The organism is Lysobacter sp. 5GHs7-4 (assembly GCF_021284765.1).
GTDB lineage: Bacteria > Pseudomonadota > Gammaproteobacteria > Xanthomonadales > Xanthomonadaceae > Lysobacter.
This window is the reverse complement of record NZ_CP089924.1, coordinates 3,639,746-3,754,768: the sequence shown is the minus strand read 5'-3', so window position 1 is coordinate 3,754,768 and position 115,023 is coordinate 3,639,746. Positions and strand designations below refer to the sequence as shown.

General features: G+C 69.4%; 98 protein-coding genes and 1 pseudogene (2 of these 99 only partly in view). 39 read left to right on the top strand and 60 right to left on the bottom strand.

Going from position 1 to position 115,023, the window contains the following annotated elements:
• Positions 1-91, top strand: partial view of a hypothetical protein gene (locus LVB77_RS16940; protein ID WP_232907251.1) — the 3' portion only. It extends 989 nt beyond the left edge of the window; only the last 91 of its 1,080 coding nucleotides appear in the window; its start codon lies beyond the left edge, outside the window; the stop codon is at positions 89-91.
• Positions 92-205: 114 nt separating this feature from the next.
• On the opposite strand, the gene LVB77_RS16935 is transcribed toward LVB77_RS16940, so the two are convergent.
• From LVB77_RS16935 to purM, 7 genes are all read right to left on the bottom strand, one after another.
• Entirely contained in the window at positions 206-904 is a 699-nt protein-coding gene (locus tag LVB77_RS16935; RefSeq protein ID WP_232907250.1) for a DUF3108 domain-containing protein, read from the bottom strand.
• Entirely contained in the window at positions 901-1,617 is a 717-nt protein-coding gene (locus LVB77_RS16930; protein ID WP_232907249.1) for a DUF3108 domain-containing protein, read from the bottom strand. The genes LVB77_RS16935 and LVB77_RS16930 overlap by 4 nt, the downstream gene beginning before the upstream one ends.
• A gap of 96 nt (positions 1,618-1,713) precedes the next feature.
• Entirely contained in the window at positions 1,714-2,376 is a 663-nt protein-coding gene (gene purN, locus LVB77_RS16925; RefSeq protein WP_232907248.1) for a phosphoribosylglycinamide formyltransferase, read from the bottom strand.
• 70 nt (positions 2,377-2,446) lie between these two features.
• Positions 2,447-2,854, bottom strand: a complete 408-nt coding sequence (locus LVB77_RS16920) for a DUF4259 domain-containing protein (RefSeq protein WP_232907247.1) — start codon at positions 2,852-2,854, stop codon at positions 2,447-2,449.
• 178 nt (positions 2,855-3,032) lie between these two features.
• Positions 3,033-3,509: a hypothetical protein gene (locus tag LVB77_RS16915; RefSeq protein ID WP_232907246.1), complete on the bottom strand. Its 477-nt coding sequence runs from the start codon at positions 3,507-3,509 to the stop codon at positions 3,033-3,035.
• A complete protein-coding gene (locus LVB77_RS16910; RefSeq protein WP_232907245.1) occupies positions 3,506-4,114 on the bottom strand; it encodes a DUF2238 domain-containing protein in 609 nt (202 codons plus the stop codon). The genes LVB77_RS16915 and LVB77_RS16910 overlap by 4 nt, the downstream gene beginning before the upstream one ends.
• Before the next feature lie 28 nt (positions 4,115-4,142).
• A complete protein-coding gene (gene purM, locus LVB77_RS16905; protein WP_232907244.1) occupies positions 4,143-5,204 on the bottom strand; it encodes a phosphoribosylformylglycinamidine cyclo-ligase in 1,062 nt (353 codons plus the stop codon).
• Positions 5,205-5,328: 124 nt separating this feature from the next.
• Between purM and LVB77_RS16900 the strand changes: the two genes are divergently transcribed.
• The 3 genes from LVB77_RS16900 to hda all read left to right on the top strand — a co-directional run bounded on the left by LVB77_RS16900 (position 5,329) and on the right by hda (position 8,353).
• Positions 5,329-6,402, top strand: coding sequence for a DUF2066 domain-containing protein (locus tag LVB77_RS16900; RefSeq protein ID WP_343226208.1), 1,074 nt, complete (start codon positions 5,329-5,331; stop codon positions 6,400-6,402).
• 93 nt (positions 6,403-6,495) lie between these two features.
• Positions 6,496-7,647, top strand: a complete 1,152-nt coding sequence (locus LVB77_RS16895) for an AI-2E family transporter (RefSeq protein WP_232907243.1) — start codon at positions 6,496-6,498, stop codon at positions 7,645-7,647.
• A gap of 10 nt (positions 7,648-7,657) precedes the next feature.
• Entirely contained in the window at positions 7,658-8,353 is a 696-nt protein-coding gene (gene hda / locus LVB77_RS16890) for a DnaA regulatory inactivator Hda (protein WP_232907242.1), read from the top strand.
• A 493-nt stretch (positions 8,354-8,846) separates the two neighbouring features.
• Here the strand turns inward: hda and LVB77_RS16885 are convergent, their stop codons facing one another.
• From LVB77_RS16885 to cysG, 7 genes are all read right to left on the bottom strand, one after another.
• The gene (locus LVB77_RS16885; protein WP_232907241.1) at positions 8,847-9,503 is read right to left on the bottom strand and encodes a hypothetical protein; all 657 of its coding nucleotides are present in this window, start codon (positions 9,501-9,503) and stop codon (positions 8,847-8,849) included.
• A 31-nt stretch (positions 9,504-9,534) separates the two neighbouring features.
• On the bottom strand, positions 9,535-10,107 hold the full coding sequence (locus tag LVB77_RS16880; protein WP_232907240.1) for an RNA 2'-phosphotransferase: 573 nt from the start codon (positions 10,105-10,107) through the stop codon (positions 9,535-9,537).
• A gap of 42 nt (positions 10,108-10,149) precedes the next feature.
• On the bottom strand, positions 10,150-10,875 hold the full coding sequence (bluB, locus tag LVB77_RS16875) for a 5,6-dimethylbenzimidazole synthase (RefSeq protein WP_232907239.1): 726 nt from the start codon (positions 10,873-10,875) through the stop codon (positions 10,150-10,152).
• The gene (murU, locus tag LVB77_RS16870; protein WP_232907238.1) at positions 10,872-11,579 is read right to left on the bottom strand and encodes an N-acetylmuramate alpha-1-phosphate uridylyltransferase MurU; all 708 of its coding nucleotides are present in this window, start codon (positions 11,577-11,579) and stop codon (positions 10,872-10,874) included. Before murU ends, bluB begins: the two co-directional genes overlap by 4 nt.
• Positions 11,576-12,592 (bottom strand): phosphotransferase, encoded by a 1,017-nt coding sequence (locus LVB77_RS16865; protein ID WP_232907237.1) that lies wholly within the window; start codon positions 12,590-12,592, stop codon positions 11,576-11,578. Before LVB77_RS16865 ends, murU begins: the two co-directional genes overlap by 4 nt.
• Positions 12,593-12,948: 356 nt before the next feature.
• The gene (gene cysK, locus LVB77_RS16860) at positions 12,949-13,929 is read right to left on the bottom strand and encodes a cysteine synthase A (protein WP_232907236.1); all 981 of its coding nucleotides are present in this window, start codon (positions 13,927-13,929) and stop codon (positions 12,949-12,951) included.
• Positions 13,930-13,963: 34 nt separating this feature from the next.
• Positions 13,964-15,391, bottom strand: a complete 1,428-nt coding sequence (gene cysG, locus LVB77_RS16855) for a siroheme synthase CysG (protein ID WP_232907235.1) — start codon at positions 15,389-15,391, stop codon at positions 13,964-13,966.
• A gap of 286 nt (positions 15,392-15,677) precedes the next feature.
• Here cysG and LVB77_RS16850 point away from each other — a divergent pair, with 286 nt between their 5' ends.
• Complete coding sequence (locus LVB77_RS16850) at positions 15,678-16,664, top strand: LysR family transcriptional regulator (protein WP_232907234.1); 987 nt, start codon at positions 15,678-15,680, stop codon at positions 16,662-16,664.
• Positions 16,665-16,890: 226 nt separating this feature from the next.
• On the opposite strand, the gene LVB77_RS16845 is transcribed toward LVB77_RS16850, so the two are convergent.
• Genes LVB77_RS16845 through LVB77_RS16835 form a run of 3 tightly spaced genes read right to left on the bottom strand, consistent with a single transcriptional unit; the run spans position 16,891 to position 21,195 of the window.
• Positions 16,891-17,637, bottom strand: a complete 747-nt coding sequence (locus LVB77_RS16845; RefSeq protein ID WP_232907233.1) for a phosphoadenylyl-sulfate reductase — start codon at positions 17,635-17,637, stop codon at positions 16,891-16,893.
• Positions 17,634-19,382: an assimilatory sulfite reductase (NADPH) hemoprotein subunit gene (gene cysI, locus LVB77_RS16840; protein WP_232907232.1), complete on the bottom strand. Its 1,749-nt coding sequence runs from the start codon at positions 19,380-19,382 to the stop codon at positions 17,634-17,636. The genes LVB77_RS16845 and cysI overlap by 4 nt, the downstream gene beginning before the upstream one ends.
• A gap of 1 nt (position 19,383) precedes the next feature.
• Positions 19,384-21,195 carry an assimilatory sulfite reductase (NADPH) flavoprotein subunit gene (locus LVB77_RS16835; RefSeq protein ID WP_232907231.1) on the bottom strand — a complete coding sequence of 604 codons (1,812 nt, stop codon included), beginning with the start codon at positions 21,193-21,195 and terminating at the stop codon, positions 19,384-19,386.
• 263 nt (positions 21,196-21,458) lie between these two features.
• Between LVB77_RS16835 and cysD the strand changes: the two genes are divergently transcribed.
• Entirely contained in the window at positions 21,459-22,358 is a 900-nt protein-coding gene (gene cysD / locus LVB77_RS16830) for a sulfate adenylyltransferase subunit CysD (RefSeq protein WP_232907230.1), read from the top strand.
• Positions 22,358-24,229: a sulfate adenylyltransferase subunit CysN gene (gene cysN / locus LVB77_RS16825; protein WP_232907229.1), complete on the top strand. Its 1,872-nt coding sequence runs from the start codon at positions 22,358-22,360 to the stop codon at positions 24,227-24,229. Before cysD ends, cysN begins: the two co-directional genes overlap by 1 nt.
• Before the next feature lie 251 nt (positions 24,230-24,480).
• Here the strand turns inward: cysN and LVB77_RS16820 are convergent, their stop codons facing one another.
• Together LVB77_RS16820 and LVB77_RS16815 are read right to left on the bottom strand one after the other, a co-directional pair.
• Positions 24,481-24,723 (bottom strand): GlsB/YeaQ/YmgE family stress response membrane protein, encoded by a 243-nt coding sequence (locus LVB77_RS16820; protein WP_091631886.1) that lies wholly within the window; start codon positions 24,721-24,723, stop codon positions 24,481-24,483.
• Positions 24,724-25,059: 336 nt separating this feature from the next.
• On the bottom strand, positions 25,060-26,550 hold the full coding sequence (locus tag LVB77_RS16815) for a M20 family metallopeptidase (protein WP_232907228.1): 1,491 nt from the start codon (positions 26,548-26,550) through the stop codon (positions 25,060-25,062).
• A gap of 210 nt (positions 26,551-26,760) precedes the next feature.
• Between LVB77_RS16815 and LVB77_RS16810 the strand changes: the two genes are divergently transcribed.
• From LVB77_RS16810 to LVB77_RS16800, 3 genes are all read left to right on the top strand, one after another.
• Positions 26,761-27,105 (top strand): ComEA family DNA-binding protein, encoded by a 345-nt coding sequence (locus LVB77_RS16810; protein WP_232907227.1) that lies wholly within the window; start codon positions 26,761-26,763, stop codon positions 27,103-27,105.
• Positions 27,106-27,486: 381 nt separating this feature from the next.
• Complete coding sequence (locus LVB77_RS16805) at positions 27,487-28,116, top strand: HutD family protein (RefSeq protein ID WP_232907226.1); 630 nt, start codon at positions 27,487-27,489, stop codon at positions 28,114-28,116.
• 157 nt (positions 28,117-28,273) lie between these two features.
• Positions 28,274-28,594 carry a hypothetical protein gene (locus LVB77_RS16800; protein ID WP_232907225.1) on the top strand — a complete coding sequence of 107 codons (321 nt, stop codon included), beginning with the start codon at positions 28,274-28,276 and terminating at the stop codon, positions 28,592-28,594.
• Positions 28,595-28,884: 290 nt separating this feature from the next.
• Here LVB77_RS16800 and LVB77_RS16795 read toward each other — a convergent pair whose 3' ends face one another.
• The 7 genes from LVB77_RS16795 to LVB77_RS16765 all read right to left on the bottom strand — a co-directional run bounded on the left by LVB77_RS16795 (position 28,885) and on the right by LVB77_RS16765 (position 36,763).
• Positions 28,885-30,543 (bottom strand): sulfite reductase flavoprotein subunit alpha, encoded by a 1,659-nt coding sequence (locus LVB77_RS16795; RefSeq protein WP_232907224.1) that lies wholly within the window; start codon positions 30,541-30,543, stop codon positions 28,885-28,887.
• A gap of 17 nt (positions 30,544-30,560) precedes the next feature.
• A complete protein-coding gene (locus tag LVB77_RS16790) occupies positions 30,561-31,565 on the bottom strand; it encodes an FAD:protein FMN transferase (RefSeq protein WP_232907223.1) in 1,005 nt (334 codons plus the stop codon).
• 31 nt (positions 31,566-31,596) lie between these two features.
• Positions 31,597-32,403 (bottom strand): DUF4198 domain-containing protein, encoded by an 807-nt coding sequence (locus LVB77_RS16785; RefSeq protein ID WP_232907222.1) that lies wholly within the window; start codon positions 32,401-32,403, stop codon positions 31,597-31,599.
• Between the two features lie 88 nt (positions 32,404-32,491).
• The gene (locus LVB77_RS16780) at positions 32,492-33,013 is read right to left on the bottom strand and encodes a DUF2271 domain-containing protein (protein ID WP_232907221.1); all 522 of its coding nucleotides are present in this window, start codon (positions 33,011-33,013) and stop codon (positions 32,492-32,494) included.
• Positions 33,014-33,029: 16 nt separating this feature from the next.
• The gene (locus LVB77_RS16775; protein WP_232910330.1) at positions 33,030-33,605 is read right to left on the bottom strand and encodes a PepSY-associated TM helix domain-containing protein; all 576 of its coding nucleotides are present in this window, start codon (positions 33,603-33,605) and stop codon (positions 33,030-33,032) included.
• Between the two features lie 86 nt (positions 33,606-33,691).
• Positions 33,692-34,378 (bottom strand): Fe2+-dependent dioxygenase, encoded by a 687-nt coding sequence (locus LVB77_RS16770; protein WP_232907220.1) that lies wholly within the window; start codon positions 34,376-34,378, stop codon positions 33,692-33,694.
• Between the two features lie 63 nt (positions 34,379-34,441).
• Entirely contained in the window at positions 34,442-36,763 is a 2,322-nt protein-coding gene (locus tag LVB77_RS16765; protein ID WP_232907219.1) for a TonB-dependent siderophore receptor, read from the bottom strand.
• Between the two features lie 343 nt (positions 36,764-37,106).
• Between LVB77_RS16765 and LVB77_RS16760 the strand changes: the two genes are divergently transcribed.
• Positions 37,107-38,153 carry an alpha/beta hydrolase gene (locus tag LVB77_RS16760; RefSeq protein WP_232907218.1) on the top strand — a complete coding sequence of 349 codons (1,047 nt, stop codon included), beginning with the start codon at positions 37,107-37,109 and terminating at the stop codon, positions 38,151-38,153.
• A gap of 30 nt (positions 38,154-38,183) precedes the next feature.
• Here the strand turns inward: LVB77_RS16760 and LVB77_RS16755 are convergent, their stop codons facing one another.
• The 7 genes from LVB77_RS16755 to LVB77_RS16725 all read right to left on the bottom strand — a co-directional run bounded on the left by LVB77_RS16755 (position 38,184) and on the right by LVB77_RS16725 (position 44,538).
• Positions 38,184-38,507, bottom strand: coding sequence for a non-heme iron oxygenase ferredoxin subunit (locus tag LVB77_RS16755; RefSeq protein WP_232907217.1), 324 nt, complete (start codon positions 38,505-38,507; stop codon positions 38,184-38,186).
• 57 nt (positions 38,508-38,564) lie between these two features.
• On the bottom strand, positions 38,565-39,110 hold the full coding sequence (locus tag LVB77_RS16750; protein ID WP_232907216.1) for a GNAT family N-acetyltransferase: 546 nt from the start codon (positions 39,108-39,110) through the stop codon (positions 38,565-38,567).
• Positions 39,107-40,339: a cysteine desulfurase gene (locus tag LVB77_RS16745; protein ID WP_232907215.1), complete on the bottom strand. Its 1,233-nt coding sequence runs from the start codon at positions 40,337-40,339 to the stop codon at positions 39,107-39,109. The genes LVB77_RS16750 and LVB77_RS16745 overlap by 4 nt, the downstream gene beginning before the upstream one ends.
• The gene (gene sufD, locus LVB77_RS16740; protein ID WP_232910329.1) at positions 40,336-41,541 is read right to left on the bottom strand and encodes a Fe-S cluster assembly protein SufD; all 1,206 of its coding nucleotides are present in this window, start codon (positions 41,539-41,541) and stop codon (positions 40,336-40,338) included. The genes LVB77_RS16745 and sufD overlap by 4 nt, the downstream gene beginning before the upstream one ends.
• An 88-nt stretch (positions 41,542-41,629) precedes the next feature.
• Positions 41,630-42,394, bottom strand: a complete 765-nt coding sequence (gene sufC / locus LVB77_RS16735; protein ID WP_232907214.1) for a Fe-S cluster assembly ATPase SufC — start codon at positions 42,392-42,394, stop codon at positions 41,630-41,632.
• Between the two features lie 145 nt (positions 42,395-42,539).
• Complete coding sequence (gene sufB / locus LVB77_RS16730; protein WP_232907213.1) at positions 42,540-44,039, bottom strand: Fe-S cluster assembly protein SufB; 1,500 nt, start codon at positions 44,037-44,039, stop codon at positions 42,540-42,542.
• A gap of 16 nt (positions 44,040-44,055) precedes the next feature.
• The gene (locus LVB77_RS16725; protein ID WP_232907212.1) at positions 44,056-44,538 is read right to left on the bottom strand and encodes an SUF system Fe-S cluster assembly regulator; all 483 of its coding nucleotides are present in this window, start codon (positions 44,536-44,538) and stop codon (positions 44,056-44,058) included.
• 405 nt (positions 44,539-44,943) lie between these two features.
• On the opposite strand from LVB77_RS16725, the pseudogene LVB77_RS16720 reads away from it, so the two are divergent.
• The 4 genes and pseudogenes from LVB77_RS16720 to LVB77_RS16705 all read left to right on the top strand — a co-directional run.
• A pseudogene (locus LVB77_RS16720) lies at positions 44,944-45,408 on the top strand (SET domain-containing protein-lysine N-methyltransferase); the annotation flags it as partial.
• 420 nt (positions 45,409-45,828) lie between these two features.
• Entirely contained in the window at positions 45,829-46,614 is a 786-nt protein-coding gene (locus LVB77_RS16715) for a 3-hydroxybutyrate dehydrogenase (RefSeq protein ID WP_232907211.1), read from the top strand.
• Between the two features lie 63 nt (positions 46,615-46,677).
• Complete coding sequence (locus LVB77_RS16710; protein ID WP_232907210.1) at positions 46,678-47,847, top strand: patatin-like phospholipase family protein; 1,170 nt, start codon at positions 46,678-46,680, stop codon at positions 47,845-47,847.
• Between the two features lie 261 nt (positions 47,848-48,108).
• Positions 48,109-50,364 (top strand): DUF5916 domain-containing protein, encoded by a 2,256-nt coding sequence (locus LVB77_RS16705; protein WP_232907209.1) that lies wholly within the window; start codon positions 48,109-48,111, stop codon positions 50,362-50,364.
• Between the two features lie 9 nt (positions 50,365-50,373).
• Here the strand turns inward: LVB77_RS16705 and LVB77_RS16700 are convergent, their stop codons facing one another.
• From LVB77_RS16700 to fusA, 11 genes are all read right to left on the bottom strand, one after another.
• Positions 50,374-51,333 (bottom strand): DMT family transporter, encoded by a 960-nt coding sequence (locus LVB77_RS16700; protein ID WP_232907208.1) that lies wholly within the window; start codon positions 51,331-51,333, stop codon positions 50,374-50,376.
• 52 nt (positions 51,334-51,385) lie between these two features.
• On the bottom strand, positions 51,386-52,210 hold the full coding sequence (locus LVB77_RS16695; RefSeq protein WP_232907207.1) for an AraC family transcriptional regulator: 825 nt from the start codon (positions 52,208-52,210) through the stop codon (positions 51,386-51,388).
• A gap of 43 nt (positions 52,211-52,253) precedes the next feature.
• The gene (locus tag LVB77_RS16690) at positions 52,254-52,718 is read right to left on the bottom strand and encodes a putative toxin-antitoxin system toxin component, PIN family (protein WP_232907206.1); all 465 of its coding nucleotides are present in this window, start codon (positions 52,716-52,718) and stop codon (positions 52,254-52,256) included.
• A 15-nt stretch (positions 52,719-52,733) separates the two neighbouring features.
• Positions 52,734-53,474, bottom strand: coding sequence for a hypothetical protein (locus LVB77_RS16685; protein ID WP_232907205.1), 741 nt, complete (start codon positions 53,472-53,474; stop codon positions 52,734-52,736).
• A complete protein-coding gene (locus LVB77_RS16680; protein ID WP_232907204.1) occupies positions 53,471-54,181 on the bottom strand; it encodes a hypothetical protein in 711 nt (236 codons plus the stop codon). Before LVB77_RS16680 ends, LVB77_RS16685 begins: the two co-directional genes overlap by 4 nt.
• Before the next feature lies 1 nt (position 54,182).
• Entirely contained in the window at positions 54,183-54,758 is a 576-nt protein-coding gene (locus LVB77_RS16675) for a DUF1439 domain-containing protein (protein ID WP_232907203.1), read from the bottom strand.
• A gap of 131 nt (positions 54,759-54,889) precedes the next feature.
• Complete coding sequence (locus LVB77_RS16670) at positions 54,890-55,606, bottom strand: tellurite resistance TerB family protein (RefSeq protein ID WP_232907202.1); 717 nt, start codon at positions 55,604-55,606, stop codon at positions 54,890-54,892.
• Between the two features lie 110 nt (positions 55,607-55,716).
• Positions 55,717-56,343, bottom strand: coding sequence for a LysE family translocator (locus LVB77_RS16665; protein ID WP_232907201.1), 627 nt, complete (start codon positions 56,341-56,343; stop codon positions 55,717-55,719).
• Positions 56,344-56,545: 202 nt separating this feature from the next.
• The gene (locus LVB77_RS16660; RefSeq protein WP_232907200.1) at positions 56,546-56,935 is read right to left on the bottom strand and encodes a thioredoxin family protein; all 390 of its coding nucleotides are present in this window, start codon (positions 56,933-56,935) and stop codon (positions 56,546-56,548) included.
• A 39-nt stretch (positions 56,936-56,974) separates the two neighbouring features.
• Positions 56,975-58,228, bottom strand: coding sequence for a mechanosensitive ion channel domain-containing protein (locus LVB77_RS16655; protein ID WP_232907199.1), 1,254 nt, complete (start codon positions 58,226-58,228; stop codon positions 56,975-56,977).
• Positions 58,229-58,333: 105 nt separating this feature from the next.
• Positions 58,334-60,394 carry an elongation factor G gene (gene fusA / locus LVB77_RS16650; protein ID WP_232907198.1) on the bottom strand — a complete coding sequence of 687 codons (2,061 nt, stop codon included), beginning with the start codon at positions 60,392-60,394 and terminating at the stop codon, positions 58,334-58,336.
• A 408-nt stretch (positions 60,395-60,802) separates the two neighbouring features.
• Here fusA and LVB77_RS16645 point away from each other — a divergent pair, with 408 nt between their 5' ends.
• The 3 genes from LVB77_RS16645 to LVB77_RS16635 all read left to right on the top strand — a co-directional run bounded on the left by LVB77_RS16645 (position 60,803) and on the right by LVB77_RS16635 (position 62,762).
• Positions 60,803-61,231, top strand: coding sequence for an OsmC family protein (locus tag LVB77_RS16645; RefSeq protein ID WP_232907197.1), 429 nt, complete (start codon positions 60,803-60,805; stop codon positions 61,229-61,231).
• Between the two features lie 32 nt (positions 61,232-61,263).
• Entirely contained in the window at positions 61,264-61,965 is a 702-nt protein-coding gene (locus tag LVB77_RS16640) for an alpha/beta fold hydrolase (RefSeq protein ID WP_232907196.1), read from the top strand.
• A 104-nt stretch (positions 61,966-62,069) separates the two neighbouring features.
• A complete protein-coding gene (locus tag LVB77_RS16635; protein WP_232907195.1) occupies positions 62,070-62,762 on the top strand; it encodes a hypothetical protein in 693 nt (230 codons plus the stop codon).
• A gap of 634 nt (positions 62,763-63,396) precedes the next feature.
• Here LVB77_RS16635 and LVB77_RS16630 read toward each other — a convergent pair.
• The 4 genes from LVB77_RS16630 to LVB77_RS16615 form a co-directional block, all read right to left on the bottom strand.
• Positions 63,397-64,137 (bottom strand): SRPBCC domain-containing protein, encoded by a 741-nt coding sequence (locus LVB77_RS16630; protein WP_232907194.1) that lies wholly within the window; start codon positions 64,135-64,137, stop codon positions 63,397-63,399.
• 43 nt (positions 64,138-64,180) lie between these two features.
• Positions 64,181-64,591: a hypothetical protein gene (locus LVB77_RS16625; protein ID WP_232907193.1), complete on the bottom strand. Its 411-nt coding sequence runs from the start codon at positions 64,589-64,591 to the stop codon at positions 64,181-64,183.
• A gap of 313 nt (positions 64,592-64,904) precedes the next feature.
• On the bottom strand, positions 64,905-65,780 hold the full coding sequence (locus LVB77_RS16620) for a PhzF family phenazine biosynthesis protein (RefSeq protein ID WP_232907192.1): 876 nt from the start codon (positions 65,778-65,780) through the stop codon (positions 64,905-64,907).
• A gap of 52 nt (positions 65,781-65,832) precedes the next feature.
• The gene (locus LVB77_RS16615; protein WP_232907191.1) at positions 65,833-66,720 is read right to left on the bottom strand and encodes a PhzF family phenazine biosynthesis protein; all 888 of its coding nucleotides are present in this window, start codon (positions 66,718-66,720) and stop codon (positions 65,833-65,835) included.
• Between the two features lie 272 nt (positions 66,721-66,992).
• Between LVB77_RS16615 and LVB77_RS16610 the strand changes: the two genes are divergently transcribed.
• The 4 genes from LVB77_RS16610 (at position 66,993) to LVB77_RS16595 (ending at position 73,194) form a co-directional block, all read left to right on the top strand.
• Positions 66,993-69,602, top strand: coding sequence for a bifunctional aspartate kinase/diaminopimelate decarboxylase (locus LVB77_RS16610; protein ID WP_232907190.1), 2,610 nt, complete (start codon positions 66,993-66,995; stop codon positions 69,600-69,602).
• Complete coding sequence (murL, locus tag LVB77_RS16605) at positions 69,602-70,963, top strand: UDP-N-acetyl-alpha-D-muramoyl-L-alanyl-L-glutamate epimerase (protein WP_232907189.1); 1,362 nt, start codon at positions 69,602-69,604, stop codon at positions 70,961-70,963. The genes LVB77_RS16610 and murL overlap by 1 nt, the downstream gene beginning before the upstream one ends.
• Entirely contained in the window at positions 70,944-72,332 is a 1,389-nt protein-coding gene (murD, locus tag LVB77_RS16600; protein ID WP_232907188.1) for a UDP-N-acetylmuramoyl-L-alanine--D-glutamate ligase, read from the top strand. Before murL ends, murD begins: the two co-directional genes overlap by 20 nt.
• Before the next feature lie 76 nt (positions 72,333-72,408).
• Positions 72,409-73,194, top strand: a complete 786-nt coding sequence (locus LVB77_RS16595) for a dienelactone hydrolase family protein (protein WP_232907187.1) — start codon at positions 72,409-72,411, stop codon at positions 73,192-73,194.
• Between the two features lie 231 nt (positions 73,195-73,425).
• Here the strand turns inward: LVB77_RS16595 and LVB77_RS16590 are convergent, their stop codons facing one another.
• Positions 73,426-74,424 carry a polyprenyl synthetase family protein gene (locus tag LVB77_RS16590; protein ID WP_232907186.1) on the bottom strand — a complete coding sequence of 333 codons (999 nt, stop codon included), beginning with the start codon at positions 74,422-74,424 and terminating at the stop codon, positions 73,426-73,428.
• A gap of 519 nt (positions 74,425-74,943) precedes the next feature.
• Here LVB77_RS16590 and LVB77_RS16585 point away from each other — a divergent pair.
• The 3 genes from LVB77_RS16585 (at position 74,944) to LVB77_RS16575 (ending at position 94,228) form a co-directional block, all read left to right on the top strand.
• Positions 74,944-76,275 (top strand): DUF11 domain-containing protein, encoded by a 1,332-nt coding sequence (locus LVB77_RS16585; RefSeq protein ID WP_232907185.1) that lies wholly within the window; start codon positions 74,944-74,946, stop codon positions 76,273-76,275.
• Between the two features lie 102 nt (positions 76,276-76,377).
• Entirely contained in the window at positions 76,378-90,537 is a 14,160-nt protein-coding gene (locus LVB77_RS16580; RefSeq protein WP_232907184.1) for a CARDB domain-containing protein, read from the top strand.
• A 10-nt stretch (positions 90,538-90,547) separates the two neighbouring features.
• Entirely contained in the window at positions 90,548-94,228 is a 3,681-nt protein-coding gene (locus tag LVB77_RS16575; protein WP_232907183.1) for a hypothetical protein, read from the top strand.
• Between the two features lie 398 nt (positions 94,229-94,626).
• On the opposite strand, the gene LVB77_RS16570 is transcribed toward LVB77_RS16575, so the two are convergent.
• From LVB77_RS16570 to LVB77_RS16550, 5 genes are read right to left on the bottom strand one after another with little or no spacing between them, the layout of a single operon-like run.
• Entirely contained in the window at positions 94,627-95,292 is a 666-nt protein-coding gene (locus LVB77_RS16570) for an aquaporin (protein ID WP_232907182.1), read from the bottom strand.
• Complete coding sequence (locus LVB77_RS16565) at positions 95,289-95,684, bottom strand: arsenate reductase ArsC (RefSeq protein ID WP_232907181.1); 396 nt, start codon at positions 95,682-95,684, stop codon at positions 95,289-95,291. The genes LVB77_RS16570 and LVB77_RS16565 overlap by 4 nt, the downstream gene beginning before the upstream one ends.
• 59 nt (positions 95,685-95,743) lie before the next feature.
• Positions 95,744-96,175 carry an arsenic resistance N-acetyltransferase ArsN2 gene (arsN2, locus tag LVB77_RS16560; RefSeq protein WP_232907180.1) on the bottom strand — a complete coding sequence of 144 codons (432 nt, stop codon included), beginning with the start codon at positions 96,173-96,175 and terminating at the stop codon, positions 95,744-95,746.
• Between the two features lie 10 nt (positions 96,176-96,185).
• Positions 96,186-96,671: an ArsI/CadI family heavy metal resistance metalloenzyme gene (locus tag LVB77_RS16555; RefSeq protein WP_232907179.1), complete on the bottom strand. Its 486-nt coding sequence runs from the start codon at positions 96,669-96,671 to the stop codon at positions 96,186-96,188.
• Complete coding sequence (locus LVB77_RS16550; RefSeq protein WP_232907178.1) at positions 96,668-97,003, bottom strand: metalloregulator ArsR/SmtB family transcription factor; 336 nt, start codon at positions 97,001-97,003, stop codon at positions 96,668-96,670. The genes LVB77_RS16555 and LVB77_RS16550 overlap by 4 nt, the downstream gene beginning before the upstream one ends.
• Before the next feature lie 185 nt (positions 97,004-97,188).
• On the opposite strand from LVB77_RS16550, the gene LVB77_RS16545 reads away from it, so the two are divergent.
• Complete coding sequence (locus tag LVB77_RS16545) at positions 97,189-97,503, top strand: DUF2277 domain-containing protein (protein ID WP_232907177.1); 315 nt, start codon at positions 97,189-97,191, stop codon at positions 97,501-97,503.
• Positions 97,504-97,522: 19 nt separating this feature from the next.
• A complete protein-coding gene (locus tag LVB77_RS16540; protein WP_232907176.1) occupies positions 97,523-98,212 on the top strand; it encodes a hypothetical protein in 690 nt (229 codons plus the stop codon).
• Between the two features lie 77 nt (positions 98,213-98,289).
• Here LVB77_RS16540 and LVB77_RS16535 read toward each other — a convergent pair whose 3' ends face one another.
• Positions 98,290-99,093: an alpha/beta hydrolase gene (locus LVB77_RS16535; protein WP_232907175.1), complete on the bottom strand. Its 804-nt coding sequence runs from the start codon at positions 99,091-99,093 to the stop codon at positions 98,290-98,292.
• 294 nt (positions 99,094-99,387) lie between these two features.
• Here LVB77_RS16535 and LVB77_RS16530 point away from each other — a divergent pair, with 294 nt between their 5' ends.
• The 6 genes from LVB77_RS16530 (at position 99,388) to LVB77_RS16505 (ending at position 103,633) form a co-directional block, all read left to right on the top strand.
• The gene (locus tag LVB77_RS16530) at positions 99,388-99,861 is read left to right on the top strand and encodes a hypothetical protein (RefSeq protein ID WP_232907174.1); all 474 of its coding nucleotides are present in this window, start codon (positions 99,388-99,390) and stop codon (positions 99,859-99,861) included.
• A gap of 10 nt (positions 99,862-99,871) precedes the next feature.
• Entirely contained in the window at positions 99,872-100,240 is a 369-nt protein-coding gene (locus tag LVB77_RS16525) for a VOC family protein (protein ID WP_232907173.1), read from the top strand.
• 98 nt (positions 100,241-100,338) lie between these two features.
• On the top strand, positions 100,339-100,824 hold the full coding sequence (locus tag LVB77_RS16520) for a hypothetical protein (RefSeq protein ID WP_232907172.1): 486 nt from the start codon (positions 100,339-100,341) through the stop codon (positions 100,822-100,824).
• Positions 100,825-101,029: 205 nt separating this feature from the next.
• Positions 101,030-101,722, top strand: a complete 693-nt coding sequence (locus LVB77_RS16515) for an alpha/beta hydrolase (protein ID WP_232907171.1) — start codon at positions 101,030-101,032, stop codon at positions 101,720-101,722.
• Between the two features lie 125 nt (positions 101,723-101,847).
• Positions 101,848-102,249 carry a hypothetical protein gene (locus LVB77_RS16510; protein ID WP_232907170.1) on the top strand — a complete coding sequence of 134 codons (402 nt, stop codon included), beginning with the start codon at positions 101,848-101,850 and terminating at the stop codon, positions 102,247-102,249.
• 382 nt (positions 102,250-102,631) lie between these two features.
• Positions 102,632-103,633, top strand: coding sequence for a serine hydrolase domain-containing protein (locus LVB77_RS16505; RefSeq protein WP_232907169.1), 1,002 nt, complete (start codon positions 102,632-102,634; stop codon positions 103,631-103,633).
• Positions 103,634-103,696: 63 nt separating this feature from the next.
• Here LVB77_RS16505 and LVB77_RS16500 read toward each other — a convergent pair whose 3' ends face one another.
• On the bottom strand, positions 103,697-104,998 hold the full coding sequence (locus LVB77_RS16500; protein ID WP_232907168.1) for a PQQ-dependent sugar dehydrogenase: 1,302 nt from the start codon (positions 104,996-104,998) through the stop codon (positions 103,697-103,699).
• A gap of 191 nt (positions 104,999-105,189) precedes the next feature.
• Here LVB77_RS16500 and LVB77_RS16495 point away from each other — a divergent pair, with 191 nt between their 5' ends.
• The 6 genes from LVB77_RS16495 (at position 105,190) to LVB77_RS16470 (ending at position 107,780) form a co-directional block, all read left to right on the top strand.
• Complete coding sequence (locus LVB77_RS16495; RefSeq protein WP_232907167.1) at positions 105,190-105,501, top strand: DUF6506 family protein; 312 nt, start codon at positions 105,190-105,192, stop codon at positions 105,499-105,501.
• The gene (locus LVB77_RS16490) at positions 105,435-105,905 is read left to right on the top strand and encodes a group II truncated hemoglobin (RefSeq protein ID WP_232907166.1); all 471 of its coding nucleotides are present in this window, start codon (positions 105,435-105,437) and stop codon (positions 105,903-105,905) included. Before LVB77_RS16495 ends, LVB77_RS16490 begins: the two co-directional genes overlap by 67 nt.
• 70 nt (positions 105,906-105,975) lie before the next feature.
• Positions 105,976-106,377, top strand: coding sequence for a DUF1801 domain-containing protein (locus LVB77_RS16485; RefSeq protein WP_232907165.1), 402 nt, complete (start codon positions 105,976-105,978; stop codon positions 106,375-106,377).
• Positions 106,374-106,724: a hypothetical protein gene (locus LVB77_RS16480; protein WP_232907164.1), complete on the top strand. Its 351-nt coding sequence runs from the start codon at positions 106,374-106,376 to the stop codon at positions 106,722-106,724. Before LVB77_RS16485 ends, LVB77_RS16480 begins: the two co-directional genes overlap by 4 nt.
• A 135-nt stretch (positions 106,725-106,859) precedes the next feature.
• Entirely contained in the window at positions 106,860-107,219 is a 360-nt protein-coding gene (locus LVB77_RS16475) for a hypothetical protein (protein WP_232907163.1), read from the top strand.
• Between the two features lie 105 nt (positions 107,220-107,324).
• Positions 107,325-107,780 carry a hypothetical protein gene (locus LVB77_RS16470; protein WP_232907162.1) on the top strand — a complete coding sequence of 152 codons (456 nt, stop codon included), beginning with the start codon at positions 107,325-107,327 and terminating at the stop codon, positions 107,778-107,780.
• Between the two features lie 85 nt (positions 107,781-107,865).
• On the opposite strand, the gene LVB77_RS16465 is transcribed toward LVB77_RS16470, so the two are convergent.
• The 4 genes in view from LVB77_RS16465 to LVB77_RS16450 are tightly spaced (at most 53 nt apart) and all read right to left on the bottom strand, a layout consistent with a single transcriptional unit that may run on beyond the window.
• Positions 107,866-110,382 carry a vWA domain-containing protein gene (locus LVB77_RS16465; protein ID WP_232907161.1) on the bottom strand — a complete coding sequence of 839 codons (2,517 nt, stop codon included), beginning with the start codon at positions 110,380-110,382 and terminating at the stop codon, positions 107,866-107,868.
• A 17-nt stretch (positions 110,383-110,399) separates the two neighbouring features.
• Positions 110,400-112,130 (bottom strand): DUF6519 domain-containing protein, encoded by a 1,731-nt coding sequence (locus LVB77_RS16460; protein ID WP_232907160.1) that lies wholly within the window; start codon positions 112,128-112,130, stop codon positions 110,400-110,402.
• A 25-nt stretch (positions 112,131-112,155) separates the two neighbouring features.
• Complete coding sequence (locus LVB77_RS16455; protein ID WP_232907159.1) at positions 112,156-112,695, bottom strand: hypothetical protein; 540 nt, start codon at positions 112,693-112,695, stop codon at positions 112,156-112,158.
• Positions 112,696-112,748: 53 nt separating this feature from the next.
• Positions 112,749-115,023: the 3' portion of a hypothetical protein gene (locus tag LVB77_RS16450; RefSeq protein WP_232907158.1), read on the bottom strand. It continues 1,799 nt past the right edge of the window; 2,275 of the gene's 4,074 nt are visible here — the last part of the coding sequence; its start codon lies beyond the right edge, outside the window — the gene reads right to left on this strand; it ends in the stop codon at positions 112,749-112,751.

Sequence of the window (115,023 nt, the reverse complement as noted above, 5' to 3'; positions counted from 1 at the left end):
TGGGGTCGACTACATGCAAGGGCGCTACGCCCAGGCCGGATGTCGGCAAGGCGTGTGGTCGTGCAAGGCGAAGCTTCCGATGCTGGCCTGACGGTCGGCGCGGCGGTGCCGCGACGATACGCGGCATGCGCGCGGCGTTCGGCGCATGAAAAAAGCCCCGCGATCGCGGGGCTTTTCGTTGCCGCGTCAGCGGACGCGCCCGATATCAGCGCACGCCGCGCACGCGCAGGTCGATCGCGTCCTGGCCCTTGTCGCGCTGCAGGATGCGCGCCGGCACCGGCATGCCGTCGACGACCCAGGCGATGGTCTGCTTGTCGCCGTTGCTGCTGATCAGCTTGGTCGCGCTCTGGCTTTTGCCGCCGACGTCGATGGTTTCCTTGCCGGCCACGGTGTAGGTCAGCTGTTTGACGCGGCCGTCCTCGACCATGCGGTAATTGAGGGTCTTGCCGGCGCCCGCGTCGCGCACCAGCGCGAGGTTGATCAGCAGGGCGTCGAGGTCGCCGGCGACCAGCGGGATCGGGCCGGCGCGGTTGGCCTTGACGTCGCCGGTCCAGGTGGCCACGCCGCGGTTCCAGTCGTAGGTCGCGTTCTTGACCTGCTTACGCGTCAGCACCTTGCTCGAATCGCTGCCCGATAGCGGGCGCCATTGGCCGCCCTTGTCCTCGAACACGGTCGACTGGCTGAGGTTGGCCAAGGGGCTGCTGACTTCCAGGCTGTACTTCCAGCGGCCGGGACCGGCCGCGGCCAGGGTCATGCGGCCGTTGCCCTGCATGCCCATGTAGCTGGCGGTGTAGTCGGCGCTGAAGGGTTTGATCGCCAGTGCGGGCAGGCTTGCCGTCAGCAGGGCGCCCGCCAGCAGCCAGGACGACAGACGCAAGGACGGGACCTTGGGGGTGGGGGTCATCGTTGCACTCCTCGATATTCGACCAGACGCAGGTCGTAGGTATCTTGACCGTTTTCGCGTTGGAGTATGCGAACGGGGGTCGGAACGCCTTCCACGACCCAAATCACGGTCTCTTCGTTGCCGCTTTGCACGCGATTCACGCGCATGGCGTTGTAGCCCATGTCGGCGACCGACACGCTTTCCAGTTCCTGCGCGACCACGTACTGGTGCGGGCGCGCGCGGCCGCCGTCGACGAAGCGGTAGTTCAGGGTCTTGCCGGGCTGGGCGTCGCGGACCACGGCCAGGTTGATCAGCAGGCCGCTCATGTCGCCGTCCTGCAGCGCGATGGGCTTCTGCCGGCTTTCCTTGACGTCGCCGGTCCAGCGCGCGCTGCCCTTGTTCCAGTCGTACAGGCCGATCACCTGGCGCTTGGAGAACACCACCTTGCGCACCAGCGCCTGGCTCAGCGGACGGTAGGCGTCGCCGATCAGATCGAACACGGTGCTCTGCTGCGCGGCGGCGCCGGCCAGGCCCATCATGCCGCGCTCGGCGCGGATATCCAGATCGACGCGCCAGTGCCCGCCCGAGGGCAGCACCTGCATGGTCGCGTCGCCCAGCGCCTTGCCGCTGTTGTAGACCTGATAGTCGGCCACGAACGGCTCCAGGGCGCAGGCGCGTCCGGGAAGCAGCGCGCCGAACAGGGCGGCTGCGAGCAGGGGCAACAGGGGCTTCATGGCGGGAGCGGGGTCCTGGGGTCGCGAAGCGTCGCGGGACGGACGGAGAGGGGCGCGGCGGGCGCCACGTGCGAGGGGCCGGTGAGACGCCGAGGATCAGCGATTCAATGAATTTCCGGCGGAATCTAAACGCAGTGGGGTAAATAACGGATGACCGTCCAGGGTGACCGTTGCGCCCTGTTCAGCAATCCGGCCCGCGACGGCCAGCTGCAGTGTGGCCAGCAGCAGCGGGTGTTCCACCGAAAGTACGCGCGCGGCGAGGCGCTCGGCGTCGTCGTCCGCGGCCACCGGCACCACCGCCTGCGCGATCACCGCGCCGGCGTCGAGTTCGGGAATCACGAAATGCACGCTGGCGCCGTGTTCGGCATCGCCGTCCTCGATCGCGCGGGCATGCGTGTGCAGGCCGCGGTGCTTGGGCAGCAGCGAGGGGTGGATGTTGAGCAGGCGGCCGCGGAAGCGCTGCACGAAGCCGTCGCTGAGGATGCGCATGTAACCCACGCACAGCACCCAGTCCGGCGCGCTCGCGGCCACGGCGTCGGTCAGGGCGGCGTCGTAGTCGGCGCGGCTGGGGTAGCGCGCGGGGACGGCGCTCCAGCGCAGCGCTTCGGGCACGCGTTGCAGCGCGGCGGCGGCGGGCCGGTCCGAATACACCCCGACTACTTGCGCCGCCAGCCGTCCATCCGCGATCGCGTCCAGCACGGCCTGCAGGTTGCTGCCGCGCCCGGAGGCGAGTACGGCGATCCGGGGAGGCTGTGGCATGCGGGCGGCGATCCGGGGAGCGGGCCCGCATTTTAGGCGATACGCCGCGGGCGCGCGGCCCGCCGCAACGCTAGGCGCTCACGTGCGAGCGCAGGCGCGCGACATCCGCGCACCAGTCGGCGTAATCCTCGGTTTCTTCCCACAGTTCGCGCAGCTCCGAGTCCGGCGCCAGGATGCGTTCGATCGCGCGCAGCGCGTCGGGCACCAGGCTGGCGTCGCCTTGCAGTTGCAGGCGCGCCAGCCATTCGCGGAACTCCTCTTCTTCCTGCGCCGCGACGGTGGGGCGGCCCAGGGTGGCGGCCAGCACCTCGATCGCGGCCAGGGCTTCGACGGCGAGGTCGGAGTCCAGGTAGTCGTCCTCGGCCAGCACCTGCGCGATCGCGGCGCGCATCGGCGCCAGGTCGTCGCCTTCCAGCAGGTCCAGCAGCCAATCGCTGGCGTGGTCGTTGTCGAACGAGCCGATGCCCCAAGCGCCCATGCGTCCTCCATGACGGTTGGCCGGTGCCGAGTGGATGGGATAGCGCCGGCGCGGCCATCGCCGGCGCCGGCAGTGTCGCAAGAATCCGGCCGCGATGCGGCGAGGCGGGGCGCCGTTGGACTGGCCGATGCGCCCTTCGGTCCGGTCCGGGCCGCCGTGGCCCGCCCGGACAGGGCGTTCAGCCGGTCCCGGGCTCCAGCGCGAGCAGCGCGTCGTGCGCGGCCGCTGCGTCGGCGCCGCCCTCGGCGGCGATGGCTTCCAGCACCGGCCGCAGCGCGCGCGCCTGGCGCGCCAGCTCGGTGGCCGCGGTTTCCTGTCCGGCGTCGGGTTCGAACGAGAACGCCAGGTCGACGAAGGCCTCCAACGCGGTGCTGCGCGGCCAGCCGGCGCCGTGCCGCATCAGCTCGGCCAGGAACGGCAGCACCGCCAGCGCGATCGCGTGATAGGTGCCGGCGTGGTTGTTGCCGACCGCATACAGCAGCGCGTGATAGGCCGCGACGCTGCCGGCGCGGTCGTGCGCGCGCAGCGCCTGCCGCAGCGCGTCGCGCACCTGCGCGGCGTCGCTCCAGGGCGGACGCGGGTAGGCGTTCCAGTCGACCGCGGCGACGCGCTGTTCGAAGTCCTGCAGGGCCGGCGGCAGCAGGTCGGCGCTCACTTGGCCGCGCGTCGCCCCGGCCAGGCCGCGAACGCGCCCAGCGTGGCCAGGAACATGTCGGTGTGCGCGTCCCAGACGTCGCCTTGCTGGCCGTTGTAGGACTCGGCCGCTTCCGGCGACATGCCCAGCGCGATCGCCCACTCGATCCATTCGTAGATCAGGCTGCTGCACATGATCGCGGCGATCGCCAGCACGAAGGCCTGGCGCGCGCTCAGCGCCGGCCAGCGCTGGCGGAAATACTCGCGCACCGCCGGCGCGAAGCACACGCCGTAGAGGAAGTGGATCAGGCGGTCGAAGTGATTGCGCTGGAAACCCAGCGCGCGGTCCAACGACCAGCCGCCGGTCGCCCATTGGATCCAGCGGTCGTAGGGCACGTAGGAATACAGCCAGCGCGCGGCGATGCAGTGCGCGATCATGAACACGCAGATCGCGGCGAAGTGCCCGTCGCGCATCGGCCAGCGCCGGTTGTGCCACCACAGCCAGGCCAGGCCGACCACGGTCAGCACGCTGTGCATGCCCTGTTCGAACGGGCTGGTCGGCGCGATCCAGCTCAGCGCGAACACGATCAGCACCGCGCCCAGCGCCAGCCGCTGGACGGTGCTCATGCGTCCCGGTGCCTGCGTCATGCGCGGCTTAGCCGATGTGCACGCGTTCGCCGTCGGTATGCGCGACCACGCGGCCGATGCGCCAGTTCGGCAGCGCCATGCGCTGCAGCTCCGCCTCGACCGCGGCGGCATCCTGCGGCGCCACGATCAGCACGAAGCCGATGCCGCAGTTGAAGGTGCGCCACATCTCTTCCTGCGGCACCGCGCCTTCGCGCTGCAGCCACTGGAACACCGGCGGCAGTTCCCAGGACGAGGCGTCGATGTCCAGGCCGAGGCCGTCGGGCACCACGCGGATGATGTTTTCGGTCAGGCCGCCACCGGTGACGTGGGCCATGCCGTGGATCGTGTGCTCGCCGCCGTTGGCGCGCAGCAGCTCCAGCACCGGCTTCACGTACAGACGGGTCGGCGCCATCAGCGCGTCGATCAGCGTGACGCCGCCCAGGTCGGTGTCGGCCGGGCGGCCGGCGCGGTCGTAGATGCGGCGGATCAGCGAGTAGCCGTTGGAATGCGGACCGCTGGAGGCCAGGCCGATCAGCAGATCGCCCTCGCTCACGCGGCTGCCGTCGAGCAGCTGCGATTTTTCGACCGCGCCGACGGTGAAGCCGGCCAGGTCGTATTCGCCCGGCGGGTACATGTCGGGCATCTCGGCGGTTTCGCCGCCGATCAGGGCGCAGCCGGACTGCTCGCAGCCGATGGCGATGCCGCTGACGACGGCCGCGGCGGTGTCGACGTCGAGCTTGCCGGTGGCGAAGTAGTCGAGGAAGAACAGCGGCTCGGCGCCCTGCACCAGCACGTCGTTCACGCACATGCCGACCAGGTCGATGCCGATGCTGTCGTGGCGGCCCAGCTGCTGGGCCAGCTTGAGCTTGGTGCCCACGCCATCGGTGCCCGAGACCAGGACCGGCTCGCGGTACTTGCCCGACAGGTCGAACAGCGCGCCGAAACCGCCCAGCCCGCCCATCACTTCGGGACGGAAGCTGCGCTTGACCATCGGCTTGATGCGTTCGACCAGGGCGTTGCCCGCGTCGATGTCGACGCCGGCATCGCGGTAGGTCAGGGGAGTGGGAGCGTCGGGGGTGGAAGCGGTCACGGCGGCTCCGGCGGGCGCGTAAAGAGGATAAGCCTGGCATTTTAACAGTCGCCGAGCGCGCGAATGGACGTTCCGGCCCCACTACGGCACCATTTCCTCCATTACGCACCTACTAGGGACAGCGATGGTTCGGGCAATCCGCGTTTTTCTGGTCGCGACCCTGCTGCTGGCGAGCTCTGCCGCCTGGGCGCAGCGTGTCGAGGGCGATCGCGCCAAGGCCGAGGGCGTTTACGCGGCCGAAGTGCCGGTCAACGGCCAGGGCGAGGCCGAGCGCAACGCCGGATTCGCGCGCGCGCTGGCGCAGGTGCTGGGCAAGCTGTCCGGCGACCGCGGCGCGGCCGCGCGCCCGGGCGTGGGCCAGGAGCTGCGCCGCGCCAAGGACTACGTGGCCGGCTACGACTACCGTCAGGACGAGGGCGTGGGCCCGACCGGGGCACCCAGCTACCGCACCACCCTGGTGGTCAATTTCGACCAGGGCCAGGTCGACAGCCTGGCCTCGGTGCTGGGCCTGCCGGTGTGGCCGACGCCGCGCCCCAAGCCGGTGCTGTGGCTGGCGATCGACGACGGCAGCGGTCCGCGCCTGGTCGGCCTGGCCCAGGCCAACGCCGCCCGCTCGACCCTGAACCGCGCCGTCGAGCGCGGCTACCGGCTGGGCCTGCCCACCGGCAACGCGGCTGAACAGGCCGCGGTCGGCGCGATCTGGCGCGGCGACAGCGCCGCGGTGGCGCGCGCCTCGGCCCGTTACAGCCCGCCGATGCAGCTGATCGGCAAGCTCTACCGCTCCAAGGCCGGCTGGAAGGCCGACTGGATCTTCGTCGACAGCGGCAAGGTGCTGTCGACCTGGACCAGCGAAGAGGCCGACGCGCGCCGCGCCATGGCCGGCGGCGCCGACGGCGCGGCCGACGCGCTGATGCGCCGCTACGCCAAGCGCGGCTCCGCCGCGGGTCCGCCGGGCATCTACCGTGTCACCTTCACCGGCCTGACCAGCAGCGACGACTACATCCGCCTGGCCGGCTATCTGCAGCGCCTGGCCGTGGTGCGCAAGCTCACGCCGATACGCGCCACCCCGGGCGGCGTCGAGCTGGAGCTGGACCTGATCTCCGGTCTGCAGGGCCTCAAGCGCATGAGCGAGGGCGACGACGTGATCGAGGCGCAGGAAGGCCTGGAAGGCCAGCCGCCGGTCTACCGCCTGCGCTGATCGAACCCAGGCCCACACGAACCGCGCGACCACGAAACGCGCCGCGCCGCCCGCCGGCGCGCCGCACGCTCGCAACCGACAGGACTCCTCCGGATGGAAACCACCCCCTTGCACGACATCGCCCAGTTCCTGCGCCGCCTGCAGTGGGCCGCGCTCGGCGTGGGCGCGTGCTGGCTGCTGTGGCTGCTGGCGCCGGTGCTGACCCCGTTCGTGGTGGCGGCGATGCTGGGCTGGCTGGGCGACCCGCTGGTCGACCGCCTGGAGCGCGCCGGCCGTTCGCGCAACGTCGCCGTGACCCTGGTGTTCACGGCGATGGCGCTGCTGGTGCTGCTGGTGCTGGTGATCCTGGTGCCGCTGATCGAGCGACAGATCTCGACCCTGATCGCGTCGCTGCCCAGCTACCGCGACTGGTTCATGAACACCGCGCTGCCGTGGGTGGAGGCGCGCACCGGTTTCGAAATCACGGTGTGGCTGGATCTGGAGCACATCTCGCAGCTGGTGCGCAGCAACTGGGAGCGCGCCGGCGGCGTCGCCACCACGGCGCTGGGCTATCTGTCGCGTTCGGGCTTCGCCCTGATCGGCGTGGTCGCCAACCTCGCCCTGCTGCCGGTGATCACCTTCTTCTTCCTGCGCGACTGGGACCTGATGGTCGCCCGCGTGGCCTCGCTGATTCCGCGCAATCACCTGGACACCGTCGGCCGCCTCGCGCGCGAGTCCAGCGACGTGCTCGGCGCGTTCCTGCGCGGCCAGTTCCTGGTGATGCTGATCCTGGGCGTGATGTACGGCCTGGGCCTGTGGGCGGTGGGTCTGGATCTGGGCATCCTGATCGGCCTGATCGCCGGCCTGCTGACCTTCGTTCCGTATCTGGGCCCGGCCAGCGGCATCGTGCTGGGCAGCATCGCCGCGCTGGTGCAGTTCGGGGACTGGAAGTACGTGGCCGGCGTGCTGACCGTGTTCGGCATCGGCCAGCTGATCGAAGGCTATTGGCTCACGCCCAAGCTGGTCGGCGACCGCATCGGCCTGCATCCGGTGGCGGTGATCTTCGCCGTGCTCGCCGGCGGCCAGCTGTTCGGCTTCCTCGGCATGCTGCTGGCGCTGCCGGTGGCGGCGGTGACCAACGTGCTGTTGCGCTACGCGCAGGAGCGTTACACGCGCAGCCGCCTGTACGCGGGCACGCCGTCGGCGATCCTGCTGGAGCCGACGCCGCACAACATGCCGGCGCCGACGGAGCGCGAGGCCGAGTGAGCTTGCGTCGATGACCGCCAAGCAGCTGCCGCTGGCGTTGCGCTACCCGCCGGATCAGCGACTGGACACCTTCGTCGCGGCACCGGAGGGCAGCCTTGAGCAGCTGCGCGCGTTGGCGCGCGGACCGAGTTCCGACTGGCTGTACCTGGCCGGCCCGGCGGGCGTGGGCAAAACCCATCTGCTGCTGGGCGCCTGCGCCGAGGCCGAAGCCGCCGGCCGCCGCGCCGCCTATCTGCCGCTGATGGCGGCCGCCGGCCGCGCGCGCGACGCGCTGGAGGCGCTGGAAGGCAACGACCTGCTGGCCCTGGACGGGCTGGACGCCATCGCCGGCACGCGCGAGGACGAGATCGCCTTGTTCGACGCCCACAACCGCGCCCGCGCCGCCGGTGCGGCGGTGATTTACGCCGGCCGCGAAGCGCCCGACGGCCTGGCGCTGACGCTGCCGGACCTGCGCTCGCGCCTGTCGCAATGCGCGCGCATCGCACTGTCGCCGCTGGACGACGACGGCCGCGCCGAAGTGTTGCGCCAGCGCGCGCAGCGCCGCGGGCTGGTGTTGGAAGAAGCCGCGCTGGATTGGCTGCTCAAGCGTGTCGACCGCGATCTGGCCGGCCTGACCGCCTTGCTCGACCGCCTCGACCGCGCCTCGCTGGCAGCGCAACGCCGCATCACCGTGCCGTTTTTGAAGCAGACGCTGGAGCAGCGCTGAGGCCAGGTGCGTCACCCCGCAATGCGGCGCGGCCAGCGTCGCGGCCAGCGTATCGAGGTCACCACCATCGACCTCGCGAGAACGCTCGCAATCCCCCTGTAGGAGCGGCGTAAGCCGCGACCGCGACACTGGCTTGCGTGGCATGCGCGACCCGCCGCGCTAACGAATCGCGGCTCACGCCGCTCCCACAGGAATCAAAGACGCCTGCGCACGCGCCACTCACGTCGCTCCGCGATATGGCGTTCGCGCGCGACTCCGCCGATCACCGTTGAACCCGTGTTCGGATATCCAAGCACGTGCAGACGCTGAATGCCTTCTGTGGGAGCGGCGTGAGCCGCGATTGCGGGACTCGCTTGCGTCGTGAGCTGGGTGTTGAGCAGCCATCGTCGTGGCCTGCGTCGTTGGCGTAGTGGCGCGGTCGCGGCTTACGCCGCTCCTACCCAAAGCGCTCGACCGCCGTGCCCAACCCAAAGCATTCAACCGAGCCAGCGGCTCAACGCCCGCAGCGCGCATACCCCGGCACGTTCAAACCCAGCACGATATCGCGCTGCACGCGCCAGCCGCTGCGCGCGTCGCCCTGTGGGCGGGCGATGCCGCTGCCGCCGTAAGCCAGGCGCTGCTGCGCGCGCCGCGCCGGAGTCAGGCGCGGATCGTCGTCGAACAACACATCGCCCAGGTAGTAGGTGCAGCGCCCGCGCTCGATCACGTGCAGGTGGATGTGTTCGGGCTCGTCGCTGCTGGGGTAGCCGCCGGGGCGGATCGTGCGGAAGCTGTAGCGGCCCTGCGCATCGGTCACCGCCCAGCCGCGCAGGCGGCCGTGTCGCGCGGCGGCCCCGGACAGGCGCGCGTCGTGCGGGTACACACCGCCGCGGTCGGTCTGGTAGGCGTACACGATCACGCCTGGCACCGGCGCGCCCGGCCCGCTGCGTGCGTTGAGGCGCACGGTGCCGCTCAGCAACAAGGCTTGGCCGGGCTCGTTGGCGGGCGCCAGCCGCGACGCCGAGGCCGGCTTGGCGGGCAGCCCGTCGAACACCGCCTCGCAGCCTTCGCAGGGCTGGCTGAGGACGATCTCGCGCACGGCGGCGGAGAACGCGGGCGCGGCGAAGGCGGAAGTCAGCAACAGCACAGACAGCATGAGGCGTGAGCGCACGGCGATCTCCTGAGCGTGTCGGGCGGTGAGCTTAGGGGGCAGCGGCCTCGTCGGGCCAGTCGATGAATTCCGCCGCCACCGCGTCGGTCAGCCACACGCCGTTGTCGGCGCGAAAGAAGGCCGCGCCGCGTGCGTGCATCTCGCCCGCGCGCACGTGCAGCACGACCGGGCGGCCGTGGCGGCTGCCGACCTTGTGCGCGGTGTCGCGGTCGCTGGACAGGTGCACCTGCTGGCGGCTTTGCTTGCGCAAGCCTTGTGCGCGGATCGCGTCGGCGTAGCGGGTGGCGGTGCCGTGGTACAGCGAGTCCGGCGGTGCGATCGGCATCAGGGCCAGATCGATCTCGATCGAGTGGCCCTGGTTGGCGCGGATACGGCGGCCGTCGTCGCTGAGTTTGAAGCGCTGCTTGTCGTTGTCGCGGACCAGCTGCTGCAACAGCGCGTGGTCGTAGCGCTTGCCGTGCGCTGCGGCTTTGGCGATGAGTTCGTCGACGTCGGCCCAGCCCTGTTCGTCCAGTTGCAGGCCGATGGCCTCGGGGTCGTGACGCAGGATCAGGCTGAGGAATTTGCTGAGCGGTTTGAGGGTGTCGGTCATGTCGACGCGCATGCTAGCAGGTCGCTTTCGCATGCCAGCCGTCGCGGCGGCCGCTCAGGGTGTCGGCGGATCGCCGGCTTCGACCGCCGCCTGCAAGGCTTGCAGGAACGGGCTGTGCGTCAGTTCGCCGCCCCAGCCGTTGCCGTGCAGCAAGCCGCCCATCGGCAGGCGCGAACGCCAGCCCTGCGCCTGCAGTTCCGGCTGCGGCAGGAATTCCTCCACATAGCCCAGACACAGGTAAGCCACCGGCACCACGCGTTCGGGCAGGTTCAGCACGCAGCTCAGGTCCGCGGGTTCCAGGATGCTGACCCAGCCCACGCCTATGCCTTCGGCGCGCGCGGCCAGCCACAGGTTCTGCACGGCCAGGCAGGCGCTGAACAAGTCGGCGTCGAGCATGGTGTTGCGGCCCAGCACGTGTTCGCCGCCGCGTTCGCGGTCGCAGGTCACGCACAGGTTGAGCGGGCTGTCGACGATGCCTTCCAGCTTGAGCCGGCGGTACAACGCGGCGCGTTCGTCGCGGTAGTTGTGTGCGGCCTGGGCGTTGGCGTGTTCGTGCAGGGCTTTGACCCGCTGCTTGACCTGGGCGTCGTCTATGACCACGAAATCCCAGGGCTGCATGAAACCCACCGACGGCGCGTGATGCGCGGCGCGCAGCAGTCGCTCCAGCACCTCGGCGGGGATCGGGTCGGGCCGGAACTGCGAGCGCACGTCGCGTCGCTCGAAGATCGCGCGGTAGACGCCGTGGCGCTGCTCCTCGCTGAAGCCGTGGTCGCCGCTCAAGTCGGGTTCCCGCTCAGTTCCGTATCCAACTGCTGCAGCCGCTGCGGCGTGCCCACGTCGGTCCAGCGTCCGCGATGGTGCTCGCCGCTGATGCGGCCGGCGGCCATGTGCGCGCGCAGGATCGGCGCCAAGCGGAAGCGCGGCAGCGGATCGTCGGCGCCCGGGTCGCTGCTGTGTTCGCGCCAGCCGTCCAGCAACTGCGGCCGGTAGATGCCCAGGCCGGCATAGGTCAGGCGCTGTTCGCCGTCGCTGCGCACCAGGCCGTCGGTGTCTAGCGCGAAATCGCCCTGGGTGGCTTGCGGCGGTCGGTCCACCATCACCAGGTGCGCCAGTCCGGCCGGCTCGCGCGGCAGGCGCGCGAAATCGAAGTCGGTCCAGATGTCGCCGTTGACCAGCAGGAACGGCGCATCGCCGAGCAGCGGTAGGGCGTGCAGCATGCCGCCGCCGGTTTCCAGCGGTGTGCCGCCTTCGTAGGAATAGACGATGCGCAGGCCCCAGCGCGCGCCGTCGCCCAATGCCTGCGGGAAGCGATCGGCCAACCAGGAGGTGTTGACCACGACCTCGCGCACGCCGCAGACCGCCAGTTTTTTCAGATGCCACTCGATCAGCGGCTTGCCCGCGACCGCGAGCAAGGGCTTGGGGGTGGTGTCGGTGAGCGGGCGCATGCGCTCGCCCAGGCCGGCGGCGAAGATCAGCGCCTTCATGCCGACAGCCTCGCCAGGGCCGGACGGATGCGCGTGTCGAGCAGCTCCGCCAGCGGTTGCAGTTCCGGATAGCGCGGCAGCACTTCGTCCAGGTAGGCGATAAAGCGCGGCGCGTCGGGCAGGTATTTGGTCTTGCCGTCGCGGTAGTGCAGGCGCGCGAAGATGCCGAGGATCTTGAGATGGCGCTGCACGCCCAGCCAGTCGGCGTCGCGGCGGAAGCGCGCCAGCGGCGGCACCGGCACGCCGGCGGCGAGCGCGCGTTCGTGGTAGCGCGCCAGCCAGCCGTCGACGCGCGCCAGCGGCCAGCTGAGGAACGCGTCCTTGAACAGGCTGATCGCGTCGTAGGCCACCGGGCCGCGCACGCAGTCCTGGAAATCCAGCACGGCGGGACCGGGCGCGACCGGCATCAGATTCCGCGGCATAAAGTCGCGGTGGGTCAGCACCTGCGCCTGCGCCAGCGCGTTGTCCATCAGCCGGCGCTGCACCAGTTCCAGGCGATCGCTGTCGTCGCAATCCAGCTGCAGGCCCAGGTGACGGCCCAGGAACCATTCCTCGAACAGGCCGGCGTCGCGCTGCAACAGCGCCTCGCCGAACTCGCCCATGCCTGCGGGCGGGGCGATCGCCTGCAGCCTCAGCAATTGCCCGATGGCGGCGTCGAAATGGGCATCGGCGCTGTCGGCGTCGATGACCTGCGCCAGGGTCGGGCCGCCCAGGTCTTCCAGCAGCAGGAACCCGTGCTCGACGTCCTCGACCAGCACGCGTGGCACGCGCACGCCGCCTTGCTCCAGCAGCGTGCGCAGGCGCAGCCAGGGGCGCACGTCCTCCAGCGCGGGCGGCGAATCCATGACGATGGCGCTGGCCGGCATGCCGGCCGCGTCCGGCGCGGCGCGCCAGTAACTGCGGAAGCCGGCATCGACCGAGGCGCGCTCGAGTTGCAGGCGCTGGTCGCCGGTGGCGTGGCGGGCCCAGGCGAGGCGCGCGTCGGCGCGCTCGTCGGCGTGTGGCTGGGTCATGCGGTCTCCGCGCGGCCAAAGGGGCCGCGAGCGCACAGGGTACGCGGCCGGCCGGGCGGGGTGAATGGCTGGGTGGGGCAGGGACACGCGCCGCTGGCCGGCGGTGCTTAAGCTGGACGCCGGCAGAGAGGCGCTGAAGCAAAATGGGTTCCGGCTTTCGCCGGAATGACGCAGTGGAGGAGATCGGTTTTCCGATTCGTGGTTCCAGCACAAGCCAAAGCTCGCGCCGAAACCCCCATCGCCCGTCATTCCGGCGAAAGCCGGAACCCCTTCGTCCGTCATTCCGGCGAAAGCCGGAACCCATTTTGATCTTGCTCCAGTACGAGCCGACTCGCGTCGGCCCCGCACCGGCCCCGTCAGGCGGCGACCGTGTCGTCCTGCTCCAGTGTCGCCAGCCACTCCTCGTCGGAACCTTCCGCGACGCCTTCGAACAGGAAGGTCGACAGGTAGCGCTCGCCGGTGTCGGGCAGCATCGCCAGCAGCACGCTGCCGGGCGGCGCCTGCTCGGCGACCTGTAGCGCGGCGGCGACGGTGGCGCCGGCGGAGATGCCGACGAACACGCCTTCCTCGGCGGCGAGGCGGCGCGCGGTGTCGCGTGCGAGCACGTCGTCGACCGGGCGCACCTCGTCGGCGACGCCGCGGTCCAGTACGGCCGGCACGAAGTCCGGGGTCCAGCCCTGGATTTTGTGCGGCTGCCAGTCCTTGCCGCTGAGCAGCGAGGCGCCGGCGGGCTCGGACGCGACGATCTTCAGATCGGGGCGCGCCAGCTTGAGCACCTGGCCGGCGCCGCTGAGCGTGCCGCCGGTGCCCCAGCCGGTCACGAAGTAATCCAGCCGCTTGCCGGCGAAATCGCGCAGGATCTCCGGCCCGGTGGTGCTGCGGTGATAGGCCGGATTGGCCGGATTCTCGAACTGGCGCGCCAGGAACCAGCCATGTTTGGCCGCCAGTTCGGCGGCCTTGCGCACCATCCCGCTGCCGCGCTCGGCGGCCGGCGTCAGGATCACCTTGGCGCCGTAGGCGCGCATCAGCTTGCGGCGTTCGACCGAGAAGGTTTCGGTCATCACCGCCACGAACGGATAACCGCGCGCGGCGGCGACCATCGCCAGCGCGATGCCGGTGTTGCCGGACGTCGCCTCGACGATGGTCTGACCCGGCTTGAGCGCGCCGCTGCGCTCGGCGTCCAGCACGATCGCCAGCGCCAGACGGTCCTTGACCGAGCCGCCGGGGTTGAAGGATTCGACCTTGGCGTACAGCGATACGTGCGCCGGTGCGATCCGGTGCAGTTTGACGATGGGGGTGTTGCCGATGGTGTCGAGGATGCTGTCGTAGAGGGCCATGGCCGATCCGCAGAAGAGGGTGGGAGTGTGTGTGTCAGGCCGCTTCGGCCAGCGCCGGCGCGTAGCGCAGCGGCGCCGCGCCGTACCAATGCAGGCGTTCGGCCAGGCCCGCGACCTCGCCGACGATCAGCAGCGCCGGCGAACGCACGCCGTGCGCGAGCGCGGCATCGGGCAGTTCGGCCAGGGTGCCGACCACGGTGCGTTGGTTGGCGCGCGAGCCGTTTTCGATCAGCGCGAACGGCGTGCTTGGCGCGCGCCCGTGCGCGATGAGGCGGTCGCGCAAGCGGTCCAGTCCGGCCACACCCATGTACACCGCCAGGGTCTGGCGCTCCTGCGCCAGCGCGGCCCAGTCCAGCGCGTCTTCCGAATCCTTGCAGTGCGCGGTCACCAGCCGCACCGCCTGCGCATGCTCGCGATGGGTGAGCGGCACGCCGGCATAGGCGGCGCAGGCCAGCGCGGCGGTGATGCCGGGCACCACCTCGTAGTCGATGCCGTGCGCGCGCAGCACTTCGATTTCCTCGCCGCCGCGCCCGAACACGAACGGATCGCCGCCCTTGAGCCGGACCACGCGCTTGCCGGCGCGCGCGTGCGCGAGCATCAGCTCGTGGATGCGGTCCTGGGTGGTGTGGTGATCGCCGGCTTGCTTGCCGACCTCGATGCGCTCGGCGTCGCGTCGCGCCAGTTGCAGTACTTCGGCACTGACCAGGCGGTCGTGCAGGATCACGTCGGCTTCGTTGAGCGCGCGCAGGCCGCGCAGGGTCAGCAGGCCCGGATCGCCAGGGCCGGCGCCGACCAGCACCACCGCGCCGCGCCGCGCACGCGGTTCGCGCGCGTCCAGGGCGTCGTCGAATGCGCGCTGCGCCGCGCGATGGCGGCGCTGGCGCAACAGGCCCTGCAGCGGGCCGTCGAGCAGGCCGTCGAAGAAACGCCGGCGCGCGCCCAGGTCCGGATAGCGCGCGCGGATGCGTAGGCGTTCGCGGCCCAGCAGTTCGGCCAGGTCGGCCATGGACGGATCGAGCTGAGTTTCCAGGCGCTCGCGCAGATGCCGCGCCAGCATCGGCGCGCCGCCGCCGCTGGAGATCGCGATCTGCAAGGGCCCGCGTTCGATCCGCGCCGGCACGTGGAAGCTGGAGGCTTCGGCGTCGTCGACCACGTTGACCCAGAGCCGGCGCGCCTCGCCGGCCGCGGCGACCGCGCGGTTGACCGCGACGTCGTCGGTGGCGGCGATCGCCAGCCAGACCTCGTCCAGCCACTGCTCGACGAACTCGCCGGGCAGGTGGCGGATGCGGCCCTGTTCGGCCAGCTGCACCAGCGAAGCCTGCAGCGCGGGCGCGCCGACGCGCACCTGCGCCCCGGCGTCCAGCAAGGCCTCGACCTTGCGCTGCGCGACCGCGCCGCCGCCCACCACGAGAACGGCACGGCCGCGCAGAGCGGCGAACAGGGGAAAAAGACCGGTACTCATACGAAAGGCGGGGCGCGTTGGGCCTGAAGACGATGGGGCGAACCTACAAATCCCCGCGCGGCGGGGGAAATGACGCCCCCGCCTGTGCCCATGCCCTAACGGCATGAGCGCGGCTGCGCCGGCGGGCGGACACTACTGGACAGCGGCCCGGGGCCGGCTTAATCTATAAATCCTTCTATCCGAATAAAGAGATGAATGTGAACGCGATGCCGTGTCGGATGCCCGGGTGTTGCCGCGCCGCCGCCTGCCGCCGTTCCTCCGTCTCCCCGCTTCGGATCCCGCCGTTATGACCCTGACCCAACTGCGCTACCTGGTCGCCATCGCCGACTCGGGCCTCAACATCACCTTGGCCGCCGAGCGCGTGCACGCGACCCAGCCCGGCTTGTCCAAGCAGCTCAAGCAGTTGGAGGACGAGCTGGGCTTCCAGTTGTTCGTGCGCAAGGGCCGCAGCCTGGAAGCGATCGCGCCGGCCGGCGAGCGCGTGCTCGCGCATGCGCGCCGCATCCTCGACGAGGCCGGCAACATCCGCGCCTACGCCGCCAACGAGCGCGGCCAGCACGCCGGCCGCCTGGTCCTGGCCACCACGCACACCCAGGCGCGTTATGTGCTGCCGCCGGTGATCGCGAACGTGAAGCGCGGCTTCCCGCAGGTCAGCGTGCACTTGCAGGCCGCCGCCGACGGCGAGGTGCTGGAGCATCTGTCGCACGGCAATGCCGACCTGGCGGTGATCAGCACCGCCGGCGCCGCGCCCGAGGGCGGGTTGGCGGTGCCGCTGTTCCGCTGGCGGCGCGTGGTGCTGGTGCCCAGCACGCATGCGCTGGCCGCGCTCAAGCGCGCGCCCACGCTCAGCGAACTGGCCGCGCACCCGTTGATCAGCTACGAATCCTCGACGCGTCCGGAATCCTCGCTGCGGCGCGCCTTCGCCGCCGGCGGCGCCGAACCGCAACTGGCGATGACCGCGCGCGACGCCGACCTGATCAAGACCTACGTGCGCGCCGGCCTCGGCGTGGGCGTGCTGGCCGAGATGGCCGTGACCGGGCGCGACGAAGACCTCAAGGCGCTGACCGCGCCCGATGCGCTGCCCGAATGCGTGACCTGGGCGGTGATCCCGCGCGCGCGCGTGCTGCGCGACTACGCGCTGGAACTGCTGCACGGCCTGGCGCCGCAGATCGACCGCCGCGATTTGCGGCGCGTGCTCGAGGGCAATCTCGAGGCGCAGTGGCCGCGCGCGCCCAGCTGGGACGAGTTGGTGCGGGGTAAGAGCGTGGCTTGAGGAGAGGGCGTTCGACCGCGCAGCGCGGTTTCGTTGGCGTCTGAGTCTCTGAAAAGCAAATCCCCCCTAGCCCCCTTTTCAAAGGGGGGAACTGCAGGCGCAAGATCTGGGCTCTATCGCCACTGGCGAGCGCGCGCAAATCAGCGACAACGGCAGGTCCGCACGAAACTACCGTTCCCCCTTTGTAGAAGGGGGCTAGGGGGGATTTGCTTCTAGCGCGCAATCCTCAAGCCGCCTGCTCCGTCGTCCCCTCATCGTCGAAGTGCAGCCCGCACTCGCGCTTGAGCCCGAAGAACCGCGTGTCCTCCTCGCGCATGCCGGCCTCCAGCTTGCTGGTGGTGTGCACGTCGCCGATCGACACGTAGCCGTCGTGCCACAGCGGGTGGTAGGGCAGGTCGTGCTGCTGCAGGTACTGCCAGACGTCGCGGTCGCTCCAGTCGGCCAGCGGGTGCAGTTTCCAGCGGCCGTCGCGCAGGCTGAGGAAGTCGAGGTTGGCGCGGCTGCTGGACTGGCTGCGGCGCAGGCCGGCGATCCAGGTGCGCACGCCCAACTCGTTCAAGGCGCGCTGCATCGGCTCGACCTTGCGCAGGCGGTTGTAGCGCTCGATGCCGTCCACGCCCTGTTCCCAGATCTTGCCCATGCGCGCTTCCATCCAGGCAATGCCGATCTGCGGCCGATAGACCTTGAGGTTCAGGTCCAGGCGGCTGCTCATGTCGTCGACGAAGCGGTAGGTCTCCGGGAACAGATAACCGGTGTCGATCAGGATCACCGGAATCTTCGGCGCCTGCCGCGTGACCATGTGCAGGCTGACCGCGGCCTGCGCGCCGAAGCTGGACGACAGCGCGTGCTCGCCGGCGGTGTTCTCCAGCGCCCAGGCGATACGGTCCTGCGCGCTCAGGCGTTCCAGCCAACGGTTGAGATCGGCCAGCGCGCGCGGCGATTCGGCGGCGGTGATGGGATCGGGCGGGCTCATGCGCGGACCTCGGAGGCGACGACCGAGATCGGAATGCTCGGCCGGATGGCGTGGGGCGGAATGACGACGGCGGCGCTGCGCAGCAGGTAGTCGCCGAAGCCTTCGTCGGCCTGGCGCTGCGCGGCGTAATCGGCGAACAGCGGGTCCAGCGCGGCCAGGATTTCGGGCTCGGCGATGTTCTCGCGGTACAGCGTGTTGAGGCGCTGGCCGCGGTGATCGGCGCCCAGCATCAGGTTGTAGCGGCCGGGCGCCTTGCCGACCAGGGCGATCTCGCCCAGGTACGGACGCGAGCAGCCGTTGGGGCAGCCGCTGATGCGCAGGTGGATCGGCGCATCGGCGATGGCGTGGCGCTCCAGCAAGGTCTCGACCTTGCCGATCAGTTCCGGCAGATAGCGTTCGGCCTCGGCCATCGCCAGGCCGCAGGTCGGCAGCGCGACGCAGGCCAGGGCGTTGCGGCGCAACGGACTGGCCGCGCGATAGCCGTCCAGACCGTACTGCGCGATCAGCGCGTCGACGCGTTCGCGCAGCGCGGGCGCGATGCCGGCGATGGTCAGATTCTGGTTGGGCGTCATGCGGAACTGCGTGCCGTCGCCGGCTTCGTCCAGCACGCGCGCCAGTTCGCGCAGGCCGCTGAGATGGCGCACCTGGGCGCCGTCGGCGGATTCGCCGTCGACGATGCGGCCGGCAGGAATGCGCAGGGTCAGGTGCGCGCGTCCGTCCTCGCCTTCGACCCAGCCGAAACGATCGCCATTATGGGCGAAGGCGAACGGCCGCGCGGGGAGGAGAGAGAACCCGGCGCGGCGTTCGACTTCGTTCTTGAACCACTCCAGACCGTGGTCGTCGATGGTGTACTTCAGCCGCGCGCGCTTGCGCACGGCGCGGTTGCCGTGATCGCGCTGGGCGGTGACCACCGCCTCGCCGACCGCGATCACCTGATCGGGCGTGACGAAGCCGATCACGTTGCCCAGACGCGGATAGGTTTCCGGATCGCCGTGGGTCGCGCCCATGCCGCCGCCGACGCTGACGTTGTAGCCCTGCAGCTCGCCGGCCTCGTCCAGCACCGCGATATAGCCCAGGTCCTGGGCGAACACGTCGACGTCGTTGTAAGGCGGCACCGCGAAGCCGATCTTGAACTTGCGCGGCAGGTAGACGTTGCCGTAGATCGGTTCGTCCTCTTCGCCGCTGCCGGCCACGCGCTCCTCGTCCAGCCAGATTTCGTAGTAGGCGCGGGTGTTGGGCAGCAGGTGCTCGGACAGCGCCGCGGCCTGCGCGTAGACCGCGGCATGCGCCTGCGAGCGCTGCGGGTTGGCGGCCACCGCGACATTGCGGTTGACGTCGCCGCAGGCGGCCAGGGTGTCGATCAGCGCGGCGTTGATCGCCGCCATCGTCGGCTTGAGCTCGGTCTTGATCACGCCATGGAATTGGAACGCCTGGCGCGTGGTGATGCGCAGGCCGCGTTCGGCGTAAGTGGTGGCGATGGCGTCCAGCTTCAGCCATTGCGCGGGGCTGACCACGCCGCCCGGCGTGCGGGTGCGGATCATGAAGCTGTAGGCCGGCTCCAGCTTGGCCAGGCGGCGCTCCTCGCGGAGGTCGCGGTCGTCCTGCTGGTAGCTGCCGTGGTACTTGATCAGGGTCTGATCGTCCTCGCGCAGGCTGCCGGTGACCGGGTCGGCCAGGCTGTCCAGCAGGCTGCCGCGCAGGCGCGCGCTGGAACGCTTGATGTCTTCGACGGAGTGCGCGGACATATCAGTACACGTCCCGGGCGTAGCGGCCCTGCTGCTGCAAGGCGTTCAGATAATCCTCGGCGTCTTCGGCGCTCTTGCCGCCGTGCTCGGCGATCGCCGCCAGCAACGCGGCGTGCACGTCGCGCGCCATGCGCGTGGCGTCGCCGCAGACGTAAAGATGCGCGCCGCCTTCCAGCCAGTCGTAGAGATCGCGGCCGGCCTGGCGCAGGCGGTCTTGCACGTAGATCTTGTGGGCCTGATCGCGCGAGAACGCCAGGTCCAGACGATGCAGCTGGCCGGACTTCAGGGCCGCCTGCCATTCGGTCTGGTAGAGGAAATCGCTGCGGAAATGCGGATTGCCGAACAACAGCCAGTTGCGCCCGCTGGCGCCGTCGGCGGCGCGTTCCTGGACGAAGCCGCGGAACGGCGCCACGCCGGTGCCGGGACCGATCATGATCACGTCGCGGGCGCCGTCGCGCGGCAGGCGGAAACGTTCGTTGTGTTCGACGAACACCGGCAGGCGCGCGCCTTCCTCGCTGCGCGCGAGCAGGTGCGAGGCCGCGCCCCAGCGCGTGCCGCCATCGCTGGCGTATTCGACATGCGCCACGGTCAGGTGCACCTCGTCGCCGACCAGCTTCTGGCTGGACGCGATCGAGTACAGGCGCGGCGTCAGCGGACGCAGCGCGGCCACCAGTTCCTCGCCCGACCAGGAGCCGTCGTAGCGCTGCAGCAGGTCGATCACCTGGGTGTCGGCGAGCAGGCGGGTGAACGCGGCGGCGTTGTCCGGGGCCAGCAGGCGGTTGAGGTCCTCGCTGCGCGCGTGCGCAGCGTGGCTGGCGACGAAGGGCCGCGCCAGCTTGGTCAGTTCGCGCTTCTCGCCCAGCCACTGGCGCAGCGGCAGGCGCTGGCCGCCGTGTTCGATGTCGCTGTCGCCGTCCAGCTCCAGCGTGCGCAGTACCGCCTCGACCAGGGCCGGCGGATTGCGCGGCCACAGGCCCAGCGCGTCGCCGGGCGCGTAGCTCAGACCGGAGCCTTCCAGCGACAGCTCGATATGGCGCACGTCTTTGTCGCTGCCGCCCACGGTCAGGCGCTGGTTGACCAGCAGCTCGGCCGCGAACGGGGCCTCGCGGGTGTAGGCGGGCGCGGCCGGCAGCGGGCGCAGCGGGGTGACGGTGGCCAGCGGCGCGCTGGGCTTCAGCGCGTCCTTGGCCGCGGCCAGGGCCTGCTGCAGCCAGGGCGTGGCCACGGTTTCGAAGTCCAGGTCGGCATCGCCGCGCGCCAGCAGGCGGGTGGCGCCGAGTTCGGCCAGGCGCTCGTCCAGCTTGAGGCCGATCGCGCAGAACTGCGGATAGCTGGAGTCGCCCAGGCCCAGCACGGCGTAGTGCAGCTGCTTCAGCTCCGGCGCGCGCTTGCCGGCGATGAACTCGACCAAGCCGCGCGCGTCGTCGGGCGGATCGCCGTCGCCCTGAGTGCTGACGACCAGGTAGAGGTGGCGCTCGTTCTTGAGTTCGCGGGTCGGGTAGGCGTCGGCGCGCAGCAGGCGCACCGATAGGCCGGCCTGTTCGGCCTGGGCCGCGAGCTGCTCGGCCAGGCGCTTGGCGTTGCCGGTCTGGCTGCCGTAGACCACCGTCAGGCGCTCGCTGCTGCGCGCTTCCGGCGCCAGCGGGGCCGGCGCGGGGGCGCCACCGACGGTGCGCGCGGCCAGGCCGGCGGTGTAGCCCGACAACCACCACAGGCCGTCGCGGTCCAAGCCTTCGGTCAGGCGCAGCAGCGCGGACAGCCGGTCCTCGGCGAGCGGGGTGCCTGGGATGGCGAGTTGCGCGGACGCGGGCATGGCAGACGGCTCGGGGCAGGGAACGGCAAGGTTCGGAGCCTGCAGGCTAGGACCCGCGCGAGGCGCGCGGAAAGGATGCTGCGTTATGCGTTCATGCCCTGCGCTCATTTCCGCCGGCGCGGGCGGCGGCGGCCTAATGGCGGCCCGTTCGCTGTCGCCTCGCGCCTGGCATGCCCCTCGATTCCCTTCTGTGGTCAGATAGTCGCGGTCGCGCCGTGCCCCGGCGCGGCGCCGACGCACGCCCCGCAGCCACGAGCCCGACCTTGGACCTGAGCCATCTAGACCGCCTGGAAGCCGAAAGCATCCATATCCTTCGAGAGGTCGCGGCCGAGTTCCGCAACCCGGTGATGCTGTACTCGGTAGGCAAGGACAGCTCGGTGCTGCTGCATGTGCTGCTCAAGGCCTTTTATCCTGCGCGCCCGCCGATCCCGCTGCTGCACGTCGATACCGGCTGGAAGTTCCGCGAGATGATCGCCTTCCGCGACCGCCGCGCCGCCGAGACCGGCGTCGAGCTGCGCGTGCACACCAACCCCGACGGCGTCGCCCGCGGCATCGGCCCGATCAGCCACGGCGCCAGCGTCCACACCGACGTGATGAAGACCCAGGGCCTGAAGCAGGCCCTGGACGCAGCGCGCTTCGATGCCGCCATCGGCGGCGCGCGCCGCGACGAGGAGAAGTCGCGTGCAAAGGAACGCATCTTCTCGTTCCGCAACGAGCAGCACCGCTGGGATCCCAAGAACCAGCGCCCGGAGCTGTGGAGCCTCTACAACACCCGCATCCGCAGCGGCGAGAGCGTGCGCGTGTTCCCGATCTCGAACTGGACCGAGCTGGACGTCTGGCTCTACATCTACCGCGAGAAGATCCCGGTGCCTTCGCTGTATTTCGCCGCCGAGCGGCCGGTGGTGGAACGCGACGGCGCCCTGATCCTGGTAGACGATGAGCGCCTGCCGCTGCGTCCGGGCGAAACCCCGCAGCTGCGCCGCGTGCGCTTCCGCACCCTGGGCTGCTATCCGCTGACCGGCGCGATCGAATCCGAGGCCGACAGCCTGGAGAAGATCATCGCCGAGATGCTGGTCGCCACCACCTCCGAACGCCAGGGCCGGGTGATCGACCACGACCCTTCCGCGTCGATGGAGAAGAAGAAGCAGGAGGGCTATTTCTGATGGCCGTCGCCGAAGACATCGCCGCCTACCTGCACCTGCACGAGTCCAAGGGCCTGCTGCGCTTCATCACCTGCGGCAGCGTCGACGACGGCAAGAGCACCCTGATCGGGCGCCTGCTGCACGACACGCGTCTGCTGTTCGACGACCAACTGGCCGCGCTCAGCGCCGACAGCCGCCGTCATGGCACCCAGAACGGCGAGATCGATTACGCCTTGCTGGTCGACGGCCTGGCCGCCGAGCGCGAACAGGGCATCACCATCGACGTCGCCTACCGCTACTTCGGCACCGAGCGGCGCAAGTTCATCGTCGCCGACTGCCCGGGCCACGAGCAATACACCCGCAACATGGCCACCGGCGCTTCCACCGCCGACCTGGCGGTGGTGCTGGTGGACGCGCGCAAGGGGCTGCTGACCCAGACCCGTCGCCACACCTACATCGCCGCGTTGCTGGGCATCCGTCATGTGCTGCTGGCGGTCAACAAGATGGACCTGGTCGGTTACGACCAGGGCGTGTTCGAGGCCATCGCCGACGAATACCGCGCGCTCGCCGCGCAGCACGGCATCGCCCAGGTCGCCGCGATCCCGCTGTCGGCGCTGCGCGGCGACAACCTGCTGCAGCGCTCGCAGGCGATGCCCTGGTACGAGGGCGCGAGCGTGCTCGAACACCTGGAAACGGTGGACGTGTCGCGCGTCGAAACCGAGGTCGGTTTCCGCCTGCCGGTGCAGTGGGTCAACCGCCCTAACCAGAATTTCCGCGGCTTCGCCGGCACCGTCGCCGCGGGTGTAGTCCGGCCCGGCGACGAGATCGCGGCGCTGCCCTCGGGCCGGCGCTCCAGGATCGCGCGCATCGTCACCGCCGACGGCGACCTGGACGTGGCCGGCGTGGGCCAGGCCGTCACCCTCACGCTGGACGACGAACTCGACATCAGCCGCGGCGACGTGATCGCCGCGGCCGCCGCGCCGGCGCAGGTCGCCGACCAGTTCGCCGCGCATCTGCTGTGGATGGGCGAGAGCCCGTTGCTGCCCGGCCGCCCGTACTGGCTCAAGATCGGCACGCGCACGGTCAGCGCCACGGTCACCGAGATCAAGCACAAGATCGACGTGAATACGCAGGCGCAACTGGCCGCCAAGCATCTGGAGCTCAACGAGGTCGCGTACTGCAACCTCAACCTCGATCAGCCGGTCGCGTTCGAGGCCTACCGCGACAACCGCGCGTTGGGCGGCTTCATCCTGATCGACCGCGAGGACAACGCCACCGTCGCCGCCGGCACGCTGGATTTCGCCCTGCGCCGCGCCGGCAACATCCATTGGCAGCACGTCGACGTCGACAAGGCCGCGCGCGCGCGCAGCAAGGCGCAGACGCCGCGCTGCGTGTGGTTCACCGGCCTGTCCGGTTCGGGCAAGTCGACCATCGCCAATCTGGTCGAAAAGCGCCTGCACGCGCTGGGCCACCACACTTACATCCTGGACGGCGACAACGTCCGCCACGGCCTCAACAAGGATCTGGGCTTCACCGATGAGGACCGGGTCGAGAACATCCGCCGCGTCGCCGAAGTCGCGCGCCTGATGACCGACGCCGGCCTGATCGTGCTGGTCAGTTTCATCTCGCCGTTCCGCGCCGAGCGGCGCATGGCGCGCGAACTGTTTGGCCCCGACGAGTTCGTCGAGGTCTACGTGGACACACCGCTGGCGGTGGCCGAACAGCGCGACGTCAAGGGCTTGTACGCCAAGGCCCGTGCCGGCCAGATCCCCAACTTCACCGGCATCGACTCGCCCTACGAAGCGCCGGACGCGCCGGAGCTGGTGTTGAACACGGTGGACGACGACGCCGAAGCGCTGGCGCAGCGGGTGATCGATCGCTTGTTGGGGTGAGGGGCCACGCGCGTGCGCCACTGGCTCTCGCCCTTGCGGTTCGCGGTGCGATTTGAAGCGCCGTGCGGTTCCGATTCGTCATCCCCGCGAAAGCGGGGATCCAGTGACTTCGGCGCATCGCAGCGCTCTTGCGTCGCAGCGCCGCTCGCCCGAATAGCGCCAGGCTCGCCCGCCTCGGCTGAGAACAGCGTGCGCCAAACGCAAACGCCCCAGCCAAAGCCGGGGCGTCCTCTCGCACGACCAACGCCAGCTCAGCGTTTCGCCGTCTTGCTGCGGATGATCTCGTAGAGGAACAGCAACACGATGGCGCAGATGATCGAGACGATGAAGCCGATCATTCCGCCGCCCGCGTACAGCAGGCTGCCGACATACGCGCCTGCGATGCCGAGCAGGATGGTGAGAATCCAGCCCATCGGGTCGGCGCCCGGTTTGAAGAACCGTGCCAGCACACCTATGACCGCACCGATGATGATCGTATAAACGATACCGCCCATAGCGTTCCCCTCCTCAGGGTCGTGGTGACGCCCGGAAATCCTAGCAGTCGGGGAGGTGAGCGCCGTGTCGCGGCGCAGCAGGGCGGCGGGGTGTCGCGAAAGGAGGCCGCCGCTGGGCGCTTCGCGGCTGAATCGTACGACGGCCGCTATCGGCCGGTGGTACTCGCGACCGTCATTCCGGCGAAAGCCGGAACCCATTTTGCTGTCGCCAACGTTTGGCCTCTAGGCAAGTTCAGCATACGTTCCGGCTTTCGCCGCAATGACGGGATAACCAAGGGCAATCCCGTCATTGCGTAAAGCGCCGGATCCTCGCGATCCGGCCCCACGCTTGCGCGATCAGCAGCAGCCGTGATCGCCGTGCTGTTCGCCGCCGGCGACCGCGGCCACGCCGCTGGTTTCGCCGCGCTGGCTGGCGGCGTGATGCTCGGCGACCACGCGCGCGACGCAGGCGGTCACGCGCTTGCCCATCGGGATGTGCAGGAACTCGTTGGGGCCGTGCGCGTTGGAATGCGGACCCAGCACGCCGGTGATCATGAACTGCGCGCCGGGGAACTTCTCGCCCAGCATGCCCATGAACGGAATCGTGCCGCCTTCGCCCATGTACATCGCCGGCTGGCCGAAGAACTCGCGGCTGGACGCGTCGATGGCGCGAGTCAGCCATGCCGACTGCGCGGGAGCGTTCCAACCGGTCGAGGCCTTCTCCAATTCCAGCGACACCTGCGCGCCGTTGGGCGGATCGCGTTCCAGCACTTCCTTGAGCAACTCGCCGGCGCGCTTGCCGTCCAGGGTCGGCGGCAGGCGCAGGCTGAGCTTGACCGAGGTGTGCGGGCGCAGCACGTTGCCGGCCGACGACAGCGGCGGCATGCCGTCCACGCCGGTCACCGACAGCGCCGGGCGCCAGGTGCGGTTGAGCACCAACTCCGACAGTTCGCTGGCCATCGGCTTCATGCCGGGCAGGAACGGGAACTTGTCGTAGACCGCGTTGCCCAGCACCTTGGCGGCCTGGCGCGCCTGCTCCAGGCGTTCTTCCGGCACTTCCACGTACAGGCCCTCGACCAGGATCTTGCCGCTGGTCTCGTCTTCCAGGCGCGACAGCAACTGGCGCAGCAGACGGAAGCTCGACGGCACGATGCCGGAGGCGTCGCCGGAGTGCACGCCTTCGCTGAGCACCTTGACGGTGAAGTTGCCGCCGGCCAGGCCGCGCAGCGAGGTCGTGCACCACAGCTGCTCGTAGTTGCCGCAGCCCGAATCCAGGCACACCACCAGCGAGGGCTTGCCGATGCGGTCGGCGAGGTGGTCGACGTAGGCGGGCAGGTCGTAGCTGCCGGATTCCTCGCAGGCCTCGATCAGGATCACGCAGCGCGCGTGCGGCAGCTGCTGTTCCTGCAGGGCCATGATCGCGGCCAGCGAACCGAAGATCGCGTAACCGTCGTCGGCGCCGCCGCGGCCGTACAGGCGGTCGCCCTTGATGACCGGGGTCCAGGGGCCGAGGTCGGCGTCCCAGCCGGTCATCTCCGGCTGCTTGTCCAGGTGGCCGTACAGCAGCACGCAATCCTCATCGCTGCCGCCGTGCGCGGCCGGGACGTCGATGAAGATCAGCGGGGTGCGGCCGGGCAGGCGCACCACCTCGACCTGCATGCCGGGGATGGTCTGGGCACGGGCCCAGGACTCCATCAGCTTGACGGCGTCGTCCATGTAGCCGTGCTGCACCCAATCGGCGTCGAACATCGGCGATTTGTTCGGAATACGGATGTATTCGACCAATTGCGGGACGATTTCGTCGTCCCATTTTTCGCCGACGTAGCGGTCGACCTTGCTGGCGTCCATGGATGGGCCTCGAGCTGGGGGTGAGACCACCCAGTTTACGCCTCCGGGCCGTGTAGGACTTTTCCTACCTTGGGATGCGGCATCCGCTGGCTTTTTCGGCGCGCGCCCATCGGTACGCTGTCCCCATCGAGTCGCGGAGCCTGTTTCCCCCGGTAGCGCCCCCACGCCGCCGATGCCGGAACCGGATTCCACCTCATGGAGCTGAACAAGATGAACGTCCTCGCCCTCGTCGCCCGCGTGCTGTGGTTGTCGCTGCTGCTTGCCGGCAGCGCCGTGGCCGCCGAGAAGGTCAATATCAACAGCGCCGACGTGGCCACCCTGGACCGGGTGCTGCTCAACGTGGGCGCGTCCAAGGCCGAGGCCATCGTCGCCTACCGCAAGGCCAACGGCGCCTTTCGCAGCCCCGAGCAGCTGGCCCTGGTCAAGGGCATCGGCCTGAAGACCGTGGAAAAGAACCGCGACCGCATCGTGATCGGCGAGGCGGCACCGGCGCGCAAGCCGGTCGCGCCCGCCTATGGCGGCGGCAGCAGCCAACGCGCGGCCAACCGCCGCTGACGAACCGCCGGTCCCGCACGGATGCGGTGTCCGGCAACGCACGGGCAGGATGCCCGACGAATGCAGGGGGAGAGCCCTGGACAAGGAAGTGAGCCGCCCGTCCGTGGAAGGATCCACGGGCGGCGGCGCATGGGGGTGACGGTCCGGCCGCGATCCGCGATCCGCGGACCGGGTCACGACCGGCGCGGGTCTGTGTTCGCGCCCATGCCCATGCCTGCTGGCACGCCGGTACGCGCGACAGCTCGTACCCGCCGCCCGCGCTCTTGCCGGCGATCGGGTTCGTGCCGGCCTCTGTGCCATCACGGGGCAACCGCGCCATCAGCCGCGCTAACGCCGCGATGGTTAGACTTTCCGCCATCCAGGCCGACGACAGCGATGGCGATGACAGACGAAACGGGGACCGCCCACGGCGGGCGCTGCTGGGCGATTCCGGCCAACGAGTACCGACGCGAGCGCTGGCGCAACCAGCTCGGCTGGACGCGCGAGATCCTGCGCCTGGACGCGCAGGCGCGGCCGGTGGACGGCGACGATTGGGATTGGCGCCTGTCGATCGCCGAGATTGAACGCGACGCCGCGTTCTCGGCCTTTCCGGGCGTGGACCGCGAACTGGTGCTGCTCAGCGGCAACGGCCTGCGCCTGCGTTTCGACGACGGCGAACTGCACGAATTGCTGCCGCCGCACGACAAGCTGCGCTTCGCCGGCGAACGCGTGGTCCGGGGCGAACTGATCGACGGCGTCACCCACGACTTCAATCTGATGTGGCGCCGCGACCGCGTGCAGGCGCAACTGTGGCACCGCCCGCTGGTGGGGCCGATGGTGATCTTCGCCGAGCCGGGCCAGACCTGGGCGGTGCACCTGATCGCCGGCCAGGCCCGCTTCGCCGACGACACCGGCCTGCCGCCGTTGGCGGCCGGCGACACTGCGGTGCTCGCCGCCGGCGCAGCACGCTTGCGCGCGGTGCTCGACGGCGGCGGCGAAGTGCTGTTGGTGCGGGTGGCGCGGGCTGAGTAGAGCGCTGCGCGCCGGCACGGCCGGCCATGGCTACACGCGTGAGAGCGTCGAGGTGGAATTGTTCCCGGACAAACGAAGCTCCTTGTTCCTGCGCACTCGAAGCTTCGTGTTCCCAGACAATCCGGCACTCGCGTACCCAGGTAGCCGGAGGATCCGTATGCCGGGGAAAAGCGCAAATCCGCAGGCCGTGGCAACCGCAAAATCCGTCATTCCGGCGAAAGCCGGAACCCATTTTGATTTCGCTTCGGCTTGGCGCTTCAAAGAGTCAACGTCAACATGGGTTCCGGCTTTCGCCGGAATGACGGGTGCGAGTAGCGGAATTGGATGGAGCGGCAGGCAGGGTGCGCTTAGTCGCCGACGCATGGCGCTGAAGTCACTGGATCCCCGCTTTCGCGGGGATGACAGCACAGAGCGCCACGAATCCAAGATCCTCGTTTCCCGTCTGGGTGTTGAGCTGTTCGCCGACGCATGGCGCTGAAGTCACAGGATCTCCGCTTTCGCGGGGATGACGGCATAAGGCACTACGAATCCAAGATCCTCGTTTCCCGTCTGGGTGTTGAGCTGTTCGCCGACGCATGGCACTGAAGTCATTGGATCCCCGCTTTCGCGGGGATGACGGCATAGAGCGCCACGAGCGCAAGATCTTCGTTTCCGCGGGGGCGGAAAGCCGGGGCGCCACCGGGCACGAAGTGAGTCGGGGCGTGAGCAGCGGGAATGGCGAGCAACGTGGCGGCGCCACCGGCTCGGATATAGCGTTGAAGGGGCGCGTTAGTACACGTCGCGCCGGTAGCGCCCATCCAGCGCCATCGCTTCCAGCGCCTCCAGGCCCACCGTCTCGCGCAGCACGGCATCCACCGCCGGCGCCATGCCTTCCAGGCTGCCGCAGACATAGACCGCGGCGCCCGCGTCCAACCATTCGCGCAAGCGCGCGCTCTGTTCGCGCAGGCGCTGCTGCACGTACACGCGTTCGATGCCGTCGCGCGAGAACGCCAGGTCGATGCGCTCGATCAGACCGTCGCTCAGCCAGGTCTGCAGCTCGTTGCGGTAGTGGAAGTCGTGGGCCGCGCTGCGTTCGCCGAACAGCAGCCAGTTGCGCGTCTGTCCGTTGGCGATGCGCGTCTTCAGCAGCGCGCGCAGGCCGGCGATGCCGGTGCCGTTGCCGATCAGGATCATCGGCCGCGCGTCGGGCGGCGCGTGGAAGGAGGGGTTGCGGCGGATGCGCAGATCGATGCGCGCCTGTTCGGCGGCATGCGCGGTCAGCCAGCCGCTGCCGCTGCCCAGGCGTCCGTCGGGCTGTCGCATCTGCCGCACCAGCAAGTGCAGGCTGCCGTCGTCTGGCAGGGAGGCGATCGAGTACTCGCGGTGCGGCAACGGCTGCAGGGCCTCGGCGATCGCTTGCGGCGACTGCGTGCGCGCGGCGTGCGCGTCGGGCAGGCGCGAAGCGCGCAGGCGGGCGGTCAAGTTGTCGATCTCATCGCCGATGCGCACGGGTGCCGCGCCGTCCTGCTGCGCCTCCGCCAGCCATGCGGCCACATCGGCTTCGCCGTTGCGCGGCCCGATCTCGGCGATGTCGCCGGCCTGCCATTGCAGTTCGGCCGGGTCTTCCGGCGTCAGCGCGATATGGAACGCGGGGCCGCCGACGCTGTCCGGGTTGAGCAGCGCGCGTTCGCTCAGGCGCCAAGGGCGGTACGACGGCGCGCTCCAATCGGGCAGATCGGTGTGGCCGGCGAGCAAACCCAGGTGATGCTGCCAGTGGCGCAGCGCGCCGGGCTCGCCGTTGTCGACCTCGACCAGATCGAACAGGGGCTGCGCGCCGGCGTGGCGCAGCCAGTGATCCAGGCGGTGTCCGAAGCTGCAGTACTGCTCGTACTCGCGATCGCCCAGCGCGAGCACGCCATAGCGCAGGCCGGACAGATCCGCCGGCGCGCCCATCGCCACGCGCACGAAGCGCGCGGCCGAATCCGGCGCGTCGCCTTCGCCGGTGGTGCTGACCACGAACAGCGCTTGGCGATAGCGCGCCAACGCGCTCCCATCCAGGCCGCCGAGCAAGGCGATATCGGCGCCGATGCCGCTGTCGGCCAGCGCCTGCCAGCTGCGACGCGCCAGGAACTCGGCGTGGCCGGTCTGACTGGCGTAGGCGACCAGCCATTCGTGGGCGGTGTCCGCGGCCGCGCGCGGCAACGCCTGCGCACGCGCGCGGCGTGCGCGCGCCCAAGCGACGGCGCCGACGAAGGCGGCGTATGCGCCCGCGCCCGCGGCCGCCCACAGCAGCCGCTGCCGGTCCGGTGCCAGCCAGCGCACCGGCTCGGCCTGCCAGCGCAGCAACAGGTAGGCGAGCACGGCCAGCGCCAGCAATACCAGCGCGTTGCCGATCGTGCTCAAGTCGATGCGTCGGTGCGCAGCAGCGGAAGTGGTACGGGCGGACATACGCGACGAACGCAACCTCAGGCCGCGCGCTGGCGCGCGATGAAGGCCGGCGTCATCCGGGTCAGGAAGCCGTCGCCGTCGTGCATGACGAACATCGCCGCCAACTGACGGCGGTTGGCGTAGGCCATGCCCGCCTGCGGGCCCAGCACCGCCAGCACCGTGGCCAGGGCATCGGCCTGCATGCATTGCGGGTGCAGCACGCTGACCGAGGCCAGCGCATGCGCGACCGGCCGGCCGCTGCGCGGGTCGACGGTGTGCGAATAGCGGCGGCCCTGGTGATCGAAATAGCGCCGGTAGTCGCCAGAGGTCGCGATCGCGAATCCGTCCAACGCGAGCGCCGCGCCGCCGTCGTCCTCTTCGGCATCGTGCTGGGGGCGTTCAATCGCGATTCGCCAGGCGCCGCCATCGGGCTTGCGCCCGTGGCCGTACAGCTCGCCGCCGACCTCGACCAGGAAGGCGTCGATCTGTTGCTCGCGCAGCCACGCCGCCACGCGGTCCACGCCGTAGCCCTTGGCGATCGAGGAGAAATCCAGATAGGTGCCGCCAGCCTGCGTCGCGCTGCGCGCGAGCGGATCGAAACCGACCCGCTGCCAGCCCACGCGTGCCTGCGCCTGGGCGATGTCGGCCTCCGACGGCGTCGCGTCGCGCGCGCCGTCGGGGCCGAAGCCCCACAGGTTGACCAAGGGGCCGACGGTGGGGTCGTAGGCGCCGTCGGTGTCGGCGGCCAGTTTCAGCGCCGCGTCCAGCACCGCATAGAAACCGTCCGGCAGCGCCTGCACCGTGCCGGCCTCGGCGCGGTTGTAACGGCTGAGGTCGGAATCCGGCTCCCAGGTGCTCATCTGCGCGACGACCTCGTCCAGGCGCGCCTGGATGCCGCGCTCCAGCGCCGTCAGGGCGGCGGCCTCGGCGACCAGCTTCACCGACCACTGCGTGCCCATGCTGCGGCCGGTCAGCGTGTGCAGCGCACGCGTGCTGGCGGCGGTTGGGGCGGAGTCGCCCCAACTCGTGCCGCTCCACGTCATGCGGACCTCAGGCGTTCGCACGTCGGTTCGCTTATTGCGCCAGCACTTCGAACACGGCGACGTAGCTCAGACGGCGCTGCTTGGCTTCCGGCAGCGTGGTCTTGGCGTCTTCGCTGGCGGTTTCCAGCCAGTACATGCCGGCCTGCGGCCAGGTGATCTCGAACTTGCCGTCGGCGCCGCTGGTCAGCTGCATGTCGTTCTGCTGATCGCGGTAACGGGTCGCGCCCGGCACCACTTCGATCTTCAGACCCGCGGCCGGCTTGCCGTCGACCAGCAACTGGAAGGTCGCCTTCTCGCCCGCGAACAGGTCGTTGGGGTGGGTGACCGGCACCAGCTCGATGCCCTTGCCGCTGCTCTTGAACACGGTGGTGGTCGGCGAGCCGACGGTGGCGAAGGTCTCGACGCGGCCCATGCTTTCCGATGCGTTGACTTCGGTCGCACCGGCCGGGATGCCGGCCTTGAACTCCTCGGCCTTGCCGCGCCAGCGCTTGGCTTCGCCGCCCAGCTTGTAGCTGGCGAACATGCCCTCGTTGACCATGGCGATCTTGTAGGTGCCTTCCTGCGCCAGTTCGACGTCGAACACGCTGCGCAGCTTGCCGGTGGCCGCGTTCTGCGGCTGCACCGCGCTGCCGTCCGGCGCGGTGATGCGCAAGCGCTCCAGCGGCAGCGGCACGTGGTTGAAGTAGAACAGGTCGTTGGACACGGCCGCGTCGACGGTCAGCCAGGCGCCCTTGTCGGAGAACACGGTCTGCGAGGGCTGCAGCCAGGCCTTGTGCGCCTGTGCGGAGGTGGCGAAGCCGAGCGCGGCGAGCGCGAGGGCGGCGAGTTTGATCTTCATGGGCGCAGCTCCGAAGTGATGAGAGAGTTCGTCGTAAGCGAGACGGACGCGAAGCCGCGGCGCGATGCGCGCGCGGCCTGATCGCGGATCAGGGCTTCACCGCCAGGCGCACCGCGCCCAGTTCGGTCTTGCCTTGCGCCGACAGGTTCTGTGCGCCGCCCTTGGCCGGCCACTGGAACGGAATGCTCAGCATTTCGCGGCCGCCGACTTCGCGCGCGGCCTCGACCACCAGCGTGTACTGGCCCGGGGCCAGACCGGCCAGCGGCTTGCTGCCGCCCTTGAAGTTCAGCGCGTGCTGGCCGACCGCGCGGGTCGCGCCGCTGACGCCGTCGACCGGCATCTTCAGCGTGCGGCCGCTGCGTCGCCACCACTGGCGGATGTCCTTCAGCCACTTGGTGCCTTCGCCGTTCTTCATGTCGACGTCGTACCAGACCGCCAGGTTGGCGGCGACCGTGTTGTCGGGGCGCTCGATCCAGGCCGCGACGTAGGGGCGGTGGTATTCGGCGACCTTCAGGCGCGGGATCTCGATGCTCAGGTCGAGGTCGGCGGCGATCGCCGACACCGGCATCGCCAGGGCGACGATCAGTGCGGTGCGGGGCAACAACTTCATCGCTATCTCCAGGGGGTCAATGCATGAAAAGGACGATCAGCAGCGCCGGTATCGCCAGCCCCGCCGCGACCAGCGGCCAGGTCTTGCCGCGCTGGCGCGCGTGCAGTTGCAGCAGCCACAGGCCGGTCAGCGCGAACAGCAGGCAGGCGACCGCGAACAGGTCGATGAACCAGCGCCACACCGCGCCGGTGTTGCGGCCCTTGTGCAGGTCGTTGAGCCAGGCGATCCAGCCGCGGGTGGTGACTTCGTATTCGATCGCGCCGCTCTCGCGGTCGATGCTGAGCCAGGCGTCGCCGCCCGGGCGCGGCAGCGACACGTAGACCTCGCCGTCGGACCATTCCACGCTGCGGCCCTCGGCGTTCACGCCCAGCTGCGCGCGCAGCCAGTCGCGCGCGCCGGCCGGCAGCGGCGCATCGGCCGCGCGCTCGCCCTGCAGGCCGCGCAAGGCGCTGGCCGGCAAGGTGTCCTTGACCGTGACCACCTGCGGCTCGGATTCGATCTGCGCGGCGTGGTTGAGGGTGATGCCGGTGGCGGCGAACAGCACCAGCGCGACCAGGCTCAGCGCGGCGCTGATCCAATGCCAGCGGTGCAGGGTCTTGAGCCAGTACGCGCGCCGGTTCGGATCGCCGGCCTTGGCGGCGGCCGCATCGCGCGCGCGCGCGGTGGCGTCGCTGGCGCTCAAGGCTCGCTCCAGCGCCGCAGCAGGTTGTGGTACACGCCGGTCAGCTGCACCAGCGCCGGATGCTCGGGCACGTCGGCGGTGAGGCGGCGGATCGAGACGTCGAGTTCGAACATCAGCCGGCGTTGCGCGTCCTCGCGCAGCAGGCTCTGGATCCAGAAGAACGAGGCCAGACGCGCGCCGCGCGTGACCGGCGTGACCTTGTGCAGGCTGGTCCCGGGGTAAAGCACCAGGTCGCCGGCCGGCAGCTTGATGCTGTGGCTGCCGTAGGTGTCCTCGATCACCAGTTCGCCGCCGTCGTATTCCTCCGGCTCGCACAGGAACAGCGTCGCCGACAGGTCGGTGCGCACCGTGTCCATGCCGCCGCGGCTGCGGTCGTAGCGGATCGCGTTGTCGACGTGGAAGCCGAACGCCTGGCCGCCTTCGTAGCGGTTGAACAGCGGCGGGAACACGCGCTGCGGCAGTGCGGCGGAGAAGAAGGTCGGGCTCTTGGCCAGGGCGTCGAGGATGATCGCGCCCAGCTCGCGCGCGACCGGATCGTTTTCGGGCAGCTGCGCGTTGTCCTTGGCCTTGGCCGACTGATGCCCGGCGGTGATGCGGCCGTCGGCCCAGCCGGCCTGCGCCAGCCGCTGCCGGCAATGCGCGACCTGTTCGGGGCCGAGGACTTTGGGGACGTGCAGCAGCATGGATGGCCTCAATGCGGCCGCCCGGGAGGTCCCGGGCGGCGCGCGCGGACGTGGAAGTCCGGATTAGAACGTGAAGTTGGCGCTCAATACCACCTGGCGCGCCTCGCCCGGCGTCGCCCAGCCGTTGTTGCGGATGCGGGTGTAGTACTCCTCGTCGGCCAGGTTGCTGACGTTGAGCTGCAGGGCGGCGTTGCGGTTGATCTTGTAGTTGACCATCGCGCGGTGGGTCCAATAGCTGTCGGCGGTGACCAGCGGGCCGTTGGGGTTGGTCGCGCTGTGCTGGGTCAGCCAGATCTTGCCCTGGTAGGTCGCGCCGTAGCCGATCTGCCACTTGGGCGACAGGTCGTAGGTGGTCCACAGGCTGAAGGAGTGCTCCGGCACGTTCAGCAGGCGGTCGCCCTTGGTGTAGTCCAGGCCCAGGCCGGCCTGACGGTCGGACACGCCCTGCACGACTTCGCTGTCGAGGTAGGCGTAGTTGGCGTAGACGGCCCAATGGTCGGTGAGCAGGCCGGACAGGCCCAGCATCGCGCCGTCGACGCGCGCACGGCCGTCGAGCTGCTGCGCGCCGGTCGGGTTGTTCGGGTTGCCCGGATCGGAGACCTTGTAGTTCTCGCGATCGTTACGGAACAGCGAGCCGGTCAGGGCCAGGCGGCCGTCGAACAGGTCCCACTTGGCGCCGATCTCGTAGTTGACCGCGGTTTCCGGATCGACCGTGCAGTTGGCGGTGCCGGTGGTGCTGGTGAGCGTGCACGAGCCGTTGACCGAGGCCTTGGACGGCGTCTTGGAGTTGCCGTAGGCGGCGTAGATGCTGACGTTCTCGACCGGCTTGTAGACCAAGCCCGCGCGATACGAGAACAGATCGTCGGTGTTCTTGGCCGGCACGCCGTAGCCGGTGACGGTGCCGATCGGCTGCGCCGGCAGCGGCGCGCCCACGGTGGTCGGCGCCAGCACCACGGTGGCGGTGTTGGTCTTGCCTTCGTTGTGCTCGTAGCGCGCGCCCAGGCTCAGCAACCACTGCTCGCTGAACTTGATGGTGTCGAACACGTAGATCGCCTGGTTGTCGAGCTCGCCTTCGGTGCGGCCGGTCAGGGTGCGGTTGATCGGGCCGCGGTAGACGTTGTCCGGGTTGAACATGTCCATCGTCGGCAGGCCGGTGATGTACGGGTTGGTGCCGTTGGCGTTGCGGAAATCGCTGGTGGTGTCCAGGTCGAAGCTTTCGTGCATCACCGAGAAGCCCGCGACCAGGGTGTGCTGCACCGGGCCGGTGTTGAACTCGGTGGTCAGGTCGGTCTGGGTGTACAGCGTGGTGTTGCGGGTGTCGCGGCCGAAACCGCGCGGGCCGCTGGGCAAGTAGCGGCCCGGGCCCACGCCGGCCGGGCAGGCGACGCCGAGCGGAGTGAGGCCGTTGGGCATGCACCAGGTGCCCTGCACCGCGTCCACCAGCGAGAACTGGTCGACCTGCTGCCAGCGCGTCAGGTTGCGCACCTTCATGGTGTCGCTGAAACGGTGCTCCAGGATCGAGGTCAGCGAGTCGTACTCGATTTCCTGCTTGTCGATGTTCTTGTAGCCGTAATAGGTCGACGGATCGACGCCCGGCAGCGGGCCGCCGTTGAAGAACGGCACGCCGTACTCGGGGATGTTGTCGTCTTCCTGGTGGACGTAGTTCAGCGTCCAGGTGGTGTCGCTGCCCAGGCCGAAGGTCAGCGAGGGCGCGATGCCCCAGCGCTCGTTGCGCTCGACGTCGCGGCCGGGTACGTCGTTCTGGTGCGCCATCACGTTGATGCGGAACGCGCTGCTCTCGCCGAGCAGGAAGTTGCTGTCGGCGGTGACGCGGGCGTAGTCGTCGGTGCCCGCGGCGATGCTGGCGCGGTGGAATTCGGTGGCGCCGGCCGACTTGCTGACCAGGTTGATGGTGCCGGCCACCGAGCCCGCGCCCGAGTAGACCGAGTTGGCGCCGTTGATGACTTCCACCGATTCCAGGTTGAACGGATCGGTGCGGCTGTACAGACCGCTGTCGCGCACGCCGTCGACGGTGATGTCGTTGCTGGCGTCGAAGCCGCGCAGGTTGATCTTGTCGCCGAAACCGCCGCCGCCTTCGCCGGCGCCGAAGGTGATGCCCGGCAGGGTCGCCAGGATGTCCTGCAGCGACAGCAGGTTCTGGCCGTCGATGGTGCTGCGGTCGATCACGGTGATCGTCTGCGGGGTATCGCGCAGCGGCGCGGTGTACTTGCCCGAGCTGGCCTTCTGCACCTTCACGCCGTGGACTTCGACGCCGTCCAGATCCTTGGCCTGGGGGTCGGGCGCGGGGGCGGCGACCGCAGGAACGCTGAGGGCGAGAGCAAGGGCGCCGGCAAGCGGCGACACGACGAACTTCGTGGTCGACATGGGAATTCCGAGAAAGCGTAGGGGAGGTGCGGCCGCTGGGGCCGCGTCAATCGGGAATATTAATGAGAGCGATTCGCATTTGCAACGAAAAATGAACGCGGAGTCGAGAAAAACCGGCTCGGCGGTGGTCGAAACGCGCCAGAGGGGGCTGGGGAAGCCGGCAGGGGCAGGGGAAACCGAGGGCGATGAGGCAGTGTCATGCTTCGGACAACTTCGAAATGGGCAGCGCTTGGCCCTGGCAGGCTGTTCCGATCTGTCGGCGTGGCGGGCCAGATGAAGGCAGGCCACGCCCCGGCGACCTGCGACGCAGCGCTCAAGCGCCGCCCCTCACACAGGAGTACCCATGCGTCGATCCGTTCCTGCTTCGTCCCTCGCTCTGATCGCCTGCCTGTGTGCGGCGGACGCCGGCGCCCAATCGGCGTCGGGCACCGCGACGGCTGCCGTCGATGCGGCCGCGTTGGCGCAGGTCGATCCGGAGTTGCGCGCCGTGCTGGCGCAGATTCCGGCATTGACCTTGGATGGGAGCAACGTGCAGGCGGTGCGCCGGGCGCCGCCGCCGCCGACCCTGCCGCCGCCGGCCGTTCAGCCGCTAGAGCGCTACATCGAAGGCGGTGCCGGCAATCCGCGTCTGCGCGTGCTGATCTTCGATCCCGCCCCCGAACGGGGCGGCAAGCCGGCGGTGCTGCATCTGCACGGTGGAGGCTATGTCGTAGGCGTGCCGGAAGTGGTGATGCCCGAATTGCAGAGACTGGCGAGCGCGCTGGAAGTGGTGGTGGTGTCGGTCGACTACCGGCTCGCGCCCGAACACCCGACCCCGGCTGGGTTGGACGACGCCTACGCGGCGCTGGGCTGGCTGCATCGCTCGGCCGATGCGCTGGGCGTCGACTCCGCCCGCATCGCCCTGCTTGGCGAGAGCGCAGGCGCCGGCCTCGCGGCCGCGGTGGCCTTGCGCGCGCGCGACCGCGGCGAGCACTCGATCCGCTTACAGGTGTTGCGCTACCCGATGCTGGACGACCGCACCACGCTGCGCTCAGCGCCCGCGCACGTCGGGCGCTACATCTGGAACGAGGGCTCGAACGCCTACGGTTGGACATCGGTGTTGGGGCGCACGCCGACCATGGACACGGCGCCCGCCGAAGCGGTGCCGGCGCGCGTCTCCGATCTGCGCGGTCTGCCGCCGACGTGGATGGGCGTGGGCGCCCTGGACCTGTTCGCGCAGGAGGACCTGGCGTTTGCCGCGCGTTTGATCGAGGCCGGCGTGCCCGTCGAGCTGCAGGTAGTGCCAGGTGCCTATCACGGCTTCGACATCATGAGCGGGCAGGCGCGAGTCTCGCGCGAGTTCAGCGCCAGCTGGCAGGCCGCGCTGCGACGCGCCTTGAGCAAGGATTGAACAGGGTCGCGGCCCGATCGCCGGGCCGCATCAGCCGCGGTCGTCGCGGGTCCAGACGCCGACGTCGTCGACCTTGACCGGGAACTTCGGCACCGGGCTGTAAGCCGGCGCGCACAGCGGGCGGCCGTCGCGGATGTCGAACTTGGCGCCGTGCAGCACGCACTCGACCGTGGCGGCTTCGCCGTCGTAGTTGCCGGCCGAAAGCTCGAAGTCCTCGTGCGAGCACTTGTCCTCCAGCGCGTAATAGTCGCCGTCGTAGTTGCAGACCAGAATCGGCGTGTCGCCGTCCCAGGCCACGGTGGACTCGCCAGGCAGCAACTGCGAGGTGGCGCAAACGAAAATCCAGTTGCCCATGGTGCGTGCTCTCTTACGGCTGGCTGGTGGCCGGTCAACGGCGGGCTGGCGCGGTGCTCAGAACAGCTTTTCCAGAACCTCGAAGCGCAGATCGTCGCGCTTGGGATCGCCGAAACGCGCATCGCCGTACGGGAACGGCTTGATCACGCCGGTGCGGCGGTAGCCGCGGCGCTCGTAATAGGCGATCAGCTCGCTGCGCACGTCGATCACGGTCATGCGCATCGCCGGCAGCCGCCAGTCCTCGCGCGCGATGCGCTCGGCTTCGTTGATGACGATCTTGCCGATGCCGCCGCCCTGCAGGCTCGGGCGCACCGAGAACAGGCCGAAGTAGCCGGCGCCGTCCTCGATCGCGACGTGCGCGCAGGCCAGCAGCTCCGGGTCGCCGCCATCGGCGGCGCGTTCGGCCACCAGCAGCACGCTGTGCGGGCGCTCGATGCATTCGATGATGTCGTCGGCGCCGGTGCGGCGGCCGCCGAGCAGGTCGGCCTCGGTGGTCCAGCCTACGCGGCTGCTGTCGCCGCGGTAGGCCGATTCGACCAGGGCCACCAGCGCGTCGATGTCGGCGTGGGTGGCGGGACGGAAACTCAGGGGCGTGTCGTTCATGCGAGCAGGGTGCGGACTTTGTTCAAGGCGGCGACGAAAGCGTCGATCTCGTCGTAGGTGTTGTAGTAGGCCAGCGAGGCGCGGCAGGTCGCAGGCACGCCGAAATGGTGCATCAGCGGGTGCGCGCAATGATGGCCGGAGCGGATCGCCACGCCTTCCAGGTCGAGCAGGGTGGCCAGGTCGTGCGCGTGGGCGCCCTCGACCAGGAAGCTGATCACCGCCGCTTTTTCCTGCGCCTGGCCGAAGATGCGCAGGCCGGGCACCGCCGACAGCGCGGCGGTCGCGTACTCGAGCAGCGCCTGCTCGCGTGCCTCCACGTGCTGCATGCCCAGGGCCGACAAGTAGTCCACCGCCGCGCCCAGGCCGACGAAACCGGCGATGTTGGGCGTGCCGGCCTCGAACTTGTGCGGCGCGTCGTTGAACACCGTGCCCTCGAAGCGCACTTCCTTGATCATCTCGCCGCCGCCGAGGAACGGCGGCATCTGCGCCAGATGCTCGCGCCGCGCCCACAGCGCGCCGGTGCCGGTGGGGCCGTTCATCTTGTGGCCGGTGATGGCATAGAAGTCGCAGCCGATCGCGGCGATGTCGAGCGCGCGGTGCGGCGCGGCCTGCGAACCGTCGACGACGCTGATGATGCCGCGCTTGCGCGCCTCGCGGCAGATCTCGCGCACCGGATTGACCGTGCCCAGCACGTTGGACACGTGGGTCAGCGCCAGCAGCTTCACGTCCGGGGTCAGCAGCGAGTACAACTGCGGCAGGTCGAGCTGGCCCAGGGCGTCGATCTCGGCGACCTTGATGACCGCGCCGGTGCGTTGGGCGACCAACTGCCAGGGCACGATGTTGGCGTGGTGCTCCATGCGCGTGAGCATGATCGCGTCGCCGGGCTGCAGCCGCGGCAGCGCCCAGGAATACGCGACCAGGTTCAGCGCGAAGGTGGTGCCGCTGCACAGCACCAGCTCGTCGGCGCGCACGTTGAGGAACTTCGCCAGCTTGTTGCGCGCGCCTTCGTAGGCCTCGGTGGCCTCGGTGCCCAGCGCGTGCACCGCGCGGCTGACGTTGGCGTTGTGGCGGCGGTAGAAGTCGTCGACCGCGGCGATCACCGCTTCGGGCTTCTGGCCGGTGTTGGCCGAGTCGAAATAGATCAGCGGCTTGCCGTGCACCTCGCGCGCCAACAGCGGGAAGTCGGCGCGGACGGCGGCCCAGTCGATAGGGGCGGCGGCAGCGTTCATGCGGCGGTGCCTGCTTCCAGCGCGGACAGGGCGGTGTCCAGGCGCGCTTCCAGCAACGCGCGCAGTCCGGCGTCGTCGAACACGCTCAGCGTCTCGCGACAGAACGCGGCGGTCAGCAGCGCGCGCGCCTGCTCGGCGGGCACGCCGCGCGAGCGCAGGTAGAACAGGGCGTTGGCGTCGAGCTGGCCGACGGTCGCGCCGTGCGCGGCCTGGACCTCGTCGGCGTGGATCTCCAGCACCGGTTGGGTGTCGATCTCGGCGCCTTCGGACAGCAGCAGGTTTTTGTTCGACAGCATCGCCGCGGTGCCGTCGGCGCCTTCGCGGATCAGGATGCCGCCGTGGAAAGCGGCACGCGAACGGCCGGCGCCCATGCCGCGCCAGACCAGGTCGCAGGCGCTGTCGCGGCCGACATGGTCGATGCCCAGGCGGGTGTCGAGATGGCGCTTGCCGGTCGCCAGCAGCACGCCGTTGGCGTGCACGCGCGCGGCTTCGCCGTGCAGGGCGACATTGAGTTCGTGGCGCGACAGGGCCGCGCCCAGTTCCAGGTCGAGGCGGCGGTAGACCGCTTCGCGCGACAGCACGGCGTCGGTGCGCGCCATCGACACCGCGCCCGCGGCCTCGTCCTGCACGCGCGCGTGCGTGAGCGCGGCGCGCGTGGCCAGGTGCACGTGGCTGACGCTGTTGCCCAGGTGGCTGTGCTCGCCGCCGCCGAGCTGGTGCTCGACCACGGTCAGGCTGGCGCCTTCCTGCAGTTCGATGAGGTTGCGCAGGTGCCAGGCGATGTCGCCCTCGACGGGCGCGCCCACAAACACCAGATGCACGCTGCCGCCCTGGGTGCCGGCGGCGACCTTGAGCACCGCGCCGTCCTCGGCCAGGGCGGCGTTGACGCGGGCGAAGATGTCCTCGGGCCGCTCATAGCGGCGCTCCAGGAAATTCGACGCGCGCGCATCGTCTTCGGCCAGCACCTGCGACAGCGGCCGCAGCGAGACGCCGGCGGCGAGGCCGCCGAGGTCGGACAGGGCGGCGTCGTAGCGGCCGTTGTTGAACACCAAACGCGGCGCCGGAATCGCGGCCAGCAGGGCGGCGTCGAACAGGCCCGGCTGCGGCGCGGCGTAGCGGCGACGCTCAAGGTTGCGCAGCGGGGTGTACTTCCAAGCCTCGCTGCGCGCATGCGGCAGGCCGGCCCGCAGTGCGGCGTCCATCGCCTGGCTGCGTTGCGGGCCGTGGTAGCGCTGGCGCTGCAGCAGCGGGGCCAGCGCTTCGGAGAAGGAGTCCAGCAAGGCGCTCATGTCAGGCCGCCGCGGTCGGTGCGATGCGGTCCTTGAGCCAGGCGTAGCCGTGCGCTTCCAGCTCCAGCGCCAGCTCCGGCCCGCCGCTCTCGACGATGCGGCCGTCGGCCAGCACGTGCACCACGTCGGGCTTGATGTAGTCGAGCAGGCGCTGGTAGTGGGTGATCACCAGGAACGCGCGCTCGGGCGAGCGCAAGGCGTTGACGCCCTCGGCCACGTTCTTGAGCGCGTCGATGTCCAGGCCGGAGTCGGTCTCGTCCAGGATCGCCAGCTTGGGTTCCAGCACCGCCATCTGGAAGATTTCGTTGCGCTTCTTCTCGCCGCCGCTGAAGCCTTCGTTGACGCCGCGATTGAGCAGCTCGTCCTTCAGGTGCAGCACGGCCAGCTTCTGCCGCACCAGCTTGAGGAACTGGATCGAGTCCAGCTCGGCTTCGCCGCGCGCCTTGCGCTGGGCGTTGAGGGCGGCGCGCAGGAAGTAGGTGTTGTTGACGCCGGCGATTTCGACCGGGTACTGGAAGGCCAGGAACACGCCTTCGGCGGCGCGCTCTTCCGGCTCCAGCGCCAGCAGGTCGCGGCCCTGGAACGTGACCGAACCCTCGACCACCTCGTAGCCGTCGCGGCCGGCGAGCACGTTGCCCAGCGTGGACTTGCCGGCGCCGTTGGGCCCCATCACCGCATGCACCTGGCCGGGCTGCAGGTCCAGCGAGAGACCCTTGAGGATGTCCTTGCCGGCGACGCGGACGTGGAGGTTTTCGATCTTGAGCATACGTATTCCAGTGTCTTTTAGGCCCCTCTCCCGGCGGGAGAGGGGTTGGGGTGAGGGTCCGGCGCGAGCGCGTTGCCACGTACTCGCGCCGGACCCTCATCCGCCCTTCGGGCACCTTCTCCCGGGGGAGAAGGAAAAGCAGATATCAGCCGACCGACCCTTCCAGCGAAACTTCCAGCAACTTCTTCGCCTCCACCGCGAACTCCATCGGCAGTTCCTTGAACACCGACTTGCAGAAGCCGTCGACGATCATCGACACCGCGTCTTCCTCGCCGATGCCGCGGCTGCGGCAATAGAACAGCTGGTCGTCGCTGATCTTGGAGGTGGTGGCCTCGTGCTCGACGGTGGCGTTGGGGTGGCGCACTTCGATGTAGGGGAAGGTGTGCGCGCCGCACTTCTTGCCGATCAGCAGGCTGTCGCACTGGGTGTGGTTGCGCGCGCCCTCGGCGCTGCGCTCGACCTTGACCAGGCCGCGGTAAGTGTTCTGGCCGCGGCCGGCGCTGATGCCCTTGCTGACGATCTTGGACTTGGTGCGCTTGCCGACGTGGATCATCTTGGTGCCGGTGTCGGCCTGCTGGCGGTGATGGGTCAGGGCCACCGAGTAAAACTCGCCGCTGGAGTCGTCGCCGATCAGCACGCAGGACGGGTACTTCCAGGTGATCGCCGAACCGGTCTCGACCTGGGTCCAGCTGATCTTGCTGCGCGCGCCGCGGCATTCGCCGCGCTTGGTGACGAAGTTGTAGATGCCGCCGACGCCGTTCTCGTCGCCGGGGTACCAGTTCTGCACGGTCGAGTACTTGATCTCGGCGTCTTCCAGCGCGACCAGCTCGACCACCGCCGCGTGCAGCTGGTTCTCGTCGCGCATCGGCGCGGTGCAGCCTTCCAGGTAGCTGACGTAGCTCTTGTCCTCGGCCACGATCAGGGTGCGCTCGAACTGGCCGGTGCCCATGGCATTGATGCGGAAGTAGGTGCTCAGCTCCATCGGGCAGCGCACGCCCTTGGGAATGAACACGAAGCTGCCGTCGGAGAACACCGCCGAGTTGAGCGCGGCGAAGTAGTTGTCGTGGGTGGGCACGACGCTGCCCAGGTACTTGCGCACCAGGTCGGGGTACTCGCGGATCGCCTCGGACATCGAGCAGAACACGATGCCCTTGTCGGCCAGCTCCTTGCGGTAGGTGGTGCCCACCGAGACCGAGTCGAACACCGCGTCCACCGCCACGCCGGCCAGCTTGGCGCGCTCGTGCAGCGGCACGCCCAGCTTGTCGTAGGTGTCCAGCAGTTCCTGCGGCACTTCGTCCAGCGAGGCGTACTTGGCCTTGGGTGCGGAGTAGTAGCTCACGCCCTGGAAGTCGATCGGGGCGATGTTGAGCTTGGCCCAGTGCGGCATCGGCATGGTCAGCCAGTGCCGGTAGGCGGCCAGGCGCCATTCGGTCATCCACTCGGGTTCGTCCTTCTTGGCCGAAAGCGCGCGGATGATGTCCTCGTTCAGCCCGGGCGGCAGGCTGTCGGATTCGATGTCGGTGACGAAACCGGCCTCGTAGCGGCGGCCCAGCTGCTCGTGGATCGCCTCGTTTTGGAGCGGGCGGTCGGCGAGATCGGCGGGCGCGGCGTCGGCGGAGGTCTGTTCGATGATGTCGGTGGCCATGGGGGCTGCCTACTGTCTATGCGTTGGCCAGGCGCAATGCGATGCGCCTGGCGTCGGGTTCGGGCGGGGGCGCGGGCGGCGCCAGCATCTGCGCCAGGGTCACGCTGCGCAGGGCTTCGACCACGACGTCGTTGATGCGGCGCCAGTTGGCGCGCACGCCGCACTGCTGCTCGATGCCGCAGTTGCCGGCGTGGACGCTGCACTCGGTCATGCCCAGCGGCCCTTCCATGGCCTCGACGATCTCGATCAGGCCGATCCGATCGGCCGGCCGCGCCAGGCGGTAACCGCCGTTGGCGCCGCGGAAGCCTTCGACCAGGCCGGCCTGGGCCAGCGGCTTGAGCAGCTTGCTCACGGTCGGGGTCTCCAGGCCGGCGCGCTCGGCCAGCTCGGAGGCGCTGAGCACCGTATCGGGCGCAGCCTCCGGCGTGCCGTCGCAATGGGCGGCAAGCACGGTCAGGACGACCGTCGCGTAGTCGGTGAGTTTGGTGACGCGGAGCATGGTCGGTGCGGTCGGTTTAATCCGTACCGGAATTGTACGGTTTCCGGGCGGGCGGGGCCAGGGGCCGCATTCAGGCGGTTCAGGGCGGGGGCGCGGCGTAGCGGGGGTCAGGGCGTGCACGGCGCCGGCCGGATCGGCAGCGGACGCCGAGGAACCGGTAGGTAGCGGCGCAGGCGCGGGTGTGCGTGCCGGGGTTCGTTCGACATGCGCCTAGCCGCCACGTATGTGCGCGGTGGCCGGGGCCGCAAGCGCGATCGCCGCTCGCGTTTGCTCCGCAGATCGGCCGGCGCGAGCGGGCGCAAACGCGCGAGGCGATCGCGCTCGTGCGAGCGATGCGCCATCGCCGATGGCCGTGGACGCGCGTTTGCGGTCAAAATGCGCGTTCGTCTCCGTCTGGACTACCGCATGCCGCGCAAGATCGCCGCCCGCCGCTCCGCCATCCACGGTAACGGCGTCTTCGCCGTCACGCCGATCGCCAAGGGCGAGCGCGTCATCGAGTACAAGGGCCGCCGCCGCACCCACGAGGAGGTGGACGCGGGCGATTCGGGCGACACCGACTCCGGCCATACCTTCTTGTTCACGCTCAACGACGAGTACGTGATCGACGCCAATTTCGAGGGCAACAGCGCGCGCTGGATCAACCACAGCTGCGCGCCCAACTGCGAGGCGGTGCTGGACGAGGACGAGGGCGACGACCGCCGCCAGGACCGGGTCTTCATCGAGGCGATCCGCACGATCGAGCCGGGCGAGGAGCTGTCCTACAACTACGGCATCACCCTGGCCGAGAAGCACACCAAGCGCCTGAAGCAGATCTGGGAGTGCCGCTGCGGCGCCGAGAACTGCACCGGCACCATGCTGCAGCCGAAGAAGGACAAGAAAGACAAGAAGGACAAGAAGAAAAAGAAGAAGGACAAGGACAAGAAGAAAAAGAAGGACAAGAAGAAGTCCAAGAAGGATTGAGGCAGGGCGCGCGCCCTGCTTTGGGGTAGGAGCGGCGTCAGCCGCGACCGTCGTCCCCAGCCTGCGCCGTAGGCGCGGATTCGCGATCGCGGCTCACGCCGCTCCCACAGGAAGCGAGTTCGGCTTGCGCCGACCCTGCAGCGGGCGCGGCTCCTGTAAGAGAAGCGGGCGCCGCGCGGGGCCGGTTGGTACCAATGGCCGATGGCCGGCCGCGCCGCGCTCGCGGGACACTGCGGTCCCGCGCCGCAACGCCGCGATAACGCAGGGCGGCGACAATGGCCGCTCTCGCGCCCGCTGCGTCGCGCCCCCTACGCATTCCCAGGAGCCATCATGAGTTCGATCCAAGGCCAGGTCGCCGTCGTCACCGGAGCCGCCAGCGGCATCGGCAAGGAAATCGCCCATGAGCTGGCCCGCGCCGGCGCCGCGATCGCCATCGCCGACCTCAACCAGGCCGGCGCCCAGGCCGTGGCCGACGAGATCGTCGCCGCCGGCGGGCGCGCGATCGGCGTGGCCATGGACGTGACCGACGAGGCGGCGGTGAACGCCGGTATCGAGCGCGTGGTGGCCGAGCTGGGGGGCGTCGATATCCTGATCTCCAACGCCGGCATCCAGATCGTCAACCCGATCGAGAACTACGCCTTCGGCGACTGGAAGAAGATGCTGGCGATCCACCTGGACGGCGCGTTCCTGACCACCAAGGCGGTGCTGCCGCACATGTACCGCGACAACAAGGGCGGCACCGTGATCTACATGGGCTCGGTGCATTCGCACGAGGCGTCGCCGCTGAAGTCGGCCTACGTCACCGCCAAGCACGGCCTGCTGGGCCTGTCGCGGGTGCTGGCCAAGGAAGGCGCCAAGCACGGTGTGCGCAGTCACGTGGTCTGCCCGGGCTTCGTGCGCACGCCGCTGGTCGACAAGCAGATTCCCGAGCAGGCCAAGGAGCTGGGCATCAGCGAGGACGAAGTGATCCGCAAGGTCATGCTGGGCAACACCGTCGACGGCGTGTTCACCACCGTCGAGGATGTGGCCAAGACCGTGCGCTTCCTGTCCGAGTTCCCCAGCGCGGCCCTGACCGGGCAGAGCATCGTGGTCAGCCACGGCTGGTACATGCAGTAAGGTCGCCGCATGGCCGACACTCCGGGCAAGCGTGCTGCTTCGCTCCCGCGCAAGCGCGCGAGGGTGAAAAACGCCGCGCCCGCCCGAAACACCGCCGTCCCGCCGCCGCAGCGCCGTCCCGAGCGCACCGCCCTGGTGCTGCAGGGCGGCGGCGCCCTGGGCGCCTACCAGGCCGGCGTCTACCAGGGCCTGGACGAGGCCGGCGTCGCGCCCGACTGGCTGGCCGGGATCTCGATCGGCGCCTTCAACACCGCGATCATCGCCGGCAATCCGCCCGGGCGGCGGGTCGAGGCGCTGCGCGAGTTCTGGGACACGATTTCGCAGCCGACCCTGCTGCCGGCGACCACGCTGGGCCAGGAGGCGCGCTACGCCGGGCTGGGCGACGAACTGCGCGCCTGGCTGGACACCTGGGAAGCCTGGCGCGCGCTGGTCGAAGGCCAGCGCGGTTTCTACCAGCCGCGCGGTTGGGATCCGTTGGCCGCGCCGGGTCCGGCGCAGGCCAGTTGGTACGACACCGCGCCGATGATCGCGACCTTGCAGCGCATGGTCGATTTCGACCGCCTCAACGACGGCGGCATCCGGGTCTCGGTGGGCGCGGTCAACGTGCGCACCGGCAATCTGGAGTATTTCGACAACACGCAGATGCGCCTGGACGCGCGCCACATCCTCGCCTCCGGTGCGCTGCCGCCGGCGTTTCCGGCGGTGGAGATCGACGGCGAGTACTACTGGGACGGCGGCCTGGTGTCGAACACGCCGCTGTCGCAGGTGCTGGCCAGCGAGCCGCGCCGCGACACCCTGGTGTTCCAGGTCGATCTGTGGAGCGCGCAGGGCGAGCTGCCGCAGACGCTGCTGGACGTGGCCGAGCGGCAGAAAGAGATTCAGTACTCCAGCCGTACACGGCTGATCACCGAGACCCAGCGCGTGGCCCAGCACTACCGGCGCCTGCTGCGCGAACTGCTGGAAGAGATCCCGGAGGACGTGCGCCGCAGCAATCCCTGGGCGCAGTACGCCGCGCAGCTGGCCTGCGACCGCCGCTACAGCGTGATCCATCTGATCTATCGCGAACGCGCGCGCATCGGCCACTTCAAGGACTACCAGTTCGGCCGGGTCGCGATGCGTGAACACTGGCTGTCTGGCCAAGCCGACATCGCGCGCGCCTTGGCGCATCCGGAATGGCTGGAATTGCCCACCGGCGAAGTCGCTTTCGTGTCCCACGACGCCACCGCGCCTTGAAACAAGCGCCCGCGGTCGCGCGCACCTTGACGAGGCAGAATCCGTGCCAACGGCGGATGCGCAAACCCTGCCGATGGTTGCCATGACTTTTGCCATGCGGTAACCGGACGCACGCCGTCTAGGCTTCGCCACGCTCGGGCTGCGCAACCGCCAGAGTCAGCACCACACGCAACCTTTTAGCAGGCGTTTGCATCCCAGCGATGCCGGACGTCCGCGCTGCGGTTTGCGGCGGCCAACCCCATCAGTACCGAGGCATCCGCCATGCGCGCACCCCTGACCCTGGCCATACTCGCCGCGCTAGTCGGCGCCGCGCCGCTCGCGCAGGCGGTGGAAATCGACGGCCGCCTGGATCCCGCCGAGTGGGAAGGCGCGCAGCGCATCACCGATTTCCGCCTGACCCAGCCCTTGTCGCGCGCGCCGGCGCCGCAGCCGACCGAGGCGCTGCTGCTGGCCACGCCCGAGGGCCTGGCGATCGGCTTCCGCAACACCCAGCCCACCAGCATTCCGCGCCGGCGCCAGTTCGCCCAGCGCGACCAGGGCGGGCCGGTGGACCGGGTCAACCTGTACGTCGATTTCGACGGCGACGGCCGCAACGGCTACAACTTCACGGTGCTGCTGTCCAACAGCATCATCGACACCACCATCACCAACGAGAACCAGTTCAACGACGACTGGGACGGCGATTGGCGCCATGCCACCAGCGAGGACGAGAGCGGCTGGTACGCCGAGCTGCTGATTCCCTGGCACATCGCGCCGATGCGCGAGGCGGCCGGCGGCAAGCGCACCCTGGGCGTGTCGCTGGACCGGGTGATCGGCGCCACCGGCGAGCGTGCGTCGTGGCCGGCGGTGGGCTTCAACGAAAGCCGCTTCCTGACCGCGTTCGAGCGCGTCGAGGTGCCGGCCTACAGCCAGTCGCTGTTGGCGATCACGCCCTACGTGTCAGGCGTTTACGACGCGGTCGGCAAGGGCAGCGATTTCGACGGCGGCGCGGACCTGTTCTGGAAGCCCAACGGCCGCTTCCAGCTCAGTGCGACGGTCAACCCCGACTTCGGCCAGGTCGAGAGCGACGAGCTCACGGTCAATTTCAGCGCCACCGAAACCTTCTTCAGCGACAAGCGCCCGTTCTTCACCGAGAACCAGGGCTTCTTCGACGTGCCCTTCGGTTCGCTCAACAACAACAGCCGCTTGATCTACACGCGCCGCGTCGGCGGCAGGAACGACGACGGCACCGGCTCCGGCGACGTCACCGCCGCGATCAAGCTCAACGGCAGCGCCGCCGGTTTCAACTACGGCGTGTTCGCGGCCAACGAGGCCGATGAGGTCGGGCGCGACTTCTACGCCGTGCGCGCCACCCGCGACTTCGCCGAGCAGGGCGTGGGCGCGATGGTCACACGCGTGAACCGGCCGTTCCTGGACCGCGAGGCCACGGTGTACGAGTTCGACCACCGCTGGACGCCGAATTCGCAGTGGTCGATCCGCAGCACCGTGGTCGCCTCCGACGTCGATCAGGCCGGCCGCGGCATCCGCGACAGCGGCGCGCAGGTGCGCATGGACTACGACATGGGCAACGGCTGGCGTCATCAGCTGTACGCGCTGCACCTGGGCCGCGATCTTCAGCTCAACGACTTCGGCTACCTCGAGCGCAACAACTTCAATTACCTGCGCTACGACCTGGCGCACCGGGTGACCGATCTGCCGGCCGATTCGATCTACGCCGGCAAGGATTTCCACTACGCGGTCTCGCGCCGCTACAACGACCAGGGCGTGTACATCGCCGACGCCTTCGCGATCAACCGCCGCAGCGACCTGCGCGACGGCGGCAACGAGTTCGCCGAGATCGCGGCCTGGAGTTCCGGCCACGACGACCTGATCACGCGCGGCAACGGCGTGGTCGACGTGCCGGCCAAGCTGTACCTGTATTACGAACGTTTCCGTCCGCGCCAGAACGACGGGCGCTGGTCGTTCTACGGCGAGGCCCAGTACGCGGCCGAAGGCCTGGGCGGCATGGACGAGGGCAAGTCGCGGCTGTACTTCGAGCCGCGCTACAACGCCAGCGACCGCCTGAGCTTCTTCAGCGGCATAGAGATCTCGCACAACCCGGACTGGCTGCTGTGGCGCGGCGGCAACCTGCTGGGCAGCTTCCGCTCCAACATGATCTCGCTCAACGCCGGTTCGGTGTGGCTGATCGACGACAAGCAGGAGCTGCGCGTGCGCCTGGAGGCGATCGGCCTGGATGCGCGCAGCCGCCAGGCCTACCGCGTGGCCGCCGACGGTCGCCCGCTCAAGGTCGCCGAGTCGATTCCCGACTTCAACCTGCGCAACCTCGGCTTCCAGATCCGCTACCGCTACGAGCTGGCGCCGTTGTCGCACCTGTACATCGCTTACGTGCGCGGCGGCGACTTGTTCGAGGAAGGACTGGAGTTGCAGGGCAGCGCCGGGCGAGAGTTCCGCGACGCCTTCGATTTGCGCGACAGCGAGCAACTGCTGGTCAAGCTGTCGTACCGCTTCGAGATCTGAGCGCGGCGGTCAATGCGCGGGCGTGGCGGGCACCGGTTTGACCCGTAGCGCCCACAGCACGCCGGCGATCAGCAGGCCTATGCCCAGCAGGGTCAGCGGGCGCGGCATCGCGCCGCGCAGGATGAAGGCGTAGGCCAGCGCGAACAGCGTTTCGAACACGATCAGCTGGCCGGCCAAGGCGGTCGGCAGGCGCTGGCTGGCCTCGTTCCAGCACAAGGTGCCGACCCACGAGGCGAGCAGGCCGATCGCCACCATCAGACCGATGAAGAACGCCGGGCGCGGGCCGAACGGCATCGGGAATTCGCTGCCGCCGACCGCGCTGCCGCCCCACAGCAGGGCGTAGCCCAGCAGCGCCAGCGGCAGCGTCGCCAGGCCTTGGGCGGTGGCCCAGGTGCGCGGGTTGCGGCCCGGGTGGGCGCGCAGCCAGTCGGCGTTGCGCAGCGGATACCAGGTCCAGCAGATCAGCGCACCGATCGCCAGCAGGCCGCCGCTGAGATAGCGGCGCAGGTCGGCGTCGCGGTCGGCCAGCAGCGCTTGCAGTTCGACCTGGTTGACGCAGGCGATGCCGGCGCCGATCAGCAGCAGCGACGGCGCCAGCCGGGCCCACGGCAGACGGCCGTCGCGCTGCGCGTTGCGGCGGTTGGCGGCGATCGCGATCAGCACCGGCAGGGTGCCGATGATCATGGTCGGCAACGGCCCGCCCGCGCGCTGGATCGCGCCGGCCAGGCACAGGTAATAGAGCAGGTTGCCGATCGCGCTGAGCTTGAGCGCTTCGATCCAGTCGGCGCGCTGGAGCTGGCGCAGCGCATCGCGGTCCAGCCAGGCCAGCGGCAGCGCGATCAGGCCGAACGCCAGGTAGCGTCCGACCGACTGCAAGGCGGCCGGGTACTCGGGCAGCAGCAGCGGGCCGACGAAGACCAGGCCCCAGATCAGGCCGGCCAGCAGTGCGTAGAGGGTTCCGATCAGCATGGCCGCAGCATGGCGCCGGCGCGGCGGGATTTCTTGTACGAGATTGCGCCCGTTAGCCGCGCAGCTGCTTGCGGTAGCGCGCCGGCGTGATGCCGTAGCGGCTGGCGAAGGCGCGGGTCAGATGGGCCTGGTCGGTCAGCCCGGTATCGGCCGCGACCTGCGCCGGCGCGACGCCGTCGGCGAGCAGGCGCTTGGCCTGGTACAGGCGCAGCGCCATCAGCATCTGCTGCGGGGTGACGTGGTAGTGGTCGCGGAAACGGCGCAGGAAATGGAAGGGGCTGAGCCCGGCGACGGCGGCCAGCGCTTCCAGGCTCAGACGTTCGGCCAGATGCGCGCGCAGATACTCGATCACCTGGGCGAAGCGCGGCGCGGCCTCGGCGCGCGCGCGTTGCGGCACGCGCGCGTGATCGCGGAACTCCTCCAGCAATGCGGCCAGCTGGCTGTCGAACGCCAGCGGTTCGCGCGCATGCCACAGCGCATCCAGGCGCGCGCTGATGCGGCGTGCGCGTGCGGGGTCGTGGCGCACGGCGTCGTCGAACCACCAGCCCGGTTCGCCGGTGATCTCGGCGGCCAGGTCAGGATCGACATAGGCCATGCGGTAGCGCCAGCCGCCCTCGGTCTCGGCGCGGCCGGTGTGCAGCACGTCGGGGTTCATCATCACCAGCGAATCCGGCGGCGCCAGATGCTCGCTGCCGCGGTAACGGAAGCGCTCTACGCCCGACTCGATCGCGCCCAGGCCGTAGGCCTCGTGCGTGTGCGGGTCGAAGGCGTGGCGGACGATGTGGGCGCGGTACAACTCGATGCCGCGGCGATGCGCGGGCTGCCGGAACTCGGCGGCGTCGTGGGCGTGGACGAAGTGTTCGGGTACGCCTTGCATGCGGCGAGTATCGCATGCGCGGACAGGACGGCCGCCGGCAGACTCAGGCGCCGTGGCGGTAGGCGTCCACGCCGGCCCAGGCCTGCGGCGTCATGATCTCGAACAAGCCCGCGCGCGCGTTGCGGCGGCCCAGCACGGTCAGGGCGTGATCGCGGCTGAGCAGGCAGGCGGCGTCGGCGGCGTAGGCCAGCTCGAGAAATTTCTGATCGTCCGGATCGGCGCAGCGCGGCAGCGCGGGTTCGGGTTGCGGGCGGCGCTCGGTTTCGGCCAGCACGCGCACGCAGGCGTCGTAGGCCTGCAATGCCGCGGCCTGCGCCTGCGCATCCAGGCCCAGTTGCGGATACGTGAGCACGCGCAGCCATTCGTCGCGGCAGTCGGCGTCGCTGACCGCCTCGACGCGGCCGCTGGCCAGCGCGTCGGCCAGCGCGCGCGTGCGCGGGTCGCGGAACACGAACAGGTCCAGGCAGACGTTGGTGTCCAGCACCAGCCGCGCGGGCGGCGCCGTCATCGCGGGCACCGCCGCTTACAGATCGTCTTCGCCCGGGAACGAGGCCGACAGCTCCGACACCACGATCCACTTGCCCTGCTCGGGATACTTGGGATCGGCACTGGAATAGGTGCCTTCGCCGACCGGCGTGGCGCCGTTCGGAATGCCCTGGTCTCCGTTGTCGCGCAGGCCCAGGCTGGCGCTGCGGCCGACCTGTTCGTCCTTGCGCGCATCGAGCTTGCCGCCGTGGTAGTCGACGATGGTGCCGCCGTAGTCCCACTCCAGGCCGTAGAACGAAATCGGCTTGCCGTTGAGCGCGACCAGCTCGGCCAGCGGCAGGCCCATGCGCACGCCGTTGTCCAGCGTCCAGGTCGATTCGCGGTCCAGCACGCGCACCAGCGACAGGCCCTGCAGGGTCTGTTCGTTCTGGAAATACAGGTAGGCGCGTTTGGCCGGATCGTCGGGGAACAGGATCACGCCGGGGAACTCTTCGCCCTCGGCGCCGGGCACCTTGCCCAAGCGCACGTTGGCGGCGCCGAAGCGCTGGCGCAATTGATCGGGCGTGGTGTCGGGAGCGAAATCGCCGGGCAGGACCAGCGCGGTCGTGGCCGGTGCGGCGGCGGGCTGCGGCGCGACGGGCGCCGCAGCCGCGGGTACCGCCGCGGGCGGCGCGGTCGAGGCGGCCGTCGCGGGCGCATCGGCGGCCGGCGCCGCGGGCTTGCAGGCGCCCAGCGCCAGCACGATCAACGAGGACGACACCAGCGCGCGTAGCTTCATGGCTTCACTTCCCTCAGGTCGGCACTGCCGATGCGCCAGGCGCGCTGTTCCGCGCTGGCGCCATCGACCACGGCGCGGCGCAGCACATACGCGCCCACGTACTTGCGTTGACTGCCGTCGCGCTGGCTCGCGGTCAGCGCCACCGGCACCTCCAGATAACGCGAACCGGCGGCGGCATCGACGCGGCCCGGCGGCAGGATCTCGATCGAAACGCCGGTGGTGTCGGCGAAACCGTCGGCGAACTGCTGCGGCGTCTGGCCGCTGGCGCGCCCGCCGTCAGACCACAGTGCGTAGGCGCGGGCGAAGCTGCGGCCGTTGATGGCGGAGTAGTAGTCGCGCAGCACCGCCACCGCGTCCTGCGGCGTGGGCTCGTCGGTGGGCGGCAGGGTGCCGTCCTCGGTCAGCGGCGTGCCGTCGTCGGCCACGGGCTGGGTGCCGTCCTCGGGCGTGGCCGGCAGGATCGGGTTGCCGTTCTCGTCCAGCACGACTTCTTCGGGCAGGCCGCCCGTCGCCACCGGCGGTCCGACCTGGCCCGGTCCGGGCTGGGTGGGCATGCCGGTGACGCCGCCGCTGACGCCCTGCGGCGCCGGCAGCAGTTCGCCGGGCTCGCCGTTGGCGGCGCGGGTGTCGGGGTCGTCGTCCTTGCCGCAGGCGCTCAGGGCGAGCGCGGCGGCGAGCAGGCAACCGGCGTAAGCGAGCGCGCGCATGTCAGCGGTCGAGGTGGACGACGACGCGGCCGTGTTCGATCTGGGTGCTGCCGATGCGGCGCGAACCCAGTTTGTCGAGCAGGCTGTTGTCGAAGCGGTAGACGGGTTCCTGGTTCGCGTAGTCGCTGAGCCAGGCGTTGAGCAATTCGCGCGAGGCGCCGGTCATCACCCCGCCCAGTTGCGGCACGTCGACGTAGTCGATGCGCGGATCGCGCAGGTGCAGGCCCTGGCTGGCGGCGTCGTAGCGCAGCGCGCTGGTCAGGGTGAAACGGCCCGACGGGCGGCTGCCCAGGGCGGCCAAGGCGATGTCGAAATCCAGACGCAGGCGGTCGCCGTCGTCGGGGATAGTCAGGCGCGGATTCATCAGGGTCACCGCGACCAGGCCGCCGAGTTTTTCGTAGCGCTTGGGGAAGTTGCGGTTCAGCGATTGCTGCAGTTGCGGCGCGGTGAACGCGACGTCGTTGCCGAGGTAGGCGTTGACCGCGTTGAGGGTGGAGCAGGCCGCCAGCGTCAGCAGCGCGGCGGCCAGCAGCAGGGAGCGCAGCAGGGTGGAGCGTAGGCGCGGTCGGGCGGACATCGGCGGCTTCCGTGGGCGATGCACGCACGATACCCGGAGCGGATGAACGGCGACACAGGCGGGAACCTTTTAAGCCCCTCTCCCGCATGCGGGAGAGGGGTTGGGGTGAGGGTGGCGACTGCTGGCCGGGCTCAGCCCCCGCGGGCGTCCTTCAATTGCGCTTCCAGTTGCGCCTTGAGGGCGTCGTCGATCTTGAGCTGACGCGCCAGCTCGTCCAGGTAGGCGCGTTCCATGAAGCTCTGTTCGTCGGCGGCCAGCAGGCTGGCCAGGTACATTTCCGACGCCATTTCCGGCGTGCTCGCCGCGCGCGCGACCTCGGCCGGGTCCAGCGGTTTTTCCAGTTCGGCGTGCAGCCACTGGCGCAGGGTCGGGTCGTTGTCGATGCGGGTGAACTCGCCTTCGATCACTTCGCGCTCGCGCTCGTCGATATGGCCGTCGGCCTTGGCCGCGGCGACCAGGGCCTTGAGGATGGCCTGGCTGTGCAGCTCGGCCTGCGGCGGCGGCAGGCGGTCGACCGTCTGCGGCTCGACGGCGCTGCCGCCCTGCTGCTTGCGGTACGCGCCGTAGGCCTTGTAGGCGAGCACGCCGACGGCGGCGACACCGCCGTACAGGGCGAGCTTGCCGCCCATCTTGCGCATCTTCTTGTTGCCCAGCAGCAGGCCCAGCGCGCCGCCGGCCAGCGCGCCCTTGCCGAAGTCGGCGTTGAGCAAGCCGCGCTTTTCCTCTTTCTTCTCTTCGTAGCGCGCCGGCGGCTTGCCGCCGCCCAGCAGGCCCTCGAGTCCGCCGCCACCGCCCAGGCTGTTCTGAGCGGTCTTCAGCAACTGGTCGAGCAAGCCCTGGGTCTTCATGCGCGCAACTCCGTGGATGAGGTCGTGACTGACGACCTGAGGGCGCGGGCAGCGGGCTTCAAGCGGCCGCGCGAACGCGGCGCGGCGGCGGTTCACCTCGGGCGCGGGTCTCAGCCGCGCTGCTGCACCGCCAGGCGCAGGCCCAGGGCGATGAACACGCTGCCGGTGATGCGCTGCTTCCAGCGGCCGGCTCCGGTCGAGAAACGCCGGCCGAGGCGGCCGACCGCGACGCTCAGCATCAGGCTGTGGCTGAAGCCGATCACCGACAGCAGCGCGCCCAGCACCATGAACTGCAGCCACACATAGCCGCGTTCGGGATGCACGAACTGCGGCAGGAAGGCCAGGAAGAACAGCGCGACCTTGGGGTTGAGCACGCCGGTGAGCACCGAGCGCAGGTAAATGCTGCGCGTGCTCGCGACCGGCGCGTCGGCCGCGGCCGGCGCGGCTTCGTCCGGGCTGCGCCAGGCCTTGATGCCCAGCCAGATCAGGTAGGCGGCGCCGGCGTACTTGAGCACTTCGAAGGCCATCGCCGAGGTCGCCAGCAGCGCCGACAAACCCAGGCCGGCGGCCAGGGCGTGGATCAGGGTGGCGGTTTCCAGGCCGAACGCGGCGCGCACCCCGCGCGCGGTGCCTCCGGCCGCGGCCTGGGTCACGATCCAGGCCGTGCCCTGGCCCGGAATCAGCACCAGCACGACGGCGGCGACCAGAAAGGCGGCGAGGGTGGCGGTGTCGAACATGGCGGCGTCGGTGGGGTGGGGTATCGCAGTGTGCGCCGCGGCTGCGGGGGCGCCAAGTGCGCCGCGTCGTCGGCGCGCGGAAATCAGCGTTGCGCGAACCGCGGTGCCTAGGGGTAGGCGCGGCGTGAGGCGCGATCGGGGCGGCGCAGGCCGGCGGCAAGCCGATCGCGTGCGGGATTCACGGTCGCGGCTTACGCCGCTCCTACCCCAAAGCGGCGGTGTGCGCTTCGGGTGCGCGCAGCTTCTCGATGGTCGCCACGAACGCATCCGGGCCCGGCCACTGACCGATGCGCCCCAGCTTCTTGGCGCCGCGGAACACCAGGAACGCCGGGATGCCGTGCAGGCCGAAGCGCGTGCCCATGCGCGGGTCTTCGTAGACGTTGTCGTGCAGCCACTCCACGTCGTCCCAGCGGAAGCGTTCGGGCGTCAGCAGGATCTGGCCCTTGGCGACGTCGCAGTTCGGGCAGTCCTTGCCCCACAGGAACAGGATCCGCAGCCGGCCGTCGTCCGCCAGCGCCTCGTCCAGGCGCGCCTCGCGCACCAGCCGCATCGGGAAGGTCCAGAAGAAGCGCGGGATGGTGGTGTCGGTCACGGCCCCATCCTACTCCCGCGATGATGCGTGCGCGCGGCGCTAGGGCGCGGCCAGTTCGATGCCCTGGACGCGGTACTCGGCCAGGGTGGCGTCGTAGATGTCCGACAGCAGCGCGTGCTGGCCGTTTTCGGCATCGGCGATCCACAGCTGCGCTTCCAGCACGATGCCCTTGTCGGTGATGGCGCTGACGTACACGCCGGGTTCCGGCGTGCGCAGCACGCGCGACTGCCCGGCGACCGCCCGCAGGAAGATGGTGCGCGCGGCCACGGTGTCGGTGGCGCCCTTGACCACCACGCTGGCGGTCAGGCGCACGTTCCGGTCCGACCAGGACTGGTTGAGGATGGTGTTGCCGGTCAGGGTGTCGTTGGGGACGATGGCCTCCAGCCCGTCGCGGGTGCGGATCATGGTGTAGCGCACGGTCATGCGCGTGACCCGGCCCAGCACGCCGCCCACCGAGACGCTGTCGCCCACCCGCACCGATTGCTCGAACAGCACGATCAGTCCGCTCACGTAACTGGCCGCAAGCTTCTGCAGGCCCAGGCCCAAGCCGATGCCGAGCGCGCCGCCGAACGCCGCCAGCGCGGCCAGGTTGATGCCGCTGGCGCTGAAGATCAGGATCAGCGCCACCAGCCACACCAGCACGCCGGCGATGCGCGACAGCGCCAGCACATGGTTCGGCGCCAGGTGCGGGCTGCGCTGGATGGTCTTGTCCAGCGTGCGCGTGGCCCAGTACGAGACGATCACGATCACCACGCCGGCGATCAGGCCGCTCAACGCGTCCTCGGTGCTGAGGCTGATCTGGCCGACGCTGAGCTTGGCCTCGAACAGCTTGCCGATCATCGCGTAGCGTTCGCCGAACAGCGCCAGCAAACTCATGGCCCAGGCCAGGACCGTGGCCACGCGCATCAGCACCTTCAGCAACGCCGTCGGCCGGAACAACAGCTCCACCAGCACGCCCAGCAGCCGGAACAGCACGAACAGCGCCATCGCCAAGGCCACCACCGACAACGCGGCGCGGCCGAACTCGCCGAACGGATCGAACGCGGACACCGTCACCAGCATCAGCAGCGCCAGCAACGGCGTGAACAGATAATCGAACACGATGCGCGTGCGCGGACGCGCGCTCAGGCGCGGGCGCAAGCGCAACTTGACGTAGTGGGCCAGCAGCAGCGCGCCGGCCACCAAGATCAGGACGGCGGCGGCCTCGAGCGGGTGCGCGCTTACCGACGTGGCCGTGTCCAGGGCCTTTTCGAACTGCGGATCGACGGCGTTGTCGGGGGTGGCTGGCTTCATGCACGGACTCGGAAGGGGGAGGGCGCGGCGCGGGCACGCGCGCCGGCCAGCGCCGATTGTGACACCGCCCCGCCTCCGCGCCAGCGCGCGGAGGCGGCCGTGCGCTCAGTCCTCCTCGGCCCTGGGCTTGAAGGCGTCGACCAGCTTCTGCTGCACCGTCGCCGGCACCGGCTCGTAGTGGCTGAAGTCCAGCGAGTAGCGTCCGCGCCCGGCGGTCACCGATTTCAGCTCGGCCGCATAGCCCTCCAGTTCCGACAGCGGCACCTGCGCCTTGACGACGATCTCGTTGCCGCGCGCGGCGTCGGTGCCGTTGATGCGCGCGCGCTTGCTGGCCAGGCCGCCGCTGATGTCGCCCATGTGCTGCTCGGGCGCGTTGACCTCCAGGTCGACGATGGGCTCCAGCACCTGCGGCCGCGCCTTGCCGATCGCATCCAGGAACGCCTTCTTGCCGGCGGCCACGAACGCGACCTCCTTGCTGTCGACCGGATGATGCTTGCCGTCGTAGACGATCACGCGCACGTCCTGCATCGGATACCCGGCCAGCGCGCCCTGGTGCAGCACCTGGCGCACGCCTTTTTCCACCGCCGGCAGGAACTGGCCTGGGATGGTGCCGCCCTTGACCTCGTCGACGAACTCGAAGCCGCCGCCGCGCGGCAGCGGCTCCACGCGCAGGAACACCTCGCCGAACTGGCCCGCGCCGCCGGTCTGCTTCTTGTGGCGGTGGTGGCCCTCGGCCTTGCCGCTCACGGTTTCGCGGTAGGCGATGCGCGGCGGCCGCGCCTTCACCTCGACCCCGTACTTGTCTTTGAGACGGTCGATGTTGATGCGCAGGTGCAGGTCGGACAGGCCGCGGATCACGGTCTCGTTGGTCTCGGTTTCGTGCTCGACGTGGAAGCAGGGATCCTCCTCGGACAGCTTGTGCAGCGAGGTCGACAGCTTCTGCTCCTGGCCCTTGCTGGCCGCCTCCACCGCCAGGCCGAACATGGGCTTGGGGAAGTTCAGCGGCGCCAGGTGGATCTGGTCCTCGTCGTGGCTGTCGTGCAGCACCGCGTCGAAATGCAGCTCGTCGACTTTCGCCACCGCCGCGATGTCGCCGGGGATGGCCTGATCGATCTCGACGTGGTCCTTGCCCTTGAGCTTGAACAGGTGGCCGACCTTGAACGGCTTCTTGCCGTCGTCGACGAACAGCTGCGTGTCGCGCTTGAGCGTGCCCTGATAGACGCGGAACACGCCGAGCTTGCCGACGAAGGGATCGTTGACGATCTTGAACACGTCGGCGATCACGTGCGCGTTGGGGTCGGGCGTGGCCACGATCGGCTGCGCATCGTCGCCCGTGCCTTTCACGAACGGCGGCGGATTGGCCTCGCCCGGGTGCGGAAACAGCGCCTCGGCCGCGTCCAGCAGTTCCTTGACGCCGACCCCGCTGCGCGCCGAGCAGAACAGCACCGGTACCAGGTGGCCTTCGCGCAGGCATTGTTCGAAGGCGTCGTGCAGTTCGGTGCCGGACAGGCCGCTTTCGCCCAGGTCCAGGTAATGCTCCATCACCGTTTCGTTGATCTCCACGACCTGGTCGATGATCTTCTGGTGCCAGTCGCCGACCGCGCCCAGGTCGCTGGCCTCGGCGCTGCCGGCCGCGGCCGCGGCGTAGCAGTCGACGATGCGCTGACCGCCGTCGGCGGGCAGGTTCAGCGGCAGGCATTCGGGGCCGAAGCTCTCGCGCAGGTCGTCGAGCACGCGCGCGGCGTTGGCGCCCTCGTGGTCGATCTTGTTGACCACCAGCACGCGGCAGAGGTTGCGCGCCTTGGCGTGTTCCATCATCCGGCGCGTGCCGTATTCCACGCCGGTGTCGGCGTCGACCACGATCGCCACCGTTTCCACCGCCGCCAGCGCCGACAGGGTCGGGCCGCGGAAGTCGGGATAGCCGGGGGTGTCGATCAGGTTGACGTGGATGCCTGCGTGATCGGTGCTGGCGATGGCGGCGTCCAGCGAATGGCCGCGCTGCTTCTCGATCGGATCGAAGTCGGAGACGGTGCTGCCGCGTTCGATGCTACCTGCCGTCTGGAGTGCGCCGCCGGCTTGCAGCAGGGCTTCGAAGAGCGTGGTTTTGCCGGCGCCGGGGTGGCCTGCCAGGGCCACGTTGCGGATGGATGCTGTGCTGTAGGACATGAGCGGACTTCTCCCTGGGTGAGGGTGGGAAGGCCGTCATGGCTGTCCGCGCTGCGCGCCCGAGCGTGGAGCGCTCGGCGGGCGGTCATGGCGGGTGCCGGCGTTCGGGGGGCCGGGAATCAAGACTCCCGCAGGCGCGGGGGCGGGTCAAGCCCGGGTTGGGTTGCGTTGCAACATGGGTCGTAGAAGCAAATCCCCCTCAATCCCCCTTTTTCAAAGGGGGAAGACCGGCCCTTTGCGAGGGGGGCGGCGCTTCGCGAGAGGCAAGACCGGCCGCCTCACTCGGAAAACGCATGCAGTTCCTCCCTTTGAAAAAGGGGGGCTAGGGGGGATTTGCTTTGCAACCGCAATACGGAACTAACACCCTCACGGTTACCCTGGCCGCCCCTCATCCACCGGAGTCAGGCCATGGGCATTTCGCGTCACGCCACCGCGCATTGGGAAGGCGACCTCAAGAGCGGCCAGGGCCGTCTGGCCACCCAGAGCGGCGTGCTGGAGAACACGCGCTACGCCTTCAATACCCGCTTCGGCGAGGAGAAGGGCACCAATCCGGAGGAGCTGATCGCGGCCGCGCATGCGGGCTGCTTCACCATGGCGCTGTCGGCCAAGCTGACCGAGGCCGGTCACCCGCCCGCGCGCCTGGACACCCGCGCCGAGGTCGATCTGTCGATGGAAGGCGGCCCCAGCTTTTCCCAGATCCGGCTCAAGGTGAGCGCGGAGGTGCCCGGCATCGATGCGGCCAAGTTCCAGGCCATCGCCGAGGACGCCAAGGCCAACTGTCCGGTGTCGAAGGCGCTGAGCGCGGTGCCGATCAGCCTGGAAGCGGCGCTGGCCTGAGGCCGCGAACGCGCGGGCCGGAAGCGCCACGCTTGTCGACGCCGGCCCGCGCCGCGCCGGTCCGCCACGCCCTGTTGGTCCATGGCGCGGGCGGCGGCGGCTGGGAGTGGAACCTCTGGTGCGCGGCACTGAGCGCGCGCGGGTTTCACGCGCATGCGCCCGACCTGCAGCCCACGGCCGCCGGCCTGGCCGCCACCGGATTCGACGACTACCTGCAGCAGGTGCGCGCCGCGCTGGACGCCTTGCCGCGTCCGCGCACATTGATCGGCGCCAGCCTGGGCGGCCTGCTGGCTTTGCGTTGCGCGGAAGCCGCCGATGCGCTGGTGCTGGTCAATCCGTTGCCGCCGGCGCCGTGGCATACGCGACGCCCGCCGCGCGAGTGGCCCGCGCGGGTGCCGTGGCGACGCGAGGCGCGGCTGGACTCGACCCGGCGCGCGCTGCCGGACGCCGACGAGGCGACGCGGCTCTACGCCTACCGGCATTGGCGCGACGAGTCCGGGGCGGTGCTGCGCACCGCGCAGGCCGGTGTCGCCGTCGCCGCGCCCGCCTGCGCGACCTTGTGCGTGGCCTCGTCCGCCGATCGCGACGTGCCGCCGGAACTCACCGCCGAACTCGCCCGGGCCTGGAACGCCGAACTGTGGCGCGCGCCATCGCCCAGCCACGTCGGCCCCCTGCTGGGACGCGGCGCGGCCGAATTGGCCGGACGCGTCGCCGATTGGCTGTCGGCCAGGTAAACGCCGCCAGGTCCGGCACCGAAACCGCGGCCGGATTCAGCCGGCGTTGACCGCCGCGACCCGACGATGCGATCCACGCCATCCCGGCGTGTGGAGCCCGAGCCATGAAGCGCCTGTCCGTTACCGCCCTTAGCCTGGTCCTCGCCGCCGCCACCGGCGTCGCCTCGGCGCAGTCCTATCCGCAGAACGGTTACGGTTCGGGCTATCCGAACAGCTACCCGGCCTCTTCGGGTTCGCAGGTCGACTACGCGCGCGTGCTGCGCGTCGATCCGGTGTTCGATTCCTACAACAGCGGCCAGTACGGCGCGCAGCGTTGCTACGAGCGTCCGACCTACGTCAACGGCGGCGGCAGCTACGACGGCTACGACGACCGCGGTTACGACGACTACTCCCGCCGCGACGACGGCTACACCGACCAGTACGGCAACTACCGCCGCTCCGGTGGCACCGAGACCGGACGCACCGTGGCCACGGTGATCGGCGGCCTCATCGGCGCGGCGGTCGGCAGCCAGGTCGGCGGCGGCAGCGCGCGCTACGCGACCTCGGCCGTGGGCTCCATGGTCGGCGGCATGGCCGGCCGCAGCGTCTACGAGCAGAGCAAGCGCAACAGCAACCGCGACCGCGTCGGTTCGGTGCGCGTCTGCGATCCGGTCCAGAACACCGGCTACGGCGGCGACGACCGCGCGGTCAGCGCCTACGACGTGACTTACGAATACGGCGGCCGCAGCTACCGCACCCGCACCAACTACCACCCGGGCGACAAGATCCGCGTGCGCGTGGACGTGCGGCCGGAGTAAGGGCGCCTGGACGGTCGGATGCGGCAGTGCCGCATCCGACCGCTGCAATCAACGAGAGCAAGGGTCCGCGCGAGCGGGCCCTTTTTTCGACCATACGCGTCGATCCGGGAACGTTATGGCGCTGGGCAGGCGTCGACGGTGTGCTCGTAAATGCGCGTGCGGTCCGAGAACTCGTAGATCGCGACGAATTTTCCGCCGTTGAGCACGATGCTGCGCGCGGTTTCTTGCAGCCGCCTTCCTGGGAAATTTCCAGCAAGGTCGTTTCGAACTGCTGTCGGGTCCGTCCGGTCTCCGCCAGCATGCGGTCGAAACCGTCCTTGCCGTGCAGGTAGGTGAAGTGGACTTCGATGGAGCGGCCCTGGCTTTGTGCGCGGCTCACCTCGAAGTGCTGGCCGTTACGGGCGCGGTTGTGGTTCAACCAGGCCGCGAATTGCCGCGCGCGTTCGCACACGTCCAAGCCGTGGGACACGCATATTTCATCGGCTGAGACGATCGCCGGAAACAACAGGGCCGCGGAGAACAGGGCCGGGAGGACGATGCTGCGCATGGTGCCTCTATGCTGCGTAAATAAGCCTCGGTCCGATTTCGTGAGCGCAGCGACAGCCGCGGAACGACTACGCACGTTCGCGTGCGCTCACTCGGCGGGCTTGGGGTAGCGGGCCGCCCACCATTCCTTCCAGCGCCCTTCCAGCGCAGCGAACTCGGCGTCGGACAGGCCATAGGTGGTCAGCAACGCCGAGCCGCCGCCGTGCGGACGCTCGGGCGAGGGGCCCTTGTCGGTAACGACCAACAGGCCCTGGCCCCATTGATCCACCGTCACAGCGGTCTGGAAATGCGTTCGGTACCAGGCCTGCCCCGAAACTTGGTCGCCGGTCGCGAGCATCGCGGTGCAAGCCGCGCCGGGAGGCAGGGAGGCGACGGAGCCCAGGCCGAGTGCGGCCGAGGGCTCGCCGACGCCCGCCTGCGCGGGGCCCGACAGATAGAGCGTGCGCCGGGTCTGCCCGGGATGGCATTCCAGCATCAGCCGCAGCTGCTGGAAGAAGGTGATCCAGCCCTGGCTGATGTCGTCGTACACCGCCACCCAGTCCAGCGCCGGGCCGCCGGTGCGCAGCAGGCGCACGCGCGTGCTGCCGGCGATGGACACCAGCTCGATTCTTTCGGCGATGCCTTCCCAGCCGTCGAACTGGATTTTGCGGTTCGCCTCGTCGCCGGTGGCGTGATCGACGAAGATGAATTGGATTTCCCCGGCCAGCGACGGCGAATCCCAGCCGAACCATTGCGCGATCCGCGCCGGATCGCGCAGGGCATCCCACACGGTTTCGATGGGCGCGGCGATGGTGATGTCGACGATGGCTTGCTCGTGCGTTTCGCTCATGGCGCTCCCGAGTATCGCGTGTGCAGTGGTTTTGGATAAAAGCTTAGTCGCCGGAATCTTGCGAGCAACGTTTGCCCGATACTTTCTTCTCCAGGGCATCGGCGAAGCGCCTGGCGATCCGCTCCTCGCCGCCGCCGAGATTGAACATCACCTTCTCCTCCCAAAGCTTGCGTCCGGCCGGCGAGTAGCAGACCACCCGTCCGGACTCGAAAGCAGCGGAGGTGTCTAGCCGGATTTCCACCACACCTCCGACACCGCCGGCTTTGGCTAGCGAGAGCGCTTGTAGCAACGAGCCTTCGTGATAACTCACATTGCCTTCCAACACGCTGCCGATTTGAGCCGCAGCCCAGGTGTGGGCAGGGTCCGGAACGACCAGGGTGGCAGGTGTTGCGGATTGAGCGGCCGCCGAAGTCGCCGCGATAGCGAAGATGCCCGACAGAACATGCTTGCTCATGAGGTCATACCCTGGCCTGAGCGCTCAGCGTAGCCTATTGAGAATCGCTGGGTTGTTCGCCGCTGGTTGGCGGTGGCAACGATCGAAAGTCTTGGCTGTAAACGTTACCGTCTTCATCGCCGTCATTCCGGCGAAAGCCGGAACCCATCTTGACCTTCGCCTTCGTCAGATGCTTTCGCAGATGCGATCTTGCAGCGACAAGGCCACATGGGTTCCGGCTTTCGCCGGAATGACGAGTGGGACTGTGGGAGCAAAATGGCGGGAGCCGTTGCCCAGGTACGGCGAGCGTCCCACAGCGGCGCGAACGCCGCGCCTACCAATCGATATGCCCGCTGACGATAGGATGCACGCGGCCGCCGGACCAGACTTCGCCGTCGGCGTCCACGCGCAGTTGCAGGCGCGCGTCGAAGCCGACCTCGCGGCCCTGGCTGACGGTGTAGCGGCCGTCGCGGCCGGGCAGGGCCTGGTTGTGCTGCAGCCAGGCGGCTAGGGTGGCGTTGGCGGCGCCCGAGGCCGCGTCTTCGAACTGGGCGGGCGCGCCGACGAAGGCGCGCACCACCAGGTCGTAGTCGTTGCCGGCGTCGGCGCGTGCGAACGCGCACAGGCCCATGCTTTCGGTGGACTCGGCCAGTGCGCCGATCGCGGCCCAGTCCGGTGTGGCGTTGCGCAATGCGGCTTCGTCGCGCAGTTCGGCCAGCCACCAGCGGCGGCCGCCGTCCATCAGCGCCGGCGGCAACGCGCCCAGCGGCAGCCCGCGCAGGGCGGCGCTCAGGCGCGGATCTTCGGCGCTGGCGGTTTCCAGCACGCGTGCGCGCGGCGTGCGCACCGCGATGGTGCGCGAGGCGCCGTCGCCGTCCACCGCCAGCGGCAGCAGGCCGGCCACGCCTTCCTGCAGCAGGCGGCCATCGACGGCTTCGGCCAGGCCGGCGCTCAACACCACGTGCGCGGTGCCGACGCTGGGATGGCCGGCGAACGGCACTTCGCGACGCGGACTGAACATGCGGATGCGATAGCTCGCGCCCGGCGCGGTCGGCGCGAACACGAAGGTGGTTTCGGGCAACCGGGTCCAGCGCGCGATCGCCTGCATGGCGGCATCGTCCAGGCCTTGCGCATCCAGCACCACCGCGAGCGGATTGCCGGCGCCGGGACGGTCGGCGAATACGTCCAATTGCAGGTAACGGCGCTTCATAGGCGGTGGATCGTCGTGGAGTCGCGGCGTGGGGTCCGCTGGGCCGCGCAGCTTACCAATCGGCGCGGCCGCGGATAACCGCCTGGACGCGGCCGCCGATCCAGATCTCGCCCTCGGCATCCAGCGCGACCTCGACCCGTCCGTCGCGGCCGAGTTCGCGGCCCTGGCTGGCGACATAGCGCGTGGCTCCGCCGGGGAAGCCGCCGCTGGCCGCGAGCTGGGCGCCGATCGAGGCGTTGATGCTGCCGGTGACCGGGTCTTCGGGGATGTTGTCGGCAGGGCAGAAGGCGCGCACGACCAGCTGATGGTCGCCGGCGTCGGCGGTCGCGTACACGCCCAGGCCGACCGCGCCGCAGCTGCGGGTCAGCGCGGCGATCGCGGGCAGGTCCGGTTGCAGGGCGCGCACCGCCGCGGCGTCGGCCAGTTCCAGCACCCACCAGCGCGCGCCGTTGTCCCACAGGGCCGGTGCGCGCTCGCCCAGGGCCAGCGGCGCGGTCACCGCGGCCAGGGCGGCGGCGATCGCGTCCGGCTGGTCGAGTTCGGCCGGGTCGATGCGTCGCGAACGCGGCGCCCGCACCGAGATCAGCGCGCGCGCGCCGCTGCCGGCGACCCGCACCGGCAGCAGCCCGGCCGCGCAGTCCTGCACCAGCGCGCCCTCGCGCGGCGTGGCCAGGCCGGCGTCGATCGCGACCCAGGCCGCGCCCACGCTGGGATGGCCGGCGAACGGCAGTTCCTGGCGCGGCGTGAAGATGCGCACCCGGTAGTCCGCGCCTTCCACCGGCGGCAGCAGGAAGATGGTTTCCGACAGGTTGGTCCAGGCCGCGAAGGCCTGCATCGCGGCGCTGTCCAGGCCGTCGGCGTTCAACACAACGCCCAACGGATTGCCCGCGCCGGGGCGGTCGGCGAACACGTCCAGTTGCAGGTAGCGGCGCAGGGTCATGGCGGTCTCGGGGGACGGGGCGGTGGGCCAGTAGAACCGTTCCGCTGCGGTGGTTCCAGTGTTGCGCCCGGCGCCGGCCTGCGCCGTCGCTTTCCCGTTTAGAATCGCAGGCTCATGCCCGCGCCGCGGGCGAGCGCGACCCTTCGAGTCTCCGGCCCCGGGCATGCCCACGGGCCGGCTCGGCGCGCCCGCCGGCCGTGGCCTGGCCCCAAACCAGCGTCCGGCCGCAGCCGGACATCCCTGAGCGCGACAACAGACCGGAGACAGTAGCGGTGGCGGAAGCATCTCGTTGGGTAGTACTCAAGTTCGGCGGCACTTCGGTGTCCCGCCGCAACCGTTGGGACACCATCGGACGCCTCGCCTCCAAACGCATGCACGAGGACGGCGTACGCGTCGTGGTCGTGGTGTCGGCGCTGTCGGGCGTGACCAACGAACTGCAGGCGATCGCCAGCGCGCCGGAAGGCGCGCAGGACGACATCGCCGCACGCGTGCAGGCGCTGGTCGAACGCCATCGCGCGTTCTGCGCCGAACTCGACCTGGATGCCGACACCGTGCTGGGCGAGCGCCTGGCCGCGCTGCAGGCGCTGGCCGTGGATCCGCGCGTCGCCGCGCGCGCGCTGGACTGGCAGGCCGAGGTGCTGGCGCAGGGCGAGCTGCTGTCGTCGACGATCGGCACGGCCTACCTGCGCAGCCAGGGCCACGATTTCGGCTGGTGCGACGCGCGCGACTGGCTGGACGCGGTCTCGCTGCCCAACCAGAGTGCCTGGGCGCGGCGCCTGTCGGTGAACTGCCGGCGCGAGCCCGATGCGCAATTCGCCGCGCGCTTCGCCCGCCAGGCCGCGCCGATGCTGCTGACCCAGGGCTTCATCGCGCGCCACGACGATGGCGGTACGGCGATTCTCGGCCGTGGCGGTTCGGACACCTCGGCCGCCTACTTCGGCGCGCTGCTCAAGGCGCAGCGGGTCGAAATCTGGACCGACGTGCCCGGCATGTTCAGCGCCAATCCGCGCGAGGTGCCCGACGCGCGCCTGCTGACCCGCCTGGACTACGCCGAAGCGCAGGAAATCGCGACCACCGGCGCCAAGGTGCTGCATCCGCGCTCGATCGCGCCGTGCCGCGACGCCGGCGTGCCGATGGCGATCCTCGACACCGAGCGTTTCGATCTGCCCGGCACCCGCATCGACGCCAGCGCGGCGACCGTGCCGGGCGTCAAGGCGATCAGCCGCCGCAACGGCATCGTGCTGGTGTCGATGGAAAGCATCGGCATGTGGCAGCAGGTCGGCTTCCTGGCCGACGTGTTCGAGCGCTTCAAGCGCCACGGTCTGTCGATCGACCTGATCGGCTCGTCGGAAACCAACGTCACCGTATCGCTGGACCCCAGCGAGAACCTGGTCAACAGCAACGTGCTGGAAGCCTTGTCGGCCGACCTGGCCGAGGTGTGCAGGGTCAAGGTGATCGCGCCCTGCGCGGCGGTGACCCTGGTCGGCCGCGGCATGCGCTCGCTGCTGCACCGGCTGTCCGACATCTGGGCGGCGTTCGGGCGCGAGCGCGTGCATCTGATCTCGCAGTCCTCGAACGATCTCAACCTGACCTTCGTCATCGACGAGGCCGACGCCGACGGCCTGCTGCCGCATCTGCACCACGAACTGATCCGCGGCGGCGCGATGCCGGTGCGCGACGACAGCGTGTTCGGGCCGAGCTGGCGTGAGATCGCGCACGGCAAACCCACGCGCGCGCCGGCCTGGTGGCGCGGCGAAAGCGCGCGCCTGCTCGAAGCCGCATCGGCCGGTACGCCACGCTACGTCTACGACCTGGCGACGGTGCGCGAACGCGCGCGTTCGCTGCGCGAGACGGCCTCCATCGATCGCTGCTACTACGCGATCAAGGCCAACTCGCATCCGGACGTGCTGCGTGCGATCGCCGACGAAGGCTTCGGCCTAGAGTGCGTATCGCTGGGCGAGATCGAACGCGTGTTCGAGACTCTGCCGCAGCTCGCCCCGGCGCGCGTGCTGTTCACGCCCAGCTTCGCGCCCAAGCGCGAGTACGTCGCCGCGTTCGCGCGCGGCGTCACCGTCACGCTGGATAGCCTCGAAGCGCTGCAGAACTGGCCCGAGGTGTTCCGCGACCGCACGATCTGGCTGCGCATCGACCTGGGCCACGGCGAAGGCCACCACGAGAAGGTGCGTACCGGCGGCGTCGCCGCCAAGTTCGGCCTGCCGATGTCGCGTTTCGACGCCTTCGTCGAGCACGCGCGCCGTCTCGGCGTGCGCATCGCCGGCCTGCACGCCCACCTGGGCAGCGGCATCGACGATCCGCGCCACTGGCGCGGCGTGTACGCGCAGCTGGCCGGTCTGGCCGACGGCATCGGCACCATCGAGACCATCGACATCGGCGGCGGCCTGCCGGTCGCCTACACGCCGGAGGCGCGGGAGTTCGACCTCGCCGCCTGGCGCGACGGTCTGGCCGAGATCAAGGCCGCCTACCCGCGTTACGGCCTGATCGTCGAGCCCGGCCGCTATCTGGTCGCCGAGAGCGGCGTGCTGCTGCTGACCGTCACCCAGGTGGTCGAGAAGGACGGCGTGCGCCGGGTCGGCGGCGATGCCGGCATGAACGCGCTGATGCGTCCGGCCATGTACGAGGCCTATCACGGCATCCACAACCTCAGCCGCCTGGACGACGCCGACAGCGTCGCCTTCGACGTGGTAGGCCCGATCTGCGAAAGCAGCGACGTGCTCGGCCGCGGCCGCCCGTTGCCGCGCGCGACCGCCGAGGGCGATGTGCTGCTGGTCGCCGACGCCGGCGCTTACGGCATGGCGATGGCGCATACCTACAACCTGCGGGCGCTGCCCGCCGAGCAAGTTCTGCAAGAAGGTGATCTGTAATGACTGATTGGCGTTTCCAGCGCGAGGCGATCCGCGCGTTCCGTTTCGTGCGTTGCGGCCTGGACGCGGCGAGCGGCGTGGCGCAGCTGGTCTACGCGTTCGACGACGGCCCGGAGCTGATCGAGACGATCACCGTGCCGGGCGCGCCGTTCGCGCTGGACGACGCACGCGCGGCCGCGGTCGAGCGCGCGCTGCGCCTGCTGCACCTGATCGCGGGCGTGAGCTACTACAAGGCCGCGGTGCCGCAAGAGATCCGCATCGATTCCTACGCGATCGACGCCGACACCGCGGACCTGCTGGAACTGATCTACGTCAACGGCCTGGGCGAGTTCGCTTACCGCAACGGCCTGAACCTGCACGGCAAGATCAAGTTCCCGGCCACCGCCGCCGCCGAACCCTCGGCGCCCGCGCTGGGCCTGCGCGAGCACGCCCTGGTCGCCATCGGCGGCGGCAAGGATTCGCTGGTCAGCATCGAGGCGCTGCGCGCCTTGGGCGTCGAACAGACGGTGACCTGGATCGGCGGCTCGCAGCTGATCGCCGCCTGCGCGCAGCGCACCGGCCTGCCGACCCTGAACCTGGGCCGCGCGCTGGCGCCGCAGCTGTTCGACTACAACCGCGAAGGCGCGTGGAACGGCCATATCCCGGTGACGGTGGTGAACTCGGCGATCATGGCGCTGGCCGCGTTGCTGCATGGCGTGGACCAAGTGGTGTTCTCGAACGAGCGTTCGGCCAGCTACGGCAGCCTCATCGAGGGCACCGGCGAGGTGAACCACCAGTGGTCGAAGGGCTGGGCCTGCGAGCAGGCGTTCGGCGATCACCTGCAGCGCCACGTCGCCGCCGATCTGCATTACTACTCGCTGCTGCGCCCGCTCAGCGAGCTGGCGGTGGCGCGTCAGTTCGCGCGCAGCGACCGCTACGACGCGCACTTCAGCAGCTGCAACCGCAACTTCCATATCCTCGGCGAGCGTCCGGCCAACCGCTGGTGCGGCGTTTGCCCGAAATGCCACTTCGTATTCCTGGCGCTGGCGCCGTTCATGCCTAAGCCGCGCCTGGTCGGCATCTTCGGCCGCAACCTGCTCGACGATGCGGGCCAGATCGGCGGCTACGACGCCTTGCTGGAGTATCAGGACCACAAGCCGTTCGAGTGCGTGGGCGAGGGCCGCGAATCGCGTGCGGCGATGGCCGCGCTGAGCGAACGCCCGGAATGGCGCGAGGACACCCTGGTCGAGCGCTTCGCGCGCGAGATCCGCCCGCAGCTGGACGCCGAGGATCTGCGCATCGAGCCGCTGCTGGTGCTGGACGAGGAACAGCGTTTGCCGCCCGCGCTGTGGGAGCGTCTGCGTGCGTATTTCTCAGCTTGACGGACGCCGCGTAGCGCTGTGGGGCTGGGGCCGCGAAGGCCGCGCCGCCTACAGAGTGCTGCGCGAGCGCCTGCCGGAACTGACCCTGACCCTGTTCTGCTCGCAGGACGAGGCCGCCGACGCGCGCGCCTTGAACGATGCGCGCCTGCTGATCGAGACCGCGGCCAGCGCCGAGCGCCTGGGCGCGTTCGAGTTCGTGATCAAGTCGCCGGGCATCAGCCCATACCGCGCCGAGGCCGTGGCTGCGGTGGAGCAGGGCACGCGTCTGTTGGGCGGCACCGCGTTGTGGTTCGGCGAACATCCCGAGGCGCGCACCGTCTGCGTGACCGGCACCAAGGGCAAGAGCACCACCACCTCGCTGCTCGCGCATTTGCTGCGCGCGGCCGGGCACCGCACCGCCCTGGCCGGCAACATCGGCCTGCCGCTGCTGGAACTGATGGCGCCGCCGCAGGCGCCGGAATTCTGGGCGATCGAACTGTCCAGCTACCAGACCGGCGACGTCGCCGCCGGCGGCGTGCGGCCCGAGGTCGCGGTCGCGCTGAACGTGTTTCCCGAGCATCTGGACTGGCACGGCTCGCACGCGCGCTACGTCGAGGACAAGCTGCGCCTGCTGACCGACGCCAAGCCGCGCATCGCGGTGCTCAACGCCAACGACGCGACCCTGGCCGCGCTGTCGCTGCCCGACAGCGAAGTGCGCTGGTTCGGCCGCGAGGACGGCTGGCATCTGCGCGGCGATGCGCTCTATCGCGGCGATGCGCAGATCATGGACACCGCCTCGCTGCCGCTGCCGGGCCGCCACAACCGCGGCAACCTGTGCGCGGTGCTGACCGCGATCGAGGCCCTGGGCCTGGACGCCGCGCCGCTGGCTTCGCACGCGGCCAGCTTCCGCCCGCTGCCGCATCGCCTGCAGCCGATCGGCGTTCGCGACGGCATCGGCTACGTCAACGATTCGATCAGCACCACGCCGCATGCCAGCCTCGCGGCGCTGGATTGCTACGACGGCCAACGCATCGCGATCCTGGTCGGCGGCCACGACCGCGGCGTGGAGTGGGGCGTGTTCGCCGACGCGATGCGCCGCAAGGCGCCGGTGGCGATCGTGACCATGGGCGAGAACGGCCCGCGCATCCACGCGCTGCTGGCGCCGCTGGTCGCGCAATCCGATTTCCGCCTGAGCGCGGCCGTCGACCTGGCCGACGCCATGGCGCAGGCGCGCGCGGCCTTGGGCGAGGACGGCGTGGTGCTGCTGTCGCCGGGCGCACCCAGTTTCGGGCCGTATCGCGACTACGTGGCGCGCGGCCGCCACTTCGCCGAGTTGGCGGGCTTCGATCCCGATGCGATCAGTTCGATCCCGGGGCTGGGCATCGCCTGAGCGGACGCGACCGCCTTCACATCTCGGCGTCATCGGCGCGAGGTAGGCTGCGCGCTTACCTCAGGGAGTAGCCGCCATGCGCCGTCTCGTAGCCGCGATCGTTCTAGTGTTGTGCGCCTCGCCCGCGTTCGCCGCGATGCAGGCCAAGCCGGTCACGTGGAAGGTCGGCAAGGAATCCTTCACCGGCGTGTTGGTCTACGACGACGTCAACGCGATCAAGCGGCCGGGCCTGGTGATGGTGCCGAACTGGAAGGGTGTGACGCCGGCCGCGATCGAGCGCGCCAAGCACATCGCCGGCGACGATTACGTGGTGCTGGTGGCCGACGTGTACGGCAGCAAGATCCGTCCTAAGGACGACAAGGCCGCCGGTAAGGTCGCCGGGCCTCTGCGCGCCGATCGTCCCAAGCTGCGCGCGCGCATCGAGCAAGCGGTGAAGGTGCTCAAGGCCCAGGCCGGCAAGGCGCCGGTGGACGCGGACAAGATCGGCGCGCTGGGTTACTGCTTCGGCGGCAGCACCGTGCTGGAGCTGGTGCGCGGCGGCAGCGAACTGGCCGGCGTGGTCAGCTTCCACGGCGGGCTTGCGACCGACCTGCCGGCGCAGGACGACGCCGTGCGCACGCCGGTGCTGGTGCTCAACGGCGCCGACGACCGCGGCATCACCGACCAGGACATCGCCAGTTTCGAGAAGGAAATGGACGCCGCCGGCGCCGACTGGCAGTTCGTCAATTTCAGCGGCGCGGTGCATTGCTTCGCCGAGCCGGAAGCCAACAACCCGCCGGGCTGCGTTTACAACGAGCGCGCGGCCAAGCGCGCCGAGCGCATGATGCGCGACTTCTTCGACGAGCGTTTCGGGGCGCGGTGATCGCGGTTGGCAGGCTTCGGGTGAGAGGGGCCAATAGCGAAGGGCTGCTTTAGCGCCGCTCCCGCAAGCGGGAGAAGGGCCAATCCGAAGGCGAGGAAGTTGCTTTAGCCCCTCTCCCGTTTACGGGGGAGGGGGTGGGGTGAGGGCACGCGGCACGACGATCGGCTGCGCAAGCGCGGCCTGGCGCCAACGCGCTACGCAACGCGCGGCACCGAACTACCGCGCCCCAACTCAGTGATCCCGGCTCACCGCATACCGCGCCAAGCCGCGCAGCGCCGCCATGTAGTCGTTTTCGTCCAACCCGTCCAGCGCGGCCTCGGCCGCGTCGGCGTAATCGCGCGCGCGCTGGCGGCTGTAGTCCAGGCCGCCGGTGGCGTGGATGGCTGCCATCACCTCGGGCATGGCGTCGGTATCGCCGTGTTCGACCGCCGCGCGCAGACGCGCGCGCACCGCGTCGTCGCTGTGGGCGATGGCGTGGATCAACGGCAGCGTGGCCTTGCCTTCGGCCAGGTCGTCGCCGAGGTTCTTGCCCAGCGTCTGCGCATCGGAGGCGTAGTCGAGCACGTCGTCGGCGATCTGGAAGGCGTAGCCCAGCGCCATGCCGTAGTCGTGCAGACGCTGCTGGGTGGCCGCGTCCGCGCCCGACAGCAGCGCGCCCAGGCGGGTCGCGGCGGCGAACAGCACCGCGGTCTTGCGCTCGATCACGCGCAGGTAGGCGCCCTCGTCGGTGTCCGGATTGCGCACGTGCAGCAGCTGCAGCACTTCGCCCTCGGCGATGGCGTTGGTGGTGTCGGCGAGGATCTTCATCACTTCCATGCGGTCCAGTTCGACCATCAACTGGAAGCTGCGCGAGTACAGGAAGTCGCCGACCAGCACGCTGGCGGCGTTGCCCCAGACCGCGTTGGCGGTCTTGCGACCGCGGCGCAGGTCGGACTCGTCGACCACGTCGTCGTGGAGCAGGGTGGCGGTGTGGATGAACTCGACCACGGCCGCCAGCTGGTGGGCGTCCGGTCCGCGGTGGTCCAGGGCCCCGGCCGCCAGCAGCAGCAGCATCGGCCGCAGGCGCTTGCCGCCGGCGCCGACGATGTACTCGGCGACCTGGTTGATCAGGACCACGTCCGAGGCCAGGCGACGCCGGATCAGGGCGTCGACCGCCGCCATGTCGTCTCGGGCCAGGGATTGGATGGTCGCCAGGTCGGGAACGGACAGGGGCGATGCGCTGGAAGGCATGGGGGAGCCGGTGCAGTGGGGACGCAAAGTATAGGGCGAGGCCGTGTTCAGCCGAACCCGGCCTTGGGCCCTTCACAGAGGGTGTGGCCGATAGCGCCCACTTCTGTGTGTTTTCAGTGGCTTAGTAGGTAATTCCCCTGATACCGCTGGCGCAGAATGTGACGCATAACGGCGCTAGTTGCCCTGCAGCTATCAAATCGTGGATTAGGCAAAAGACAGGACAGGCTTCTGTGAATTGGGTTGCCGTTCGAATGTGATGGATGGCACACTATTTGCAGCGTACCTCCGGAGCCAAGGCTGACGGATGTGCGCAGTGCGGAAGGGATTTGGAGGAAGGAACATTCCTCGCGTCCGCACATGCCAGCACCCGACACACGGATCGAGTGCGGCACTGGCGTGAGATTTGGCACCCGTTTGGGTGCCATGGGGATTCAAAAAAAACCTGATGACGCAGGAGCGTGCGCGCGTGGCCGGAGGCTGCGTGCGGGTGCTGCTGCGGCACCCGACGCGCGGACTTTTATGACGATAGCAGTCAATCGCCGGCTCTACGGCCGGCTTTACGGATCGACCGCACGCGCCTGTGCCGCGTTGCTGGCCCTGCTGTTCGTCGCCGGTAGCGCCGCGGCCGCGACCACCGGTACTTGGACCAACGGTGCTGGCAACACCACGACCTCGCCGGCGGTGGGCGTGACCGTGACCTGGTCGGGCGCGTTGGGCGGCGGCGCCGGCAATCCGTATACGAACGGCACGTTCAATACCACCAATTTCTGGACCAACCCGTACACGGGCACGGTCGCAGGCGCCAACGGGCTGGAAATGCTGGTTCAGCCCGGCAATCGCACCTTCACCGTCACCTTCAGCAAGGCGGTGGACAACCCCGTGCTGCACATGGACCGCATCGGCGGTTCGTCCGGCGGCCTCAACAACTCCTCGCAGTGGACCTTGACCAGCAACGTGTCCACCGGCGGCACCGTCGGATTGACCCGGCTCAGCGGCAACTCGGTCTTCACCGTCACCGGCAACAGCTTTCAGCGCACCACCGGCGGCGCGGCCGCCGCCAGCACCGAATGCAGCACCACCGCCGCCAACGGCACCGGCTGCGGCTCGATCCGCTTCGACGGCACCGGCATCACCAGCCTGACCTTCTCCGTCGTCGCCATCGATCCGGGTGGCGGCGGTACCGGCGACGGCCTGGAAGTGATCTGGTCGCTGGCGGGTTCGGACCTGCGCATCGTCAAGCAGACCCTGGCCAACACCGGCAGCTTCCCGTTCACCGGCACCAACGGCGTCGGCTCGCCGACGCTCAACACCGGCACGCTCAACCCGGCGACCTCCGCGGTGTTCCCGATCACCAACCACAGTGCGGCCATCGGCGTGACCGAGACCGCGGTGGCCGGCTTCGTGCTGCAGTCGGCGAGCTGCGTCGACCAGAGCAACGCCGTGGTGACCTCGTCGCTGGCCGGCAACGCGCTGACCATCGCCGCGGCCAACTACCGCGCCAACCAGAACATCACCTGCACCTTCGTCAACGCCACTGTGACCGATCTGACCATCGCCAAGAGCGACGTCGCGACGAGCTACACGCCTGGCGGCACGACCAGCTACACGCTGATCGCGCGCAACTTCGGCGCGACGACGATCACCGCCGCGCAGATCGCCGACACCCTGCCGGCCGGCGCCACCTTGTCCGGTACCTGGAGCTGCGCCGCCAGCGCCGGTTCCAGCTGCAGCGCCGCTACCGGCGGCACCGCGGGCGGCAACACCGTTTCGCTCACCGTGAATCTGCTCGCCAACGGCACGGCCACCATCACCGTACCGGTGGCGTTCAACGCCAACGCCGGCGCTTACTGACCCTGTTTGGGCCTACGCATGAAGACTGCCAACACCCGCCCGTCCGCCACTCCGCCGCAGCATGGCCGCGAGGAGAAAGCAGGATCGCGTCTGTCCCGGACCGTGTCTCGTTTCGCGCTGGCCGCGATGCTGCTGTTCGCAGCACCGCTGGCGTTGGCCCAGACCTTCCCGCCGTCGCTGAGCAACACCGCGAGCATCTCGCCGCCCAGCGGCGTGACCAATAGCGGCGCGTCGTGCACCGGCGCCGGGCGCACTTTCAGCGCCGGCGTCTGCTCGTCCACCGATACCAACACCCTGGCGGCCTCGTCCGACCTGGCGATCAGCAAGACCGGCACCGCCACCGTCAATCAGGGCGGCACCGTCACCTACACCATCCTTGTGTGGAACAACGGCGTCAGCAGCTCGCTGGGCGCCAGCATCGCCGACACCGTACCGGCCAACCTGACCTCGGTCAGCTGGACCTGCGCCGGCACCGGCGCGGGTTCGACCTGTAGCGCGGCCAGCGGCACCGGCAACACGATCGCGCTGACCGCGAACCTGCCGGTCGATACCGGCGCGGCCACCACGGCCGACACCGCGTTCGTCACCATCACCGTCACCGGCACCGCGACCACCCCGGGCGCGATCGCCAACACCGCCACCGTGGCAGCGCCGGCTGGCGCCACCGACCCGACGCCGGGCAACAACAGCAGCACCGCCAACACCACCATCACCGCGCTCAACGACCTGGCGATCAGCAAGACCGGTACCGCCACCGTCAATCAGGGCGGCACCGTCACCTACACCCTCCGCGTGTGGAACAACGGCCCGGCCGCGGTCACCGGCGCGAGCATCGCCGACACCGTGCCGGCCAATCTGACCGCGGTCAGCTGGACCTGCGCCGGCACCGGCGCGGGCTCGACCTGCAGCGCGGCCAGCGGCACCGGCAACGCGATCGCGCTGACCGCGAACCTGCCGGTCGATACCGGTGCGGCCACGTCGGCCGACACCAGCTTCGTCACCGTCACCGTCACCGGCACCGCGACCACTCCGGGCGCGATCGCCAACACCGCCACCGTCGCCGCGCCCGCGGGCACCAGCGACCCGACCGCCGGCAACAACAGCAGCACCGCCAACACCACCATCACGGCGCTCAACGACCTGGCGATCAGCAAGACCGGTACCGCCACGGTGAACCAGGGCGGCACCGTCACCTACACCATCCGCGTGTGGAACAACGGTCCCAGCGCCGTGACCGGTGCGAGCATCGCCGACACCGTGCCGGCCAACCTGACTTCGGTCAGCTGGACCTGCGCCGGCACCGGCGCGGGCTCGACCTGCAGCGCGGCCAGCGGCACCGGCAACGCGATCGCGCTGACTGCCAACCTGCCGGTCGATACCGGCGCGGCCACCTCGGCCGACACCAGCTTCGTCACCGTCACCGTGACCGGCACCGCGACCACCCCGGGCGCGATCGCCAACACCGCCACCGTCGCCGCGCCCGCGGGCACCAGCGACCCGACCGCCGGCAACAACAGCAGCACCGCCAACACCACCATCGCGGCGCAGGCCGACCTGTCCATCGTCAAGGGTGTGTCGAACAGCACGCCGACGGTGGGCACCAACGTCACCTTCACCCTGACGGTCACCAACAACGGCCCGTCCGCTGCGGCGGCGGTGTCGGTCGCCGACCTGCTGCCCAACGGCTACACCTATGTGTCCGACAACGGCGCGGGCGCCTACGTGTCCGGCACCGGCGTGTGGACCATCGGCAGCCTGGCCAACGGCGCCAGCGCCTCGCTGCAGATCGTCGCCACCGTGCGCGCGACCGGCACTTACGCCAACACCGCGACCGTGTCGTCCACCACCGGCGATCCGACCCCGGGCAACAACACGTCGACGTCGACCCCGACGCCGGTGGCCTCGGCGGATCTGTCCATCGTCAAGGGCGTGTCCAACAGCACGCCGACCGTGGGCACCAATGTCACCTTCACCCTGACGGTCACCAACAACGGCCCGTCCGCTGCGGCGGCGGTGTCGGTCGCCGACCTGCTGCCCAACGGCTACACCTATGTGTCCGACAACGGCGCGGGCGCTTATGTGTCCGGTACCGGCGTGTGGACCATCGGTGCGCTGGCCAACGGCGCTTCGGCCTCGCTGCAGATCGTGGCCACCGTGCGCGCCACCGGCACCTACGCCAACACCGCGACAGTATCGTCGACGACCAGCGATCCGACCCCGGGCAACAACACCTCGACGTCGACCCCGACGCCGGTGGCCTCGTCCGACCTGTCCATCGTCAAGGGCGTGTCGAACAGCACGCCGACCGTGGGCACCAACGTCACCTTCACGCTGACGGTCACCAACAACGGTCCCAGCGCCGCGACCGGCGTTGCCGTCGCCGACCTGCTGCCGAATGGCTACACCTATGTGTCCGACAACGGCGCGGGCGCTTATGTGCCCGGCACCGGCGCCTGGACCATCGGCAATCTCGCCAACGGCGCGTCGGCCTCGCTGCAGATCGTCGCCACCGTGCGCGCGACCGGGACCTACGCCAACACGGCGACCGTGTCGTCGACCACCAACGACCCGACCCCGGGCAACAACACCTCGACGTCGACGCCGACGCCGGTGGCCTCGTCCGACCTGTCCATCGTTAAGGGCGTGTCGAACAGCACGCCGACCGTGGGCACCAACGTCACCTTCACGCTGACGGTCACCAACAACGGCCCGTCCGCTGCGGCGGCGGTGTCGGTCGCCGACCTGCTGCCGAATGGCTACACCTATGTGTCCGACAACGGCGCGGGCGCTTATGTGCCCGGCACCGGCGCCTGGACCATCGGCAATCTCGCCAACGGCGCGTCGGCCTCGCTGCAGATCGTCGCCACCGTGCGCGCGACCGGGACCTACGCCAACACAGCGACCGTGTCGTCGACCACCAACGATCCGACGCCGGGCAACAACACCTCGACGTCGACGCCGACGCCGGTGGCCTCGTCCGACCTGTCCATCGTCAAGGGCGTGTCCAACAGCACGCCGACGGTGGGCACCAACGTCACCTTCACGCTGACGGTCACCAACAACGGTCCGTCCGCCGCCGCCGGCGTGTCCGTCGCCGACCTGCTGCCGGCCGGCTACACCTACGTTTCCGACAACGGCGCGGGCGCTTATGTGCCCGGCACCGGCGCCTGGACCATCGGCGGCCTGGCCAACGGCGCGTCGGCTTCGCTGCAGATCACCGCGACGGTCAACGCCGCCGGTCCGTACGCGAACACCGCGACCGTGTCGTCGACCACCAACGATCCGACCCCGGGCAACAACACCTCGACGTCGACCCCGACGCCGGTGGTCGCGTCCGACCTGTCCATCGTCAAGGGCGTGTCGAACAGCACGCCGACCGTGGGCACCAATGTCACCTTCACGCTGACGGTCACCAACAACGGCCCGTCGGGTGCGACCGGCGTCGCGGTCGCCGACCTGCTGCCCAGCGGCTACACCTATGTATCCGATAACGGTGCGGGCGCTTACGTGCCGGGCACGGGCGCCTGGACCATCGGCAGCCTCGCCAACGGCGCGTCGGCTTCGCTGCAGATCACCGCAACGGTCAACGCGACCGGCACCTACGCCAACACCGCCACGGTCACGTCGACCTCGAACGATCCGACCCCCGGCAACAACACCAGCACCTCGACGCCGACGCCGGTGGCGTCCGCCGATCTGGCGATCGTCAAGGGCGTGTCGAACAGCACCCCGGTGATCGGCACCAACGTCACCTTCACCCTGACGGTCACCAACAACGGCCCGTCGGCCGCGGCCGCTGTGTCGGTCGCCGACCTGCTGCCGGCCGGCTACACCTACGTCTCCGACAACGGCGCCGGCGCGTATGTGCCCGGCACCGGCGCCTGGACCATCGGCAGCCTGGCCAACGGCGCGTCGGCTTCGTTGCAGATCACCGCGACGGTCAACGCCGCCGGTCCGTACGCGAACACTGCGACCGTGTCGTCGACCACCAACGATCCGACGCCGGGCAACAACACCAGCACCTCGACGCCGGTACCGACGGCGTCGGCGGACCTGGCCATCGTCAAGGGCGTGTCGAACAGCACGCCGACGGTGGGCACCAACGTCACCTTCACCCTGACGGTCACCAATAACGGCCCGTCGGCCGCGGCCGCTGTGTCGGTCGCCGACCTGCTGCCCAGCGGCTACACCTACGTCTCCGACAACGGTGCGGGCGCGTACGTGTCCGGCACCGGCGTGTGGACCATCGGCAGCCTGGCCAACGGCGCCAGCGCTTCGCTGCAGATCACCGCGACGGTCAATGCGACCGGCACCTACGCGAACACCGCGACCGTGTCGTCGACCACCAACGATCCGACCCCGGGCAACAACACCTCGACGTCGACGCCGGCTCCGGTGGCTTCGGCCGATCTGGCGATAGCGAAGTCGGTCGATAATTCGTCCCCGACGGTCGGCACCAACGTCGTGTTCACCCTGACGGTGACCAACAACGGCCCGTCGGCCGCGACCGCCGTCTCGGTCGCCGACCTGCTGCCCAGTGGCTACACCTATGTGTCCGACAACGGCACGGGCGCCTATGTGTCCGGCACCGGCGTGTGGACCATCGGCACGCTCGCCAACGGCGCTTCGGTTTCGCTGCAAATCACCGCCACGGTCAACGCGACCGGCACCTACGCGAACACCGCGACCGTATCGTCGACCACCAACGATCCGACGCCGGGCAACAACACGTCCACCTCGACCCCGGCACCGACGGCGTCCACCGACCTGGCGATCGCCAAGTCCGGCCCCGCAACCGTCAACCAGGGCGGCACCGTCACCTACCAGATCTACGTCTGGAACAACGGCCCCAGCGTGGCGACCGGCGCGAACATCGTCGATATCGTCCCGACCAACCTGACCGCGGTCAGCTGGACCTGCGTCGGCACCGGCGTGGGCGCGAACTGCGCCAGCGCCAGCGGCACCGGCGATCCCAACCTGAGCGTCGACCTGCCGATCGACGGCGGCGTGACGAACGAGCCCAACACCGCGTTCGTCACCATCACCGTGACCGGTACCGCGACGACCCCGGGTTCGATCACCAACACCGCGACGGTCACCGCGACGGCCGGCACGACCGACCCGACGCCGGGCAACAACAGCAGCTCGGCCAACACCGTCATCGTGGCGCAGGCCGATCTGGTGATGGCGAAGTCGGTCGACAATTCGACCCCGACCGTCGGCACCAACGTCGTGTTCACGCTGACGGTCACCAACAACGGTCCGTCCGACGCGGCGGCGGTCTCGGTTGCCGACCTGCTGCCGAACGGCTACAGCTACGTGTCCGACAACGGTGCGGGCGCCTACGTGCCCGGCACCGGCGTGTGGACCGTCGGCACCGTCGCCAACGGCGCTTCCGCTTCGCTGCAGATCACCGCGACCGTGCTGGCCACCGGCACTTACGCCAACACGGCGACGGTCAGCTCGACCACGACCGATCCGACGCCGGGCAACAACACCTCGACGTCGACGCCGACGCCGGTGGCTTCGGCCGACCTGGCGATGGCGAAGTCGGTCGATAACGCGACCCCGACCGTCGGCACCAACGTCGTGTTCACCCTGACGGTGACCAACAACGGCCCGTCGGCTTCGGCCGGCGTCTCGGTCGCCGACCTGCTGCCCAGCGGCTACACCTACGTGTCCGACAACGGTGCGGGCGCTTATGTGTCCGGCACCGGCGTGTGGACCATCGGCAGCCTGGCCAACGGTGCGTCGGCTTCGTTGCAGATCACCGCGACCGTGCTGGCTACGGGCACCTACGCCAACACCGCGACGGTCAGCTCGACCACCAGCGACCCGACCCCGGGCAACAACACCTCGACCTCGACGCCGACGCCGGTGGCGTCGGCCGACCTGGAGATGGTCAAGAGCGTCTCGAACGCCAGCCCGAACGTGGGCGACAGCATCACCTTCACTCTGTCGGTGACCAACAACGGCCCGTCCGCCGCCACGGCGGTGTCGGTGCTGGACCAGTTGCCGGCCGGCTATACCTATGTGTCCGACAACGGCGCGGGCGCCTATGTGCCCGGCACCGGCGTGTGGACCATCGGCAACCTGGCCAACGGCGCCACCGCGGTGCTGCAGATCTCCGTCACCGTCAATGCGGCCGGCCCGTACGCCAACACCGCGACGGTGAGCTCGCCGACCAACGATCCGACGCCGGGCAACAACACCTCGACCTCGACGCCGGGCCCGGTGCCGACGGCCGACCTGGCCATCGTCAAGGGCGTGTCCAACGCCAATCCGACGGTGGGCACCAATGTCGTCTTCACCCTGACGGTCACCAACAACGGCCCGTCGCCCGCGGCGGCGGTGTCGGTCGCCGACCTGCTGCCTAACGGCTACACCTACGTCTCCGACAACGGTGCGGGCGCCTATGTGTCCGGCACCGGCGTGTGGACGATCGGCAGCCTGTCCAACGGTGCGTCCACCTCGTTGCAGATCACCGCGACGGTCAACGCAACGGGCACCTACCTCAACACCGCGACGGTCAGCTCCACCACCAACGACCCGACGCCGGGCAATAACACCGGTACCGCCACGACCGCGCCGGTGGCTTCGGCCGATCTGGCGGTGGCCAAGTCGGTGGACAATGCGACGCCGACGGTCGGTACGAACGTGGTGTTCACGCTGACGGTCACGAACAACGGTCCTTCGGATTCGGCTGGCGTGTCCGTCGCCGACCTGCTGCCCAATGGCTACGCCTACGTGTCGGATAACGGCGCGGGTGCTTACGTCCCGGGCACCGGCGTCTGGACGATCGGTAACCTTGCCAATGGCGCCAACGCTTCGTTGCAGATCACCGCGACGGTCAACGCGACGGGCACCTACCTCAACACCGCGACGGTCAGCTCCACGACCAGCGACCCGACGCCGGGCAACAACACCGGTACTGCCACGACCACCCCGGTAGCTTCGGCCGACCTGGCGATGGCGAAGTCGGTCGACAACGCCACCCCGACCGTCGGCACCAACGTCGTCTTCACCCTGACGGTCACCAACAATGGCCCGTCGGCTTCGGCTGGCGTGTCGGTTGCCGACCTGCTGCCGAACGGCTACACCTACGTCTCTGACAACGGTGCGGGCGCCTACGTCTCCGGCACCGGCGTGTGGACGATCGGTAGTCTGGCCAACGGTGCGTCGGCTTCCTTGCAGATCACTGCGACGGTCAACGCGACGGGCACTTACCTCAACACCGCGACGGTCAGCTCCACGACCAGCGACCCGACGCCGGGCAACAACACCGGTACTGCCACGACCACCCCGGTAGCTTCGGCCGACCTGGCGATGGCGAAGTCGGTCGACAACGCCACCCCGACCGTCGGCACCAACGTCGTGTTCACCCTGACGGTGACCAACAACGGTCCGTCGGCCTCGGCTGGCGTCTCGGTCGCCGACCTGCTGCCCAGCGGCTACACCTACGTGTCCGACAACGGTGCGGGCGCCTATGTGCCTGGCACCGGCGTGTGGACCATCGGTAGTCTGGCCAACGGCGCCTCTGCATCGCTGCAGGTCACCGCGCTGGTCAATGCTGGTGGCACCTACCTCAACAGCGCCACCGTGTCGTCGACCACCAACGACCCGACCACGACGAACAACACCGGCACCGCCACGACCACGCCGGTCGCGTCGGCCGATCTGGTCATGGCCAAGTCGGTGGACAACGCGACCCCGACCGTGGGCACGAACGTCGTGTTCACGCTGACGGTGACCAATAACGGTCCGTCGGATTCGGCTGGCGTGTCGGTCGCCGACCTGCTGCCGAACGGCTATGCCTACGTCTCCGACAACGGTGCAGGCGCCTACGTGTCCGGCACCGGCGTGTGGACCATCGGTAATCTGGCCAACGGCGCCTCTGCATCGCTGCAGATCACCGCGACGGTCAACGCGACGGGCACCTACCTCAACAGCGCCACCGTGTCGTCGACCACCAACGACCCGACCACGACCAACAACACCGGCACCGCCACGACCGCGCCTGTCGCCTCGGCCGATCTGGTGATGGCGAAGTCGGTGGACAACGCCACCCCGACGGTCGGTACGAACGTGGTGTTCACGCTGAACGTGACCAACAACGGTCCGTCGGCTTCGGCCGGCGTCTCGGTCGCCGACCTGCTGCCCAACGGCTACACCTATGTGTCCGACAACGGTGCGGGTGCCTATGTGCCTGGCACCGGCGTGTGGACCATCGGCAACCTGGCCAACGGCGCGTCTGCTTCGCTGCAGATCACCGCGCTGGTCAATGCCGGCGGCACCTACCTCAACAGCGCCACCGTGTCGTCGACCACCAACGACCCGACCACGACCAACAACACCGGCACCGCCACGACCGCGCCTGTGGCCTCGGCCGATCTGGTGATGGCGAAGTCGGTTGACAACGCGACGCCGACGGTCGGTACGAACGTGGTGTTCACGTTGACGGTGACCAACAACGGTCCATCGGATTCGGCTGGCGTGTCGGTCGCCGACCTGCTGCCGAACGGCTACACCTACGTCTCCGACAACGGTGCAGGCGCCTACGTGTCCGGCACCGGCGTGTGGACCATCGGCAGCCTGACCAACGGTGCGTCTGCCTCGCTGCAGATCACCGCGCTGGTCAACGCGACGGGCACCTACCTCAACACCGCGACGGTCAGCGCTACGACCAACGACCCGACCACGACCAACAACACCGGCACCGCCACGACCACGCCGGTCGCGTCGGCCGATCTGGTCATGGCCAAGTCGGTGGACAATGCGACGCCGACGGTCGGTACGAACGTGGTGTTCACGTTGACGGTGACCAACAACGGTCCGTCGGATTCGGCCGGCGTCTCGGTCGCCGACCTGCTGCCCAACGGCTACACCTACGTCTCCGACAACGGTGCAGGCGCCTACGTGTCCGGCACGGGCGTGTGGACCATTGGCAACCTGGCCAACGGCGCGTCGGCCTCGTTGCAGATCACCGCGCTGGTCAACGCGACGGGCACCTACCTCAACACCGCGACGGTCAGCGCCACGACCAACGACCCGACCACGACCAACAACACCGGCACCGCCACGACCGCGCCTGTGGCCTCGGCCGATCTGGTGATGGCGAAGTCGGTGGGCAACGCGACCCCGACCGTGGGCACGAACGTCGTGTTCACCCTGACGGTGACCAACAACGGTCCGTCGGCCTCGGCTGGCGTCTCGGTCGCCGACCTGCTGCCCAACGGCTACACCTACGTCTCTGACAACGGTGCGGGCGCCTACGTGTCGGGCACCGGCGTGTGGACCATCGGCAGCCTGGCCAACGGCGCCAGCGCCTCGTTGCAGATCACCGCGACGGTTAACGCGACCGGTACCTACCTCAACACCGCGACGGTCAGCGCTACGACCAACGACCCGACCACGACCAACAACACCGGCACCGCCACGACCACGCCGGTCGCGTCGGCCGATCTGGTCATGGCGAAGTCGGTCGACAACGCCACCCCGACCGTCGGCACCAACGTCGTCTTCACCCTGACGGTGACCAACAACGGTCCGTCGGATTCGGCCGGCGTCTCGGTCGCCGACCTGCTGCCCAACGGCTACACCTACGTCTCCGACAATGGTGCGGGCGCGTACGTGTCCGGCACCGGCGTGTGGACGATCGGTAACCTCGCCAACGGTGCCAGCGCCTCGCTGCAGATCACCGCGACGGTCAACGCGACGGGTACCTACCTCAACACCGCGACGGTCAGCGCCACGACCAGCGACCCGACCACCACCAACAACACCGGCACCGCCACCACCACGCCCGTGGCCTCGGCCGACCTGTCGATCGACAAGGACGACGCCGGCGCCACCGTGGTGCCGGGCAACAACGTGGTCTACACGATCACCGTCGCCAATGCCGGTCCGTCGGCGGCGTCTGCGATCGTCGTCAGCGACGCGATCCCGGCCGGCCTGGGCTTCGTCAGCGCCAGCGGCGCCGGCTGGAGCTGCGTCAATAACGCCGGCACCGTCGAGTGCTCGCGTCCGACCCTGGCTGCGGGCGCCAATGCCGCGATCACGCTGACCCTGTCGGTGCCGTCCAACTACGCCGGCGCTTCCACGATCAGCAACACCGCCAGCGTCGCCAGCGCCACCAGCGACCCGAACAACGGCAACGACAGCGACACCGAAACCACCCCGGTCTCGATCACCATCGATGCCGTGGACGATGCGGCCACCGTGCTGCCGTTCGCCGGCGGCACCGTGCCCAACGTGACCGTCAACGACACCACCAACGGCGTCGCCGTGGTCATCGGCGTCAACGCCACCGCGCCGACCATCGTCAGCGACGGCGGCCTGACCGGTCTGGTCGCGAACCCGGACGGCAGCTTCACCGTGCCGGCCGGCTCGACCCCGGGCGCCTACACCGTCACCTACCGCATCTGCACGCTGCCGGGCACCACGCCGGCCACCTGCGACGATGCCAGCGTGCCGGTCGTGGTCGGCCCGGATGCCGTGGACGACACCGCCACCACGCCGCAGAACACCGCGCTCAACGGCACCGCCACCGGCGGTGACAGCGCGCCGGTGGGCTCGACCTACGCCCTGGTCACCGGCACCAGCAACGGCACCCTGACCCTCAACAGCGACGGCACCTACACCTACACGCCGAACGCCAACTACAGCGGTCCGGACAGCTTCAGCTACCGCCTGTGCCTGCCGGCGCCGAACGGTTCGGTCTGCGACACCGCGACCGTGTCGATCACCGTCGGCGGCAACACCGTCACCGCGGTCGACGACAGCGCCAGCACGCCGCAGAACACCCCGGTGGTCGTCAATGTGATCGGTAACGACACCACCACCGGTGCGCCGCTCAACCCGGCCTCGGTCAGCATCGTCACGCCGCCGACCACCAGCACCGTGACCTGCGATGCCGCCGGTCTGTGCACCTACACGCCGAGCACCGGCTTCAGCGGCGTGGTCAGCTTCGTCTACCGCGTCTGCGACGTGTCCACGCCGACCCCGGTCTGCGCCGATGCGACCGCCACGATCACCGTGGCGCAAGCGGTGATCGTCGCCAACGACGACGACTACAGCGGCACGCCGGTCAACGGCGGCACCGGCGCGGCCAACGTCGGCAACGCGCTGACCAACGACAGCCTCAACGGCGGCGCGATCGACCTGGCCTTCGTGACCTTCACCGTCAACGACCCGAACCCGGGCGATGGCGTGTCGGTCGCGAGCGACGGCACGATCTCGGTCGCGGCGGGCACTCCGGCGGGCACCTATGTGATCCCGTACCAGCTGTGCGAGACCGCGCGTCCGAGCAATTGCGATACGGCCTCGATCACCGTGGTGGTCAACGCCGCCCCGATCGACGCGGTCGACGACCCGGTGGCGACGCCGGTCAACGGCAGCACCGGTGCGACCGGTGTGGTCAACGTGCTGGGCAACGACACCCTCAACGGTATCGCCGCCACCACGACCACCGTCACCCTGGCGCCGGTCACCAGCGGCCCGCTGACGGTCAATGCCAACGGCACGGTCGATGTCGCGCCGAATACCCCGGCCGGCACCTACACCGTGGTCTATCGCATCTGCGAGGTGCTGAACCCGAGCAACTGCGACACCGCGACGGTCACCGTGACGGTCAACGCCGCGCCGATCGACGCGGTCGACGACACCGTCGCCACGCCGGTCAACGGCAGCGCCGGCGGTACGGGCGTCATCAACGTGCTGGGCAACGACACCCTCAACGGCAGCACGCTGAACCCGGCCGACGTCACCCTGACGCCGGTCACCAACGGCCCGCTGACGGTCAATGCCAACGGCACGGTCGATGTCGCGCCGAACACCCCGGCCGGTACCTACACCGTGACCTACCGCATCTGCGAGGTGCTGAACCCGAGCAACTGCGACACGGCCGTGGTCACGGTCACCGTGGTCGCTCCGGCGATCACCGCGGTCGACGATCTGGTCGGCGGCGGCAACGGCGTGACCCCGCAGAACACCCCGCTGGTCACCAACGTGCTGGGCAACGACACCCTCAACGGTGCCGCGATCGATCCGGCCCTGGTCAACGTCACCATCGCCACCAACCCGGCCAACGGTACGGTCGTGGTCAACAGCGACGGCACCGTGACCTACACGCCCAACCCGAACTTCAGCGGCAACGACAGCTACACCTACACGATCTGCGAGAAGCTCAACCCGACCAACTGCGCCACCGCCACCGTCACGGTGCTGGTGCAGCCGAACGTGGTCGTAGCCACCGACGACGTGACCACCACCAACCAGCAGACTCCGGTGGCGATCAGCGTGCTCGGCAACGACACCGTGACCAGCGCCCCGCTGGATCCGGCGTCGGTCGCCGTGACCGTGCCGCCGGCCAACGGCACCGTGAGCTGCGCCGCGGGCGTGTGCACCTACACCCCGAACCAGTTCTTCGCCGGTACCGACAGCTTCACCTACCGCGTCTGCGACACCTCCGTCCCGACCCCGGTCTGCGACACCGCCGTGGTCACCATCACGGTGAACGCCAACGCGCCGGTGCTGCGCCTGAGCAAGCAGGCGGCCACGCGCTCGGTCAAGGTCGGCGACCTGGTCCGCTACACCGTGATCGCCGAGAACGTGGGCGACTCGCCGGCACGCAACGCGACCCTGGTCGATACGCTGCCCGCGGGCTTCACCTACGTCGACGGCTCGCTGAGCGTGAACGACGAGGACGACGCGGCCACCGTCGGCGGTACCAGTCCGCTGCGCATCAACGGCATCGATGTCGCCATCGGTCAGCGCGCCACCATCGTCTACTTCCTGCGCGTCGGCGCCGGCGTGGGCAAGGGCGTGCACACCAACAGCGTCACCGCGCTGGACGTCACCGGCACCTCCATCAGTAACGTCGCCACCGCCGATGTCGATATGGCTGGCGATCCGCTGCTGGAAGACAGCCTGATCATGGGTTCGGTCTACGACGACCGCGACGGCGACGGCTGGCAGGATCCGGCCAAGGCCGGTGGCGTTCGCGTGCAGGGCGGCTTCGCCCCGGGCGCCTACGTCGCAGGTTCGACCACGGTCGACCGCGGTGCCGGCCCGCAGCCGGAGCCCGACGCCAGCGCGCCGCTGCTGCACGGCATCGCGATCGGCGACATCGCCGGCCGCGGCTCCAACGCCGACAGCGCCCAGCGCCATCAGGTCGTCGTGCGTCAGACCCTGCGCTCGCTCGACTTCAGCGACGACTTCGTCCTGACCACCGAAGAGGGCAGCACCGTGCGCATGAACGCCGCCGGCCAGACCACGGTCGAACGCACTCGCGGCGATGCGGCCAAGGGCCTGACCGCGCAGGACCTGCAGGTCACGCGCCAGGTCAGCCAGCTCGCCGACGGCTACGAGGTGTCCTACACGATCCGCAACGAAGGCGTCGACGAGCGCGGCATCCCCGGCGTGCGTATCGCGTCGGTGGAAGGCCTGATCATGCAGACCGACGCCTACGGCCGTTACCACCTGGAAGGCATCCACGGTGGCGACGCCGCGCGCGGCCGCAACTTCATCCTCAAGGTCGACCAGGCCACGCTGCCGCCGGGCTCGGTGTTCACCACTGAAAACCCGCGCGTGCGCCGCGTGACCCAGGGCGTGCCGACCCGCTTCGACTTCGGCGTCAAGCTGCCCGCCGGCGAGATCCGCGGCGGCAGCAGCCAGACCGACGTCGAGCTGGGCGAGGTGATGTTCGACGCCGGCAGCGACCAGGTGAAGGGCGACTACGCGCCGATGTTCGGCAAGATCGCCCAGCGCCTGCGCGACGCCGACGGCGGCAGCGTGACGATCACCGCGCAGGCCGAAGGCGAGGCCCTGGCCTTCGCCCGCGCCCATGCGGTGCAGGCCGCGCTGAGCAAGGAACTGGAGCCGGCGCTGGCCGCCAAGGTCCGCATCGACGTGGTGGCGGGTACCGACGCCACGCTGGTGAGCCTGAATCAACCTGGTTTGGACCAGGCCATCAAGCTGGGCGAAGTGCTGTTCGACACCGACAAAGACACGATCCGTCCGCAATACCGCGGCCTGATCTCGGAAATCGCCAAGACCCTCAACCGCGAAGGCCGCGGTGTGATCGGTATCGTCGGCCGCGCCGATCCGCGCGGCGCCAACGCCTACAACGTCCAGCTCGGCCTGCGCCGCGCCAAGGCCGTGTTCGAGGCGATATCGGCCGAACTCGAGCCGAAGGTGAGACAGAAGGTGCGAGTGGACATAACTGACGATACCAACGCCCCCGTCGGCGTGGGCGGCCGCTGAGGACATGGCCATGAAGATGAAGATGAAGCTTCTGGACATGACCCTGATCGGCCTGCTCTCGGCCGGTGTCGCCGGCCCGTCGCTGGCTCAGGACGCGGCGCCCAAGGCCGAAGGCGAGGGCGGTGCGCGTTGCGGAGGCAGCGAGTGCCGCAGCGACGAAGGCCTGCTGTTCCGCGTCCGCACCCGCGGCGAGGAACGCCCGGTCGCGCAAGGCGACGACGCCGACGCCCTGCAGCGCAACCGTCGCGTCGACGTGGTGCGCGAGGACGTGCTGCCCGGCAGCGCCAAGATCGCCGGCCGCTTCAGCATCGACCTGCCCAACGGCGGTGTGATCTGGGCGACCGAAGATCCCACCCTGGGCCGCCCGGTGCTGGACGTGCAGGGCGGTTCCACCGTGCCGTTCGAGAACGGCCGCATCGCCAAGCCGCTGCGCTTCCACGGTTACACCAACTACGCCTCGTTCATCGAGCGCTGGGAAGTCACCGTCTACCGCGGCAGCGACACCGACCTGGTCACGCCGCTGGCCAAGATCGATCTGCCGGTGGCCAACGTCACCGACCAGACCTGGGACGGCACGCTGCCCGAGGGCCTCAACCTGCAGCCCGGCGACGAGCTGATCTATGTCGCCCGCGCCTACGGCAAGGACGGCAGCTTCGACGAAACCGTCGGCAACCGCGTGCAGCTGGTGCGTCCGGAAGACTACGAGCGCGGCATCCAGGTGCTGCGCGACGAGAACCAGCGCTCGCTGGGCAAGCTGCTGGACGGCGACGAGGCCGAATCGCAAGGCATCGAGAACGCGATCTACGGCCGCAGCTCGCTGCGCATCCAGAACATCCCGATCTATGGCTCGCGCGTGCGCATCTACGGCCGCGACATCCCGCGCGACACGCAGCTGACCATCAACGGCGAGACCTTCCCGATCGACCTCGAGCGCAAGTTCGTGGCCGAGTTCCTGGAGCCGATCGGCCGTCACGGCTACGACGTGGCGATCAAGCCGCGCGGCGGCGCGCCGCTGGAACACCGCCTGGACGTCGACGTCACCGGCAAGTACGCGTTCCTGGTCGCGCTGGCCGACGTCACCGTGTCGGAGAACAACGTCAGCGGCAACATCGAACCGCTGGCCGGCGACGAGCGCTACGACAAGGACTTCATCAGCGAAGGCCGCCTGGCGTTCTATTTGAAGGGCAAGGTCAAGGGCAAGTACCTGATCACCGCCCAGGCCGACACCCGCGAGCGCGAGATCAAGCAGCTGTTCAACGGCTTCTTCGACGCCGATGCGCAGGACGTGTTCCGCCGCCTCGACCCCGACCTGTACTACCCGGTCTACGGCGACGACTCCAGCACCTACCGCGACGTCGATACCCAGGGCCGTTTGTACGTGCGCGTGGACTGGGACCAGAACCAGGCGCTGTGGGGCAACTTCAACACCGGCATCACCGGCACCGAGTACGGCCAGTACGACCGCTCGCTGTACGGCGCGGCGCTGTCCTGGCGTTCGCGCGGCACCACCCAGCTGGGCGCGCCCAAGAGCGAGGTGCGCGCGTTCGGTTCCGAGGCGCAGAGCGCCTACGGCCACACCGAATTCCTCGGCACCGGCGGCAGCCTGTACTACCTCAAGCACACCGACGTGCTGCCGGGTTCGGACAAGGTCACCCTGGAAATCCGCGACCGCACCACCGGCCGCACCGAAAGCCGCGTGGACCTGCAGCGCGGCGCCGATTACGAGATCGACGAGCTGCAAGGCCGACTGATCCTGACCCGTCCGCTGGCCCAGGTCACGCGCGAGAACGTGCGCACCCTGACCCGCGACAACCCGCTGGACGGCTACACCCAACTGCTGCTGGTCGACTACGAATACGTGCCGGTCGGTTTCGACGCCGACGACGTCAGCGCCGGTTTCCGTGGCAAGCAGTGGTTCGGCGAGCACGTCGCGGTGGGCGGCACCTACATCGACGAGAACCGTCGAGGCGACGACTACACCCTCAAGGGCGCCGACCTGACCCTGCAGGCCGGTCGCGGCACCTACCTGAAGCTGGAGCAGACCCGCAGCGAGTCCACCGTCGCGCCGATCTTCTACTCCGACAACGGCGGCCTGAGCTTCATCCAGCGCAACCCGACCAGCGGCGCGCGCAGCGGCGAAGCCCGCGCGGTGGAAGCGCGCGCCAACTTCAAGGAGCTGGGCTGGACCGACCGCGACTGGAGCGTGGGCGCCTGGTGGCGCGACGTCGATGCCGGCTTCTCGGTCTCGCGTGCCGACACCGGTCTGGACATCGAGGAGTACGGCGCCGAGTTCCTGGGCTACTTCACCGAGAACTTCAGCCTGTACGGCAAGTACTCGCGCGCCGAGCGCGGTAACGAGGCGCTGGAACAGAGCCAGCTGACCGCCGATTGGCGCATCACCAACGACACCCAGCTGGGCGCCGAGCTGCGCCGCGTCCGCGAGGAGCGTCTCAGCGGCACCGCCGACGCCTTGTTGGCGGCCGTGAGCTACCGCCGCCGCTTCGGCTCCTCGCTGGAGGTGTACGGCGTCGGCCAGATCACCGCCGATGACGATAACGGTGCTTACGACCGCAACAACCTGGCCACGCTGGGCGCCAAGTACCTGTTCGGCGACCGTTCCAGCGTCGGCGCCGAAGTCAGCGGCGGCAGCCGCGGCCACGGCGGCAAGGTCGAGGCCGAGTACCGCATCAAGCCCGACCACACGCTCTACGGCGCCTACAGCTACAGCACCGACACCACCGCCACCGACCCGCTGTTCAACCGCGACCTGCAGAACGGCTGGACCCTCGGCCAGCGCTGGCGCCTGAGCAACCAGGTCAACCTGTTCAACGAAAGCCAGTTCCTCAAGGACCCCAGCGACAACAGCCAGGGCATCGTCCACACCTACGGCATGGACTTCTATCCGTCCGAAGGCTGGAACATCGGCTTCACCATCATGGACGGCGAACTGGATGCCGCCACCGGCCGCGTCGACCGCCGCGCCTACAGCGTCAGCGGCGGCCGCACCGACGAAATCGCCCAGTGGAGCAGCAAGCTGGAGTACCGCAAGGACACCGGCGCCGAGCAGCGCGAGCAGTGGGTCACCACCAACCGCCTGTTCTACAAGGTCAACGAAGACCTGCGCCTGGCCCTGCGCGCCAACTACGCCGACACCCAGGACGACCTCAACCCGCTGGAAAGCGCCAAGCTGGCCGAAGCCAACCTCGGCTTCGCCTACCGCCCGCACGACAACACCCGCTGGGGCCTGTTCGGCAAGTACACCTACCTGTACGACCTGGCCACCCTCGGCCAGGACGGCGGCGCCACCTACGACCAGCGCTCGCAGGTGCTGTCGTTCGAAGGCGTCTACCGCATCGACGACAAGTGGGAAGTGGCCGGCAAGCTCGCCAGCCGTTGGGGCGACTACCGCATCGGTCGCGGCGAAGGCCAGTGGCTGGACAGCCGCGCCGACTTCGTCGCCGGCCAGCTGCGCTACCACCTGATCGGCAAGTGGGAAGGCCTCGCCGAGTACCGCTGGCTGCAGGTCAAGGACGGCGGCGACCGCCGCGGTTGGCTGATCGGCCTGGACCGCCAGCTCGGCGACAACTTCAAGGTCGGCGTGGGCTACAACTTCACCGACTTCAGCGACGACCTGACGGATTTGAAGTACGACAATAAGGGGTGGTTCTTGAATCTGGCGGGTTACTACTGATCAGCCGGGTTCAACGCTACGCCAAAACGCCGCGGCCTCCGCGGCGTTTTCTTTTGCGGTCCTCCTTAGGGTAGGGGCGGATCGCAGAGGTGTAGCTGCGACCCACGCGGGTGGCCGTAGGGCGCGGCCGCGGCCTACGCCACTCCTACTCCAAAGCCCCATCACCGTCACGAATCGCCACGTGTCGGCGATGCCTTCCACGATCCGCTGCCGCTACTTGGCACGCCCGGTTTCAGTGCTGCCATCCGGCTAGCAAGCGATTGCATTAGGGCGGTGGCGTCCCCGCGCAACAGCAAGCTTTGGGGTAGGAGCGGCGTAAGCCGCGACCGCGAACCTTCGGCCACTTGCGCGGGTCGCGGCTTGCGCCGCTGCTATCCCAAGGCCCGTCGTGGGCGGCCTTAAGGCGTGGCGTCACGCAGCATCAGCTTCGGCGCGGTCCACACCGCCAAGGCCGCGCCGGCCAGCTGCGCCAACACGAAGCCGCCCGCATCGGCTGGGCGGATGCCCGCGAACGTCTGCGTCAGCGAGCGCGCCAGCGTGACCGCGGGGTTGGCGAAGGACGTGCTGGCGGTGAACCAGTACGCGGCGAAAATATAGCTGGCCACCAAGGCGGGCAGGGCGGTCGGGCGGTGGCGCGCGCCCAGCAGTATCGTGAGCAATAGCCCGAACGTGGCCACGGCTTCGCTCAACCATTGCGCCGCGCCGCTGCGCACGCGGACGCCGGGCTGCCACAGCGGCAGTTCGAACATGGCGTGCGCGAGCAGCACGCCAGCCACCGCAGCGGCGATCTGCACGCCGACGTAGGCCAGCGCTTCGCGGGTGTCCAGCGCTCCGCGCAGGCGTAGGGCCAGCGTGACCGCCGGGTTGAAATGCGCGCCCGACACCGGCCCCAGCAGCACGATCAGCACGTACAGCATGCCGGCGGTCGCGGCGGCGTTGGCGAGCAAGGCGATGGCGGCGTTGCCGCCGGACAAGGCCGTGCCCATCACGCCGGAGCCGACCACCGTGGCCAGCAGCAGGGCGGTACCGATGAACTCGGCCAACAGCTTGCGCGGCAAGCTCACTGCAACGAGGCCAGCAGCGCGCGCACGCGCGCCGAAATGTCGTCGCGCACGGCGCGGTAGGCATCGCCGTCCAGGTGCTTGGGATCGGGCAGCGCCCAATCCTCGCGCACCCGCGCTGGCACCCAAGGACAGTTGTCGCCGCACCCCATGGTGATCACGGCGTCGAATGCGCCGTCGATCTCGTCCAGCGACTTGGACGCGTGCGCGCTCAGGTCGTAACCCAACTCGGCCATGTAATGAATGGCCTTGGGGTTGATGCGGCCGGACGGCGCGGAGCCGGCGCTGTGGGCCTCGACGCGGTCGCCGCCATGAAGGCGGGCGAAGGCTTCGGCCATCTGGCTGCGGTTGGCGTTTTCGACGCAGACGAACAGGACGCGTGGCTTGGTGGTCATAGGAGGATTGAAGGGCTGGAGGGTGCGGCGATCGCGAAGCGTCGGCGATGTGCCGATGCCTATTCGATCTGTTTGCTCAGGCATGCCGCCGACGCCGGGCACAGCGATTGGAATTCGGCGCTGGCTTGCACGCCGGTCGGCGCCTGCGCACGTTCGATGGGCCTGTAACCGCGCTTGCTGAAGAAGTCGGCGGCGGTCTGCGTCAGCAGGACCAACTGGCGCAGGCCGCGCGCCTGCGCGTCGCGCTCGGCCGCGGCGACCAGACGGTCGCCGATGCCGGTGCGGCGGTACTCGGGACTTACCGCCAGCGAGCGCAACAAGCCGACGTCGCCGAACGCTTGCACCCCGACCACGCCGGCCAGCACGCGGTCGTCGTCCGCCACTAGAAAGGCGACTGCGGCTGTATCGAGGTCCTGCACAGGCAGCGCGCTGGCTGTCAGCAATTGACGGATAGCCGCGTGTTCTGAGGGGAGGGCGATGCGCACCTGCATGGCGCCAACCTCAGCCACAGCTGGCGGATGTGGCGCAGCAACCGGCGGCTACCGGTTTCGCGGCTATCGGCGGGCTGGGCGCGCAGGCGGCCGCGCCTTCGCCGGCGCACCCCACGTCCGGGTCGTAGTAGGTGGTGGCTTCGCCGAACGTGTGGAAGGTTTCCCAACGCGTGCCCTGCGGGTCGGCGGTCCACAGCTTGTCGGCCTGCGCGTAACAGCACACGGCCGCTTCCTCGGGGACGACGGTGCCGCCGGCCGCGTCCAGGCGCTGGCCCAAGGCGCTGAGTTCGTCGCCGCTATCGACTTGCAGCCCCAGGTGGTCGATGCCCGGCGCGCGGCCGGTATGGGAGATGGCGAAATTGATGCGCGGGTCGTCCAGCATCCATTTGGCGTAGTCCGCTTTCTGCACGGTCGGCGGCATGGCGAACAGTTCGTTGTAGAAGCGGATGCTGGCGGAGAGGTCGGCGACGTTCAGATGCACATGGAAGCGATTCATCGTGAGGCTCCTTTCGGGCGAGGGGCGCAAGCGGGCGCGCAGGTTTCGACGCCGCCGCAGCAGTTTTCGGTGAGGTAGGCCAGCAGCGCGTTCATCTGCACGTAATGGGCGCGGACCCGGATCACCCGGCCCTCGCGTTGGTCGTGCACCAAGCCGGCATTGCGCAGCACATTGAGGTGAGCGGTGAGGGTGGCGGGCGGTAGGTCCAGGCGCTCTCGAAGCTCGCCCACCGACATACCCTCGGGGCCGGCTTGCACGAGTTGGCGGAACGCGGCCAGCCGGGATTCGTGGCTTAGGGCGCCGAGCGCGGCCAGGGCGGTTGATTCTTCCATAGTTCCAGTATTATGGAAATATTGGATTTGTCAAGCCGGGATGCTCGCGAAGATCAGAGCTTCTCCGGCCGAGTCGCCGGCACGACATGGCCGCGTTGACAGCGCTGGAACGGCCGCACGACACTCGTTCGCAAACAAGCGCGACCGGTCGCCGCGATCGGTCGCACCCCAGCTCGGGAGGCGCTATGTGCCGAAACATCCGGACCCTGTACAACTTCGAGCCGCCGGCGACGGCCGACGAGGTGCGCGCGTCGGCGTTGCAGTTCGTACGCAAGCTCAGCGGTTTCAACGCGCCGTCGCAGGCCAATCAGGCCGCGTTCGATCTGGCCGTGAAGCAGGTCAGCGAGGCGGCGACCACGCTCATCAATTCGCTGACCACGTTCAGTCCGCCCAAGAACCGCGACGTCGAACGCGCCAAGGCCGCGGAGCTTTCGGCCAAGCGTTTCGGCCGGCCCGCGGGTTCGGGCCAGTCATCCAAGCCCAAGGCGCAACGCGGCTGAAGGCCTGGAGTAGCGTGGCATGGAGCGTTTGCTGCTGTGGTTCGCCTCGCTGGTCTTGGTCGCGGCAACGCTGCTGGTGGGCGCTTGCGATAGGCAAACCGGGCTTCCGTCTCTCGACGCCGGCGCGGTAGGCGGGATCGAGTCCATCGTCGTCGATGGGCGGCGTTACTTCTTCGGCTACAGCCATCGCGACGACCGCGTGCTGACGCCGTTGTTCACCCGCGAAGGCGCCATCGCCGAACACGCGGCGACGCACATGGCGCAGACCGACGGCCGCCACGATGCGGCGTTCTGGTCGGGCATGGCGCATCGCGCGATCGCCGAGTCCGATCTCACCGACGCCCAGGGCCAAGTCATCGCCTTGGCGCCGCTCAAGGCGGCCGTGGCGGACCTGCGCCGCGATACGGCCACGACACGGGCGTTGTCCGGCATCGTGCTGCCGGAGCATCTGTATTACTTGTTGGAAGTGAACAGCCAGTGGCCTGACGGGGATCCGTCGCCGGCAGTGGTGCAGGCCGCGCAGCGCCTGGGCCTGGAGGCCGACGACACCAGCGGATGGATGGAAATCTCCGCAGGCGTGCTCAGCGGCGCGACGCCGCTGCCGAAGGGCGCCGAGTTTCGGGATGCGGCGGCGGTCTACCTGTGGTACTTCGACCGTCTGGTGGGCCATCAGCGGCACGGTTGGTCGGCGAGTCTGGGCTTGTCGTAGTCTGCGCGCGGCGCAAGCCGCGACCGCGCCGCCTAAGCCGCCAGCGTAAGCACCGTGCCGGCGCCAACGCTCAGCGATCAGCCGCCCGGCACCGACGCGCTCAGCCACTGCACGACGATATCGAGCACCCCATCGGCCTGCTCGCGGTGAGGGACATGCCCGCAGCCTTCCAGCAGGTGCATGGTGCCAAGCCCCGCGCTCGATGTCGCAATGCGTTCGGGATGCCGCGCCGATCCGAACTCGTCGTGGTCGCCATGCAGCACCAGCACGGGGCAGCGCAGGCGGCGCAGGTCGTCGTCCAGCGTCCAGTCCGCGAACTCCGGCGCCAGCCAGGTGTCGATCCACGCGCTCAGCGCCCAGGCCGCCTTGTCGCCGTGGTAGCGCTGCAGGCGTTCGAGCTGACCCGGTTGCGCGAAAGCGAGCTTCGCCGCACGGATGCCCGCCAGCGTGCGGTCTTCAACGAAGGCCTGCGCCGACTCGGTGATCAACGCGCGACAGCGCTCAGGGTAGGCGGCCGCGCAGCCCACGGCCATGCCGCCGCCGACGCTGTGGCCGAGGGCGATGAAGTCGTCGATGGCCAATTGCTCGCGCACGTGCGCAAAACCGGTATGGGCCTCGTCGTGTATGAAGTCGGTGCGCAGGCGGTCCGGGTGTGCGTCCGAGCGGCCGTAACCCAGACGGTCGTAGGCGACGACCTCGCGCCCGCTCGCGGACGCGAGTCGTTCGGGGTAGTCGCGCCACAGTTCGACGCACCCCAGCGAATCGTGGAACAACACGATAGGCGTTGACGCCGCGCGTCCTACGGGCGTGGGCCAGCGGCGGGCGAAGAGCCGACCCTGCGGGGTGGCGATCCAATGGTCTTGGGGCGATGCCGAGGTCATGCGTGTTTCCGGCCGAGCAGCAACGGGGCGAGAATCATGGTAGCCCGCGCGGCGCCCGAACGAAGGCCGTGACCCAGGCGTGTGTCGCCGTCGTTCAAGCGCAACGCAGCGGTCCGCCGCTCGCCGCAGCCGCGCCGCGTTGACTTCTCCATCGGTGCATCCGACCATCCTGGCGAAGCGAATGCGGCATCGCGGAGAGGCTGCGTGCGCTATCCATGCAGGCGAACGGTGTTCGCGGCCAAGGGCTGTGGATCCGGCGCCGCGCCAATACCGCCCGCGCTAGGAACGTCGTCCGTGCCCGTGAACACCGCCCACCATGGACTGGAGTACCGGGCCCGGCTGGCCGAGACGATAAGGCGTTCGGATCGCATCGTGCTGACCGAGCATTCCTGCCCGCTGGACGTCTACGACAGCGGCCGCGGCCGCTCGCGGATTCCGGACGAGGTCGTCTACGGGCGTTGCGAATTCAGCGCCGCGCTGCGCGATCGCTTCCTGTCCTCGATCGATGGCCTGGATCCGCAGACGCAGAACGCCGTCACCGCTTGCATCTTCGAACCGCACCACACCCTGCGCTTCTACGCTGGCGACGCGTTGCTCAGCACCATGGCGATCTGCTTCAAGTGCTCGCAGGTGAAGTGGGACGGCGCCGATGTGGGTCCGCCGTGGGCCCTGTACCCGGCGCTGGCCGAGGTGGTGAAAAGCGCCGGATTCTCTCCCGAGCGCGACTGGACGGCGCTGGCGGAGCAGCATCTGGCCCGAGCCCCATAAGGAAGATGCGATGAATCTGACCGCCGTCGAGATCAAGGCCTTCGTCCCGGCCCGCGACCTGGACGTCTCCAAGGCGTTCTACGAAGCGCTGGGCTTCGAGGTGCCGTGGTGGTCCGAGGATATGGCTTACGTGCGCCATGGCACGACCAGTTTCCTGTTGCAGAAGTTCTACGTGCGCGAGCATGCGGACAATTTCATGATGCACTTGCTGGTCGAGAACGTGGACGATTGGTACCGGCAGGTCGTGGAGGCGCGCGTGGTCGAACGCTTCGGGGTGTTCGCCGAGACGCCGCAGGACCGGCCCTGGGGCCTGCGCGACTTTCCCATGAGCGATCCGACCGGCGTGCTGTGGCGCATCGGGCAGAACCTTCCGGCTTGAGCCGGACGCTGCGCCGGGACGGGGCGCCGGCACCATTTGCCGCGTACGGATTCGCCTATGCTGGTGCGGTCGAGGACCAGGACTGCCGGAGACTGTTCATGAAGAAGGACCGAGGCTGGCTCCTATGCGCCTGCCTGCTGCCGCTGATCGGCACGGCAAGCGTCGCGGCCGCCGCAGAACCCGCCTTATGCGCCGCGTTGCGGGGCGTGTCCGAAGCGCATGGACGCGTGGGGCAGGTGCTGGAAACCATGGACCTGACAGCGGCCGACGATGCGACGTGGAACTTGCGCATTCCCAACGTCGATCTCGACGGCGACGATGTCGGCGATTCGATCCTGCTGTACCGCGGTGCGTCGCCCAGCCGGGTTCCCTCGGACCCGATGCGGGCGCGCCTGACATTGTCCGCGACCGGCCAGAGCTACACCGCCGAATATCCGCATATCGCGTTTCGCAGGTTCCGCTCGCAAATCTTTCTGGTCGGCCTGACTTATGCGGAGCAGGGCGGATCCACGCGGCTGGACGTGCAACGGGTCGACCGGCATGGCCTGAGCCCGGCCTGTTCCGTCACGGTGTCCTCGCCGTGAGCGCGCGCGCCCGGCACGGCGTTCGATTCGCTGGGCACCCGAAGCCGGTCGGTTCGTCACAAAGCGTCCACAAGCGCATCACAGTCCACGTCGCAGCCTGATAGGCGCTCGTGGCAGTCACCGCCCAGGGTTCCCGCACGCAGCCGAGCCGACCGGTTGCGGCGTCTTCGTGTCGGCGACTCGGCCCGTTTATGGAGCAGCCAAGATGAGCAACAAGCCTACGGTGGTCCTGGTGCATGGTTTCTGGGGCGGCGCGGCCCATTGGAACAAGGTGATCCTGGAACTCAAGCGCCTGGGCCACACCGCGATGCGTGCGGTCGAACTGCCGCTGACCTCGCTGGCCGACGATGCCGAGCGCACCCGCAAGATGGTGGCGCAGGTCGACGGCCCGGTGTTGTTGGTCGGGCATTCCTACGGCGGCGCCGTGATCACCCAGGCCGGCAACCAGGACAACGTGGTCGGCCTGGTCTACATCGCCGCGTTCGCGCCCGATGCCGGCGAAAGCCCCGGCGGCATCACCCAGGAGCATCCGCCGGTGGCGGTGCCCAATCTGGCGCCCGACAGCGACGGCTATCTCTGGGTCAAGGCCGACAAATTCCACGAGAGTTTCTGCCAGGACTTGAGCGAGGACGAAGGCTACGCGATGGGCGTGACGCAGAAGGCGCCACTGGCCAGCACCTTCGGCGATGCGATTTCCGACCCGGCGTGGAAGCACAAACCGTCCTGGTACCAGATATCCAACCAGGACCGCATGATTGCGCCGGAAAACCAGCAGCGCATGTCCGACCGCCTGGGCGCGCGCAAAGTCATTACCCTGGACGCCGGCCACGCCTCGCTGGCGTCGCAGCCGGCGCAAGTGGCCGCGCTGATCGACGAGGCCGCAAGCGCGCGGGCATAAGGCCGCCTGCACGACGATGCGGGCGGCGTCGCGGCGCCGCCCGCTGCGCACCGGCCACTAGGGTGGCTACTGTGCCGGCGTGGAAGGGTGCACGATAGCGGCCAGTCGACACCGGCCGCTGCCCCATGGATCAACACGACCCCTACCGCCCGCCCGCCGCGGACACCGCCGTGGTGGCGACGCCGTTCGCGGGTTGGCGGCGCAGCTGCCTGGCGCTGGTGGCGATTCAAGCCTGCCTATACGTGTTCAATATCGCGACGGGTTACCAGCTGGCCAGCACCGGCGACATCAGCGTCCTCGCGCTGCTGGCGACCGTCGGCGCGGTGGCGTTCCTGACGATCGGTGCGGTGATGCTGGGCGCGCGTTCGCGCGCGGCCGCCTATGTGTTCGCCGCCGCGGCCTTGTGCGCCTGCGTTGTCTTGTGGCTGTGGCGCACGCCGATCGCGATCACCGGCGTCGGCATCGCGGCGATCGCCGTGCTCGTCAGCATGCGTGCGACGGGCGCGCGGGCGGTGGTCGGGCGCTGAGCCCCGCGCAGTCCTCTAAACCCGGCCGGCAAATTCGGCATCTCAGCTGCGCATGGACAGGTCGCGGCGGGGGATGCCGCGAATGGATCGCGTGATCTTCGTCCATGCCTCTCGGGCCGGCGTGCGCATCGTCGTCGCCGTGCCTACAGCGGACTCCGCCATCCAATCCAATCGGGATCTCATGAATCACCAACGCCTTCGCTTTCGCCGTCACCAGGTCGGCGCCGCCGTTGCTACGTTTGCCTCCTTGCTCGCAACCGCCGCGCCGCTAAGCGCGCAGGCCTACGGCGCAGCGCCATCCAATCCTCACGCGGCATTCGTCAGCGTCATCGAACGCGAAGTGCCGGCATTGATGAAGGAAGCGAACATCAAAGGCGTCGCGGTGGGATTGATCGTAAAGGGAAAATTGGTCTACGCCCGCGGCTTCGGTTACGCCGATCACGCCGGCACCCAGGCGGTGACGCCCGACACGGTGTTCGTAGCGGCGTCGCTGTCCAAGCCGATCGCCAGTTGGGTGACGATGGGGCTGGCCGCGCAGGGACGCATCGATCTGGACCGCCCGGTCGCCGAGGTGGTGTCGCCTTGGCCGCTGGCGATCAATCAGTACGACTACCGGCGCGTCACGATCCGCTACCTGCTGTCGCATACCGCGGGCACCACGCTGGGCGGCTACCAGGGCTGGCTGGACTACCAGGAACTGCCGACCCTTGAGGAGTCGCTGGCGGGCAAGACCAACGGCCGCGGTGCGGTCGAGCTGTTCGCGCCGGTCGGCGAGAAGTTCCAGTACTCCGGCGGCGGCTACACGCTGATGCAGTTGGCGATCGAGCGCGAGACCGGACGCAAGTACGCGGATCTGGCGCAGGAGCTGGTGTTCCGTCCGTTGGGCATGACCCACACCAGCGTCGCCATGACGCCGCAGATCATCGCCGATGCGGCGCAAGGGCATGGCGACGACGGTGCCGCGGTGCCGATGCGGTACTACGTAGAACAGGCGCCGTCGACGCTGACCACGACCGTCAACGACTTCGCGCGCTGGATGACCGCCGGCATGGCGGCCAAGTACCGCACCACGCAAGGCCCGCTGACTCAGCAGCAACTGGATCTGATGTACACGCCGGCAAAGCTCAGCGCGCCGAGCGCGCCCGGCGACATGGTCTATGGCCTGGGCCACTTCATCGAGCGCCTGCCCGACGGCAGCACCGCGGTCGGTCACGACGGACGCAACCAGGCAGGGTTCCGCGCCAAGTTCCTGATGCGGCCGACGACCGGCGACGGCATCGTGTTCTTCAGCAATTCGCGCAGCGGACTCGCACTGGACCGCGTCGTGTGTCTGTGGGGCGCGGACCTGGCCCACGCAGACGCCGCGACTGCCTGCAAGAAGTAGGCGCCGTCCCCGACCCGTGGGCGGTCGCGTCCACGGGTGCGGTGGCGGGCGAAGCCGGCGCCGTCAGTAGGGCGTTGGCGTCAGCTTGAGCAGCCGCGCATTGCTGCCGTCTTCCAGCACCCAGATCGCGCCGTCGGGCCCTTGCTCGACTTCGCGGATGCGCGCGCCCATGGGATAGCGCTTGGATTCGCGCGCTGTGACGCCGTCGAACTGGATGCGCACCAGCGCCTGCGAGGCGAGGCCGCCGATGAAGCCCTGGCCGCGGAAGTACGGGAACAGGTCGCCGCTGTAGATGATGAAGCCGGCCGGCGCGATCACCGGCGACCACCAGGCTTCCGGCGCGTTGAATTCCGGGCGGGTCGGGTGGTCGGGAATAGGTTTGCCGTCGTAATGGTCGCCGTTGGAGACGATGGGCCAGCCGTAGTTCGTGCCGCGTTCGATCAGGTTGAGCTCGTCGCCGCCGGCCGGTCCCATCTCGTGCGTCCACAAGCGCCCCGAGGCGTCGAAGGCGATGCCCAGCAGGTTGCGATGGCCCAGGGTCCACACCTGCGCGGCGACACCGCCGGTGGCGGCGAAGGGATTGTCGGCGGGGACCGATCCGTCGTCGTTGAGGCGGATCACCTTGCCCAGGTTCTGCTGCAGGTCCTGCGCCGGATCGAACTTCTGCCGGTCGCCGGAGGTGATCCACAACTTGCCGTCGCCACCGAAAGCGATGCGGTGGCTGTAGTGGCCCTCGCCGGTGACCTTGGGCGTCTGCCGCCACAGCACCTGCATGCCCGACAGGCTGCCGCCGACGCCATTGCCGTTGAGCGTGAGCAGCGCGCGCGAGACCACCGCGCCGCGGGTGCTGTTGGGTCCGGTTTCGGCGTAGCTGAAATAGACGTAGCGATTGCTCGCGAACTGCGGATGCAGAACCACGTCGCCCAAGCCGCCCTGACCGCCGTAGGCCACGGAGGGCAGGCCGGTGATCTCGCTGGTCTGGCGCGTGGCCGGATTGAACAGGCGCAGACGCGCGCCCTTCTCGGTGACCAGCAGGCGGCCGTCGGGCAGGAAGGTCATCGCCCAGGGCTCGTTGAAGCGTCCGAACTCGCTGGCGACGAACGGCGGATCCGGTTCGGCCGAGGGGCGGTTTGGGCCGCCTTTCGGTACCGGCGGCTCGGCCAACGGCTGCGCGGCGGGCGCGCTCGCCGGCTGCGGCGTTTGCGCGGCCGGCGGCGTGTCCGGCGTGGATTTGGCGACCATGATGAAATTGGCGGGCGCCTGATCATCCGTCTGCTTCGATGGGCTGCCCGTCAGCTGGCCGGCGCTGGGAGTACAGGCGGCCAGCAGCGCCAACGCGGACAAAGTCGTCAGTGACCTGTTCATGGGGGAGTCTCCGGCGAGTGCGTCTTGGTTTGTAGCGCAAGGCCGGCCAGTAAGACGTGACGGATGCGACGGTTCCGCTGCCGGGCCGGCACAGGCCGGCAGCGGCACTTGCGGCGCATGAACAAGGCCGGTGCAATGCGTCGAGCTGTATCCGAGGCCTAAGGCGCGCGCGCCTGCCTGGCGAATCCGACATGAGCGACGGAGAGGCGGCATTGATCAGTTGGGCTTTCATATTCGAAGCGCCGCAGATGGATCCGGCGGTGGACCGCATGGTGATCGAGCGCGGCGGCGTGCGCACCACGATCGTCGGCGTGCCGGAGCAAGCAGCCGTGGTGGACGTCGCGGTCGCGCTGGTCGAGGACGGCGCCCAGTTCATCGAGTTGTGCGGCGGCTTCGAGCCGGTGTGGGCGGGGCGCGTGTTCGACGCGATACGAGCATGCACAACGACGGCGTTCCGACCCTGTACGAATGGCTGGGCGGCATCGACGCGCTGCAGCGCCTGACCGTGCGCTTCTACCAGCACGTGCGCGCAGACGCGCTGCTGGGCGAGGTGTTCGCGCACATGAGCGACGACCATCCCGCGCACGTGGCGGCGTTCCTGGCCGAAGTGCTGGGCGGCCCCGAGCTGTACTCGCGCGCGCATGGCGGGCATCCGCAGATGATCCGCCATCATCTCAACCGGCATCTGAGCCAGGAGCAGCGGCGACGCTGGGTGAGCCTGCTGCTGGAGACGGCCGACGAACTGGCGTTGCCCGACGACCCGGAATTCCGCTCGGCGCTGGTCGGCTATCTGGAATGGGGTTCGCGCCTGGCGGTGATCAATTCCCAGCCCGGCGCCAGCGTCGAGGCCGGCGCGCCGATGCCGAAGTGGGGCTGGGGCGAAGTCAAAGGCCCGTACACCGGTTGAGCGGCGCGGCTGCGCGCGTCCGGTAGCATGGCCCTGCGCCGTTCGATCCTGACGTATCCGGGAGCCCGTCATGCAGAAGACACCGCCCGCCGCGAATCCCGATGCCTATGTCGCCGCCTTGGACGGATGGCGGCGCGACCTGGTCGAGCAATTGCGCGCCGACGTGCTGGCGGCGGCGAAGCTGGACGAGAAGATCAAGTGGGGCCACCTGGTGTACTTCAGCAACGGCCCGGTGCTGCTGATCCGCGCCGAGGCGCAGCGGGTGTTGTTCGGCTTCTGGCGCGGCAAGCGCTTGCTGGAGATCGAGCCCAGGCTCAAGCCCGGCGGCAAGTTCGAGCTGGCCACGCTGGACTTGCGCGAGGGCATGACGATCGCGACCGCGGTGGTGCGCCGGCTGACCAGGGAGGCGGTGGCGTTGAACCGCAGCGTCGGCGATCCCACGGGCAAGCGCGCGGCGGAAGCGGTGCGATGAATCTGCTGTTCCTGATGAATCTCCAGGTGGGACGCGGCAGCAATTGCGAGATGCCGTCGCATCTGGTCGGCGCCTTCGTGCCCGTCTACGTGGCGGCCGGCGATCACGAAGCCGCATTGGTACAGGCCGTGGCGCAGATTCAGGCGCGCGGCTACGAGTTCCTGGATCTGTCCGACGGCGTGGTCCATCAGCTGGATCCGATGAAGTGGCAGCACCACGTGGTCCAGGCCTGGCCGGAGTTTCCGAACCATTTCCCCAGTCAGGCCGAAGTGCTGGCCGGCTTGGCGGCGCCGGAATGGGTGTTTTTCGGACCGTTCGCGGCGTACGAGGCCCAGCGGCCGAGCTGAGGCGGAGCCGGCGGTCCGGTGTCGAACCGGCGTCGGACGGCGAGACGGTAAACTGTCGCCCGCGATGCGCCGTTCCACCGAAGCGGGTGGGGGCCATCATCGAGTTTCTATGTCGATACGACGGAGCGCTGACGGGTGCGTCTTACCAAGTTCCTATTCGGTCTGTCCGACCTGTGCGCCTGGATGTTGCTGACGGCCGCGGTGCTGGCCGTGGTCGCGGTGCTGTTCGTGGGCCCCGGTCCGGAAGGCGCACGCGCCGCGCCGGTGTCGTCCTTCGCCTCGATGGGCCAGGCGCTGTTATGGCTGCTGGTCGCGGTGGGCGCCTACCTGCTCACCCGGCGCCGGCCGCTGGGCGTGCCCATGGTGGTGCTGCCGGCGCTGGTGTGGGCGCTGCAGGGCAACGTAATGGTGGCGCTGATCTATGCGGGCGCGGCCCTACTGGTGTTCCTGACCCCGCTGTGGCTGGTCTGGCGCGAAGTGCGCCGCCAGGCCTGAGCCGCAAGGCCCGCGCCGCCGACGAGCGGTAGCGTGCGGGCCTGCCGTCCGTGGTCGCCTTAGGCGGCCGGATGCCGTTCGCATCCGCCCACAAGGAGGTCAGGCATGAAAGCGCAGACGCGTGCGCGGGCGATGCTCGCGCTGGTGTTGGCATGGACCACGCTGTCGGCGAGCGCGCCCGCGCACGCGCAGCGCAGTTGCGCGGAGATCGTCACCTGCCCGCGCGGCGCCGCGCCGGTGGGCGAGCCGCCGCAATGCGCGTGCGAAGAAGCGCCGCCGCCGCGCATGCCGTTGACGTGCGAGAACAACTTCGGCTGCGCCGACGGCAACCAGATCGGCGTTGGCGAGTGGCCGGACTGCGGCTGCCGCGATCTGAGCACGCCCGAGCCCGTGCCGGGCGACCGACTGCCGCGCACCGACCGCAGTCCCGGTCCCTTGGACAGCCTGGGCGGCGTGGACACCTGCAAGCAATTCCTGAAGTGCTCGCCGGGCTTCGAGATGATGTTGTGGAACGGACGCTGCGTATGCGGCGAGACCATGCTGCCGCCGCCCGACCAATGACGTGCGTGTCCGACCGCTGCGCGCATAAACGAAAACGCCGCGATCACTCGCGGCGTTTCCGTTGGCCGGTGGCCGTTGCCTCAGATCACTTGCGACGCATCAGCAGGATCAGGATCAACAGCACCAGCAGGGCGATCAGCCACACCCACCACTGCATCCAGATCGGCTTGTCGCCGCTGTCGACGATGCTGCCGCCGCCCTTGCCGCCGGTGCCGACCGCGTCGGGCAGTTTCAGTTCGAGTCCGTCGATGCGCAGCACCGGCGGGGCCATGCCCTTCTTGTTGTAGCCGATCACGATGCGGTAGCTGCCATCGAGATTGTCGATCACGTCGCCGACCAGGCCGCCTTCGAACGGCTGCACCAGTTGGACGCTGGCGCCCTTGCCGGGGCCGACCAGGTTGCCCTTGGCGTCGACCGGCTTCAGCGTCACCTGTACGCAGCCGCCAGCGAACGTGGACGGGCAGGCGCGCGCGGGCTCGTGCTTGATGGTCTTGGCGGTGGCGGCCGCATCGGGCGCCACTTGCACGTAGTGGTCGGTGGTGTAGACGCGGGTGAAGCCGCCGTTGTCGGGGCTGCTGCTGTCGATACGGTAGGTGACCTGATACACGCCCTCGGCCAGGGTGGCCGGGTATTCGCCGGTGTACACGCCGGGGCTGGTTTCCTTCAGCTCGATGCCCTTTTCCGCACCCAGTTCCAGCGCGGCGAGCAGCTTGTCGCGCTGCGCCGGGTCGTTGAGCATGGCCTGCGCTTTCAGGCCGGCCGCGCTGAGCGCGTCGCCCTGCGGCGCGTCGCCGGCCTTGGCCTTGCCGGCGGCGAGGATGTTGCCCAAGCTTTCGGCCGGGCCGGAGATGAAGGCGCGCACCGTGCCGGCGGCCAGTCCGGTCAGCGGCTTGCCGCCTTCGGTCAGGGTGGCCTTGAGCTGCAGCGGCTCGCCGATACCGGCCTTGTTCTGGCTCACCGCGTAGCGTGAGTAGATGCTGGCGTTGTCGGCGATGACGAACAGGTTCCAATGGCTGGGACCGCGCGCCAGGGTGCTGTTCACCTGCATCTTCCAATCGCCATCGGGCGACACGCACTTGCCGTGCGCATCGCAGAACGGCGCACGCAGGGTCAGCGCGATGTGGCCGTTGCCGCCGCTGATGGTGAAGCGCGGGTTATGCAGCGGGTCGAAATCGACGCCGTCCTTGCTCAGCTTGATGTTGGGACGGCCATCGGCCTGGAAGGCCTTGTCCCAGCCCAGCAGCACGGTGAAGGCCAGATCCTTCTTGCTGGTCTTGAACGCCATGTCGATCGGCGGGCCCTCGCGGCCGCCCGGATCGGCCTGCGCGCCCTTGGCGGTGTGCAACAGTTCCAGCTTGTCGCCGATCAGGGTGTCGGCCAGCACCTGCAGGAAATACTGGATCGCGCCGGCGGGCGGATTGTCCAGCGTGGTCTCGATGTTGAGCGCGCCGCAGCCACTGTAGTTGGCGATGTTCTGCAGCAGCGAGCTGGAATCCGGATCGCTGGGATCGTCCAGGCGCAGGCGGAACGGGCACAGGCTCAGCTGCTTGCCGGCCGGACGCACCAGCTCGCCGCCGATCGGGCTGTTGGTGGCGTTGAGGCGCAGGTCCAGGCCGTCCCAGACCACGAACTTGCTGGTGTTCTGGGCGCCGTCGGTGAACAGCAGCATGGTGTTGTTGAAGCTGGCGTTGTCGCCGCCGACCAGCGCGCTTTGCAGGTTCTCGATGCCGTCGCCGATCGAGGTGCCGCCGCTAGGCTGGTGGGCCGGCTTGTCGATTTCGCTCAGCACCGCGTCCAGATTGACGCTGCTCATCGCGGCGATGCCGCCGGTGTTGGTCGCGTCGTGATCGAAGAACACCACGCCAAGCTTGTCGGTGGGCAGCTGATAGGCCTTGGCCACCGAGATCATCTGCTCGGTCGCGCGCCGCAGCACCCTCCAGCGCTGGCAGTCGGGATTGGGCGCGTACAGCGCGCCGCAGACCGGGTCGCCGTTGAGCTTGGACGACCACGCCATGCTGCCGGACTTGTCGAACACCAGCACCAGGCGCGCCGGCAGCCGCGACAGCGGCGGACCCACGGCCGGTGCCGGCGGCGTGCCGGGAATCACGGTGTCGCTGTCGTAGGCATCGACGGTGTTGCCGCCGCCGCTGGCGGTGATGCCAGTGGCGGTGAGGCGGATGTCGCCCGACAGCATGCCCAGGTGGAACACCTCCAGGGTGTCGATCTGCCCGGCGGTGTTGCTCATGCGGAAGGTGCAGGTGCCGCCGTTGGTGCCGCTCATCACCGGCACGCCGGCGTTGAACGTGCAGTTGATCATCGGGCCGCCGCCCTTGGGGCGCAACTGCACGGTCGCGCCCGCGCCGTTGAGCGGATACACCGCCAGATCGTCGGACAGGTAGAACACCTTGATGGACTTGCTGGAGTTGGGGAATCCCAGCGCGTTGCCGAACGGCGCCCAGGCATCGCCGGTGCCGTTGAGCTTGGGCTCGGAGGTGCTGGCTGCGGTGACGTTGGGGCTGGCCGTGGCCGCCACCGCGTCGGTGCCGACGAACAGGGCGAGCAGCATCGCCCCGAGTCGCCATAGCGGAAGTTGAGGTTTCATTGAGGAGCTCCTTTCGCTCAGATGTGCTGGACCAGGCCGACCTGCTGCAGCAGGGCGCCGTTTTGGATGTAGAGGCCGGCGTTGCCGGCCGCGTCGACCGCGAGGCTGGGGAAGCGCGCGGTCTGCTGCGGCGGCAGCAGTTCGCGGGTTTCGGTCACGCCCAGCACCAGCCTGCGCGCGCGCAGTGTGCTGAAGCCGGGCGTGCTGACGGTGGAATAGAACAACCACAGCGAACTGTCGGCGGTGTAGCCCACGGCCAGGTCGATGAAGGTGGTGACCGGCACGGTCAGGGTGCTGTCGGTGAAGTTGGCTTCCCAGACGCCGGCGATGTAGCGCTTGGTGAATACCGCCCAGTTCGGCCCGATCGGATTGGGCTCCTGCACGTACACCAGTTGCGGCGCGCCAGTGGGATCGATGGTGATCGCGTGATCGCCCGGACGCACCATGGTGCCGGCGTTGGTGACCGCACCGGCGGCGCCGCCCAGCGGATAGCGCACGCTCTGCGCGGTGAGCACGCCGGCGGTGTCGCGCTGCCAGACGGCGATGATGGTGCCGGTGGTATCGGTGACCGCGCTGACGCGGCTGTTCTGATCGATCGAATCGACCAGCTCCTCCGCGCCCCACACGCCGGTGAAGGCGCGGCTGAAGATGCGGTTGTTGCCCGACAGCGCGGAGTAGAACACCCGGATGGTGCCGTTGGACTGCGCGGCCGCGGCCAGGCTGCTGACGCTGAGCACGCCGGTGAACTGGAACGCATCGGCGGCCGCGGTCCACACGCCGGCGATGCGGCGGCTGAAGGACAGGAAGCGGTTGGGTCCGGCCACGCGCACCCAGAACACCCAGGGCACGCCGGTGGAATCGATCACCGCGGTGGGCGTGTTGTAGGGGCCGGCGTTGAGCACCGTGGTCGGACCGACCGCGGCTGGCCGTTCGCGCAGCATCGCGTTGATCACGTCGCGCATCGGATACGGCAGCTGCGGCACGCCGCTGCCGTTGACCGCGTAGCCGCCGCCGAAGGTGTCGGACAGGACCTGGTTGAAATCCATTTGCGACGGCAGCGAGATGCCGCGGCGGCGGCGGTCGACCACGGCGGCGGCGTCGATGATGCCGGCCGAGGTCTGGGTGATCGTGGCCAGCGCGGAATAGCTGTGGCCGGCGATGAAGTCCGGATCGCCGTTGACCGGCGGCGCGGCGCCGGTGCGCACGCGCACCGCCCATTCGCGGCGCAGGCGCGAGCAGGTCTCGGTGCCCAGGCCCGGCAGCACCAGCGCGGGATCCTCGGCCAGCGTGACCAGGCGTTCCCAGACGTCGAGATAGACGGTGAGCGTGCGCGTGGCCGGCGCGACCGGCGGCGCCGGCAACGCCGCGATCACCGGCACGCCCCAGCTCGCGGCCAACGCGGCGGCGCCGCCCTGGCTGGCGTGCAGCGGCTGCGCGCTGAAGCCGACGTCGGCGGTGATGAACGCCTCCAGGCCGTCGACCAGCATGCGGCCGGCCTGCAGCGGTTGCGGGCCGCCGCCGCCGACGATGGTGAAGCTGGTCGCGGAGTTGATCGCGGCGATGCGGAAGCCGTCGTTGCCGACCGGCACGCCGTCGCCGACGAACCAGCGTAGGAAGGCGCGCAGCTCGTAGCGGCGCATGTCGTCGCCTTCGTTCCAGTCGGCGTCGGCCAGGGGCACGCCCTGGGCCAGGCGCACGCTGACGTAGCGGCGGATCGGATCGAAAGTGTTGGGCGAAATGATGGCCATGGCGTGTCCCCGTCGTGTGGTCGTGTCAGAACACGAGCCAGATGGTGCGTTCGAGCGTGCTGGCCGGGTCCTTGGCGACTACCGGGTGGCGCACGAGATTGATCTGCGTCGGCGCGCCGCCGAGTTGGGCGATCAGCCCGAACTCGCGCAGGTTGCCGCTGGCGTGGCTGCCGTTCGGCCAGGGCGGTACGTTGGGCCCGAGCGTGGCGACTATCTGCAGGCGGTTGGTCGGCGTGGCCGACGGCACCGGTCCGTCCATGAAGGTGAAGTCCAGCGCCGCGCCGGGCACCACGAACGGCGACGGATCGGTGAGGCCGGTTTCGTTGCCGGTCGGCGGCGGGGGCGGCACCTGGTCCCAGGACGCCAGGCCGGCGCCCACCGCCAGGCCCTGGATGCCGAGCGTGGCGCCGGGCGTGCCGCCCATGAACGCGGCCAGCAGGCGCCGGCAATCGGTGAGGATCGCGTTCTTGGCCCAGCCGCGGTCCCAGATCACGCGCCCGTCGGCGTCGCGCAGCACGTCGCGGTACATGCCTTGCGGCAGGGGCATGCGGGTGTCCGTGTCCATAGTTCGGTTCCTTCGATGAACGTGTTCGTTGAAAGGTGTGCGTGCGGAGCCGATCAGATCGGCGGCGGGAAGTAGGTGCGGCGGCGCAGGGTGTTCAAGTTGGTCGGATCGGCGCTGACGCCGGCGACCTGATTGCTCAGCAGCACCACCCAGTCCGGCAATGCCGCGGCGGTGGAGTCGGCCAGGTCGAGGAACTGTTCGACGAAGGGGTAGTCGTCCAGGTACGAATCGGTCAGATCCGCGCCGGGCGCGTACAGCACTTCGGTGGTCAGCGACGGCGCCAGCACGATCACCGCGCGCAGGTTGATCGGCAGGAATTCGGCCAGCAGTTGTTTCAGACGCGCGGCATTGGTCGCGGTCAATGCCTGGCCGAAGCGGCCGCGGGTGACGTACAGGCCGAGCGTGCCGCGCGTGTAGAACTCGTTGGGCGACAGCGGCGGTTCGTCGTCGCCGCCCAGCGGGCGATGCGGTGTGTACGCGAGCAGATCGCCCCATTGGTGGTGGCGGCTGTTGCGCGCGGTTTCGGCCATGCGCGGCGTGATGGTATTGCAGTGCCGGCGCAGCGTCGCGGCTTCCGGCACGCGCGTGGGCGCGGCGGTGGGCGCGGCGCCGGCCAGGATCGGCGCGAGCTGGTCCAGGGCCACGGACGCGTCGCAGCGGTGCAGCAGGGTCAATCCGGCGGTGGGCAGCAGCAAGGGCAGGGGCGCGACGCGCGCGGTTTCGTCCCAGGGCAGGGCCAGCGGTACGGTCGGCACCAGCGCCGCGTTCAAGGACACTTCCCACAGACTGCGGCCGCCGTTGCGGTCGCTGCTGAAGAACACGCGCGCGCCGCCGCCGCCCAGCGCCAGCGCCGAGGGTTGCACGTCGGCCGCGCCGGGCGCGGGCGGCGTGGTGACGTCGACGATCGCGCCCCAGCTCATCGCCACCGGGTCGTAACGGCGCGCACGCAGCGCGCGCCGGTCTTCGCCGGCCGCGCCGGCCAGCCAACGCGACCACAGCAGCAGCACGCTGCCGCCCGCTTCGCGCAACAGGCAGGGGTCGCGATCGCCGCGCGCGCCGCCGTCGCTGAGCGCGACCGCACCCGACCATGGCGACGACCAGGCGTTGACGTCGTTGCTGGGCAGGCCTTGCGCGCTGCGCACCGCGAGCACGGCATCGTTGCGGTCGATGCGCGCGGCGCCGGCAGCGGTGGCGACCCAGGCCTGGCCGCCGCCGTCCACGCCGATCTGGCGCGCGTCGACGCTGGGCAGTCCGTCGGCCAGGGTCCAGCCACGCCAGGCGCCGTCGGCCGCGCGCCGCCACACGCCGCTGGCGGCGGCGATCCACAGCGCGTTGTCGGCGTGGGCCAGGCCGCGCACGTCGTTGCCGATCGCCAGCGGCGGCGCCAGCGTCGACCAGACGCCGGCCGCGTTGCGTTCGCCGATGCCGGCCGCGGTCGCGACCCAGACGCGGCCGTCGGCGGCGAGCGCGACGTCGCGCACGTCGTCGCTGGGCAGGTCGGGTGCGAACGTGTTGGCGACGTTGCCGTCGCGATCGAGACGGCTGAGACCGGCCGCGGTCGCGATCCACAGCGCGCCGTCGGCGGCGAGCGCGAGCGCGCGCACGTCGTTGTCGGCCAGGCCGTCGCCGTTGTCGAACGTGGTGACCGCGCCGTTGGCGGCCACGCGCGACAGGCCGTTGTCGGTGGCCACCCAAACCGCGCCGTCGCCGGTCTGCAGCAGGCGGCGGCAGTCGTTGCTGGACAGGCCGTCGCCGGTGTCGAAACTCTGCCAGGTCAGATCGCCGCGACGCCGCGCGACGCCGGCATCGGTGGCCACCCACAGCGCGCCCAAGCCGCCGACCAGCGCGTGGCGCACGTCGTCGCTGGGCAGGCCGTCGGCGCTGTCGAGCACGTTGATCGCGCCGTTCTCGCCGCGCAAGGCCAGGCCGGCGGCGGTCGCGATCGGATCGACCGCGCCCAGCCACGCGCTCGCGCGCAGGCGCCAGCGCCCGTCCGCGTGTTCGCTCCAGGCCAGCACCGCGCCGTCGCCGGACGCGAGCGCGCTCAGCTCTGTGGGCCGGCCTGGCGTGAGAGCGGGAATGGTTTGCGTGGGCGTCAGGTCCAGCGTGTCGTCCCAACTGCCGAAGCTGGGCGCGGTGGCGTGGGCGAAGCCCAAGGCGCGCGCGCAGCTGGACAGGGACAGATCCACCGACAGGCGCGCGGTCGGTCCCAGCGCGGTGCTGGTGAGGCGGATCGAGCCGTCGCCGGCGGGGCTGGCGACGGCTTGGGTGAGCTGCGCGTTCATGGCCGCCACGACCTCGGCGGTGGTCGCCAGCGCGGGGTTGGCG

Excerpts from the sequence above, each read along its gene's own strand:
- LVB77_RS16935 (WP_232907250.1), bottom strand. The coding sequence starts at position 904 with ATGACCCCCACCCCCAAGGTCCCGTCCTTGCGTCTGTCGTCCTGGCTG.
- LVB77_RS16930 (WP_232907249.1), bottom strand. The coding sequence starts at position 1,617 with ATGAAGCCCCTGTTGCCCCTGCTCGCAGCCGCCCTGTTCGGCGCGCTG.
- purN (WP_232907248.1), bottom strand. The coding sequence starts at position 2,376 with ATGCCACAGCCTCCCCGGATCGCCGTACTCGCCTCCGGGCGCGGCAGC.
- LVB77_RS16920 (WP_232907247.1), bottom strand. The coding sequence starts at position 2,854 with ATGGGCGCTTGGGGCATCGGCTCGTTCGACAACGACCACGCCAGCGAT.
- LVB77_RS16910 (WP_232907245.1), bottom strand. The coding sequence starts at position 4,114 with ATGAGCACCGTCCAGCGGCTGGCGCTGGGCGCGGTGCTGATCGTGTTC.
- LVB77_RS16900 (WP_343226208.1), top strand. The coding sequence starts at position 5,329 with ATGGTTCGGGCAATCCGCGTTTTTCTGGTCGCGACCCTGCTGCTGGCG.
- LVB77_RS16895 (WP_232907243.1), top strand. The coding sequence starts at position 6,496 with ATGGAAACCACCCCCTTGCACGACATCGCCCAGTTCCTGCGCCGCCTG.
- hda (WP_232907242.1), top strand. The coding sequence starts at position 7,658 with ATGACCGCCAAGCAGCTGCCGCTGGCGTTGCGCTACCCGCCGGATCAG.
- LVB77_RS16880 (WP_232907240.1), bottom strand. The coding sequence starts at position 10,107 with ATGCGCGTCGACATGACCGACACCCTCAAACCGCTCAGCAAATTCCTC.
- murU (WP_232907238.1), bottom strand. The coding sequence starts at position 11,579 with ATGAAGGCGCTGATCTTCGCCGCCGGCCTGGGCGAGCGCATGCGCCCG.
- LVB77_RS16865 (WP_232907237.1), bottom strand. The coding sequence starts at position 12,592 with ATGACCCAGCCACACGCCGACGAGCGCGCCGACGCGCGCCTCGCCTGG.
- cysK (WP_232907236.1), bottom strand. The coding sequence starts at position 13,929 with ATGGCCCTCTACGACAGCATCCTCGACACCATCGGCAACACCCCCATC.
- cysG (WP_232907235.1), bottom strand. The coding sequence starts at position 15,391 with ATGAGTACCGGTCTTTTTCCCCTGTTCGCCGCTCTGCGCGGCCGTGCC.
- LVB77_RS16850 (WP_232907234.1), top strand. The coding sequence starts at position 15,678 with ATGACCCTGACCCAACTGCGCTACCTGGTCGCCATCGCCGACTCGGGC.
- LVB77_RS16845 (WP_232907233.1), bottom strand. The coding sequence starts at position 17,637 with ATGAGCCCGCCCGATCCCATCACCGCCGCCGAATCGCCGCGCGCGCTG.
- cysI (WP_232907232.1), bottom strand. The coding sequence starts at position 19,382 with ATGTCCGCGCACTCCGTCGAAGACATCAAGCGTTCCAGCGCGCGCCTG.
- LVB77_RS16835 (WP_232907231.1), bottom strand. The coding sequence starts at position 21,195 with ATGCCCGCGTCCGCGCAACTCGCCATCCCAGGCACCCCGCTCGCCGAG.
- cysN (WP_232907229.1), top strand. The coding sequence starts at position 22,358 with ATGGCCGTCGCCGAAGACATCGCCGCCTACCTGCACCTGCACGAGTCC.
- LVB77_RS16820 (WP_091631886.1), bottom strand. The coding sequence starts at position 24,723 with ATGGGCGGTATCGTTTATACGATCATCATCGGTGCGGTCATAGGTGTG.
- LVB77_RS16815 (WP_232907228.1), bottom strand. The coding sequence starts at position 26,550 with ATGGACGCCAGCAAGGTCGACCGCTACGTCGGCGAAAAATGGGACGAC.
- LVB77_RS16810 (WP_232907227.1), top strand. The coding sequence starts at position 26,761 with ATGAACGTCCTCGCCCTCGTCGCCCGCGTGCTGTGGTTGTCGCTGCTG.
- LVB77_RS16805 (WP_232907226.1), top strand. The coding sequence starts at position 27,487 with ATGACAGACGAAACGGGGACCGCCCACGGCGGGCGCTGCTGGGCGATT.
- LVB77_RS16800 (WP_232907225.1), top strand. The coding sequence starts at position 28,274 with ATGCCGGGGAAAAGCGCAAATCCGCAGGCCGTGGCAACCGCAAAATCC.
- LVB77_RS16795 (WP_232907224.1), bottom strand. The coding sequence starts at position 30,543 with ATGTCCGCCCGTACCACTTCCGCTGCTGCGCACCGACGCATCGACTTG.
- LVB77_RS16790 (WP_232907223.1), bottom strand. The coding sequence starts at position 31,565 with ATGACGTGGAGCGGCACGAGTTGGGGCGACTCCGCCCCAACCGCCGCC.
- LVB77_RS16785 (WP_232907222.1), bottom strand. The coding sequence starts at position 32,403 with ATGAAGATCAAACTCGCCGCCCTCGCGCTCGCCGCGCTCGGCTTCGCC.
- LVB77_RS16780 (WP_232907221.1), bottom strand. The coding sequence starts at position 33,013 with ATGAAGTTGTTGCCCCGCACCGCACTGATCGTCGCCCTGGCGATGCCG.
- LVB77_RS16770 (WP_232907220.1), bottom strand. The coding sequence starts at position 34,378 with ATGCTGCTGCACGTCCCCAAAGTCCTCGGCCCCGAACAGGTCGCGCAT.
- LVB77_RS16765 (WP_232907219.1), bottom strand. The coding sequence starts at position 36,763 with ATGTCGACCACGAAGTTCGTCGTGTCGCCGCTTGCCGGCGCCCTTGCT.
- LVB77_RS16760 (WP_232907218.1), top strand. The coding sequence starts at position 37,107 with ATGCGTCGATCCGTTCCTGCTTCGTCCCTCGCTCTGATCGCCTGCCTG.
- LVB77_RS16755 (WP_232907217.1), bottom strand. The coding sequence starts at position 38,507 with ATGGGCAACTGGATTTTCGTTTGCGCCACCTCGCAGTTGCTGCCTGGC.
- LVB77_RS16750 (WP_232907216.1), bottom strand. The coding sequence starts at position 39,110 with ATGAACGACACGCCCCTGAGTTTCCGTCCCGCCACCCACGCCGACATC.
- LVB77_RS16745 (WP_232907215.1), bottom strand. The coding sequence starts at position 40,339 with ATGAACGCTGCCGCCGCCCCTATCGACTGGGCCGCCGTCCGCGCCGAC.
- sufD (WP_232910329.1), bottom strand. The coding sequence starts at position 41,541 with ATGGACGCCGCACTGCGGGCCGGCCTGCCGCATGCGCGCAGCGAGGCT.
- sufC (WP_232907214.1), bottom strand. The coding sequence starts at position 42,394 with ATGCTCAAGATCGAAAACCTCCACGTCCGCGTCGCCGGCAAGGACATC.
- sufB (WP_232907213.1), bottom strand. The coding sequence starts at position 44,039 with ATGGCCACCGACATCATCGAACAGACCTCCGCCGACGCCGCGCCCGCC.
- LVB77_RS16725 (WP_232907212.1), bottom strand. The coding sequence starts at position 44,538 with ATGCTCCGCGTCACCAAACTCACCGACTACGCGACGGTCGTCCTGACC.
- LVB77_RS16715 (WP_232907211.1), top strand. The coding sequence starts at position 45,829 with ATGAGTTCGATCCAAGGCCAGGTCGCCGTCGTCACCGGAGCCGCCAGC.
- LVB77_RS16705 (WP_232907209.1), top strand. The coding sequence starts at position 48,109 with ATGCGCGCACCCCTGACCCTGGCCATACTCGCCGCGCTAGTCGGCGCC.
- LVB77_RS16700 (WP_232907208.1), bottom strand. The coding sequence starts at position 51,333 with ATGCTGATCGGAACCCTCTACGCACTGCTGGCCGGCCTGATCTGGGGC.
- LVB77_RS16695 (WP_232907207.1), bottom strand. The coding sequence starts at position 52,210 with ATGCAAGGCGTACCCGAACACTTCGTCCACGCCCACGACGCCGCCGAG.
- LVB77_RS16690 (WP_232907206.1), bottom strand. The coding sequence starts at position 52,718 with ATGACGGCGCCGCCCGCGCGGCTGGTGCTGGACACCAACGTCTGCCTG.
- LVB77_RS16685 (WP_232907205.1), bottom strand. The coding sequence starts at position 53,474 with ATGAAGCTACGCGCGCTGGTGTCGTCCTCGTTGATCGTGCTGGCGCTG.
- LVB77_RS16680 (WP_232907204.1), bottom strand. The coding sequence starts at position 54,181 with ATGCGCGCGCTCGCTTACGCCGGTTGCCTGCTCGCCGCCGCGCTCGCC.
- LVB77_RS16675 (WP_232907203.1), bottom strand. The coding sequence starts at position 54,758 with ATGTCCGCCCGACCGCGCCTACGCTCCACCCTGCTGCGCTCCCTGCTG.
- LVB77_RS16670 (WP_232907202.1), bottom strand. The coding sequence starts at position 55,606 with ATGAAGACCCAGGGCTTGCTCGACCAGTTGCTGAAGACCGCTCAGAAC.
- LVB77_RS16665 (WP_232907201.1), bottom strand. The coding sequence starts at position 56,343 with ATGTTCGACACCGCCACCCTCGCCGCCTTTCTGGTCGCCGCCGTCGTG.
- LVB77_RS16655 (WP_232907199.1), bottom strand. The coding sequence starts at position 58,228 with ATGAAGCCAGCCACCCCCGACAACGCCGTCGATCCGCAGTTCGAAAAG.
- fusA (WP_232907198.1), bottom strand. The coding sequence starts at position 60,394 with ATGTCCTACAGCACAGCATCCATCCGCAACGTGGCCCTGGCAGGCCAC.
- LVB77_RS16645 (WP_232907197.1), top strand. The coding sequence starts at position 60,803 with ATGGGCATTTCGCGTCACGCCACCGCGCATTGGGAAGGCGACCTCAAG.
- LVB77_RS16635 (WP_232907195.1), top strand. The coding sequence starts at position 62,070 with ATGAAGCGCCTGTCCGTTACCGCCCTTAGCCTGGTCCTCGCCGCCGCC.
- LVB77_RS16630 (WP_232907194.1), bottom strand. The coding sequence starts at position 64,137 with ATGAGCGAAACGCACGAGCAAGCCATCGTCGACATCACCATCGCCGCG.
- LVB77_RS16625 (WP_232907193.1), bottom strand. The coding sequence starts at position 64,591 with ATGAGCAAGCATGTTCTGTCGGGCATCTTCGCTATCGCGGCGACTTCG.
- LVB77_RS16620 (WP_232907192.1), bottom strand. The coding sequence starts at position 65,780 with ATGAAGCGCCGTTACCTGCAATTGGACGTATTCGCCGACCGTCCCGGC.
- LVB77_RS16615 (WP_232907191.1), bottom strand. The coding sequence starts at position 66,720 with ATGACCCTGCGCCGCTACCTGCAACTGGACGTGTTCGCCGACCGCCCC.
- murL (WP_232907189.1), top strand. The coding sequence starts at position 69,602 with ATGACTGATTGGCGTTTCCAGCGCGAGGCGATCCGCGCGTTCCGTTTC.
- LVB77_RS16595 (WP_232907187.1), top strand. The coding sequence starts at position 72,409 with ATGCGCCGTCTCGTAGCCGCGATCGTTCTAGTGTTGTGCGCCTCGCCC.
- LVB77_RS16590 (WP_232907186.1), bottom strand. The coding sequence starts at position 74,424 with ATGCCTTCCAGCGCATCGCCCCTGTCCGTTCCCGACCTGGCGACCATC.
- LVB77_RS16585 (WP_232907185.1), top strand. The coding sequence starts at position 74,944 with ATGACGATAGCAGTCAATCGCCGGCTCTACGGCCGGCTTTACGGATCG.
- LVB77_RS16575 (WP_232907183.1), top strand. The coding sequence starts at position 90,548 with ATGAAGATGAAGATGAAGCTTCTGGACATGACCCTGATCGGCCTGCTC.
- LVB77_RS16565 (WP_232907181.1), bottom strand. The coding sequence starts at position 95,684 with ATGACCACCAAGCCACGCGTCCTGTTCGTCTGCGTCGAAAACGCCAAC.
- arsN2 (WP_232907180.1), bottom strand. The coding sequence starts at position 96,175 with ATGCAGGTGCGCATCGCCCTCCCCTCAGAACACGCGGCTATCCGTCAA.
- LVB77_RS16555 (WP_232907179.1), bottom strand. The coding sequence starts at position 96,671 with ATGAATCGCTTCCATGTGCATCTGAACGTCGCCGACCTCTCCGCCAGC.
- LVB77_RS16550 (WP_232907178.1), bottom strand. The coding sequence starts at position 97,003 with ATGGAAGAATCAACCGCCCTGGCCGCGCTCGGCGCCCTAAGCCACGAA.
- LVB77_RS16545 (WP_232907177.1), top strand. The coding sequence starts at position 97,189 with ATGTGCCGAAACATCCGGACCCTGTACAACTTCGAGCCGCCGGCGACG.
- LVB77_RS16540 (WP_232907176.1), top strand. The coding sequence starts at position 97,523 with ATGGAGCGTTTGCTGCTGTGGTTCGCCTCGCTGGTCTTGGTCGCGGCA.
- LVB77_RS16535 (WP_232907175.1), bottom strand. The coding sequence starts at position 99,093 with ATGACCTCGGCATCGCCCCAAGACCATTGGATCGCCACCCCGCAGGGT.
- LVB77_RS16525 (WP_232907173.1), top strand. The coding sequence starts at position 99,872 with ATGAATCTGACCGCCGTCGAGATCAAGGCCTTCGTCCCGGCCCGCGAC.
- LVB77_RS16520 (WP_232907172.1), top strand. The coding sequence starts at position 100,339 with ATGAAGAAGGACCGAGGCTGGCTCCTATGCGCCTGCCTGCTGCCGCTG.
- LVB77_RS16515 (WP_232907171.1), top strand. The coding sequence starts at position 101,030 with ATGAGCAACAAGCCTACGGTGGTCCTGGTGCATGGTTTCTGGGGCGGC.
- LVB77_RS16510 (WP_232907170.1), top strand. The coding sequence starts at position 101,848 with ATGGATCAACACGACCCCTACCGCCCGCCCGCCGCGGACACCGCCGTG.
- LVB77_RS16500 (WP_232907168.1), bottom strand. The coding sequence starts at position 104,998 with ATGAACAGGTCACTGACGACTTTGTCCGCGTTGGCGCTGCTGGCCGCC.
- LVB77_RS16495 (WP_232907167.1), top strand. The coding sequence starts at position 105,190 with ATGAGCGACGGAGAGGCGGCATTGATCAGTTGGGCTTTCATATTCGAA.
- LVB77_RS16490 (WP_232907166.1), top strand. The coding sequence starts at position 105,435 with ATGCACAACGACGGCGTTCCGACCCTGTACGAATGGCTGGGCGGCATC.
- LVB77_RS16485 (WP_232907165.1), top strand. The coding sequence starts at position 105,976 with ATGCAGAAGACACCGCCCGCCGCGAATCCCGATGCCTATGTCGCCGCC.
- LVB77_RS16480 (WP_232907164.1), top strand. The coding sequence starts at position 106,374 with ATGAATCTGCTGTTCCTGATGAATCTCCAGGTGGGACGCGGCAGCAAT.
- LVB77_RS16470 (WP_232907162.1), top strand. The coding sequence starts at position 107,325 with ATGAAAGCGCAGACGCGTGCGCGGGCGATGCTCGCGCTGGTGTTGGCA.
- LVB77_RS16465 (WP_232907161.1), bottom strand. The coding sequence starts at position 110,382 with ATGAAACCTCAACTTCCGCTATGGCGACTCGGGGCGATGCTGCTCGCC.
- LVB77_RS16460 (WP_232907160.1), bottom strand. The coding sequence starts at position 112,130 with ATGGCCATCATTTCGCCCAACACTTTCGATCCGATCCGCCGCTACGTC.
- LVB77_RS16455 (WP_232907159.1), bottom strand. The coding sequence starts at position 112,695 with ATGGACACGGACACCCGCATGCCCCTGCCGCAAGGCATGTACCGCGAC.